Raw genomic sequence first — 86805 nt, 5'->3', positions numbered from 1 at the left:
CCAAGCTGACTTTGAGAGCGCCAAAGGCGCGTACCCGAAGGGCGATTGCGCAAGGGTCGCCTGGGATCGCCAAGGGAATGGCGAAACATTCCCTTGGTCCGCCCGGCCGGGGCGGAATAAAACTTCGTCTACACGCCGAAAATGAACCTAAAAAACACCCGCAAGCGTCAGCTTTGCGCCGTTAGCGGTCCAGATACCCGGACTGGAATACACTAACCCACTTGCTCACCTAAAGCGGAGAATCCATTGGCCCAGAAATCAAAGGTACTGCGCGTCCAGCTGCAGATTAGCGACACCGAACGTCACTGCTATGAGAGCCTGAGCCTGTCTTTGGCCCAGCACCCGTCGGAGAGCGACGAGCGGCTGCTGGCCAGGTTGCTGGCCTTTGCTCTTGAGTATGAGCCCGGCTTGGCCTTTGGCGGCGGCATTTCCAGCGCCGATGAGGCGCCCATCTGGCTGCGCGACGAGCATGGCGAGCGGGTGCTGCACTGGATCGAGATTGGCCAGCCCGACCCCAAGCGGATGCGGTTTCTTTCCAGGCGCTGTCCGCGGATTTCGCTGTATTGCTACGGTCCCCAGGCCATGCGCTGGTGGCAGCAGCATGGCGAGGGGTTGAGGGATTTGACGGGTTTTAGCGCCTGGCAGCTGGATAATGAGGCGCTCAAGGCGCTGGCGCCGGGGCTGGTCGCGGGGGCGGAGCTGCAGGTGACCCGTAGCGAGGATCACCTGTACTTGGGACTCGGAGAGCGCCAGCAGGAGACGGTGCTGGCGCGGCTGGCACCTTAGCCCGCGGTGGTGGGGATCGGGGCGTTACCCTCTTCGACCGGCGTCATGCCCTTGAGCTCCACCAGGCGGTTGCGGCTGTTTTGCAGCACTCGGTCCAGATCCTCCTTGTAAACCTCGTACCAGGTGCGTGAACCGCGCAGCATGCGCGAGAGGTCATACATCCCCTGCTGCAGGGCCTCGATAAAGCGGGTGTGATCCTCTTCCCGTTCGATCATCAGGGCGCGCAGCACGGCGAAGTTGTTGAGATCGGTCTGGTTGAGGACCCGGTCGAGCTTGTCGTTCAGCACCCCGGCCTCAAGGCGGAAGCCCTCGATGGATTGGCTGCTGTCCCGCAGCCGTTCGATCCGGTGCTCCAGGTTGGCGATGGCATCGGCGTTGCGGTCCGGGCGCTGGTCACCGGAGGTCAGGAACATGGCCGCGATCGCCCCCAGTTGCAACAGGCTGAAAAAGCCCAGCACACAAATCAGGATCAGATTCAGGGTGCGCCCTTTTTCAAGCTTTTCGATGCGTTGTTCGGGGGTCAGTTCCCCGCCTTCGCGCTCTTCAGCATCCTGTTTTCCGGCCATGCGGGTGCTCCTTCGCGACTGCGTGATTTCGACAGATTGGTTACTACAGAAGTTGTCGGCTTAAAGGGGCCAGGCTTTAGGTTTTTCAGCGGCGCTCAAGGCTTTTCAGCGGCGCTGAAGGTGCAGCGCCAGTACCCGAATCCGTCCCTCCGCCAGGTTGCGTTGCAGGTTGGCGGCCAGGGTCGAGAACCCGGGGCCGAAGATCAGACGGGGGGAGAGGGGCCCCGGGGCAGTGCGCTCGTTCGTGCTTTGCCGTTGTCGCCACTGCAGGGCCCTGGCGGTTTCATCCTGCCAGTTCAGGGGAATGAAGCCGGCCTGCTCCAGCATGTCTTTCAACACCGGCTCCTGGACGAGAAAGCTGGCGTTCGAGTCGCTCGCCCAGGGAACGGGGTAGTGGGGCGGCCCCCCGGGGCCGGCGATGACCTCGTGGAGCAGTAGCTGACCGCCCGGCTTGAGCACCCGGCGACTCTCGGCGAGGGCCAGAGCCGGGTCGGGCAGGTTCATCAGGCAGTGCTGCATCAGCAGAGCATCGAAAGCGCCGCCGCCGAAGGGCAGGGCGAGGGCGCTGCCCTGAATGAAGGTGGCCCTCGGTGGATGGGTCAGCCGCCGGTTGAGGGCGGCGGCCAGGTCGCAGAAGGGGCCGGTCAGGTCCAGCCCCCAGGCGTAACAGCCAAAGGCATCTGCCAGCAGGCGGGTGCTGCCGCCGAGGCCGCACCCGACGTCCAGTACCTGCATACCCGGGGTCAGCCTGGCCTGCTCCAGCAGCCGCAGGGTCGCCCCCCGGCCACCGATATGGAGCTGATCAACGGGGGCCAGCGCCTCGCAACTGAGCTGTTTACCCAGCACCCGGTCGACGGTGGCCAGCAAGGCGCCCGGGTCCAGCCGGTGGCTGTAGTGGCGGGACAGGTCTGCGGGCAGGGAACGCATGATGACTCCTCGGCAGCGTGAAAGGCGCGATAAAAAGGCCGCCTCGGGAAGAGGCGGCCTTGTGGGTGGCAAAGGGGGGGCGGGGCCTCGCGACTACTTGTTAAGACCCAGTTCCTCGATGCTGATTTCCCGCATCTTGAACTTCTGGATCTTGCCGGTCACCGTCATCGGGAAACTGTCGGTGAACTTGATGTAGCGGGGAATCTTGAAGTGGGTGATCTTGCCCTTGCAGAAGGTCTTGAGTTCTTCTTCGGTGAGGTCCTCGCCTTCCTTCAGAATCACCCAGGCCACCAGCTCCTCGCCGTATTTCTCGTCGGGCACGCCGGTCACCTGGACGTCGGACACCGAGGGATGGGTGTAGATAAACTCCTCCACCTCCCGCGGGTAGACGTTCTCGCCGCCGCGGATCACCATGTCCTTGCTGCGGCCGACGATGGCGATATAGCCCTCTTCGTCCATGGTGGCCAGGTCGCCGGTGTGCATCCAGCCGCCGCTGTCGATAGCGCCCTTGGTGGCCTCGTCGTTGTTCCAGTAACCGAGCATCACCGAGTAGCCCCGGGTACAGAGCTCGCCGATTTCCCCGCGGGGCACCACCTGGCCGCTGGCGTCCACGATCTTGGTCTCCAGGTGCGGCTGGGTGCGCCCGACGGTGCTGACGCGCTTGTCGATGGGGTCGTCAGCACCGGTCTGGGTGCTCACCGGACTGGTTTCGGTCATCCCGTAGGCAATCTGCACCTCGCTCATGTGCATCTTGTCGATCACCTTCTTCATCACTTCGATGGGGCAGGTGGCGCCGGCCATGATGCCGGTGCGCAGGGAGCTGAGGTCGTATTGATCGAAGTCGGGGTGCTCCAGTTCGGCGATGAACATGGTCGGCACGCCGTAGAGGGCGGTGGCGCGCTCTTCGGCGCAGGTCTCGAGCACATTGCCGGGCTCAAAGGCCTCGTCGGGGTAGATCATGGTGGCGCCATGGGTGACGCAGCCCAGGTTGCCCATCACCATGCCGAAGCAGTGGTAGAGGGGCACCGGGATTACCAGCCGGTCGTCGGCGGTGAAGCGCTGGCTCTCGGCGACGAAAAAGCCGTTGTTGAGGATGTTGTGGTGGCTGAGGGTGGCGCCCTTGGGGAAGCCGGTGGTGCCGGAGGTGTACTGAATGTTGATCGCCTCGTCGAACTCCAGCCCCTGCTGGCGCTCGGCCAGCTGCTCGTCGCTGGTGGCGGAGGACTTGGCCTGCAGCTGCTCCCAGCTCATGAAGCCCGGGGCCGGCTTGTCGGCCAGGGTGATGGCGCACTTGAGGTGCGGCAGGGCCTCGGACTGGATGGCGCCGGCGTTGCTGCGGCTGATTTCGGGCGCCAGCTCGTTGAGCATCTGGGTGTAGTTGGAGGTCTTGAACTGGTCAGCGGCGATGATGTAGCCGCACTCGGACTGGTTGAGGGCGTACTCCAGCTCGTGCAGGCGGTAGGCCGGGTTGATGTTGACCAGGATGGCGCCGATCTTGGCGGTGGCGAACTGGGTGATGCACCACTGGGCGTTGTTGGGAGACCAGATGCCGACCCGGTCGCCTTTCTGAACGCCGATCGCCATCAGGGCCTTGGCGCAATCGTCGACTTTGGCCTGGAGCTCCTTGTAGGTCCAGCGGATACCCTGGTGGCGGGAGACCAGGGCCTCGTTGTCCGGGTATTGGGCGACGGTGCGGTCAAACAGGTCGCCGATGGTAAGCCCCAGCAAGGGTTTGTCACTGGTGCTGCTGGTGTAGCTTTTCAATTGGCTGGTCATTGCTGTAATCCCTGTGTAGTGGCAATTATTTTTAGAATCGCAGAAATAAGCGGGCCTTAGCGGTGCTGGCCGTGGTATTCGGGGTTGGGTTGCATGTCCACCGCGCTGGCCACCCGGTTGGTCATGTTGTAGAAACCGGCGACATTGGCGATATCCCAGATGTCGCGATCGCCGAAACCGGCATCGCGCAGCGTCTGGCGGTCGCTCTCTTCGATCTTGTGCGGGGTCTCGGTGAGCTTGGTGACAAAATCCAGCATGGCGCGATGGCGGCGGCTTAGGTCTGCCGCCCGGTAATTCATCACCAACAGCTCGCCAAGGGCAGGGTCTTCACTGTACTGGCGCACGGCGGCGCCGTGGGCCACCAGGCAGTAAAAGCACTTGTTGACCGAAGAGACCGCCACGGCGATCATCTCCCGCTCCAGTGGGCTGAGGTTGGACTCGCCGAACATCAGCTCGTTGTAAAACCGGGAGAAGACGTCCAGTTGCGCGGGGTTGTGGCTGTAGGCGGCCAGAACGTTGGGCACCATGCCCAGTTTCTCATCGCACTTGGCGAAGTATTTTTGAAATCCCTCCGGCAGTCCCTCACGGGCCGGGATTGCCAAATTCAGCGCGGTGATATGGTCGGGTTGGGCCATCGACTCCCTCCTGGGTCGTTATTTATTTTTTATTCTGGGACCACGGGGTCGCGCCACAGCGGCGCGCGACCTTTACTCGATGTGACCGCTGACTGTAACCGATCACTGTTGCCCCAATTTTGCTCCAATGTAACCAAATGTAACGGCGGCCCCCCGGTTTGACCGGGGGGCCGCCGTTCGGTGTATCGCCCTAGCCGCAGGCCAGGGCCACCTTTGAACCGCTGCGGCGGCCGAGCTCACCGGTAATGTAGCGTCCGGCCGCGATCAGCTTGTTCAGGTCCACGCCGCACTCGATGCCCAGCCCCTGCAGCAGGTACACCACGTCTTCGGTGGCGACGTTGCCCGAGGCCCCCTTGGCGTAGGGGCAGCCCCCGAGCCCGGCCACCGAGGCGTCGATCACCGCGAGCCCCTCTTCGAGCACGGCGTAGAGGTTGGCCAGGGCCTGGCCGTAGGTGTCGTGGAAGTGGGCGGCCAGCTTGTCCAGTGGCACCTCGCGGCTCACCGCCTCGAGCATGCGCTTGGCTTTGAGCGGGGTGCCGGTGCCGATGGTGTCTCCCAGGCTGATCTCGTAGCAGCCCATCTCCAGCAGGTTGCGGGCCACCGGCGCCACCTTCTGCGGGGCGATTTCCCCCTCGTAGGGGCAGCCCAGGGTGGTGGAGACGTAGCCCCGTACCCGCAGCCCCGCGTCGGTGGCCCTGGTCATCAGGGGCTCGAAGCGGGCCAGGCTTTCCGCCACGCTGCAGTTGATGTTCTTCTGGGTGAAGCTTTCGGACACCGCGGTAAAGACCGCGACCTCCTCGACGCCCGCCTCGATGGCCCCCTCCAGCCCCTTCAGGTTGGGGGTGAGGGCGGCATAGGTGACGCCGGGCCGACGGTGAATTCCGGTCATCACCTCCCGTGCGTCGCCCATCTGCGGGACCCACTTGGGGGAGACGAAGCTGGCCGACTCGATATAACGCAGGCCGGCATCGGCCAGGCGTTCGATCAGCTCGACCTTCACCGCGGTGGCAATCACTTCGCCGGGTTCGTTCTGAAGGCCGTCCCGGGGGCCCACTTCCACCAGGCGTACGGACTTGGGCAGCGCCATGACTACTCCTCCGCCTGGCTCATGGCCAGCAGTTCGGCGCCCTCGTCCACCAGGTCACCCGGCTGGAAGAAGATCTCCTCGACGGTGCCGTCGTGGGGCGCGAAAATGGTCTGCTCCATCTTCATCGCCTCGATCACGATCAGCCCTTCACCGGCCGTCACCAGACTGCCCTGTTCCTTGAGTACGGCGACGACGGTGCCGGTCATGGGGGCGGCCAGCGACGCCTCGGCGCCGTAATCGTTCTCACCGTAAACCTCCACGTGACGTTCGCACTGGAACTGGCGACCGTCGTGGAAGAGGGTCAGGGCCTCTGCCTTCTGGAACACCGAGAGGCTGAAGCGGTGGCCGTTGAGGCTCGCATCCAGGCGGTCGCCGTCCAGGCGCCCCTTGACCTTGAAGCTGGTGTTGTTGAGGGTGATTTCGAACGCCTGGTCCCGCTCCAGCACCCGCACCGCGTAACGATGCTCCCCGTGAACCAGCTCGTAGGGCAGCGCCTGGGTGGCGTTGAGCCGCCAGTTGTTGAGCTGGTTGAAGGGGGATGTGGGGTCATCCGGGTTGCTGGCCTGGCGCTTGCGGGCCAGGGTCAGGTAGCAGGCGGCCAGGGCGATGTAGCGCTCCTCGTCGATCTCCTCGCGGACGAACAGGGCCTCCCGGTTGCGTTCGATAAAGCCGGTGTCCACGGCGAAATCCTTGAATGCCTGGCTGCCGGCCAGGTTGCTCAAGAACTGCAGGTTGGTCTTCACGCCGCAGATCTGGTAAGCCTCCAGGGCCTGCTCCAGGCGGCGGATCGCCAGGTCGCGGCTCTCGTCCCAGACGATCAGCTTGGCGATCATGGGGTCGTAGTAGTGGCTGACCTCGTCGCCTTCGATAACCCCGGTGTCGACCCGAACGTAGCGGCTCTCCTGGGGCGTGCGCAGGTAGTCCAGGGTACCGGTGGCGGGAAGGAAATCGGCGTCGGGATCCTCGGCGTAGACCCGTACCTCCAGGGAGTGGCCGCCGAGTTTAACCTGGGACTGGTCCAGGGGCAGGGGCTGGCCGCTGGCCACCTTGAGCTGCCACTCCACCAGGTCCTGTCCGGTCACCAGCTCGGTCACCGGGTGCTCTACCTGCAGACGGGTGTTCATCTCCATGAAGTAGAAGCTGCCGTCCTCGTCGTAGAGAAACTCCACGGTGCCGGCGCCCACGTAGTTGATGGCGCGGGCCGCGTTCACGGCCGCCTCGCCCATGGCCCGGCGGATCTCAGGGGCGATGTTGGGGGCGGGGGCCTCTTCGATCACCTTCTGGTGGCGGCGCTGCACCGAGCAGTCGCGATCGCCCAGGTAAACGGCGTTGCCCTGGGTATCGGCGAACACCTGCAGCTCTACGTGGCGGGGCTTGGTGAGGTATTTCTCCACCAGCAGGTCGCCGTTGCCGAAGCTGCTCTCGCCTTCGCGGCGGGCCGCTTCAAAGGCCTCGTCGAACTCCTTCTCGTTCCAGACCACGCGCATGCCCTTGCCGCCGCCGCCGGCGACCGCCTTGAGCAGCACCGGGTAGCCGCAACGGTCCGCTTCACGCTTGATCAGCTCCTTGCGCTGGTCGTCGCCGTGGTAACCGGGTACCAGGGGGACTCCGGCCTTCTCCATGATCTGTTTGGCCGCGCTCTTGGAGCCCATGGCTTCGATGGCGCCCACGGGCGGGCCGATGAAGGTGATTCCCGCGGCTTCCAAGGCGCGGGCGAAGTCGGCGTTCTCCGACAGGAAACCGTAACCCGGGTGGACGGCCTGGGCGCCGCTCTGCTTGGCCACCTCGATGATCTTGTCTACCCGCAGGTAGCTTTCCCGGCTGGGGGCCGGGCCGAGGAGAAAGGCCTCGTCGGCCAGGGCCACGTGGCGGGCGTTGCGGTCGGCTTCGGAATAGACCGCCACGCACTTGACTCCCAGGCGGTGGGCGGTCTGGATAATCCGGCAGGCGATCTCGCCGCGGTTGGCAATCAGAATCTTTTCGAACATGGGGCTTACTCCTGAATCCAGCTGGGCTTGCGCTTGTTGAGGAAGGCGCTCAGCCCTTCCTGGCCTTCGGCACTGACCCGAATCTCCGCGATGCGCCGGGCGGTGTCTTCGATCACGGCCGCATCGGTGGGGCGGTTAGCCACCGCGTCGATCAGTTGCTTGGCCTGGGCGATCGCCTGGGGGCTGTTGCCCAGCAGCTGGGCGATCAGCGCCTCGGCCGCCGCGTCCAGTTGCGCGGTTTCGGCCACCACCTGATGGACCAGGCCCCAGTGCTGCGCCAGATCGGCGTCGAAGGTTTCGGCGGTGAGGAAGTAGCGGCGCGCCTGGCGCTCGCCAATGGCCCGCACCACGTAGGGGCTGATGACCGCCGGTATCAGGCCGATCTTCACCTCGCTGAGGCAGAAGCGGCTGGCGTGGGTGGCGACCACCATGTCGCAGCAGGCAGCCAGGCCCACCGCGCCGCCAAAGGCGGCTCCCTGGACCAGGGCAATGGTGGGCTGGGGCAGGTCGTTAAGCAGTTGCATCAGGCGCGCCAGTCCCCGTGCATCCACCATGTTGTCATCAAAGCTGTTCTCAGCCATGCGCCGCATCCAGTTGAGGTCGGCCCCGGCGGAGAAGTTCTTACCTTCCGAGCGCAGGACCAGTACCCGCACCTCGGGATTTTCGGCCACCGCCTCCAGGTGCTGGATAAGGGCCGCGATGATGGCGTCATCAAAGGCGTTATGCACCTCGGGGCGGTTCAGGGTCAGGGTGGCGACGCCGCGGTCATCCTGGGTGTAAAGAACGGTATCGTTACTCATCGGCGACTCTCCTTACATCCGGAACACGCCGAAACGTGTCTCTTCGATCGGTTTGTTGAGGGCGGCGGCCAGTCCCATGCCGATTACGTCGCGGGTCTGGGCAGGGTCGATGACGCCGTCATCCCAGAGCCGGCCGCTGGCGTAGTAGGGGTGCCCCTGCTTTTCGTACATCTCCTTGATCGGGGCCTTGAACTGGGCCTCTTCCTCGGGATCCCAGCTCCCCCCGGTGCGCTCGATGCCGTCGCGCTTGACCTGGGCCAGTACCCCGGCGGCCTGTTCACCGCCCATTACCGAGATGCGGGCGTTGGGCCACATCCAGAGGAAATTGGGGTCGTAGGCGCGGCCGCACATGCCGTAGTTGCCGGCGCCGAAGCTGCCGCCGATAAGTACGGTGAGTTTGGGTACCTGGGCGCAGGAGACGGCGGTCACCATCTTGGCGCCGTGTTTGGCGATCCCCTCGGCCTCGTACTTGCTGCCCACCATGAAGCCGGTGATGTTCTGCAGGAACAGCAGGGGAATCTTGCGCTGGCAGCAGAGCTCGATGAAGTGGGCTCCCTTCTGGGCCGACTCGGAGTAGAGCACGCCGTTGTTGGCGATGACGCCCACCGGGTAGCCGTGAACGCGGGCAAAACCGGTTACTAGGGTGGTGCCGTAGTACTTCTTGAATTCGTCGAAATCGGAGTCGTCGACGATACGGGCGATCACTTCGCGCACGTCGTAGGGCTTTTTCAGGTCCGTGCCGACGATGCCGTAGATCTCCTCGGCAGCGTAGCGGGGCGGCACCGATGGGCGCACATCCAGGTCGATCCGCTTGCGCCGGTTGAGGCGCGCCACCGCCTGGCGGGCCAGCTCAAGGGCGTGCTTGTCGTTTTCCGCGTAGTGGTCGGCGACGCCCGAGGTCTTGCAGTGTACGTCCGCGCCCCCCAAGTCCTCGGCGCTCACCACTTCGCCGGTGGCCGCTTTGACCAGGGGCGGACCGGCCAGGAAGATGGTGCCCTGGTTGCGGACGATGATGGACTCGTCCGCCATGGCGGGCACGTAGGCGCCGCCCGCGGTGCACAGCCCCATGACCACGGCGATCTGGGGAATCCCCTTGGCGGACATCTGGGCCTGGTTGTAGAAGATGCGGCCGAAGTGGTCGCGGTCGGGGAATACGTCGTCCTGGCGGGGTAGGTTGGCGCCGCCGGACTCCACCAGGTAGATGCAGGGCAGGTGGTTTTTTTCGGCGATGGCCTGGGCGCGCAGGTGCTTTTTGACCGTCAGCGGGAAGTAGGAGCCGCCTTTTACCGTGGCGTCGTTGGCCACGATCATGCACTCCTGGCCGCTCACTCGGCCGATGCCGGTGATGATGCCGGCGGCCGGGACGTCTTCGTCATAGACGCCGTAGGCCGCCAGCTGGGAGAGTTCCAGGAAGGGCGAGCCCTCATCCAGCAGGTGGTTGATCCGGTCCCGGGGCAGCAGCTTGCCACGGCTGGTGTGGCGCTCCTGGTACTTGGGCCCTCCGCCCTGCGCCAGCTGTGCGACCTTGTCCTGCAGGTCGCCCACGGCGGCTTCCATGGCGTCCTTGTTGGCCTGAAAGTCGGCGGTGCGGGTGTTTATTTTTGTCTGGAGGGTTGTCATAGGCACAATCCCGTATTGCATTCGGATGATGTAGGAGTGGGGGATGGTAAAGTAAGTTTACGTAAACGTAAAGCGAGTGCTTGTAGGCAAATGTAACAGGCGCTTGCGCCTGTTACGGGGTTAGCTGGCTTTGTCTTGCTGCTCTTGCAGGGCCTTGCGGCAGCGCTCTTCGGCGGTCTCCAGCTCGAGCTTGAGCATGGCGATGTCCTTGATCTGCTGTTCCAGCGCCGCTTTCTTGGCGTCGATAATCCCGAGCATGTATTCAAGCTGTATCGGCTTGTTGCTGGGGCTGATATCGTAAAGGTCGAACAGCTCCTTGGTTTCGGCCAGGGAGAAGCCCAGCCGTTTGCCGCGCAGAATCAGCATCAGTCGCACCCGGTCGCGCTTGGAGTAGATTCGGGTCTGGCCCCGGCGAGCCGGTTTGAGCAGTCCTTGGTCCTCGTAGAAGCGGATGCTGCGGGTGGTGATATCGAACTCTTTCGAAAGGTCGCTGATGGAGTAGGTCTGGGTCATGAAGGCGGCCGTACTGCTTGGGATAGGGGGTTCTATGCTAGCCAAAGTTTACGTTGACGTAAATATCCTATGGGGTTTTGAGCAGGGAGTGATTCCAAAGCAGCATTGCGCCGGACGCGGGCTGTTGGGCTAATCTGCTGGGTGGTGCTGAAGGGGCCGGCGGCAATCGCTGCGCAGTGGTCATCGCGAGGAGAATAAGAATGATGTCGATGAAGTACCTGGGAAAGTGGGCGGCCGGGGCTGCCTTTTTGGTGGCGACCCTGGGGGGCGGGGCGTCCTATGCCGCCGAGCAGTTCATACCGGTACCCAGTTATCGGGTCGGCGCCTACGCCGCCGGGGGGAGCGGGGTGTTTGGCGGGATGCTCGACTACTTCAATCTGATCAATGAACGGGACGGGGGCATCAACGGGGTGCGCCTGGTCTGGGAGGAGTGCGAGTTCGAGTACCGCACGCCGCGGGCGGTGGCCTGTTACGAGCGGCTGAAGGACAAGGGTGAGCGGGGGGCGCCCCTGTTTCAGTTTGTCAGTACCGGGGCGACCTACTCCGTGCTGCCGCGGGCGCGCAAGGACAGGATTCCGGTGTTGTCGGTGGGCTACGGGCGTTCCGATTCCGCCGACGGGCGGGTGTTCCCCTATGCCTTTCCGCTGGTGACCACCTACTGGAGCCAGAACAGCGCCAAAATCCGCTTTATCGGCATGCAGGAAGGGGGGATGGAGCGGCTCAAGGGCAAAACCTTGGTCAACCTGCATCACGGTTCGGGTTACGGACGTGAGACGGTGCCTATCCTGGACCGCCAGGCCGAACGGTATGGCTTTCGGGTGGTGCATCTGGAAGTGCCGCACCCGGGCACCGAACAGCACTCCCAGTGGTTGAAGATTCGCCGGCTTAATCCGGACTGGGTGATCCTGCGAGGTTGGGGGGTGATGAATCCGACCGCGCTCAAGACCGCGGCCAAGGTGGGCTATCCCCGGGAGCGGATGGTCGGGGTCTGGTGGTCCGGTGCCGAAGAAGACGTGATTCCCGCCGGCGACGCGGCCAAGGGGTTTATCGCTGCCGGCTTTCACCCTGGGGGGACCGGTTTTGACGTGCACCGGGACCTGAAAAGCCAGGTCTACGACCGGGGTCTGGGCGATCTGGATGATCCGGCGCGGGTTGGCAGCGTCTACCATAACCGGGGCCTGATTACCGGCATGCTGACGGTTGAGGCCATTCGGCGGGCCCAGGAAAAGTACGGGGTGCGCCCGCTCAGCGGTGAGGAGGTGCGCTGGGGGCTGGAGAACCTGGATCTGAGCGAGGCGGATATCGAGGCTCTGGGATTCAAGGGGCTGGCGCAGCCGCTGAAGTTGAGCTGTGCCGACCACGAAGGGGGCGGGGCGGTGATCTTTTCCCAGTGGGACGGGGCGCGCTGGGTGCCGCTTACCGACTGGGTGGAGTCGGACCGGGAGCTGGTGCGGTCGATGATCGAGGCCTCTGCGGCGCGGTACGCCGAGGCCCAGGGAATCACGCCCCGCGAGTGCGCGTCGCCTGCGGCTTCCTAGGCGGTAGCGCGGTCGCGAGGCGGTAGCATAGTCGCGAGGCGGGTGTGTTAAGTGGGTCGCGTTGGTCACTGCGCTTGACGAACGCGGCCTTTTCTTGAATGATTTGATTTACGTTAACGTAAACTAGAGTGAGCGAGTGTTTTCCGCCATGAGTGACAACAGTATTGTAATCGTTTCCGCTGCCCGCACCCCCATGGGGGGGCTGCAGGGTGCATTGAGCGCCGTACGGGCGCCGGATCTTTGCGCCACCGCCATCAAGGCCACCCTGGAGCGGGCCGGTCTGGCGCCGGAGAAGGTCGACGAAGTGGTGATGGGCTGCGTGCTGCCCGCGGGACTCGGCCAGGCGCCGGCGCGGCAGGCGTCGCTGGGTGCCGGAATTTCAAAGGCCGCCGGTTGCACCACGGTCAACAAGATGTGTGGCTCGGGCATGAAGGCGGTGATGCTGGCCCACGACCAGATCAAGGCCGGCAGCGCCAAGGTGATGGTAGCGGGGGGTATGGAAAGCATGAGCCAGTCCCCCTACTTGCTGCCCAAGGCGCGCACCGGCATGCGCATGGGGCACGGCCAGGTGCTGGACTCCATGTTCCTCGACGGCCTTGAGGATGCCTACGAGGGCGGGCTGATGGGTACCTTCGCCCAGAAGACCGCTGACGATTACGGGGTGACCCGCGAGGCCATGGACGATTTTGCCATCGGCTCCTTGCAGAAGGCCCTGGCCGCCATCGAGAACGGCGACTTCGCCGAGGAGATCGTGCCGGTGACGGTCGCGTCCCGTAAGGGCGAGGTGCGGGTGGATACCGACGAGCAGCCCGGCAACGCCCAGTTGGACAAGATCCGCAAGCTGCGCCCCGCCTTCAAGAAGGATGGCACCGTTACCGCCGCCAACTCCAGCTCCATCTCGGACGGCGCCTCGGCGCTGCTGTTGATGAGCGAAGCCGAGGCCGCCCACCAGGGGCTCACGCCGCTGGCGCGGATCAAGGCCCATGCTACCCATGCCCAGCTGCCGGCGGAGTTCACCATCGCGCCTATCGGTGCCATTCAAAAGGTGTTGGAAGGTGCCGGCTGGGATAAGGACGAAGTGGACCTGTTTGAGATCAATGAGGCGTTCGCCGTGGTCACCATGCTCGCCACCAGCGAGCTGGGGCTGGATCCAGGCAAGGTGAACATTCACGGCGGCGCCTGCGCCCTGGGCCACCCCATCGGCTCCTCGGGATCGCGGATTCTGGTGACCCTGCTGCACGCGCTCAAGCATCAGGGCAAGCGCAAGGGCGTGGCCTCGCTGTGCATCGGCGGTGGCGAGGCAACGGCCGTGGCGGTGGAGATGCTGTAACCGCGCCTCCACAATATTGTCTAGGTAGAAGTTGTCTTAAGTTGTAGAAAGGGCGCGGCCAAGGAGGCCGCGCCCTTTCAGGTTTGGGGCCTGGGCCAGGACCCCAGTCGCATCTTGCGGTAAGCGGTGGGGGAGAGCCCCATCACCTTTTTAAAGATGCGGGAGAAGTAGTAGGCATCGTCATAGCCCAGGGCATAGCTGATTTCGCTGACGCTCTGGTGGCCCAGGTCCAGCAGTTGGCAGGCGTGTTCGATTTTCAGGTTGATAAAGTGGTTGATGGCGCTGGTGCCGGTGAGCTCCTTGTAGCGCTTGGCAAAGTGGTACTTGGAGAGGTTCACCTGCCGGGCCAGGGTATCGAGCTCCAGGGACTGGTGAATATGGGCCTGCATGTAGCTGTGCACCCGCTCCAGATCGAGCCCCGCGCGGGTGCTGTCGCGGCTGCGCAGCAGCGCCAGGTAGCTGAGGATCTGGCGCAGCTGGTTGGCGGCGTGCAGGAAGGGCTTGAGCTGGTAGCCGCTTTGCCGGACCTGGAGCAGGTTCTCGAAATCGGCGATCAGTTTGGCATTCTGGCCCAGATCGATCACCGGGTAGGCCGGGTCAAGGGACAGGTGGCGTACAAAGGCCGCCGCCGCCTCGCCTTCAAAGTGCACCCAGTAGATGCTCCAGGGCTGGCTGTCGTCAGCCCGGTAGCGATGGGCCAGTCCCTGCGGCAGGAGCACCAGCTGGCCCGCCTCCAGGTGGCCCCGACGGGGACCTACGATCAGTTCGCCGCGGCCCTCGGTGCAGTAGATCAGCAGGTAATCGTCGTGGTTTTCGCGCTCCATGGCGTGGCCCCGTGCCGCCACGTAGTGGCCGATGCCCAGGGGATAGAGCTCCCGGGAGAGGGGGTGCCGGCGCAGCTGGTCGACCAGGGCGCGTGGCACGACGTAACGGGCGCTGTCGGCGGGTAGGGGCCAGCTGGAGGGTCGACTCATTAGACCTTTGTTCTACTTTGGTGCAGGAAAATGACAATATAGTCCATTATTAGGGCAATTTTATCAATCCTAGAGGGTGTGGGCGCTGTGCTTAAATCGTAAACAAGCGTCAAGCAGTAGCGACCTAATTGAGATTCGACCCACAAATAAGAACACGGCAGGTCACGCCGCAAGCAAAGGTGAACAGCATGAGTAAGCAAGTCCCCCTCTTTATCGACGGCCAGTTTGTCCAGAGCGAATCCGAGCGCTGGATCCCGGTGACCAACCCCGCCACCCAGGAGGTGATCGCCCAGGTGCCCTGCGCCACCGATGCGGAGATGGAGCGTGCCATCGCCAGCGCCGCCAAGGCCTTTGAGACCTGGAAGGAGACCCCTGTTTCCGAGCGCGCGCGACTGATGCTGCGCTACCAGGCGCTGCTCAAGGAGCACCACGACGAGATCGCCACCATCCTCTCCGAGGAGACCGGCAAGACCTTCGAGGACGCCAAGGGAGACGTGTTCCGCGGCATCGAGGTGGTCGAGCACGCCTGCAACATCGCCACCCTGTCCATGGGCGAGACCATGGAGAACGTGGCCCGCAAGATCGACAGCTACAGCTACACCCAGCCCCTCGGCGTCTGCGTTGGTATCACGCCCTTTAACTTCCCGGCCATGATCCCCCTGTGGATGTTCCCCATGGCGATCGCCTGCGGCAACACCTTTATCCTCAAGCCCTCCGAGCAGGACCCGAACACCCCCACCCGTCTGGCTGAACTCTTCGTCGAGGCCGGCGCTCCCGAGGGTGTGCTGCAGGTGGTACACGGCTCCAAGGAGCAGGTGGACACGCTGCTGACCCACCCGGAGACCCAGGCGATCTCCTTCGTCGGCTCTGTGGCAGTGGGCGAGTACATCTACAAGACCGGCACCGATCACCTCAAGCGCGTGCAGGCCTTCGCCGGCGCCAAGAACCACATGGTGGTGATGCCCGACGCCCAGAAGAACCAGATGATCAACAACCTGGTGGGCGCTTCCGCCGGGGCCGCCGGCCAGCGCTGCATGGCCATCTCCGTGGCGGTGTTCGTGGGCGAGTCCCGGGAGTGGATCCCCGAGATCCAGGAAGCGCTCTCCAAGGTGCGCCCCGGCGCCTGGAACGACCCCGAGGCGGCCTACGGCCCCCAGATCAACCCCCAGGCCAAGGACCGCATTCTCAGCTTTATCGAGGCCGGCAAGAAAGAAGGCGCCGAGTGCCTGCTGGACGGCTCCAACTGCAAGGTCGAGGGCTACCCCGACGGCAACTGGGTGGGCCCGACCCTGTTCCGCGGCGTGACCACCGACATGTCCATCTACAAGGAGGAGATCTTCGGTCCGGTGCTCTGCTGTATCGAAGTGGACACCCTGGAAGAGGCCATCGCCCTGGTCAACGACAACCCCTACGGTAACGGCACCTCCATCTTTACCGCGTCCGGCGCCGCGGCGCGCAAGTACCAGCACGAGATCAAGGTGGGCCAGGTGGGCATCAACGTACCGGTGCCGGTGCCGCTGCCCTTCTTCTCCTTCACCGGCTGGCGCAAGTCGTTCTACGGTGACCAGCATGCCTACGGCAAGCAGGCGGTGAAGTTCTACACCGAGACCAAGACCGTCACCGCGCGCTGGTTTGAAGATGACATCAGCACCGGCGCCAACATGACTATCAACCTGAAGTAGGCTTAGCACCTGGCCGGGGCTCATTCCCCGGCCGTTTTCGGGAGGCGCGACGCGCCTCCCTTTTTAGCCCTTGCCAGGGAGCCTGAAAAAATCGTTCGGCCATTTTTTCAGCTTCTTTATGAACGCAGGGCTGGCGCCTCGCCCGCGCCGCCCTCAGAGAGATAATAAGAGAACGCGTATGGATTTTAATCTGACCGAAGACCAGGTGGCCTTTGCCGATGCGGCGCGGGCCTTTTCCGAGCAGGAGCTGGCGCCGGCGGCCGGCGAGTGGGATCTGAAGCAGATCTTTCCGAAGGATGTGATCAAAAAAGCCGGTGAGCTGGGTTTCTGCGGCATCTACACCCCCGAGAGCGCGGGCGGCATGGGGCTCTCGCGCCTGGACGCCCACGTTATCTTCGAGCAGCTGGCGATGGGCTGCACCTCCACCACCGCCTTTATCACCATTCACAACATGGCCACCTGGATGATCGGCGAGTTCGGCAATAGCGAGACCATTGAGCGCTGGTGCCCGAGTCTGGTGATGGGTGAACAGCTGGCCTCCTACTGCCTGACCGAGCCCAACGCCGGCTCTGATGCGGCCTCTCTCAAGACCAGCGCTCGCCGAGACGGCGACCACTACATCCTCAACGGCAGCAAGTGCTTTATCTCCGGCGCCGGAGACACCGACGTGCTGGTGGTGATGGCCCGCACCGGCGCCGAAGGGCCCAAGGGCATATCTGCCTTCGCGGTTGACGCCACCCTCGAGGGGATCAGCTACGGGCGTAAGGAAGACAAGATGGGCTGGAACAGCCAGCCCACCCGCATGATCACCTTCGACGACGTGCGGGTGCCGGTCAGCGCCCGCCTGGGGGAGGAGGGCGACGGTTTCAAGATCGCCATGAAGGGGCTCGATGGCGGTCGCATCAATATCGCCACCTGTTCCGTGGGCACCGCTCAGCAGGCGCTGGACAGCGCCACCGCCTACATGCAGGAGCGCAAGCAGTTCGGCAAACAGCTGGCCCAGTTCCAGGGGCTGCAGTTCAAGCTCGCCGACATGGCCACCGAGCTGGTGGCGGCCCGGCAGATGATCCGCCTGGCGGCGTTCAAGCTGGATAACAACGACCCGGACAAGACCACCTACTGCGCCATGGCCAAGCGTTTTGCCACCGACGTGGGCTTCCAGGTGTGCGACGCGGCCCTGCAGATCTACGGCGGCAACGGGTACATCAAGGAGTACCCCATGGAACGCCACGTGCGGGACACCCGGGTGCACCAGATCCTGGAGGGCACCAACGAAATCATGCGGGTGATCATTGCCCGCCGGCTGCTGAGCGAAGGCGCCTCCAGCATTATTTAAGCAGGGACTGCCAGCGTCCTTTAACAAGGATCCGCCGGCGTACCTTAAAGAGCGGGCGACGCCCGCTCCGTTAACCCGTTAAACAGGGTGCAGGCAAGCACCGCAGCAAGAGGTTTAAGCGATGAGCGACAAGATTCTAGTGGAAAAGCGCGGCCACACCGCCCTGATCACCATGAACAACCCCCCGGCCAACACCTGGACGATCCAGAGCCTGCAGGCGCTGAAGGCGACCGTGGAGGAGCTGAACGCGGACCGGGATATCTATGCGCTGGTGGTCACCGGGCAGGGTGACAAGTTCTTCTCCGCCGGGGCCGACCTCAACCAGTTCGCCGACGGGGACGTGGGCGTTGCCCGGGATGCGGCGCGCGCCTTCGGCGAGGCCTTCGAGACCCTGAGCCGGTTCCGCGGCGTATCCATCGCCGCCATCAACGGCTTCGCCATGGGCGGAGGCCTGGAAGTGGCCCTGGCCTGCGACCTGCGCGTCGCCGAGGAGCAGGCCCAGATGGCGCTGCCCGAGGCCAAGGTGGGGCTGCTGCCCTGTGCCGGCGGCACCCAAAACCTGCTCAACCTGACCAGCATGGCCTGGGCCAAGCGGTTGATTCTCTGCGGCGAGCGGATTAAGGCGGACAAGGCCCTGGAGATCGGGCTGGTGGAGGAAGTGGTGCCCCAGGGCGGCGCCCTGGACAAGGCCCTGGAAATCGCCGAGCGGGTTGCCGAGCAGAGCCCCTCGTCGGTCGCTGCCTGTAAGGAGCTGATCCAGCTGAATCACCAGCACAGCAATGCCATCACCCTGCCCACCGAGCGTGAGTACTTTGCCGACCTGTTCCACACCGAGGATCAGAAGGAAGGGGTGAGCGCCTTCCTGGAAAAGCGCAAGCCCGAGTGGAAGAACCGCTGAGCGGTAAGCAGAGGAGAATGCCATGGAAGCGAACGCACTGATGATTACCGAACACCCGGCGGGCAATGGCAAGAAGGTGGTCCAGGCCACCCTTAACGCCGAGAAGAGCCTGAACGCCCTGACCCTGGAGATGATCCGTCTGCTGGCGCCCAACCTGTCCCGCTGGCAGCAGGACCCCGAGGTCGCGGCGGTGGTGCTGGACGGGGCGGGCACCAAGGCCTTCTGTGCCGGGGGCGATATCCGTAACCTTTACCTCGGCATGACCGGTGAAGGGGAGGACGGATTCTGCGAGACCTTCTTCACCGAGGAGTACCGCCTGGATCACGCCATCCACTGCTTTGAAAAGCCGCTCATCGTCTGGGGCAGCGGCATCGTCATGGGCGGTGGTCTCGGCCTGATGGCCGGCGCCAACTACCGGGTGGTCACCGAAACATCGCGCATCGCCATGCCTGAAGTGAGCATCGGCCTCTACCCCGACGTGGGAGGAACCTGGTTCCTCAACCGCATGCCTGGGCATGTCGGCCTGTTCCTGGGGCTCACCGCCAGCGCCCTGAACGCGGCCGATTGCCGCTACCTGGGCCTTGCGGACCGCTTTTTGAAGAGTGACAAGAAGGGCGAGATGCTGGAGCGGCTGCAGGCGGTGGAGTGGGGCGACAGCCTGGAAGCCCTGCATCACGGCACCAACACCGTATTGCGCGCGCTGGAGCAGCAGAGCCTTGAGGCGCAGCCAGAGTCCCAGGTGCTGGCCCACTTCGATGTGATCAACAGCCTGATGGATCACTACGAGCTGAAAGACAAGGTGGCCGCCATCCTGGCCCTGGAAACCGACGACCGTTGGCTGCAGAAGGCCCAGCAGGCCGCGCGCGCCGGCAGCCCGGCGGCCATGGTGCTGATCGATGCCCAGCTCAAGCGGGGGCGCCACCTGTCGCTCAAGCAGGTGTTCCAGGCCGAACTCGATCTGTCGGTCAACTGCAGCCGGGCCGGGGAGTTTGCCGAAGGGGTACGCGCCCTGCTGATCGACAAGGACGGCAAGCCCGACTGGAAGTTCAAGTCCCTGGACGAGGTAGACACGGCCTGGATCGAGGGGCTCTTCACGTCCCCCTGGAACGGGGAGCAGCCGCTGGCGGACATGTAGTCGCGGCGACGCCCAGAAGGAACAGAAATTACAAAAACAAAAGGTGAACGTTATGTCCAAAATCGCATTTGTCGGCCTCGGCAACATGGGCGGCCCCATGGCTGCCAACCTGGTCAAGGCCGGGCACGAGGTGCACGTCTTTGACCTCTCCGAGGCGGCACTGCAGCATGCCGTGGAAGCGGGCGCTGTGGCCGCCCCCAGCGCCGTGGAAGCCGCCGAGGGGGTGGAGTACCTGATCACCATGCTGCCCGCGGGCAAGCACGTCGAATCGGTGCTGGTGAAGCAGGACGCCCTGCTGGACAAGGTCTCCAAGGAGTGCCTGGCGATCGACTGCAGCACCATCGATGCTGATACCGCCCGCCGGCTGGGCGCCGCCGCCGAGGCGCGCGGAATCCAGTTTGTCGATGCGCCGGTCTCCGGGGGTATCGCCGCTGCCGCCGCCGGCACCCTGGCGTTCATGGTGGGGGGCAGCGAAGCCGGATTTTCCCGGGCCAAGCCGGTACTCGAGTGCATGGGCAAGAACATCTTCCATGCCGGTGATGCCGGTGCCGGCCAGCTGGCCAAAGCCTGTAACAACATGCTGCTGGCGATTCACATGGCCGGTACCGTGGAAGCGTTGAACATGGGCATCAACAACGGCCTGGATCCCAAGGTGCTGTCTGAGATCATGCTCAACAGCTCCGGGCGTAACTGGTCTCTTGAGGTCTACAACCCGGTGCCTGGGGTGCAGGAGAACTCGGCGGCGTCCCGCGGTTACGAAGGGGGCTTTATGACCGACCTGATGTGCAAGGATCTGGGGCTGGCCATGGACGCGAGTCAGACCAGCGGCTCACCGGTGCCCATGGGCTCCGCCGCCCGCGGACTGTTCAACCTGCACCAGGCCCACGGCAACGGTAAGCTGGACTTCTCCAGCCTGCTCAAGCTCTACCAGAAAGGCGAGTAAACGAGAAAAGGCTCCTTCCGGGGAGCTTTTTTGTGTCCTGGCTAACGATGGTTACGTAAGGAGAGTTATGTCCGAATCGATTGATGAGCTGCTGCGTGACTACCCGGTGACCCTGGAGTTACCGGTGCAATGGGGCGACATGGATTCGTTTGCCCACGTCAACAACCTGGTGTATCTGCGCTGGTTCGAGAGCGGGCGCGTGGCCTACATGGAAAAAATGGGGGCCATGGGGGCCGAGGCCGGCGATATCGGGCCGATCCTGGGCCATATGGACTGCCGCTATCGAATTCCCCTGGAGTACCCGGACCGGATTACCGTGGGGGTCAGGGTCACCGAGATCGGCGAGGACCGCTTCACCCTGCATCACCGGGTGGTGAGTCACCAGCACCGCAAGGTCGCCGCCGAAGGAGGCGGGGTGATCGTCTGCGTCGATTACAAACGGGGGGGCAAGGCGCCGTTGCCGGACGCCTGGCGAGAGGCCATCACCCGCCTGGAGGGCTGAGACAGGTCCGGGGTGAGGCTGCGGTTTTGGCCTTACCGACGCTGCAACATAAAAATTAGAAGAGGATTGCAACATGGGTTATCAAAGTGAGTACAAAGAATCCCTCGCGGACAAGGAAGCCTTCTGGGCTCGCCAGGCCGACGCCATCGCCTGGTACAAAAAACCGAACCGAATCCTGAGCGAGGCCGATTACGGTACCCACCGCTGGTTCAGCGACGGCGAGCTGAACACCTGTTACCTGGCGCTGGACTACCACGTGGACAACGGCCGTGGCGAGCAGGTGGCCCTCTACTACGACTCGCCCGCCACCGGCAGTAAGCGGGCGATCACCTACAACCAGCTGCTGACCGACGTGAAGCGCTTTGCCGGTGCCCTCAAGGCCCAGGGTATCGGGAAGGGTGACCGGGTCGTCATCTACATGCCCATGGTGCCGGAAGCGGCGGTGGCCATGCTGGCCTGCGCTCGCCTGGGCGCGATTCACTCCGTGGTGTTTGGCGGCTTTGCCCCGAATGAGCTGGCGATCCGCATCGATGACGCCGAACCCAAAATGGTGATCACCGCCTCCTGTGGCCTCGAATTCGAGAAGGTGATCGAGTACAAGCCCCTGGTGGACAAGGCCTTTGAACTGTCGGCCCACAAGCCGGATCACTGCGTGGTACTGCAGCGCCCGCAGGCCAGGGCGGAGATGACCGCGGGGCGTGACCTGGACTGGCAGCAATTCCAGGAAGGGGTGGCGGACGTCGACTGTGTCCCGGTGGAGTCCACCCATCCCCTCTACATCCTGTACACCTCCGGCACCACCGGCAAGCCCAAGGGGATCGTGCGTGATAACGGCAGCCACGCGGTGGCGCTGATGTACGCCCTGCGCAACATCTACGGCATGAACGCCGGCGATGTCTGGTGGGGTGCCTCCGACATCGGCTGGGTGGTGGGCCATAGCTTTATCGTCTACGGCCCCCTGATGGGCGGCTGCAGTGCCATCTTTTACGAGGGCAAGCCGATCAAGAGTCCCGATGCCGGGGCCTTCTGGCGGGTGATCGAAGAGTACAAGGTCAACTCCATGTTCGCCGCGCCCACCGCGTTTCGGGCTATCCGCAAGGAGGACCCGGAGGGCGCGCTGGCGAAGAACTACGACCTTTCCAGCCTGCGCTGGCTGTTTGTGGCCGGTGAAAAGCTGGATTCGTCCACCTACAGCTGGCTGGACGGCCTGCTGGGTGTGCCGGTGATCGACCACTGGTGGCAGACCGAAACCGGCTGGCCGATGACCGCGCCCTTGATGGGGGTGGAGCCGGTGCCGACCCGCCTGGGCTCCACCTGCGTGCCGGTGCCCGGTTACGATATCCAGGTGGTGGACCCGGCCGGTAAGGCGCTGGGCCCTGATGAACACGGCAATATCGTGGTGCGCCTGCCCATGCCGCCCGGGGTGGCCCAGACCATCTGGAACAACCCCGAGCGCTTCCAGCAGTCCTACCTGACCGCGTTCCCGGGCTATTACCACACCGGCGACGGCGGCTTTAAGGACAAGGACGGATACGTCTATATCACCGGGCGTACGGATGATGTTATCAACGTCTCCGGCCACCGCCTGAGCACCGGCGAGATGGAAGAGGTGATCGCCAAGAACCCCGCCGTGGCGGAGTGCGCGGTGATTGCCGTGGCCGATGAAATGAAGGGCCATGTGCCCGTGGGGCTGGTGGTGCTCAAGCAGGGCGCCGAGGTGGACGAGGCGCAACTGCAGCAGGAGCTGGTCAGCCTGGTGCGGGCCGAGGTCGGGGCGGTCGCCTGTTTCCGCAAGGCGGTGGTGGTGCAGCGCCTGCCGAAAACCCGCTCCGGTAAGATTCTGCGCGCCATCCTGCGGAAAATTGCCGATGCGGAAGCCTACAACATGCCCTCGACCATCGACGACGAGACCATTTTGCCGGAGATTACCGAGACCATGGCCGAGGCCGGGCTCGGCCGGGGCTAGAGCCTTAAGCGCAACCCGGGGGCCGTCAGCGTGCTGACGGCCCCTTCTTGTGTAGGCGCTGGCACGAAGAACGATAAACACGCAAAGAATGTGACGAGGTATACATGGAGCTGAACAACAAGGCCGTGGTGGTGACCGGAGGGGCCTCGGGCCTGGGACTGACCACCTGTCGCGAGCTGGCGGCGAAAGGGGCCCGGGTGGCCGCCTTTGATCTGAACGAGGAGGCAGGTCGCGTCCTGACCGAGGAACTGGGCGAAAAGGCGCTGTTTGCCAAGGTGGACGTGACCGACGCCGACTCCGTCGCTGCCGGGTTCGCCCGTACCCTGGACGCCTTCGGGGCCGTGCACGTGTGCATCAACTGCGCCGGCGTTGCGACCCCGGGCAAGGTGCTGGGGCGCAACGGCCCGTTGGATCTGGCGAAGTTCAGCCAGGTGATCAACATCAACCTGGTGGGCACCTTCAACGTGCTGCGCCTGGCCGCCGAGCAGATGGCGAAGAACGAGGCGGAAAACGGCGAGCGCGGGGTGATCATCAACACCGCCTCGGTGGCGGCCTTTGACGGTCAGATGGGACAGGCCGCCTACAGCGCCTCCAAGGCGGGCGTGGCCGGCATGACCCTGCCGATCGCCCGGGACCTGGCCAAGCTGGGGATTCGCATCATGACCATCGCGCCGGGTATTTTCGACACCCCGATGATGAAAGGCATGCCCGACGAAGTGCGCGACCCCTTGATCCAGATGGTGCAGAACCCCAAGCGTTTCGGCGATCCGGTGGAGTACGCCGCCCTGGCCGAGCACATCATCCGTAATCCCTACCTCAACGGCGAGACCATTCGCCTGGACGGCGCCATCCGTATGGAGCCGAAGTAAGGCCCGGTCAATCTCTTCAGCGTGAAGCGTGAGGAGGGAAGCTGCCGCCAGCCACGCAGGTGCCATGGCGGCAGTTCAGGGGGATCCTTAGCTCAGGTTTGATTCTCAGAGCGTGTCGAGGATCTCCACGATCTCGCGGGTATTCTCAATCACTTTGATCAGCTTGCCTTCCACCCGAATGGTCACCAGGCCCTTGTCGTCTTTGATCACCGTCGACTCGCGGTAGATATCCTCGTCGAGCACATCTCCTCTGCTCAGTTTTTTCTGCCAGCCCGGCGGGAGCGCCTGTCCCCGCTGCTCTTTCTTCTGCAGCCCGGGGGGCAGGCGTTTCTCATGGGCATCCTTGGCCATGGCCGTTGACGAAAGGGCAAGCGCCAGAACAACGGCGAGGGCCGTGGCAGTGTGTTTCATAGATCACCTGAAGGTCGGTAGGTTGGATAGCAAAGGGCGAAAAAAACCGAGGGCCCGGGAATATCTCCCGGCCCCGGTGGTTTCCTGAATCTGCGCTCAGTGTCCGGGCGGGGTTCCCTCGACGGCCTGCACGTAGCTTTCGGCATCTGCGCGAGTGCGGCTGAAGTAGACCACGCGGCTGTAACGCCGGCCTGCGCCGCCGGGATCATCGACAAAACGGTGGACCCAGAAGCTGTGCGGGCCTTTGGCCTCGACGGCGTGGGATTCGGTGGCGGCAGGTTGTATCAGTGGGGACATAAGCATCGGCCTCCGTAATGAGCGGACTCTCATGGGTTATCGGCCTGGTGGTGTCGGAATTTAGTCTGTTATACGCACGAAGGCGCATATTGGATCAGGTCAGCGGTTCCGGTAGTGGCGTTTGACCCTGGGCGTCAGCGTGGTGACCAGTTGGTAGGGGATCGAATCGCACCAGCGGGCCACTTCGGCGACCGGCAGGTGAGGCCCCCAGAGGCAGACCGGGTCGCCGATGTTCACGTTGGTGAGATCGGTAAGATCCACGGTCAGCATGTCCATGGAGACCCGTCCCGCCAGCGGACAACGCTGGCCGTTGACCAGCACCGGTGTGCCGTCTCGGGCGTGGCGGGGGTAACCGTCGCCGTAGCCCATGGCGACCACCCCCACGCGGGTAGGGCGCTGGCAGCGAAAGCGGGCGCCGTAGCCGATCGGTTCGCCGGCGGGCAGGTCGCGGATCGCGATCAGCTCCGAGCTGAGTTCCATGGCGCTTTGCAGTTGTCGGCTCTCGGCATTGGGGGTCTCCAGGGGGTCGGCGCCGTAAAGCATCATTCCCGGCCGGGTCCAGTCGCCGTGGGCCTGGGGCCAGGCGAGCAGCGTCGGTGAGTTGGCCAGGCTCCACGGCGCCGGCAGGCCCCGGCAGGTGGCCTGGAACAGCGCCAGCTGCTCCGCAGTGCGGCGGCAGCCATCTTCATCTGACTGGGCGAAGTGGGTCATCAGCAGCAGCTCTGCGGCGCGGTCGCTGGCCTTTAACTGCGCAAACGCCGACCGCAGGTCCGATGGGTCCAGCCCCACCCGGTGCATGCCGCTGTCCAGTTTCAGCCAGACCCTGAGCGGGCGGGCGAGGGGGGCGGCCAGAAACTGCGCCACTTGGTGCAGGCTGTGGATCACGATATCCAGTTCAAGCTGGGCTATGGGTGCAAGCTCGGCAGGCTCAAAGAAGCCTTCCAGCAGCACCAGGCGGTTCTTGATCCCGGAGTCGCGCAGCAGAATTGCCTCTTCGAGGCAGGCCACCCCGAAACCGTCCGCCTCGGGAGCCAGGGCCTGGGCGACCTCCACCGCGCCGTGGCCGTAGGCGTCGGCTTTGACCACCGCCAGGGCGCGGGCGGCAGGCGCGAGGCGTTTGGCCAGGCGATAGTTATGGCGAATGGCGTCCAGGTCGATGGTGGCTTTGGCGGCTCGAGTCATTTTCGGTGTCCTTGCTACAACAGCCGCAGTTAACGGCACGGGGCTAATTTAAACAGGAAGCCTGGAAGGAGAACAGGGGTATCAGAGGGGGAAAACCGGTGATTGGTGCCCTTGCGGTGGCTCGGCATTCAATCACGCTTTAAAACGCCTATATTGGAACTGTTCTTAAGATAATATTTCTTTATGCTCGCCAAAAGCAGCTGTTGATGCTGGCTGACAAGCAAAAACCAAAGGAAATTATTGATGGCGAAAAAAGCGCGGGAGCTGGACCGGATCGATCGCAATATTTTGCGTACGCTGCAGAAGAACGGCCGTATCTCCTATGTCGACCTGGCTCAGGAGGTGGGGCTCAGCACCACCCCCTGCCTGGAGCGGGTGCGACGGCTGGAAAAGGACGGCGTGATCAAGGGTTATACAGCCCTGCTGGAGCCCAAGCAGCTCGAGGCCGGGTTGCTGGTATTCGTGGAGATCAGCCTGACCTATCGCTCCGGCACCGTATTCGAGGACTTCAAGCGCGAGGTGCTCAAGCTTCCCCATGTCATGGAGTGCCACCTGGTATCCGGGGATTTTGACTACCTGATCAAGGCCCGTATCAGCGAGATGGCGGCTTACCGCGAGTTGTTGGGGGAGCTGCTGATCCGGCTGCCAAACGTGGACAAGTCGCGCAGCTACATCGTAATGGAAGAGGTGAAGGAGAGTTCCAACATCGCGGTGCCGGACCTGCCTCCCCGCTAGTTCACTGCCCCGTGGGCGCTGCCGAAATTAATCGGCTGGCGGAGTGCGGGTGAATTCGAGCTCCCCCAAATTAACCAGTTTGGCGACCAGGGCGTCCTGCTCGTGCTGTCGGCGCTCACGTAACAGGAGTTTGCTGATGGACGCCCGCGCCTCGTCCAGCTCGACGCCGATACGCTCGCGGTTGTCCCGGTAGAAACTGCTGATCGCGGCGCTGGTCGGCGGTGTCACGTCGAAGACCCTGGCTTCCAGTTCTTGCCGCGACAGGTTAAGCCGGCGTGTTTCCCGGTCCAGGTAAATCTCGAGGGCCGCCGTTGCCAGCAGGCGGTGTTCGGCCAGGTCCACCTGCTGATGAAGCTGCTTCAAAGCCTTCGGATAGGGGGCGGGGAGTTCCGCCCGGGTATAGGTTTTACCGGCAAGGCTGAATACCGGCGCCTCCGGCACCGGTTGCGGCGCATCGGTACGCCCCAGCCACCAGCCGCCGAACCCTCCCAATATGAGCGCGAGCGATGTCCAGAGCCAAGACAGAGAGCGGAGAGGTCGAACCATGACATGCCTCAATCGGTTTGGGCCGGGCGGCCTTGTCAGAGCATAGCCGCTGTCACCCCTTCCTCCCTCAAAATATGGGCGCGGTGCCCGGAGCTGGGCCGTGCGCGTTGTTTTGCCGGGTGACCTGGCGGGGGCAAAGGGGGGACTGTGGGTGGTAACGGCGGGCACTCGGCGGTCCCCGGCACCGTCAATAGACTTTCACGTCCCAGGCGAATAGTGGGATGGTCACCTCATATTTGGTTTTCACCCCAGCCGTCACGTCGGTGCCATCCGTAGCGGTCGTCGATGACGCGTATTCGCCGGCCAGGTTACCACTAGCCTCACCGCCCACGGTCGTGCTCTCGCTCGAGGACGCCTCGGCGCCGATGTCGAACACTTTGAAGGGTAGCTTCAGCCCCAGTCCCAGTGTCACCACCTCTTCAAGCGCCGCTTTCAGCGCCGCCTGGGCCGCCAGTTTGAGGCCGCTGTTCTTGACGACCTCGTGAACCGCCTTGACCACGCTCTCTGCCTCGACTACCAGGGTCTTGGTGCGCATCCTGAATTCCATCACCACGTCCGGCGAATTGGGTAGGTTGATGACGACGTTATCCCCAATCTCGGACATGCCGCCAAAGCTGGCAAACACGCCGAAGGTCGCCTTGCGCCCGGGGGTCAGAAGATAGGTTTCGGGCAGAATGTAGCGGCCATCCTCGAAGGGGATCGGAATATTGCCGTTCATCGGCACATCGCTTCCATATTCGAAAAAGGTCGCCAGGATCCGCGCCTCTCCGAAATCATAGGTGGCGCCCATATGATCCTCGAACAGAAACTGGAACTGGTACTTCAACTGGTCCGGCCGGGTGCTGGGCATTCCCAGCGTGCGCCTGCGCCTTTCCTTCTGCTTGCGGGTCATCTTCTTGACTTCGGTCCGCTCGTCTTCGTTCAGCGCGCCGCCCCTGTCAGGCTGGGTGTTCGGGGGTGTCGGCGCGGGTGACGGTGGAGTTTCGCGGCCCATGCTCTCGGCCAGTTTCGCCATATCTCCCAGCGAGCTTTCGACGATCGAGCCGACCTTCTCGCCCATCTTGCCAGCCTGGGCCAGCACCTCTTTCTGCGCGTCGCCTGCCAGGCCGGACGAGGCCTTGGCCAGCTCGGTGGCAAGCGTGGTGAGGTTGTTCAGGGTGGTGGCAAGGCTGGAAGCATTGGTCTGGATCATGGCTGAAAGGTCCAGCTTGCCCGCTTCGGCCGCGAAAGCGGCGAGCGTACCGGGCAGGGGGTAGTTGGGCGGTGTGGCCTGCTGCAGGGTGGCGCCCGGTACGGTCGGGCTGAGTTCCATCGGCTGGGAGCGATCGGCATTCGGGTCGACCGTGCCGATCCCCGGCGAGGGCAGGATGTCGTAATGCGAATTGCGCCGGATGTCATATAGCTCGGCGCCCTTGGCCTGGCTCAGAACCGGCTCCATGAAGACTGCCGGGCTGGGCAGGCTGGTTTCGGAACTGACGACCGGTCGCTCCATCAGACTCTTGGTCAACGCCATGATGCGATCATAAAAGACCCGGATCGCATCAAGCCCACTCAGCGCACCGCCGCTACCAGCATCGATCTCAGGCTCTTCGATGAAGGCGAGGATCGCGCGGACATGATCCAGCGTCTGGGCAATCAGCGCGGTGCGCTCCGCCGGATCCGTCGTGGTCAGAATTAGGACGAGGAAGCTGCGCAGCGAAACCAGCCGTTCCCTGAGCGACCGCTCGGGCTCTTGCGTCGAGGGCAGCAGGCTCAGCCCTTCGGCAAACGCGCCCATCGTGTCGATGGCGGTTTCCGCGCCGGACAGGGCGATATCCCCGTCTTCGAGGGCCTCCACCAACTGCTCCAGCGCCGAGACGATCTTGGTCAGGTCGACGGTGAAGGCGGGGGCGGCGGCGGGTACTAGCTGTGGCGCCCGTCTCAACGGCAGCACCACATGGCCGCCCGAGAAACCCACGGGGTTGGTGCCGGCTATTTCGCGCAGGGGCACCCCCGCGACGCTGAGCTGGTCGAGCACGCAGATCAGCTGCTCGCGCTCGATCTGTTGCAGGATCAGGCGGGTGAAGCCGAACTTGTTGGCATTGAGAAAACCTACAAGGTTGGCGATTCGGGCCTGGGTTGTCTCGCGGGTCTCTTCGGCGTCTTCCAACTCCGCCTGCTGTTCGGTGATCCCGGCATAGGCGGTCCGCAGCCGGTTGGCAATATTCCAACTCACTGTGGCACTGGCATTGCCGCCGACCAGAATCGGAGGTGTTCCGATGTTCTGATCGTCCTCAACATCGCCCAGCGTGGGCACCGCGCCGATCAGCCGGCTACGATCGCGCAATGTCAGGTCGACATTGATCTTTTCGAAAGCGACGGCGGAAAGGTCGAAACTTTCATTTGTGCCGGGTATGTTTAATTCTAGGGCCGAATTGTCATTGTCGATACGGATGCCAGTGATCGTCTCGATCCGCACATCCTGATTGGTGCGGTAATCGCCGACATACTCCGGATTGGTGTTGGCCGAGTTCTGACGGGTCAGCGGAACGTCCCCATTCGCGGTAACCAGTGCGGCACGCACGAACTCGCGTTTGATCCCGCTGTAGAACAGGTTCATCATCGCGCCCGCCATTGCCATGGTGCCCCCCACTAAGCCCACGGCCCCGGCTATCGCGGCAGATCCCCCCGCGACCAGGGTGATCAGTTGCGTGTTGATCAGGTCTTGAATCGCCGAGCCGTCGAAATCTAGCTTGACCCGAATCTGGGTCGCCTGGATCTCGCTGACCAGCGGCAGCTCTTCGATCGCTTCCAGGGCGCTGTCCACCGGCGCAAGCGTAAGAAAGTAGGTGTCAATTGCCACAACCAGATCAGCATCTTTCATGTACTCCCTCAAGATCCACCAATATTGCTGCAACAGGCTTTCGTTGAAGGTGAAGGGACGGAAGGGCAGGAACAGAAGCGGGTCGACCGCCGTCAGCCAGAGATTCACGCGATAACGGTTCAGCACCTCGAAGTACATCGCGTTCAGGGCGTGGATTTTATTGTAATTCGTCACCCGCTCCGTGCGCAGGCGTTGACTTTCCTCTTCGACCGACTGGCTGACGATATTGGCCCAGAACGACCGGATCGAGGAGGCATTCTGCATCGAGCGTTCATGAATACGCTGGCCCGAATCTCCGGCGATTGAGCGGTTGCCGTCGGCTTCGGTCTCGACGAAGCCAAATGTCGTGGCGCCGGAATAGACCAGCGCCCCGGCCGCCGCACCCGCGGCCGCGCCGACTGCGGTGCCGACTGCCGCACCCGCCAGAGTCGGCGCGCCGCCCGCCGCGTTGGCCGCATTGCCGATAACCAGCCCCGCAAGAGCGCCCGAGACGCCGCCACCTACGCCACCGACAATCGCTCCAGCCGCGACGAAACTACCCGATGTCGCGGCATTTGCACCAAAAGCCGAGGTCGCACCGTGCTGATGCTCCTCGGCCGTGGCACGTGCCACCTCGTCGACTGCCCGCTGGTGGCTCATCAGGTTCACGAGCCGTTCCGACACCCGGTTGTCTTCGCTCCGGATCGCCCGGTTGATGCGTTTCCAGTCAAGTACCGAAACCTGGCTGTCCTGTCCCATGAACAACGACACCGAGCCCAGGGGTTCGCCCAAATGGATACCCGAATAAATCCAGTCTTGCCGGTAGGTCGCCGCGTAACCGAGGTATAACGTACCGCAAGCCATGTCAGCACGGTGGAACATTCGGTGGATCGGAGTGGCGAGGCTGGCGCTGGTGATGGGCAGGTCGCCCAAGTCGCGGGCGCGGATGAAACTGGTATAGCCCTTGGAGTTTCGGGTGTATTTCCGGCAACGAGGCAGCACACAATCGGGCGCCGAGGGATCTTCAACTAACGTCGATTCCCTGGCGGGTTCCAAAAGCTCCTCGGCCTCAGCAAAGGCCTCCCACTCGGCCAGTTCACGTATCGTCTTCACGCCCAGCTGCGCCAGCACCTCGGCGGTGCCACCGTCGACTGAGGCTAAAAGATCGACGTTGCCTTCCACCACCTTTAGCAGGGGGCGGGTCTGCGCCTCGTCATTCAGAACCTGGATCGCTTCCTTTTCGGGCACCAGTCCGTCTACCGCCGCCGTGACCAACTGTGCGTCCACCGCAGGCCGGAATGACAACAGATCGGACAGGGTGTGAATCCCCATCGCGGCCAGCAGCCGGTCGTGCCCCCTGTCCAGGGATGTCAGCGATGCTAACCGTGTGAATTGGCTTTCCATAAGTTTCTCCTCGCGTTTGCAGAAAGGAGTATAAGAAATAAAACCGCTTGACCTGTTCCTCTATGGCTGTCCAGTTCTTTGACCGTCTCTACTATGCTGCAGAGGCCCGCGGCCTGCAGTGGGCCCCGGCGCCGGGGCCGGACGTAAGTGTCGGTAAAGCTTTTACTTGCCCGGGCGATAACAGGAAGAGGCGGGGCCGGCGGTTGCAGGCTCCTGTGAATAAACAAATTAGGGAAACAGCGTGGCGGTCAGCAAAATCCAGAAGGTAACGATACTGTGTGGCGCGGGTATGGGGTTTGTCGTCGTCTGCCTGGTGTTGGCGTTGATTCTGTCGGGGTCCCTGGAACTGGTGGGCAAGAGCAGCGGTGAGATCGCCCAGATTGTAGAGCACCTGGACAGTACCGACAGCCTGAAGACCATCCTGGTCACCTACAGCAGCCAGTACCAGCAGGCCGAGGCGCACTGGCTGAGCGTGCTCAATCGAATATTGATGCTGCTGTTCGTGGTCTCCATGCTGGCGCTCGGCCTGCTGGTGGCCCTGATGGTGCAACTGCACCGTGGCGAGGGACTGCGCCAGCAGGTGCGCCGGCTCAAGCAGGGCGCCTGACCGGCGGCGGTGCTATTTCTGCCTCGGTAAAAGTTCAGCCTCGGTAAAAGTTCAGCCCCGGCGAAAAATCAGCAGCGCCCCTTCCACAGGCTTTCTCTGTTCCAAGCGCAGGGGGATGTTGCACTCGTCCCAGAGGCTAAGTCCCCGCTCCCGGGCCAGCGTCAGCAGGTAGTCCCGGTTGTGTCGGTAGCGGCCGGAGGGGTGCAGCACAAAGCCCTCCTGGGTGGTTGACTCCACGGTAAACGCAAAGAGACCGTCGCGACTGAGGGTGTGCGCCACCGCAGTGAAAACCGCCTCTAGCGATCCCACGTAGATTAATACGTCCAGCGCACAGACCAGGTCGTAGGGTTTGGTGCAGTGCTCCATGAAGCCGAGCAGCCCCTCGCCATGGAGGGCGTCATAACAGCCTTTGGCCGCCGCCAGCTTGAGCATGCGGGAGGAGAGGTCGACCCCTTCCAGGTAATCCACGTCCAGGTTGCGGCGGAGTTCGGCCCCCGCCAGCCCCGTGCCGCACCCCAGGTCGAGAACCCGGTCAAACCGGGCGCGTCCAAGGTGGGCGAGGCGCTCGGGCAGTAACCAGGGTGCGCGATAGCCCAGGCGGCCAACCAGGCGACGCTCAAAGGCTTCGGCGTGGCTGTCGTAGAGGCGGGTGATGTAACTGGAGGGGGCCTGCTCGACGCGGCGTCCCTCCAGCGCCGCGAGGCGGTGCTCGAGGGCTTCATCGTTCGGCTGCAGAGAGAGGGCCTTGCGGTAAAAGGGCAGGGCCTGGTCATAGTGGCCGTTGTCGCAGAAGTAGTCCCCCGCCTCCTCGTAGATCCCGGGACCGGCATGGAGCCCGGCGGCAGCCTGCAGCGCCGCTTCGCCGCCCTGCAGCAGGCTCAGGGCCAGCAGGAATTCCCAGCGCGCAGCGGATTCCGCCGGCGATGCCTGAATCAGCGGCTGCAGCAGGGTCAGTGCCTCTTCGGCGCGTCCCTGGCGGCGGCAGGCGACAGCCAGCCCCACCAGAAACTCGGGGTTGTCCGGGTCCAGGGCCAGGGCGCGGCGCAGGTCGGCTTCCATCGCCGGCCAGTCCTCCATCACCTCGTGGATATTGGCCCGGTTACCCAGAAAGGGCACCTGGTCTCCCCCTAGCAGCAACGCCTGGTTGGCGGCATCCAGGGCTTCGGCCAACTGCCCCTGTTGCTGCAGCGAGAGCGAGAGGTTGCTGTTCACCTGGGCCTGTTGCGGCGCGGGGCCGCCGCTCTGCAGGGCCTGGCGCAGCGCCTCGCTGGCACGGCTGAATTCGCCGTCCTTCAGGCAGAGGACGCCGTAGAGGTGAAGGGCATCGAAGTGGTCGGGCTGGCGGTGGAGCACTTTACGGCACAGGGCCCGGGCGGGGCCCGTCTTGCCCCGTCCCATCAACTCCATTGCCCGGTGCAACGGGTTACGATCTGACATGGACGCCATTATATCCTCGCTTGCCGGGGAGGGCATCCGGCACTCCTGCCCGTTCAGCCGTCGAGCAGCCGGGCCAGCAATTCGAACACGGCTGGCTCTTCGCAGAAGGCGACGTTGAAGCGCAGCCAGCTCGAACGCTCGAGATCCGGGCGGAAGGTATTGCCCGGGGCCAGCACCATGTCGTCCTGCAGGGCGCGGTGGGCCAGGGCCGCCGCGTCCCGCCCCTCGCCCGGCAGGCGGGCCCAGATGAACATGCCGTGACGGGGCTCGATGAAAGGCGTCAGGCCCAGCCGCGCCATGCGCGCCAGGGTGGTGTCGCGGGCCCGGTCCAGGCGGCTGCGCAGGCGTTGCAGGTGCTTGCGGTAGTGGCCCTCGTTGAGAATTTCGTAGATCACCCGCTCGCTCAGGGCGTTGGTGGCGATATGGGTGAGCAGCTTCAGGTCCAGCAGCTCCCGGGCCAGGGCCGGGTGACAGGCCAGATAACCCACCCGCAGGTTGGCGGAGATGGTCTTGGAGAAGCTGCTGACGTGAATCACCCGGTTGAGCTGGTCGAGGGCACCGAGCCGGACCTCGGCGCCGGGGTGCAGGTCACCGTAGATATCGTCATCGACGATCATGAAGTCGTGCTGCTCGGCTAGGCGCAGCAGCTGGAAGGCCACGGCCGGGGTAATGCTGCTGCCGGTGGGGTTGTGCAGCAGGCTGCTGGTAATGAACAGCCGGGTGCTGTGGAGTTCGAGCAGGCGGGCCATGGCATCGACGTCGGGCCCGTCCTCGCCCCGGGGCACTCCCACCACCCGCGCCCCCAGGGATTTCAGGTAGCCGAAGAGGTTGAAATAGGCCGGGTCGTCGACGAGTACCGTGTCCCCGGGCCGGACCAGGTAGCGCCCCACCAGGTCGAGCCCGTGGGAGGCTCCGTGGGTGAGGAGGATCTGGTTGAGATCGGTGCGGATGCCGGCCTCGCCCAAGCGCTGCTGCAGCAGCTGGCGCAGAGGCCGGTAGCCGGCTGCACGACCGTAGCTTACCAGCTCCTGCTCGCCGCCGCGGGCCAGCTGGCGCAGGCTGCGTTGAATGCCCGGCCCGTCCAGCCAGCTCGCGGGCAGCCAGCCGCAGCCCGGCTGAAAACGGTGCTGCTGGTCTTCCATGGCCCGTCGCAGCAGCCAGAGGACGTCCACCGCCTGGTCCAGGTCGCAGGCGCTCTGCGCTTCCTGCCCCAGGGGCAGGGGGGGCTGGCTGACGTAAAAGCCGGACCCCTGGCGGGAGTTGAGATAACCGGCGGCCACCAGGCGATCGTAAGCCTGGACCACGGTGAAGCGGCTGACCCCGTGGGATTCGGCGAAACGGCGAATCGAGGGGACCCGGCTTCCCGGGCGCAGACCGTGGCTGTCGACCCGGTTCATGACGGCCTGGACGATCTGCTCTACCAAAGGCTGGTCGTTATCGCGGTGGATGTCGATGCTGAGCATTCGTTTCGTCTCCGTACCGGTATTTTGACCAGTACAGTATTTAAATGATCTTGAAAAGTGTATCTGTATTGTCATGGTCTTGCCCCCTAGTCTGTCAACTTGTTTCGATCGCCCTGACAGGAAGAGGCGCCATGCATAACACTCTGCTCTACCTCGTGACCGTGCTGATCTGGGGATCCACCTGGATGGCCATAACCTTTCAGCTGGGGGTGGTGGAGCCGGTGCTCTCGGTGGCTTACCGTTTCGCCCTGGCGGCCCTGATGCTGCTGCTCTACTGCGGGCTGCGTCGGCGCCCGTTGCGCTTCAGCCGCCGCGATCACCTGTTTATCCTGGCCCAGGGCGCCAGCCTGTTCGGGGTGGCCTACTGGCTCTTCTACCTCGCTACCCAGTCGCTCACCTCCGGGCTTGTGGCCATCTGTTTCAGCAGCGTGGTCTTTATGAACGTGCTCAACGGGCGGCTGTTTCTGGGACGACCGGTGCGCGCGTCGGTGCTGGCCGGCGCCGCGGTGGGCGTGGTGGGTATGGGGCTCGTGTTCTGGCCGGAACTGGCGTCGGTCCAGGCTGGCTCCGGCGCCCTTGCAGCGCTAGGCACCGGGTTGCTGGGGGCCTATTTCGCCTCCCTGGGCAATATTCTCTCGGCGCGCAACCAGGCGGCCGGCGTGCCGGTCTTGCAGTGTAATGCGCTGGGGATGGCCTACGGGGCGGTGCTGATGGCGGGACTGGCCTGGCTGAGCGGGGCGCCGCTGGCGATTGACCTGGGCCCTGCATACCTGGGATCGCTGTTCTACCTGGCCCTGTTCGGCTCGGTAATCGCCTTCGGCTGCTACCTCTCCCTGGTGGGGCGGATCGGCGCCGACCGGGCAGCCTACGCCAGCCTGCTGTTTCCTATCGTGGCGCTGCAGCTCTCGGTCTGGTTCGAGGGGTACCTCTGGAGTCCGGCCAGTCTGGCGGGTATCGCCCTGGTGGTAGTCGGCAACCTGCTGGCCATGGTGTCGCCGACGCGCTGGCGGGGCTGGCTGGGTCTGTCCGCTCGCGCTGCGTTGCCGGGCTGTCGCGGTTGAGGCTCAGTGGTGGGGAATATGGCCCGGGGCGCGGGTAAGGCGTTTTTGCTGCTTGATGTTATACATCAGCCGGTCCACCTCGTTAAGCATGGCCTTGATGTCCAGGCTGGTGTCGGCTTGGTAGCACTTGGCGCCGACGCTGGTGGTGAGGGGCGGCATGCTGTCGCAGCGGCGTTTGAGCAGGTTGAGGCGCCGCTGAATGCGAATGGCCAGGTTTCCCAGGTCATCTTCTTTCTTAACGAACACCAGAGCGGCGAATTCGTCGCTGCCGATCCGGGCGGCGACGTCCGAGTCGCGCAGCTCACCAGCCAGGGCTTCGGCCAGGGCGCAGATCGCCTTGTCTCCGGTCTCGACTCCCAGTTGCTCGTTGATGGTGGAGAGGTTGTCGAGGTCGAAATACATCAGTCCGAAGGTGTGACCGTAGCGCTTGGCCACGCTTAGCTTGTGTTCGGCCAGGGTGTCAAAGCCGCGGCGGTTGTAGATGCCGGTCATGGCGTCGGTCAGGGTCAGTTCGTCCAGCTCCCGGTCGCTGACCAGCAGCTGCAGGTCTGACTCGAGCAGCTCCCTGAAGGTGTTCATTAGCTCCAGGAAAGGTTCGCGGTAGTCAGTGGGCACCGAGTCCATGACGCACAGGGTGCCGAACGCCATGCCGTCGGGCCAGAACAGCGGCAGGCCGAAAAAAGAGCGGATGCCGTCACTGGTGACTTCCGGGTTCAGTTCCCAGCGGTGATCGACCTGGGCGTCGGGTACATAGAGCTGCCGCTTCTGGCGCACGACTTCGGCGCTGAAGGTGGGGGCATCCACCGGAATATAGGAGCCGATGGGGTAGGCGAGGCTGCCGCGACCGCTGGCCGCTACCACCTGGCCGCCGCGGGAGGTGTATTGCATCACATAACCCACCGGGGCTTTGAACAGCCGGGTGGCCAAATCTAGGCTCTGTTGCCATTTATGAAGCGGCAGGTCGGGAGTATCGGAATCCAGAATCCATGTGTCCCAGTCTGTCATGAGTGCTCCACTGCCTGTTCGAGGTGAAATTTCATCCGTTAAGTTTAGCCCAACGGAGCCGCGCCCGGCGGGCAAAAATCGGTATCATAAGCGCCGATTTTGCCGACCGGGTGTGTCTATGAAGATTCGCTGGACCCTCTATACCAACGCCAACACGGAAAAAAACGCCCTGACCCTGCTCAGCCGGGTTCGCCGCTGCCTGGAGGCTCCGGTTGCCCGGGTTTCAGTGCAAGGGGACCGTTACAGCGGGCACATGGTGACCTTTGAGCAACCGCTGGCCGGTGAGCGTCCCCGGGCGCTCTACGCGCTGTTGCTCCAGAACGAGCGCCTGGGCAACAGTTGGGTGTTGAGCGCGGTCAGCGCGCCGGCCCGGGGCTGGTGTAACCGTTCGAAGATCGCCGGCATTCAACAGCTGGAGTGGCAGGAGCAGGTGTGGCCGGAATCAGTTGATCCGACGCAGGAGGGCGAGGGTCTCCACGTGGTGGGTGAAAGGGAAGAAATCATAGGGGGTTAGGGCCTCCACCCGGTAACCCGCCTCGCACAGCTGCTGCAGGTCCCTGCTCAGGGTGCCGGCGCTGCAGGAGAGGTAGGCCATGCGATGGGGTCGGTCTTCATCGATGATCCAGGTTCGCACCCCGGGCTCCAGCCCGGTGCGTGGCGGATTCACGTAAAGCAGGCGTCGACCAGGCTGATCGGAAGCCACGGGGGATGCCGCTTTGCGCCACGCCCGCAGCTGCGGAACCCGGTGTTCGCAGGTGCCTCTTAGCAGGTCAGCCCCGGGGGCGTTGCGCTCGGCGCATTTCAGCGCCTCCGCCGCCACTTCGACCCCCAGGGCCCTGGCGCCCGTTTTACGCCAGCGTTGCAGGGTGCTGCCGTGGCCGCAGTACAGGTCGATCACGCCGTCGTTCGCGCTGGGGGCGAGAAAAGCCTGCGCCTGGTCAAGCGCTTGCCGGTAGAGCCCAGGTAGCAGCTGGGAAAAGGCTGCCGGGCCGTGGATCAGCCCCAGCCGGTCCTCGGACCGCGCCCGCCCCCAGACCAGATACCAGTGGTTCTTGGCGAACACTCTCTTTCCCGTCGAGGGAAACAGGTGAATCCACAAACCTTCGACACCGGTGCGTTCGAACTCAGCGCTGAGGGAGGGGGTGAGCCAGTCCAGGCTTGGCTGCGAGGCCGTTTTAAGCACCAGTGTGGTCTGGGCCCCCGATTGCGCCAAATACGCCAGGGGAAAGCGGGCCTTGGCCGGCAGGTGGGCTCTCAGCAGCCGGGCGACTTGGTTGACGCGGTGGCTTTGAACCGGACAGGCCGGGATGTCGATAATCTCGTCGCGCTTTCGAAGGCCGAGCAGCCAGCGCCCGTCCTGCCAGTCGGCGCTCAGGCAGGCTTTGTCGCGGTAGTGAAGCCGTTCGCTGCCGGTAACGCCCCGGAGCGGCGCCAGGGCGTCTGCCCAGGGCGAGAGTTTGTCGGCAAGCCAGAGTTGCTTTTGCCGCACGCTTTCCGGCTCCGTTTTGAACCGGTGGCTGCAGCCTGGGCAATGGATGACACAACCGTCCGGAAGGGCGGATTCTGAATGGGCGGGTACGTTGGGCATGGGTGATCTGGTAGCGGGTTCAAGGGGCGCATTGTAACGCGATCGCGACGCCCGGGGCAGGCGCATGCGGCGGTTTCAGGCCCCGTTGTGTCCTGAGATTGAAGGCATCATTTCCCGGGTTGGCGGGATAAGTCGAGATGGCTGCGATAGAGGCTGCTATAGAGAAGACTGCTATAAAGTGGTGAGCGGCGAGTCCCGTTGCCGGGGCTGCGAAATGCCACGAGCAACTCAAGGGGAGGCGGCACCGGCCTGTGATGGAAAAACAGCTGCGCCTGACCACCGGCTTGATAATGGCCACCTTCGTGGTGTTGCACCTGATCAACCACGGCCTGGGGCTAATCTCCCTGGATGCGATGGAAGGCTTCCGTAAACCCTTTATCGCCTTCTGGCACCACCCGCTGGCCACCGGGCTGCTGTATGGCTCGGTCGGCGTTCACTTTGTTCTGGCGCTGCTTTCGCTCTACCGGCGAACCACCCTGCGAATGCCCATGTGGGAGGGGTTTCAGCTGCTACTGGGGCTCTCCATTCCGCCGCTGATCTTTACCCATGTGATCGGAACCCGGGTCACCTCCGAGCTGCTGGGGGTAACCACCGATTTCAAGATGGTGCTCGAGGCGCTCTGGAACCTTCCCGGGGCCGCCTACAAGCAGACCTTTTTGCTGCTGGTGGTGTGGGGCCATTTTCTGATCGGCCTGCACTACTGGCTGCGGCTGTACGACGGTTACCGGCGCTGGCTGCCTTTGTGGCAGATGCTGGCCTCCTTGTTGCCGGTTCTCGCCCTGCTCGGGTTCTACCGCATGGGATTGAGCACGGAGACGGTGGACATGGGGGCCCGGTTCGCGGCGCTGGATCAACGTCACCCCGCCGAGCGTGCCCTGATCCGGGGGATGGAGGACCGGATGCTGCTGGGCTACCTGGCGGCATTGGGGCTGGTGATTTTGGCGCGCTACCTGCGCGCCGTCTACCGGGTTAACTTCGGCTCGGTGATTATCGAGCACCCCAGCCGCGGTACCCTGGCCGCGCCGGTGGGGCAGACCCTGCTGGAGGCGCTGCGGGATGCGCGGGTGCCTCACTCCTCGGTCTGCGGCGGGCGGGCGCGCTGTACCACCTGCCGGGTGCGGGTGGTGCGGGGGGCTGAAGACCTTGAGCCGCCGGGGCCTGACGAAGTCCGTGCCCTGGAGGGGGTCAATGCCGAGCGTGACGTGCGCCTGGCCTGTCAGCTGCACCTGACCCACGATATCGCCATCGTCCCCCTGATTCCCCCCGAGAGTGGCATCCATTACGTGCGCAAGCCCGGGGGGGTGGAGGGCAAGGAGCAGCTGGTGGCGGCGCTGGTGGTGGACCTGCGCGGATCCACGGCGTTGGGGGAGCGACGGCTGCCCTACGACGTGGTCTTCATCCTCAACCAGTTCTTTGCCGAGATGGCGGCGGCGCTCAACGAGAGCGGCGGTCATTACGCGCAGTTCAACGGCGACGGGCTGATGGCGCTCTACGGGCTGGAAGTGGACTTCGAGACCGGTTGCCGCCAGGCCCTGCACGGGGCCCAGGCCATGTTCCGGCGGCTGGAGGACCTCAACCGGCGCCTGGCCCGTGAACTTGATGAACCCCTCAAGATCGGCATCGGCATTCACAGCGGCGAGGCGATCGTCGGCACCATGGGCCCGCCGGCGGCGCCGATCCTTTCGGCGATCGGAGACACCATCAACGGCGCCGCACGCCTTGAGGCCAAGACCAAAAAACTGGGCGGTCCCCTGGTGATTTCCCGTGATACAGCAGAGCGTTCTGGTATACCATTAACCGGATTGACTCCACGCAAGGTGGAGCTCAGGGGGCGGGTCAAGCCCCTGGATGTAGTCGTCATCGAGGAGCCGTTGAGGCTCAGTATTCCGGAGTAGCGATCCAGGCATGACAGCGCAGACCTTAGAACCCCAGCAGGCCGACGAATACGCGCGTCACCTGTCTCAGGTCAACAAAAAAAACCAGGTGCTGGCCACCGAAGACATCTTCAACGAGCAGGGGGCCCTGCTGGTTAAAAAGGGCACGCCGCTCAGCGAGCAGCTTGCCGAGCGGGTGATCCGCCACAAGCTTACCCAGCCGCTGGAACATTCCGTCAACCTCTCCAACATGATCGACGCCGGTCGCCTGCGCAAGGGCTTTGAGCAGCTCTTCGAGCAGTACCCCGATTGCCGGCAGGTCCACCAGGAACTGCGACTGCAGATCCGTCTTGAAGAGAACTGCCGCGAGTACACCCGCTTTCCCCTGCTGATGCAGAAACTGACGGTGCTGGCGATGCAGCGCCCCCACGATTATCAGAAGGGGCTGTTCTGTGCCTGGATGGCCCTCGCTCTGGGCCAGCAGATGCAGCTGGAGACGGGGCAGGTCACGGCGGTGTTCCTGGCCGGCCTCATGCACGATACCGGCATGCTGCACATTTCTACCGATATTCTGGAAAAGGAGGGTGAGCTGACCACCGAGGAGTGGCGGGCGATCCAGAGCCACCCCCGGATCGGCGAGCTTTTCCTGCGCAACGTCCCGGGTCTTGCCCCCGAGGTGGCCCGGGCCACGCTGGAGCACCATGAGCGTCGCGACGGCACCGGTTACCCGGGCGGCAGGTTCGCCGAAAGCCTCTCTACCGAGGGCCAGGTGATCGCCATCGCCGACAGCCTTTGCGCCATTCGCATGCTGCGGCTCAGTGAACGGGGCGGAAACCTGGCCAGCGCTATTCCTATTCTGCAGATCAACGTGCGCGGCTATGACCCGGATGCCTACCGGGCCGCGGTGGCCGTCATCCGCGCCGGCGAGCTGAGGGTTCCCCGGCTGGTGGAGGACGCCAGAATGCCGGCCTTTATCGACGGCCTGCTGGCCATGTACGAGCGTCTGAACCGCTGCTTCGCCGGTGTCAGTGACGTGGTGGGGCAGCTGCCCGAGGAGAGCCCCAACGGTAAAATCCGCTCGGCGGCCCTGTTGGCGCAGCATGCCTGGTTCGCGGTGGCCTCGTCCGGTCTGCTCAGCCAGAGCCTGAAGCACTGGATTTCGCTGGTGAAAAAGAACCATGAGCAGGACCACTATGCCAATATGGAAGAGGTGGACGTGCTGCAGCAGGAGGTGCGCTGGCAGTTGGTGCAGCTGCGCAAGGCACTGAACACGCTGCACAGCGAGCGGGTACTGGCCGGGGCAGAATCCGCCGCGTTGCTGGAACTTGCACTGGAGAGCCTGCAGGCGCTGGATACGCCCTGAGGCCGAGATTCGGGAGGCGTGGATGCATGATGGTGGGGGACTGAAGTCGTCGGTGGTCAGCGTCAAGCCGGGGCTCATCGATCAACTGCTGGCCGCGATGGAGACGGTGGTCCTGGGCAAGCGGAGGCAGCTGAAACTGGCGCTCGCCTGTCTGCTGGCGCGGGGGCACCTGCTGATCGAAGACCTGCCCGGGATGGGCAAGACCACCCTGGCGCAGACGGTCGCCCGGGTGCTGGGGTTTGAATTCACCCGGATCCAGTTCACCAGCGACCTGTTGCCCGCGGATATTATCGGCGCCAGCGTCTTTGACAGCCGTGAGGGGCGCTTTTCGTTTCAACGCGGCCCCGTCTTTACCCAGCTGCTGCTGGCCGACGAGATCAACCGTGCCACTCCCAAGGCCCAGAGCGCCCTCCTGGAAGCCATGGAGGAGCGGCAGGTGTCGGTGGAGGGGGAGACCCATCCGCTGCCCGATCCGTTTTTCGTCATCGCCACTCAGAACCCCCTCAGCCAGATGGGCACCTTTCCGCTGCCCGAGTCCCAGCTTGACCGCTTTCTGATGCGCCTGGAGTTGGGTTATCCCGACCCCCGCGCCGAGCGTCAGCTCTTTCTGGGGGGCAATCCGCGCCTGCGCCTGGACGCCCTTGAGGCCGGCATCACCCTGGAGCAGCTGCATCATCTGCAGGCGCAGGTGGAGCGGATCCACCTCTCCGAATCCCTGGTGGATTACGTGCAGCGGCTGGTGGACTTCAGCCGCCAGGGCGGCGACTTTGACGTGGGACTGTCGCCAAGGGGGGCACTGGCACTGATTCGAAGTGCCCGCGCCTGGGCCCTGCTCGAGGGGCGTGATTACGTGGTGCCCGAGGATGTGCAGCAGGTGCTGCCCAGCGTTGCCGAGCACCGCCTGCGCGGGGCCCTCGATCACACCGGTCACCGCGGCGAAAGCCTGGCGCGCCGACTGCTGGACGGGGTCGAGGTGGTGGAGTAGGGCATGGCCGCGTCCGTCCGGAGCTGGTGGTCGGGGCATTTTGACGCCTGGCTGCGGCGACGGGCGCCGCGCCGCCGCGCCCTGACCCTCAACCAGCGCCGGATCTTCATTCTGCCCACCCGTCACGGGGTCTACTTTCTGTTGACACTGGGCGCCATCTTCGTCGGCGGCATTAATTACGGCAACAGCCTGATACTGGCCACAGCTTTTTTGCTGGTCAGCCTGTTCCTGGTCTCCATTCTGCACACTTACGCCAACCTCGCCGGGCTGCGGGTCGCCGCCGGGCGCAGCGAGCCCGCCTTCGCCGGGGACGAGGCCGCTTTCGAGCTGATCCTTTCGTCCTTCCGGCGGCGACCCCACGAATCCCTCTACCTGCATTGGGGCCAGGCGCCGGCGCGGGTGGTGGATCGGGTGGCCGAGGCGCCGGTGGCGGTGCGCATGCTGCTGCCGGTGACCCGGCGCGGCCGTTTCCGGCCGCCACGGTTGAAGCTGGAAACGGTGTTTCCCCTGGGGCTGCTCCGGGCCTGGAGCTGGCTGGAGCTGGACATGGCGTGCCTGGTTTACCCCAAGCCCGAGGCCTGTACCCTGCCGCGGCGGCCGGACAGCCGCGGCGAGGAGGGCGAGGTGCGCCGCCATGACGGTAGCGATGACTTTGACGGCCTGCGCCGCTACCAGACCGGCGACAACCCCCGCCACCTGGCCTGGAAACAGTATGCCCGCAGCGGCGAGCTGCACGCCAAGGCCTTTGTCGGCCACGAAACCCATGAGCTCTGGCTGGAGTGGGAGGCCTTTGCCGGGCAGGGGGTGGAGACCCGGCTGGCGCGGCTGTGTTACTGGGTGTTGAAACTGAGCGAACGGGGCCGCAGCTTTGGCCTGCGTCTGCCGGGCGAGACCCTTGCTCCGGACAGCGGGGCCGCCCACGAGCGGCGCTGCCTGCAAATGCTCGCGCTCTACGGGGAGAAACCGTGAGCTACGGCTACCAGCTGCCCCGCAACAGCCTGATCTGGCTGTTGACGGCGATGTTTGCGGGCATGGCCCCGCACCTTACCCGCCTGCCCATCTGGGTGACCCTGGTGTGCCTGCTCTGCGGTTTCTGGCGGATCATGGTGTATCGCGAGCGCTGGCGGCTGCCGGGACGTCTGATCCGGACCCTGCTGGTCTTCTCGGGAGGGGCGGCAGTGGTGGGCCATTACGGCACCCTCGCCGGACCGGAGGCGGGCACCGCGTTGCTGGTGCTGGGGTTCTGCTTCAAGTTGCTGGAAACCCATAGCCGCCGCGATGCCTTCGTGGTGGTGATCCTGGGCTACTTCGTGGTGGCGACCTCCTTTTTCTTTGACCAGGACATGGCCAGCGCCGCCTACCTGCTGCTGGTCTGCTTCATGGTGACGGCGGCGCTGGTGGGGTTAAACCAGTCACCGCTACAGACCCAGCCCCGGCGCACTGCCGGTCTGGCCCTGCGGCTGCTGGCCCAGAGTCTGCCGCTGATGCTGGTGCTGTTCCTGTTCGTGCCTCGGGTCGGCCCGATCTGGTCTCTTAACCTGGGGGAGAACCGCGCCACCACCGGCATCAGTGATCGCATTACGCCGGGGGATATCGCCGAACTCAGCCGCTCCTCGGCGCTGGCTTTCCGGGTGGCGTTTGACGGCGGGATTCCGGCGGCGCGAAATTTGTACTGGCGGGGGCTGACCCTAAACCACTATGACGGCGCCACCTGGAGCCGCGGCCCGGTGGATCTGGATGAGCCTCCCTGGCTGCGCCGTGGGGCGGGGGACTGGCTGGGCGCGGGGCGGGGGCAGCCGCTGGGGTACCGGGTGATGCTCGAACCCACGGACCAGCGCTGGCTCTTTGCCCTGGCGGCGGCCCGCAGTACCACACCGGGGGTGGGCTACAGTCGCGACCATCGGCTGGTCAAGCGCAGCCCGGTGAGCCAGCCCTTCGCCTATGAGGTGGACAGCTTCCTGCGCCAGCCGCTGGATCCGAACCTGCCGGACTGGCTGGCTCGGGTCAACCTGCAGCTGCCGGAAACCGGCGATCCGCGCACCCGCGCCCTGGCCGAGCAGCTGGCGGCCGAAGCCGGCAGCCCGTCGGCGCTGGTGGAGCGTGCCCTGGCCTGGTTTCGGGCCCGTCCGTTCAGCTACACCCTGCGCCCGCCCACGCTCAGCGGCGACCGTAACGATCAGTTCCTGTTCCAGACCCGCCGCGGCTTTTGCAGCCACTATGCCGGCGCTTTTGTTTACCTGATGCGCAGCGCCGGGGTGCCGGCACGGATCGTCGCCGGCTATCAGGGTGGCGAGCGTAATCCCCTGGGCAACTACCTGCTGGTGCACCAGTTTGACGCCCACGCCTGGGCCGAGGTCTGGCTGGCGGGGCAGGGCTGGGTAAGGGTGGATCCGACCACTGTGGTTGCTCCCGAACGGGTGGAGCAGGGGATCGAGGAGGCGTTGGCCGGGGAAGGCTCGTTCCTCGAGGACAGTCCCTTGGCGCCGGCGCGCTACCGCGACTGGGCCTGGGTCAGCCGGCTTCGGCTGGGGCTGGATTACCTGAACTTTGCCTGGCACCGCTCGGTGCTGGGGTACAACGCCCAGTACCAGTCACGGCTGCTGGCGCGCTGGTTTGGTGACGTCGACTTTAAGCGCCTGGGATTGCTGATGGCGGTGTCGGTTGCCTTGTTGTTGGGGGCGCTGGCGGGGTGGCTGCTCTGGCAGGGGAGCCAGCCCCTGCGCTCGCCCCTGGTGCGGGAATACCGTCGGCTCTGCCGGCGGCTTGCGCCCCGGGGGCAGGGGCCGGAGCCCGGAGAGGCACCGGCGACCCACCTGTTGCGACTGCAGGAGCAACGGCCCGATCAGGCCACGTCTCTGGCGGCCATGGCAGCACTGTTGCAGCAGCAGCTTTATGCCGGCAGCGCCGATCCGGGAGCGGTACGGCGTTTTCGCCGCCTGGGGCGGGGGCTCTGAAAGCCCCCGGTCGGTGCCGCGTTACTTGATCCGCTGGATGTCCTTGCGAATCTCGGCAATCTTGTTGGCAAAGACCTTTTCCAGGTGGGCGATGTCGTCGAGGAGCCGCTCCTTCACCTCCTTGACCTCGTGCTCGTGCTGGACCAGCTCGTGCAGTTCGTCCACCGCCTTCATCAGGAAGGGGGACATCTCGGAGAAGTCCTGGTACTTGTCATGGCTGCTGTCGACGCGCACGGTGCGAGTGGCGCGTCCGAACTTGAACTTCTTGCTCTTGGGCAGCAGCGAGCCTTTTTCCCGCTTGAAGTAGACTTTGAGGATATCCTGCTCCCCTTCCTGGCGCAGGCTGTACTTGTAGATATCGTCGACGCTCTCCACACCCATTTCGGTGAGGGTCGGGTAGTTAGACATGGCATATCCTTCTGTTTTTAAACGATCGGTAGAGTGCTTTCACTTTATTGGAGCGCTAACAGCGGAGCAATAATAATCCACGCCGATGTGCATAATTATTGACATGGACCCGGTGTTTCCGGCCGTCGATCTTCGTTATAATAGTTGACCCTCCAAGTACGGTATATCCATGCACGCCCCCGCTTCCCTTTTTTCCGTTGATTCCCCCTTTTCCGCCGCCCCGGAGCTGCCCATGTCCCGGGCCGAAATGGAGGCGCTGGGGTGGGATGCCTGCGACGTGGTGCTGGTCACCGGCGATGCTTACGTGGACCACCCCAGTTTCGGCATGGCGGTGATCGGTCGCCTGCTCGAGGCCCAGGGGCTGCGCGTGGGCATCATCGCCCAGCCCGACTGGCGCGACAAAACCGACTTCATGCGCCTGGGACGGCCCCGACTCTTCTTCGGGGTGACGGCGGGCAACATGGATTCGATGATCAATCGCTACACGGCAGAGAAACGGTTGCGCCACGACGACGCCTATACCCCCAACGGCGAGGGCGGCAAGCGCCCGGACCGGGCGGTGGTGGTCTATGCCCAGCGCTGCCGCGAGGCCTACAAGGGGGTGCCCCTGATCATCGGCGGCATCGAGGCCAGCCTGCGCCGGATTGCCCACTTTGATTACTGGTCTGAAACGGTACGCCGCTCGGTGCTGCCCGATGCCAAGGCGGACCTGCTGCTGTTCGGCAACGCCGAACGGGCACTGGTGGAAGTGGCGCGACGGCTTGCGGACGGCGAACCGATCCAGGCGTTGACGGATATCCGCGGCACCGCGCTGATGCGCTCGGACCTGCCGGCGGGCTGGTCGGTGATCGATTCCACTGAGGTGGACCGTCCCGGGCGGGTGGACGCGGTACCCAACCCCTATCAGGCCGAGCCCGGGTGTGAGCAGGCGGACGCCCCCCAGCCGGCCGATGCGCCTCAGCCGTTGATGGTGCTGGAGCGGCCCGTGCGGCCGGACCGGGCGAAAACGGTGATTCGATTGCCCGCCTTCGAGCAGGTCAAAGCTGACCCCGTGCTCTACGCCCATGCCTCCCGCGTTATGCACCTGGAGACCAATCCCGGCAACGCCCGTGCGCTGGTTCAACGTCACGGCGAGCGTGATGTCTGGCTCAACCCGCCGCCGCTGCCCCTCGCCACCGAGGAACTGGACGGCGTCTTTGATCTGCCGTATAGCCGCCTGCCGCACAGCAGCTACGGCGACGCCCGGATACCGGCCTACGAGATGATTCGGTTCTCGGTGAACATAATGCGTGGCTGTTTCGGCGGCTGCACCTTCTGCTCCATTACCGAGCACGAAGGGCGCATCATTCAGAATCGCTCCGAGGATTCGATCCTGCGCGAGGTGGAGGCGATTCGCGATCGGACGCCCGGTTTTACCGGCACCATATCGGATTTGGGTGGGCCGACGGCGAACATGTACCGGCTGGCCTGTAAAGATCCCAAGATCGAAGCCGCCTGCCGCCGGCTTTCCTGCGTCTATCCGGGCATCTGCAGCAACCTTAACACCGACCACCGTCACCTGACCACGCTTTACCGCAAAGCCCGCAAGCTGCCGGGCATCAAGCGGGTGCTGATCGCCTCCGGGCTGCGTTATGACCTGGCGGTGGAGGATCCGGAGTACCTGCGTGAACTGGTCACCCACCACGTGGGGGGGTACCTTAAGATTGCGCCCGAGCATACCGAGGACGGCCCACTGTCGAAGATGATGAAGCCGGGCATGGGCACCTATTACCGCTTCAAGCGCCTTTTCGAGCAGTTCTCCCGGGAAGCCGGGAAAAAGCAGTACCTGATCCCCTATTTCATTTCCGCCCACCCGGGCACCGAAGACGGGGATATGCTGAACCTGGCGCTTTGGTTGAAGGAGAATGACCTGCGCTTGGACCAGGTGCAGAACTTCATTCCCTCGCCGCTCTCCAACGCCACCACCATGTACCACACCGGTCGCAACCCGCTGAAAAAGGTCGGCCGAAGCAGTGAGCAAGTGTCGGTGCCCAAGGGGGCGCGCCAGCGCCGCCTGCACAAGGCGTTGCTGCGTTATCACGATCCCGAGAACTGGCCGCTGATCCGAGAGGCGCTTCTGAAAATGGGGCGCCGCGACCTGATCGGGGGTGGCCCCCGAGCACTGGTGCCGCCCGGGCCGGTTAGAGGTGCTGCCCAGTCTGCACGTGACGGTCGCAAGCCAAATCCGGGACGGGGGCGGCCTGCATCGGCTGCATCGACACCCGCCTCAAGGCGCGGCGGCCAGCAACGGCGTTCCCGGCGGCGCTGAAGCGAGTTCCCTTCGCGCGCCGGTTGCCCGGCGAGCAATGACGCCTTGGTTGGCGACGCCCGCGCTGTTAACGACCGGCCGGTGCCTGCCGGAGCACGTTGGGTAAGCATCTAGCGGCTTTTTCAGATTCCCCACCAAGTACTCGCCGACCGGAAGGCCCCGGGTTGTATATACTGGCGCTTGGGCGAGGGGAGATGGTATGACGCATGCAGAGCCGCAAACGGTCGTGTCGGCGCAGACGCCAGTGACGATGGCGCGGGCGATTATCGGCGGTTTTGACGACTACCGCGGCAAGTTCGAGCAGATTTCAGCAGGTGCCCGGGGCCGCTTTGAGCGTGCCGACTGGCGGGGGATGCAGCAAGCCTGCACCGAGCGGGTGGACCTCTACGATCTCGCTGTCAGCCTCACCACCGCCCAGGTCCGGACCCTGGTGGGTGAGGCCATCAAAGCGGCGCCACTCTGGGAGGCTGCCAAGGGCGAATACAGCCGCATGGTCTACCACCGTACCGACGGTGAGCTGGCGGAAACTTTCTTCAACTCCATCTACTGCCGTACGCACCGTCACAAGGACATTGACGACAACAAAGTGTTTGTCCGCAGTGCGCTTCCGGCTGACTGGGAGCCTCCTGAGACCGGCATCTGCCGCCGCTATGCCCTCAACGGCAGTCTGCCGCGGCTGATTGCGCAGATACTCGACGACTACGCTTTTTCGATTCCCTTTGAAAATAAGCGCCGGGACGTGCGCAATCTGGTGCGTTACATCAAGGATCATCCCGTGGACGGGATCTTGATGGGTCGCGGTGCGCACCTTGAGATCGTCAAGTCGGTTTTTTACCGTAACAAGGGGGCCTATGTGGTCGGGCGGGCCATCAGCCGGGACGGGGGACGCTGTGTCCCTTTCGTGATGCCGATTTTGAACAATGGGGCGGGCGGGGTGTTCGTGGATACCTTGATTCTGGATCCCGATGACGTTTCGGTGATTTTCAGCTTTACCCGTTCCTACTTCATGGTCGAGGCCCCTATTCCCTTTGAATATGTTCGCTTTCTGCAGAGCCTGCTGCCTCACAAAAAAGCCTACGAGATGTACACCTCGCTGGGCTTTTACAAGCATGGCAAGACCGTTTTTTACCGTGACTTTCTGGCCCACATGGAGCAGAGCGACGACCTGTTCGTGATCGCCCCCGGGGTCAAGGGGATGGTGATGACGGTGTTTACGCTGCCTTCGCTGGAGGTGGTTTTCAAGATCATCAAGGATCGCTTTCACCCCGCCAAGGAGATCACCCGCGAGACCGTCAAGGAGAAGTATCGGTTGGTCAAGCGCCACGACAAGGCCGGGCGCATGGCCGATACCCAGGAGTTCAGTCATTTCGTTTTCGAGCGACGACGGTTCTCCGCCGAGCTGCTGGACGAATTGCTGCGCGTCGCCGGCCAGAGCGTGCGGGTCGAAGGCGATAAGGTGATCGTCAAACACCTGTGGAGTGAGCGGCGCATGATTCCGCTGAACATCTACATCGATAACGCTTCCGAGCATGAGCTGCGCAGCGTGATCAGCGAATACGGCAACGCCATTCGACAGCTGGCCGCCGCCAATATCTTTCCCGGCGACATGCTGTTCAAGAATTTCGGGGTCACCCGCCACGGCCGGGTGGTTTTCTACGACTACGATGAAATTTGCTACCTGAGCGAATGTAACTTCCGGCGCATTCCGCCGCCACGCTACCCCGAAGACGAGCTGTCGGCCGAACCCTGGTACTCCATCGCCCCCAACGACGTCTTTCCCGAGGAGTTCAGTATTTTCCTGACGGGGCGTCGGCGTGGGGAGGTGAGCCGGATTTTCCGGGAGCTGCACAGCGAGATATTCGATGCAGGCTACTGGCAGGGGCTGCAGCAGGCGATCAACCACGGCGAAGTGGTGGATGTGTTTCCTTACCGGCGCAAGAAGCGCTTCGATCGGGGCGCGCTCGCCCAGCCGGGGGAGGAGTAGGGGAGGAAGGCGGCGGCAGGGGCCGCCGCCTGTTTTCGGGCGCGTTACAGAGGAGTAACGTTGACCGCTTGCGGGCCTTTCTGACCCTGGGTGACCTCAAAAGAGACCGCTTGGCCATCGGCCAGGCTGCGGCGTCCGGTGCCGTTAATGGCGGTGTAGTGAACGAAGATATCGGGCCCGTTTTCCTGGGCGATAAAGCCGAAGCCCTTCTCATCGTTGAACCATTTGACGGTTCCGTTCATAACCTCTGACATACTTTCTAAACTCCACTCGGTTTTGCAGCCGCTGGCGGCTTGTCGTTCTTGTTGCGGCATTTTAATTGCTGCTACCGAAATTGCTGGGAGGTACCTAATCAGGTCAGAGCGCCCGCCAAACAAAATTACGCACTAGCGTCAATCAAAAAGCACAATTTGGAGGTTACCTCAAGAAATGGGACGGCTCAATGACGTTTTTGCGGCGCTAAGTGTTTTTTTTCTTTACGGTTGGTGTCATTTCAGCGGCATCCAGAGGCACCAGGAGACCTATGATGAACTTCCTTGCCCACCTCTTTCTGGCCGAGGATAACGCCCGGGCCCGGGTGGCAAACCTGATGGGGGATTTCGTCCGCGGACCGATCAATCCGGGGTGGCCTGCCTGGATGCGCCAGGGGGTCGAACTGCACCGGCGGATCGACGCTTTTACCGATCAGCATCCACGGGTGCAACGCAGTCGGGACCGGTTTAGCCGCCGCCGGCGTCGTTATGCCGGCATCGTGCTCGACATCTGTTTCGATCACTACCTGAGCGTGCACTGGGCCCGGTTCAGCGACCGCTCCCGCAAGGCATTCATTCACCAGTGTTATGACGAACTGAGGGCGTATCATGAGCACCTGCCGGCGCAGATGGCCAAGGTGACCGAGCGGCTGGTCGCCCAGGACTGGCTCGGCGCCTACGCGGACCCTCAGCTGATTGTTCACACCCTGGACCGGGTGGCGCGGCGTCTGCGCCGGCCCGAACCCATGCTGGGAGCGGGGGAGGAGTTCTTGCAACGCTACGCAGAACTGGAAGAGGATTTTCTGACGTTTTTTCCCGAGCTGTGCACCTGGGCGGAGGATCAGCGCCGGTGAATGGCGCTGGCCGCCCGCAAGCGCCTGCTGCGGGAGCGTCTATAGTAGAGCTAGTGTAAGCGCTTCAAACGGGCGGTTTTTTCGGAGGAAATATGACCGACTGGGTTGCCGGCATGGTGGTAGAAAACAGACGTTGGACCGACCGGCTGCACTCTCTGCGGATCGAGGCTGCGGTTGCGCCCTTCAAGGCCGGCCAGTATACCCGCCTGGCCCTGGATATCGACGGGGTGAAGGTGGCGCGGCCCTACTCTTTTGTCAATCCGCCCCAGGAGCCGGTGCTGGAGTTCTACTTCAACTCGGTACCGGGCGGGCCGTTGTCCAACCAGCTGCTGGCGATCAAGGAAGGCGAGCCGATCTGGGTGGCGCCGGAGGCGACCGGGTTTCTGACGCTGGACGAGGTGCCGGAGGCGGAGGACCTGTGGCTGCTGGCGACGGGCACCGCCATCGGCCCGTTTCTGTCCATATTGGCCACCGAGGAGCCCTGGCGGCGGTTTCAACGGATCAGGCTTGCCTACTCGGTGCGGCACGGGGTGGACATGAGTTACCGGGAGCGGCTCGATGCGCATGTAAAAGAGCGCCCTGGCCAGTTTGACTGGATCCCCTGCATCAGTCGCGAACAGATGGCGGATAGTATCAACGGGCGCATCACCACGGCACTGGCGGACGGTCGCCTGGAACAGCGGGCGGGTTGTGCACTGGGCCCGGAACAGAGTCAGGTGATGATTTGTGGTAACCCCCACATGGTCAAGGAGACCATCGCGCTGTTAAAAGAGCGGGGCATGCAGAAAAACCTGCGCCGTGCGCCCGGGCACATCACCGTCGAGCGCTACTGGTAACGGTTATTGATAGAGAAGGAGATCGACGAGGTGCGAGGATTTACCCTGTGTGTGTTGGCGGCAACGGTTCTGGCCGGTTGCGCGTCCAACATGCTGGAAAAATATGCGGGAAAGGATATCCGCGAAGTGATGGTTGACTACGGTGAGCCGGTTAGTGCCTTTGACCTGCCCGACGGTCGCCGGGCGTTCCAGTGGGTTCAGAACAACAGCTACCAGACTCCGACCCGGATCATTAGTCACCGTCAGCCAGTTGATAGAAAGTCTGATCCCGGCAGCTGGGTCTCAAACCAGACCACCATTTTCGGTGGTGAAATCGTCGAAAGCAGCTGCCTTTACACCCTTATCGGGCGCTGGGATGAATCGATTGATGGCTGGCGGGTGCTTGAGGAGGACGGTGGGCGGATGACCTGCCATCGCTGATCACCCCTCAGCCTTCAGCCCCTATCAGTCATGATCGTTGCCAGGGGTTACTGCTTGCCCCTCAGAATGGGTGGCAGCGCCTGGGCCTCGAAGATGGATACGGGGGCGGCCTGCTCTTCGTCGGGGCCGGCCCCTTTAGCGGCACGTGCCCGGGCCGCCGCTTCAGCGGATCGCCGCAGCTCCTCTTCGCGCGCCAGCTCGGCCGCGGCCGCGTCCCGTAGGCTCTGATCCACGTAGGCCCGGGCCTCGATAATGGCCCCCTCCACTTTCTCACGCATCTCCTCGAACTCCGCCGGAGACAGGTAGAAAGCCATGTCAATCTCGTGGCGAAAGTAACGGGGGGGCAGGTGGTTGAGCGCTACGCAGGCGATATCGCAGAGGTAATCCAGGTCCGCCTCTTCCGCGGCAAACTGCTCCTCCAGTACCTCGGCGACCAGCTTCTCGTAGTAGTTGTGCAGGTTTTCACGAACGGACATAAACGGCTCCTTGAGTCCTCGGCTTAGGTCTGGCGCTATACGGCCAAGCTCCACTGACATACTATGACGACTGTGCCAGTGAGGAAAGTCCGTATCATGCGCCGTCAAATCGAGTTCTTCTACGATATCCTGAGTCCTTACTCCTATCTCGCCCATTGCCGCCTGCCGGGGATCGCCCGACGCAGCCAGGCGGAGCTGGTTTTGCGACCGGTTTCCCTACCGCGCCTGCTGGAGGGGGCGGGCAATACGCCGCCGCCCACCGTGCCGGCACGCTTCGCCTATGCAAAGACTGATGTGCAAGCCCTGGCCCGTTACTATGGCATTCCCCTGGTGTGGCCGGAGCACTTTCCGGCCCGCACCGGGCGCGCCATGTCGCTGTTGACCCTGCTCGAGGGAGAGGAGCGCGCCACCTTTACCAAGCGCTTGTTTGAAGCCTACTGGATCGAAGGCCAGGACCCGGGAAACCCCGAGGTGCTGGAAGCGCTGGTCGGTGCGGAGCGGGTGGAGCGGGCCGCCGAGCCCGAGGTGCGTGAGCGTTTGGCCGCCTGCACCCAAGAGGCTTTGCAGCGCGGTGCCTTCGGTGTGCCCACCTGCTTTGTCGGCGAACGTATGTTCTTCGGTAATGACCGCCTGTTCCTGATTCAAGGCGCCTTCAATGAAGAGGAGTGAAAAGGCGGGCTGCAGACCCCCGACTGGGCTGCGCCCGAAAGATTCCGCCTTCGTTTTGCGACCCTGTTGAGCCCGTGTTTTTCGCGTTATAATCCCGCGTTTGTTTCAACAGACCGGATTATCGTTATGCCTATCTACGAGTATCGCTGTGACGGCTGTGGCCACGAGATGGAGGCCCTGCAGAAACTTAGTGATGAGGCCCTCAAGGATTGTCCCGAGTGCCTGAAGCCTGCGCTGCAGAAGCTGATTTCAGCCGCCGGCTTCCGGCTCGCCGGCGGTGGCTGGTATGAAACGGACTTCAAAACCGGCAAAAAGAAAAACCTCGCGGGCGACAAGACCGCTGCCGGCGGCAAAACCGAAGCCGCCGCCCCCTGATGCACCGGCCGCTTTCCGGCCCGATTCTAGCTTTTTGAAATAACAGGAACCCATTATGCGCAGCCATTATTGTGGCGTTTTGAATGAAACTCAGATCGGTGAGATGGTGACTCTCTGCGGCTGGGTCCACCGTCGTCGTGACCACGGTGGGGTGATCTTCCTTGATCTTCGCGACCGTGACGGGATCGCCCAGGTGGTGGTCGATCCCGATACCGAGGAGGCGTTTGCCCTGGCCGACAGCGTGCGCAACGAGTACGTGATCCAGGTGACCGGCCTTGTCCGCGCCCGTCCGGAAGGCACTGAGAACGCAGACATGACCACCGGACGCATCGAGGTACTGGGCAAGGAACTGGCGATTCTTAACAAGGCCGAGACCCCGCCCTTCCAGCTCGACGAGCACCAGACCGTGGGCGAGGATGTGCGCCTCAAGTACCGTTACGTTGACCTGCGCCGTCCGGAGATGCTGAACAAGCTGCGGTTGCGTTCTAAGATTACCAACCACATTCGCAACTACCTGGATGAGAACGGCTTCCTGGATATCGAGACGCCGATTCTCACCCGCGCCACCCCGGAAGGGGCCCGCGACTACCTGGTTCCCAGCCGCACCCACGAAGGCAGCTTCTTCGCCCTGCCGCAGTCGCCGCAGCTGTTCAAGCAGCTGCTGATGGTCTCCGGTATGGACCGCTACTACCAGATCGCCAAGTGCTTCCGTGACGAGGACCTGCGGGCCGACCGCCAGCCCGAGTTCACCCAGATCGATATCGAAACCAGCTTCATGGACGAAGAGCAGATCATGGGTATCACCGAGGGCATGATCCGCCAACTGTTCCAGGAGATCCTCAAGGTGGACCTGGGCGCGTTCCCCCGCATGGCTTACGCCGAGGCGATGGAGCGGTTCGGTTCCGACAAGCCGGACCTGCGCATTCCGCTGGAGCTGACCGAAGTGAAGGACCTGATGGCCGGGGTCGACTTCAAGGTGTTTGCCGCCCCCGCCAAGGATCCCAAGGGCCGGGTCACCGCACTGAAAGTGCCCGGCGGCGCCACCCTGACCCGCAAGCAGATCGACGAGTACACCAAGTTCGTCGGCATCTACGGCGCCCGGGGCTTGGCCTGGATCAAGGTCAACGAACTCGCCAAGGGCGTCGAGGGGCTGCAGTCGCCCATCGTCAAGTTCCTGGGTGACGACGTCGCCCTGAAGCTGATGGAGCGGGTTGAGGCCAAAGACGGCGATATCGTCTTCTTCGGCGCCGACAAGGGCAAGATCGTCTCCGAGGCGCTGGGGGCGCTGCGCTGTAAGCTGGGTGAGGACCTCAACCTCTACACCTGCGACTGGGCACCGCTCTGGGTGGTGGACTTCCCCATGTTTGAGGAGTCTTCAGAAGGTTCCCTGACTGCCCTGCATCACCCCTTCACCGCGCCTTCGTGCAGCGCCGAGGAGCTCAAGGCCAACCCCGATTCGGCCCTGTCCCGCGCCTACGACATGGTGCTCAATGGCTGCGAGCTGGGCGGCGGTTCAGTCCGTATTCACGATCAGGCCATGCAGGCCACCGTGTTCGACGTGCTGAAAATCTCCGAGGAGGAGCAGCGGGAGAAGTTCGGCTTCCTGCTCGACGCGCTGAAATTCGGCGCCCCCCCCCACGGCGGCCTCGCCTTCGGCCTCGACCGACTGGTGATGCTGATGACCGGCGCCAGCTCCATTCGGGAGGTAATCGCCTTCCCGAAAACCCAGAGCGCGGCTTGCGTCATGACCGCCGCCCCGGGCGAAGTCAGCAGTGCGCAACTGCGTGAATTGAACATCCGCGTTCGCAAGCCCCAGGCTGCAGAGTAGGGCGTGCCCCAGGGCGGCGGTGCGCCGCCCGTGACAGTCAACCCGCGAGATTGAGAGAGGGCGGCCGGTACCCGACCGGTCGCGGACCCAACGCGGTCTCGCGTTCAGAGTAGAGGAAAGCTTCTATGGCAGGTCATAGTAAATGGGCCAACATCAAGCACCGCAAGGCGGCACAGGACGCCAAGCGGGGCAAGATCTTCACCAAGCTGATTCGAGAGCTGGTGGTTGCCGCCAAAGAGGGCGGTGGTGAGATCGCCGATAATCCCCGTCTGCGCCTGGCGGTGGACAAGGCGCTCGGCGCCAATATGAAAAAAGACACCATCGAGAAGGCGATTGCCCGCGGCGCCGGCGGTAACGAGGGTGACAACTACGACGAGCTCACCTACGAGGGTTACGCTCCCGGCGGGGTCGCGATCCTGGTGGAGACCATGACCGACAACGTCAACCGTACCGTGTCCGAAGTGCGCGCCGCGTTTACCAAGGCCGGCGGCAATTTGGGCACCTCCGGCTCCGTCGCCTACCTGTTCGACAAGAAGGGGCAGATCACCTTCGGCGAGGGCGCCGACGAGGAGGCCATCATGGAGGCCGCCCTGGAAGCGGGCGCTGACGACGTGGTTACCAACGACGACGACTCCATCGACGTCTTCACCTCGCGCGCCGACTACCTGGCCGTGAAGGAGGCCCTGGAAGCCGGGGGGCTGAAGCCGGAAATGGCCGAAGTGGCGATGATTCCCTCTACCACCGTCGAGCTGGATGTCGAAGGTGGCCAGAAACTGCTGCGTCTGATCGACGTACTGGAAGATCTGGACGATGTCCAGAACGTCTACCACAACGCCGAGATTCCCGACGAGGCGATGGACGCTTAAGACGTCCGCCTGGCAACATCGCTTTCAAAAAGCCGCGACCTTGGTCGCGGCTTTTTTGTCTGTCTGGGTTTCACCAGAGCGCAGTGATCAGCGGTTGTTCGTACCGCGAGGTTGGTATGAGTTGCGTTCGCATATGGCCGAAGCGGTTACTTTTCAACCCGCTCCCGCAACAGGCGCCATACTCGGGTTTGTAGAGCTTGTTGAATGTTTCACCGCTGTCTTTAAGCTGCCGCCGGCATCGTCGCCTTATCGGTTACGGCTGTTTGAGTACAGCCGCGCGCTAGGCCGGCAGCGGCAGCTCGCCCTCCACCCGGAAGTCGCCGATCGGAAAGTAGCAGACCTCACGGCTGCCCATGGGCATAAAGCGGACTCCTTCCTGACTCGCCTGACACAGCCAGGGAGTGAGGGATTCCGGGGAGTCCTGGGTAAAGGCGTCGGGGGTAAAGAGGGCGATGCAGGTGCCCTCTTCTCGGTCGCGGGCCGAGGTGTATTCAAAAGCCCGGACGCCGGCACGTCGCATATCGCGCCCCAGTTGCTGACAGGCCCGGTAGTCGCGCGGGTCCGTCAGCTCGTGTGCATAGTTCGAGAAGGGCGGTTGCTGCAAGCGCACCCCCAGGGCCGTGGCGTAACCGACGGAGAACAGACTGTGCTCGCTGGTCAGCGGTTTGGGGGGCTGGCCCGCGATCGAGAAGAGGAACACGAGGCGGTAATAGGCCGACTCTGCGAGAGCGACGCGGATGCTGTTGCCGCCGTAGAACAGGCTGGGTTCGGCCTGGGTGCCGAAACGCGAGCCCCATGGCAACGGGGGGTAGCGAAAGGGGGTTTTGAGCAGGTAGTGGAGGTGGGCCGTTGCTTCCGCATTGGGAGGCTTGGAGCCCTCCAGCAGCTCTTCGATCACCGCCTGCTCCTCCAGGGTGTCCACAAAACCGGTGGTGGCGATCTGTTCCTGACTCTCCACCAGACGATAAGCCGTGCCCGCCAGGGCGCCGATGTGATCAGCCCCGGAGCAGGCCTGCCAGATCATGCTCAGACCTTGCCCCGAATCGCATCCAAAAAGGTCACCACACGGGTCAGCCCGGTCACGCTCTGGACCTGCTCCGCCGGTACGCCCCCCGTGACCTGGTTCCGGTTGCGCATAAAGTGGCTGATCCAGGCGCTATCGCCGCCGGAGAGGGCATAGAGGGCGCGGGCGGCGCGAATCAGCAACAGGGCCAGTTCGCCTTCCTTACTGGCCGGGTCCAGCAGCATGCTTTTGCGCAGGCGGCCCATGCTGGTGCGATGCAGGCCGATCACCTTGCCCACCTCGGTCATGTTCAGCCCCATCTGCTCGGCGGCGTTGAACAGGGCCTTGGCGAGGACATGGGCCGGGTCGGGTCGGGGCTGAGCTTGTGCGGACATGGCTTGTTAACCTTTCTCTGTGAATCAAATGATTCATTTGCTGTTTAAGTGTCGCACATAATGCAGGCGCTGCAAGCCCAGGTGATCATTATTCGATTGTTTTGCATCAAATGATTCATACCCGGGGCGTTGGTCGTTTTCGGGGGCGATGGGGAATGGGAAGCTCCAATCGCCTGCATGCCTGATCGATAGCCGCAGCTGCAGGGCGGGTCGAAGGCGTTCCTGCGCGTTGAAAGGGGGTTGCGATTGGCGGGGCGTCTTCGGTTATCAGCGGAGCGGGTGCCGGAGTAGGGGCGGTGCGGATGGCGGCTGCGGTCTTGCCCCGGGTCAGGGCGGGCCGGGAAGCAAGTTCACCGGGCGGTTCGCGGCCGCGTGCCGCCCGGTGAAAAGGGGAACGAAGGGGAGGCCTCAGGCCTGGACGAAACGTCCCTCCAGGTAACGCACGATGTCGCCGGATTCATACAGCCAGCGGACCTCTCCATTGGGCTCCTGAATCTGCAGGCAGGGAACCTTCAGCCGCCCACCGCCGGCCACCAGGGCTTCGCGGTGCTCGGGTTCGCGCTTGGCGTCGCGCAATTCGACATTGAGGCTGTGGCGCCGCAGGGCGCGGCGAACCTTGACGCAGAACGGGCAGGCCGGGTACTGGTAAAGGGCCAGCGCCTGGGTCTGCTGGTCAATCTTTTCCTGAACCTCGGCCGGGCGCCGGGTGCGGCGGGGCGGTGTCAGAAAATTCAGCAGCAGGATCAGGCGGCCCAGTAACCAGCGTACGATTTTCATGGAGTCTCTCTCTTCGGTAGGGTTGTCGACGGCGGGCAGTCTACCAGAACTTGTCAAAAGTGAGAAAACGCAATTCGCGACAGGGTTAGGAGGGCGAGAAAATGGCGTACGGCCTGACTAGACTGCAGGCAGTCTTTTGGCGAGCCATAGAAAGGAGTAGCGACCGATGGCATTGACCGAATCCAGCATGATGACCCTGGGCACCGTCGCCCCGGACTTTGCATTGAACGATCCGCGGGACGGCAAGCGTTACGCCCTGGAAGAACTGATGGGCGAGCGGGGCACCCTGGTGATGTTTATCTGCAACCACTGTCCTTTCGTCAAGCACGTTGAATCCGCGCTGGTGCGCCTGGGGGAGGATTACCGCCGCTCCGGCATCGCCCTGGTGGCGATCAGCGCCAACGACGCCGACGCCTATCCTGAGGACAGCCCCGAGATGATGGCGCAAAAGCGCTACCCCTTTCCCTACCTGTACGACGCCGATCAGCAGGTGGCCCGGGCCTACGGCGCGGCCTGCACGCCGGACTTTTTTCTCTTCGACAGTGAGCTGCGCTGCGTCTACCGGGGGCAGTTCGACAGCGCCCGCCCGGGTAACGACGCGCCGGTGACCGGGGCCGATTTGCGCCGGGCCCTGGAGGCCCTGCGTCACGGAGAGCCGGTGGATAAAAACCAGAAGCCCAGTATCGGCTGTAACATCAAGTGGAAGGCGTGAGCCTGGGCGGCGCCGGGCGTGCTGTACCGGGTTCTGGCCGATGGCGTTCTGGTTGTTCACCTGGCGTTTATCCTGCTGGTGATCGCTGGCGGGCTGCTGGCGCTGCGCTGGCGCAGGCTTCCCTGGCTGCACCTGCCGGCGCTGACCTGGGGCATGCTTGCCACCTTCAACCACTGGCGTTGTCCGCTGACCCCGCTGGAGAATCACCTGCGCCTTCTCGGCGGTCAGGCGGGTTATGACGACGGGTTCATCGCTCATTACCTGTTGCCGATCATTTACCCCCCGGGATTGCAGCCGCAGCTGGAGCCCCTGGCCCTGCTGGTGCTGGGGCTCAACGGAATCGGTTATGGGGTGCTGCTTTGGCAGCGGCAGAAACGGCGCCGGCAGCGGCCGCGAGGGCCCCGCTGATGCTTGATTGGATCCAGTGGCTCGCCCGCCGTCTGAGCCCCTGGCGACCGGCCTTCTGGTTGCTCACGGCGCTGGCCCTGGGGGCCAGCTTCTATCTGCTGTTTGCCGCCGACGGGGCCGCCCAGGATCGCTGGCTGCTGCTCAGCTCCATGCTCTTTGCCTGGGGCCTGAGTCTGGAGGCGATGGTGCTCTGTTTTGCCGAGGTGCCGCCTAGGCCGTCGCCGGAGTTGGGGTTTCTTGCCCGCCTGGCAGTCCGGGTAAAACGGTGGCTGGCTGCCCTGGTCGCCCTGCTGTTTTTGGGTTTGATGGGGGCGGTGGCCTGGGTCAGCCTGCGGGCCCTGTTGATGGCGCTGGATAGCTGAGCCTGCGTGCCTCGATACGTCCGTCGCATTGGCAATTGCTTGTGGCAACCACGCAGGCGGCGCCGGGCTTAGCCGGTGGCGTTAAAGGCGGGGTGGTAGGCAACTTCTCCCCGGGGTAATGAGTCACCCCATGCGAGCGCCTGAAAATAGGGCGCCGGCACGCCGGGTAACACGAGCTCGGGTTCGGGCTTGAAGCCAAAGCGGCTGTAATAGGCCGGGTCTCCCAGCACAACGGCGCCGGCCGCACCGAGGTGCTGCAGTCTCTGCAAGGCGGCCTCCATCAGCTGTGAGCCAAGCCCCGTGCGCTGGTGAGCCGGCATCACCGAAACCGGGCCGATGCCGTACCAGCCGGTGGCTCCATCGCTCAGGGTGACGGGCGATGCAGCTACGTGGGCGACCACTTCCCCCCGGGTCTCGGCAACCAGTGAAACGCTGAGCGCCCCGGCCTCGCGCAGGGCGCGCACGATGTGCTGCTCCCTGTGGTCGGTGTGCGGGGCATTCAAAAACGCCTGGACGGTGACGTTCTCGATCGGTTCAATATCGCCGGGGCGTTCATCCCGAATGGTCGCTTGCATCGTATTTTCTCTGTTGGCCAGGCGTTGAACCGGGCTGGTCGTGGGGTTTAAGGCGCGCCCGGGGCGCGCCGCGGATCATCACTCTCCAGGGAAAGGCGCGGGGTCTGTAAACACCCAGTCGCGTCCCTGGACCGGGGTATGGCAGTCGATGCAGACCTGGGCCCCCTTTCCAAAGGGGGTCTGCTCGAGGCCAACCCAGCGGGCCCAGCCCCAGTTGTAGGTGTCGGCGTATTGTGTCGAGTCTTTGAACATGAACTCGGCATGGACAAACTCACCCGGGGCCGTGGCGGTATTCCAGTTCTCAAGGGTCGTGTCTTTCCAAACCACCTTGCCGATGATGGCCCCATCGGGCCAGGGGTTGGTGTTTCCTTCCCGGGCAGCCTTGACGGCGATCTTGTTGCCCAGAATCGCACGCAGGGTATTGTTATCGGTTCGGTGGGAGACGGCAATGGTTGCCCAGTTCTGCCAGCCGGTGGGGTAGGCAATCCCGTGGGAAGGTCCGGGCACATGGTCCGCCCCGGCCACATTTAAAGATGCGGCGGCGAGCAGGGGCAGTGCCAATTTTGCGGTGAGCTTCATGTCAATTCCCTCTGATTTTGAATGTTTGTTCTCGGGGTGCTGGCGCCTGGACCGGGCGATAGCAGGAGATCGGATTCAACGCCCCTGAACCATAGCTCATTGGTCCGCGGGAACTACCATTTAACGATGCCCCGGGTGACCCTGATACCGCCAATCAAGGTTGATCCGCCATAGTCCTTGGCCAGGCGAAGCAGGCTGTCATGAAAGCCCAGGTTGGGGAATGCGGCCTCCACCTCTGCAATCGCACCCTCGCTAATCCCTTTCTTAACCAGCCCCTTGGATGCGTCTATCCAGTCAGCTTTGCGGCAGGCTTCAATTACCCTCTGGTGCGCTCCCCGGTAGGGGAAGATCTTGTGATGCCAGTGGATCGCGCCGCGCAGCAGGTCCGGATCCAGTCCCCATCCATACGTTTCGTTGTCGGCAAGGGCAAGGGTCTCGGAGGGCTCCAGGTACGCCAGTTCTCGGTCGGTCCACAGGCCGATGTCATGGTAGGCGAACGCCGTCTCGACGATCGGCTCATATTCGGCGGCGTTGTTCAAAAAATGCATCGCGTAGGTCGTGGTGCGATAAACGTGGTTGCGATAGCCGGGGAAGTCATCGCCAATCGCCGCCTGGTAGCGTGCCAGGAGCTGGTCGATGCGGGGCCGATCACGCTTTATCTCGATCGAGGGCATGGTTCCGGATTCCTTGGGTAGGCGTTAAGGCGCCCTTTATTAATGGATCATTGGGGGCGGATTTGCACGCCGCTCGTCGGGACCGCCGATTGGGCGCGTTGAGGGGGGCTTCTGGGTGGGTGGCACTTAGCGCCGGCAGGCGCCCTGCGGCAGCCGGCCCTGGCGCGCCAGCCGGCGCCGGGTATGCCAGCGGTAGAGTCGGCGCAGCAGCCAGTGAACCGGGGCTAGGGAGGCGACCCAGGCCAGCGGACGGCACCAGGGAATGCGCGCCCAGAGGGTGATAAAGGCGTCCAGCCCCCGCTCCAGGCGGCCGTCGGGGTGACGCAGGTGCAGTTCCAGCAGGGCCGCTTCCGGGGTGATGCCCAGCTCCCGGAGGGTATCGGCATGGTCGGTGATATCCACCCAGCGCACGCTGCCCGGCAGCGCCCAGCGGTCATACTGGCGCACCTCCTTGCGGCAGATCGGGCAGGCCCCGTCGAAATAGACGGTCACAGGCCCAGGGTTTGGCGGGCTCAAGGTACAGGCTCCTTGCTAAAAGCGCCTACTGGCTATGACCGGTTAGGGGAGGTGGCGTTCGTTTTCTGTTATAAACAAGGCAGAAGGTGTTAACCGGCCGCCATGGCGGCCCTAGAGCTAGGATGCGAGTTTTGGAAATCGACCTGACCCCCGTGCAAGCCCGGGTGATCGGCGCCTTGATCGAAAAGGAGATCACCACGCCGGACCAGTACCCCCTCACCCTCAACGGCCTGACCCTGGCCTGTAACCAGAAAAGCAACCGCGACCCGGTGATGTCGCTGACCGAGACCGAGACCCAGAACGTGCTGGATGAGCTGTCCAAGAAACGGCTGATTCGCGAGGTTTCCGGGTTCGGCAGCCGGGTCCCCAAGTACAAGCACCGCTTCTGCAATACCGAGTTCGGCGAACTCAACCTCGACAGCCGGGAGCTGGGCATCGCCTGCGTACTGCTGCTGCGGGGGGCCCAGACCCCGGGGGAGCTGCGTACCCGTACCGCGCGCCTGTGCGACTTCGAGGATGTGCAGCAGGTGGAGCGGGTGTTGGGAGCGCTGATTGAACGGGGGCTCGTCGAGGTGCTTCCCCGCGAGCCGGGCAAGCGTGAATCCCGCTATCGCCACTGCTTTGGTGAGCACGCGAGCGGTGCAAATGTAGCGGTTGACGCCGTCGAGAGCCCGGCAACGGAGACGGCTGCGGAGCCCCTCGAGCAGCGGATCGCGGCCCTCGAGGCGGAGGTGGCGGCATTGAAGGCGCAACTGCAAGAGATTCTGTCATGAGTGGGCAAGCAGCGGTTACATACGATACGGTTCTGCGCTTCTGGTTCGAGGAGCTTTCGCCCCAGGATCGTTGGCGCAAGGATGCGGCCATCGACCAGGCGATCACCAGCCGGTTTGGAAAAACGCTGGAAGCCGCTGCCCGCGGCGAGCTGGAGGGGTGGCGAGCGGAGCCCGCGGGGCGGCTGGCGGAGGTCATGGTGCTGGACCAGTTTTCCCGCCATATTTTCCGCGACCAGCCGGCCAGTTTCGCCCAGGACCCGCAGGCGCTCTGCCTGGCCCAGCACGCACTGGCCCTGGGCCAGGCGCAGCGTCTGCCGGAGGATCGCCGGGCCTTTCTCTACATGCCCTTTATGCACAGCGAGTCACGGTTGATTCAGCGCCGCTCGGTGCAGCTGTTTGCCGAACCGGGGCTGGAGGAGAGCTACTCTTTTGCCGTCCGGCACCGGGATATCATCGAGCGCTTTGGCCGCTTCCCGCATCGCAACGCCATACTCGGCCGGCAATCCACCGCCGAGGAACAGGAGTTCCTGGCCCAGCCGGGGTCGAGCTTCTGACAGGAGGAGGGGGCGCTTGTGAGGGATTTCTGCGAGGCCTGCGAACGTAATAAAGCGCCCATCCTGGGTGTGCTGACGGAGTGCTTCGCCGATCGCCAGGCCGTACTGGAAATCGGCAGCGGCTCGGGCCAGCACGCCCTTTATCTCGCGCCCCGCCTGGCTCACCTGCGTTGGTATCCCAGCGAGCGGGGAGAACGGCTGGCGGTGCTGCGCCATAACCTGCAAGAGGCGGGCGCCTGCAACCACGAAGGGGCATCTTCCCCAAATTTGCAGCTACCCCTTGAGCTCGATGTGGGTGCCGCCCGCTGGCCCTCGTTGGCCGTGGATGCGGTCTTCTCGGCCAACACGTTGCACATCATGTCCTGGGAAGAGGTGCAGGCGTTCCTGCGTGGCGTGGCGGGGCAGTTGACGGCAGGCGGGTTGCTGGCGGTCTACGGGCCGTTTCGTTACGGCGAGCGGCACACCAGTGAGGGCAACGCCCGTTTCGACCAGCTGCTGCGGGCCCAGGGAGAGGGCGGCATTCGTGACGCCCACGAGGTGGACCGACTCGCCGCGATACAGGGTTTACGCGCGGAGGATGACATCGCCATGCCCGCCAATAACCGCCTGCGCCTCTGGCGGCGCCAGCCCTAATCGTCGATTATTCGATTACGCCCGACGAACCTTGAACCGACGCCCCTTGATGCGCCCGTTGGCGAGGCGTCCCAGGGCTTTCTTGGCCTGGTCGGCGTCCACCGCCACGTAGGCGCAGTGGTCAAAGAGGCTGATCTTGCCCACCTGTTTTCCGTCCAGCCCCGCCTCCCCGGTGAGGGCGCCGAGGATGTCCCCGGGACGTACCTTCTGTTTACGCCCGCCGGCGATGCACAGATCCACCCGCGCTGCCTGCAGGGGCGGCCCCGCGCTCAGGCTTTCCCAGTCGGCTTCGGCAAGCGGTTCTCCCTGGGCGTCGGCCAGGCGCTCCAGCTTGTAGCGCTCGGACTCGGTAAACAGGCTCAGGGCCAGGCCGGTGCGGCCAGCGCGGCCGGTTCGGCCGACGCGGTGGGTGTGGACCTCGGGATCGCGGCTCAGCTCGTAGTTGATCACCGCCGGCAGCTCGCTGATATCCAGCCCCCGGGCCGCCACGTCGGTAGCCACCAGCAGTGCGCAGCTGCCGTGGCTGAAACGGGTCAGCACGGCGTCGCGGGTCCGCTGGTCGAGGTCGCCGTGCAGTGCCAGGGCGCTGTGCCCGAGCCCCTGGAGCGCCTCGGTGAGCTCACGGCAGCCTTGCTTGGTGTTGCAGAACAGGACGCAGGCGGCGGGCTGGTAGTGACGCAGCAGGCGGTCCAGGGCCGTGATCCGGGTCTCGGCGGTGACTTCAAAGGCGCGCTGCTCGATGGCGGCCGGGGTGGCGACCGCGTCCGCCTCGACCCAGGCGGGGTCACGCTGGAAGGCGTTGCCGAGGGCGTCGATCTCCTTGGGGTACGTGGCCGAAAAAAGGAGCGTCTGGCGCTGCGGCGGGGTGGCGGCGGCGATCGCCTCGATGCTCTGTACGAACCCCATGTCCAGCATGCGGTCGGCCTCGTCCAGCACCAGGGTGTGGAGCTGATCCAGCTTGAGGGTGCCCTTGCGCAGGTGATCCTGTACCCGCCCCGGGGTGCCGACGATCAAGTGGGCGCCGTGGGCGAGGGAGCCGATCTGGGGCCCGATGGGCTGGCCGCCGCTGAGCGTCAGCACCTTGATGTTGTCCTGGTAGCGGGCCAGGCGGCGAAGCTCCCGGGCAACCTGGGTGGCCAGTTCCCGGGTCGGACAGAGCACCAGCCCCTGGGGGGCAAACAGGCGCGGCTTGATTTTCAGCAGCAGCGCCAGGCCAAAGGCGGCGGTCTTGCCGCTGCCGGTCTCGGCCTGCGCCCGCAGGTCGCGGTTTTCCAGGGCCAGGGGCAGGCTCTTGGCCTGTATCGGGGTCATCTGGCGATAGCCGAGATCATCCAGGTTGGCCAGGAGCGGTTTCGGCAGGGGCAGGGTGGAAAAGGGGGCGGCAGCCACGGGCAGACTCACAGCAGTAGAAAAAAGGGGGGCGAGTATAGCAGATATCGGCCGTGGTAACCGGATTAACCCGGCCGGGACCGGGAAGCCGCTATACTGGGCCTGACGGGGCGTTGAACCGCCCATGGTCCATGTGGGTCGCGACGCCCATACCCGATGCGGGCGGCCACGCCCATGCCGATCCAGGAGCCGATTTTATGGAGCAGATTTTCACCAGCCTGAGTAATTTTGCCGTGTTCCGCGGGGCCGGATCGGCCGAGCTGGCGACGATCGCCAGCCTGCTCAGACCCTTCAACTGCGCCGATGGCGGGTTCCTGTTTCACCAGGGCGAGCCCGCCGAGAAAATGCTGCTGATCGACTGGGGGTCGGTGGAGGTGCTCGACGAGGTCTCGGAAAACACCCTGGTTCGCCTGGCGATACGGCAGGAAGGGGAAAGCGTGGGGGAGATGGCCCTGATTGAGCGTCATCACCGCACCGCCTCGATTCGTGCGCTGGAGTCCACCGGCGGCTGGTCTTTGCACCACGACGATTTTCAGGGCTTGAAGCAGCAGCACCCGGAGCTTTTTATTCGCGTGCTGAGCAACATCGCCCGCGAGCTCTCCCGGCGCCTGCAACGCATGGACGTGGAGTTCAGCAGCGGCCTGTTCGCATCGGGGCGGATGCAGAGCCAGGTGTGCTAGCGCGATTGGGCCAAATCTCAATTATGGGGTAAAGTAACGGCTCTTATCCTTAGCCGTATCAAGGACATGACCACGCTATGGCCCAGCTCTCGAATCGCCTTTCTCATCTTTTTCGCCTGTTTCCCTGGATTCTCTGCCTCATGCTGGCGGGCCACAGTTGGGCACAGGGGGTGGCCGTGGATCCGGCCAGTACCTGCCCCCACTGTCCGGCGGTACTGGACGATATCCAGGCCAGCCTGAAGGCGCGCTGTGACCGGGTGCCCTCCCGCGAAGCGCTGCGACGAGAACCTATTTATGTATTCCTCAGCATTTACCAGCAGGTCAGCCAGGGGGTCAGCGCGCGTATTCGTAACAAGGTGTACGATGCCGCGCTGGCGGGCATGACCTGTGACAATTACAGCACCGGCATCGACCGCGCCAACCAGGTTGCCCGGGAGCTATACCACCCCTGACCCCGGCGCCTGTTTTGCGGGCGCGCCACAGGCGTGCCCGCTCAGTAGTTGACCTTCCAGACCTCTCCCAGATCTCGCCCGGCCATTTCCCGGCGCTTTCCCGGCGCTTTCCTGGCGCTTTCCTAGTTCTTTCCCGGCGCGTCTTGACCCTCTCTTGAGCCTGATCGTGGTGTATGTGATCAGGCTTAAATCCTGCTGCTAATCATTTTTTACACAGAAACTTAAACGACTGTTTGAAATAGGGTGTTCGCCTGCCTGGCGGGGTGTTACCCTCTGCCCTGTTTAGGCGCCGGCGGTCTGATCTACCCCTGACCGCGTGGACCCTCAGCCGCCGGCGCAGCTCTGTTCGTGGCGTCGCGGAGGGTCCGGCCGGCAGTCGGATGGCGATTGAATTGGTTGTAAATGTTGACAGTAAACACCCGTTGCAAAGAAGTATCGAAGGCGGTTTTTGGCCCCTTCGAAGGTAACGCTCGGCCCCAACGCACTGCCCGTGAGGCCCTCACATGAAGTGGGGACTGGCGGGCCGGCTGGGCCTTACCCTGGGCCTGGGGCTGATGCTGGCCCTGGGCGGCAACGCCCTGCTGGTGTGGCATCAGCAGGAGGAGGCCCGCGAGCAGCAGCTACTGGAACGGGGGCGGGCCGTGGGCGAGCTGGTGGCCTCCATCAGTGCCGGTGCGCTGCGCGCGTACGATCTTCCCAACCTGGATGCCTACCTGCAGCGGGCGGCCGGTCAGCAGGGGGTGGTCTATGCCGCTATCTACGATGCGCAGGGGCGCCCCCTGGCACAGGCGTTCGGCGCTGCCTACGCGCAGTCCGAGGCGCAGGGGTCGGTAGCTGTTGGCGCCGCGCCTGCAACCCTTTTGAGCCAGTTGCGAGAGCGCGTCGGCGTGGTGCCCATGTCGTTCCCGGTGGGGGATGGCACATCCCAGGTCGGCACCTTCAACCTGGGGCTTGAACGTCCGACCGGCACGGCTGCCGACCAGCGCCTGTTCTGGACCCAGCTGGCGATCTTTATGTTCAGCGGCCTGGTGATCGGCGGCCTCTGTTACCGGCTTTACCGACAGCGCTTTGTGCAGCCCGTCGCGAGCCTGATCGAAGCCCTGCGCCTGACGGCGCGAGGCGAATACCGCCAACTGCCCCGCCAGGCCGATAACGAACTGGCGGGCTTGCAGGAGGCGTTTAACGGCATGGTTCAGGGGCTGGAGGAGGATCGGGAGAAGCTCCACCACCAGGCCAATTACGATGCCCTCACCGGGCTGCCCAACCGCATGCTGGCGATCGAGCGTCTGGGCTACGAGATCAGCCGCTCGCAGCGGGAGGAGCAGCGCCTGGCGCTGCTGTTCGTGGACCTCAATGATTTCAAACTGATCAACGAATCCCTGGGACACGCGGCCGGGGACCAGATGCTGGAGGAGGTGGGGGCGCGCCTGCGCAGTTGCCTGCGCGACGTGGACACCATTGCCCGCCTGGGCGGGGACGAGTTTTTGCTGCTCTTGCCCGGCAGCGGCGACCGCGCGGAGATCGAGGCGGTCGGCCAGCGCCTGATTCAAGCGGTGAATGTGCCCTTGCCCCTGCCCAGCCAGGAGCTGATCGTCCACTGCAGTATCGGGGTGGCCCGCTATCCCGAGGACGGAGACTCGGTGGACACCCTGATGGCCAATGCCGATAACGCCATGCATCAGGCCAAGCTCGAGCCCCAGTCCACCCTCTGCTTCTTTCAGCCGGCCATGACCGCCAGGGTGCAGCAGCGCGTGCAGATGGAGCAGGACCTGCACCGGGCGCTGGAACGGGGCGAGCTGGAGCTGCATTACCAGCCGCTGGTGGACGCCGGCAACGGGCGTCCGCGTGGGGCAGAGGTGTTGCTGCGCTGGCAGCACCCCGAGCGCGGGATGGTCAGCCCGGCGGAGTTTATCCCCCTGGCCGAAACCACCGGCCAGATCATCGCGATCGGCGAGTGGGTGCTGGAGCAGGCCGGACGCCAGTGGGCGCAGTGGAGCGCCGAGGGACTGACCCCCGGCTACCTGGCGGTCAATATTTCGCGGGTGCAGTTCCAGCGTAACCTGGCCTGGACCCTGGGACGGGTGTTGGCCCACTACCGGCTTCCCCCCAGCGCCCTCGAGCTTGAGATCACCGAGGGGGTGCTGCTGGAGGATCACGAGCTGGTGCGCCGGGAGCTGAACGAACTGCGAGCCATGGGGATTCGGCTGGCCCTGGACGACTTCGGCACCGGCTTCTCGTCGCTGAACTACCTCAAGCGGTTCCATTTTGACGTGCTCAAGATTGACCGTACCTTCGTCGCGGGCCTGCCGCGGGATGCGGAGGATGTGTCGCTGGTCAAGGCGGTTATCGCCATGGCCCACGGTATGGAGCTGGAGGTGATTGCCGAGGGGGTGGAGGACCAGGCCCAGTTTGAATTCCTGCAGCAGCAGGGGTGCGACCTGTGCCAGGGCTACTACTTTTCCAGGCCCCTCAACGCCGCCGCCTACCGGGACTACCTGCGCCAGGCCCACAGTCGTGACTCTGCTTCACTGATGATGCCGGGCGCCGTGGTCGGCGCCGAGCGGCGACGACACCCACGTCCCTAGTCCGGCTCGAGCTCTGGGAGCGCGATGGTGTCGTCGCGCCGAACGGTTACCCGCAAACGCCCGTGTCTCGGGCCGTGCAGCAGCCTATGCACAGAGCCTGTGGGTAAGTCTGTGGCTATTTGTGGGGTAAGCGCGGCAAGCGGCCTGAACGTGGGCAGGGCAACGGATTGCTCAAAAAATACGCAGGCACTTAGGTTATTATATAAAACAACAGGTTAGTTTGTTGTCGCCGATTGCGTAAGGGAGGGTGAGCCGGTGCGGCGAAACCCGGGCCCCGGCGGGCGGGGCTGGGGATGATCAATCGGGCGTTGCCGGCTAACAGCCGGCCTTTCGTTTCCAATTGAGTAATTTGTTAGGTACGTTCTCGGGCTGATCGTTGACGGCCTTGTTATGAGTTGAATGTGGCATTGATGTGAGACTGTACCGCGAGCTGCCGCTTAAGCTTGGCAACCTCGGCTTGCAAAGCCGTTTCCCGATCCGAAACATCGGCCTTCTTCGCTGCGCTCACCCGCCAGCTGTATAGTTGAGAACTAGCCAAACCAAGCTCTTTGGCTGCCTTCGCAACACTGGTTGTTTCTGCCAGCTTCAGCGCCTCGGCCTTGAACTCGTCGGAATAACGTTGGCGTGTTTTCTTTGATGTCATGTCGTACCTCGTTTAACGATTTTACTCGCTTAACGAGGTGTCCAGTCCAGACGGAGCGCATCATTGTGCGGGAAGGTCACCATCGCCAGCGCCTTGTCCAGATGCTCTTGTTCGTAGCTCATAGCGCATTCCCCCAGCTAAACGGGTTACCTGTAAACACCACGTCTCTCTCTCCCTTGGCCTTAGCCGCAGCCACGTGCCAGCCATCCCGCACCAGCTCATCGAACTCAGCCCGACAATCCTGGTGCGGCCAGATGTTCTCGGCCAACGCCAGCCCCGCCTCCATGATGGCTGCTGCCACCTCAGCGTCCTCCTTCTCCGCAGCCTTGCGCTGGTAGTGCTCAAGGATCAGCACACGAAAGCGCACCGCACTCTCTGCTTCCATGGAGAACGACCGGCCTCAGCCCCCACAGTTGAGCACCGTACGTGGCAGCATGTCACGCCACGCCTCGTACAGTATCTCGACCTGCAATGGCTTGGTGCACGGTTGATGGACTGGCTTCTTGGTTCGCTCATCCAACCGTACCAGCACCTCTTTGTGGTCTATGCTGTCCACAAACGCCTGATCCACCGGGATCACCAGCCCCTTGTCCATGGTGCGCTGGCCCAGCGCAGCCTCCACCTCTTCGAGGCTACGCAGGTGGCTCGTGTCTTCCCAGTCAAACGGGAAGCGATACAGTGTGCTCGGGTCATGAAAGTTATCATGCGCCTCACTGCGCTTTCCCTTGGCTACCTCCCAGGTAACGATGCGCCACACCTCATCACGTGTCGCATACTGACAGCCACACGTACCCAGCTTGGCTCCATTGCTTGTGTACTCACCCATGATTCGTTCCTCTCAAACAAAAACGGGGCAGCTTACGCCACCCAGTACTCACACTCACTCTCGCTCACGCCGCCGTAACGGGCCGGAGCCGCTTTGCGGCGAAGGTCCGAGCCCAGCGCAGCTGGACGGTTCTTTGACGGCCTTGTTATGAGTTGAATTTGGCATTGATGTAGCTCGCAATTTCCTTTGCTAAGGGTTCGGCTGCTTTGTCTTTGGCGCAAACGATATAGCCTGACCAGTTGTCCCATTCGAGCCCGATACGCATGTCACCTTGTCGGTAGTCTTGGAACATTTCATCAAGACCTCGGGCGATCAAGTTGGCAGGCGTTAGATTGAAGTTGTTTGCTACGGCCTCGGTGATTTTGGAATAGGCACTTGCTTCGACTTTCTGGAAATCAAAAGTTAGTCTGTCGCTTGCATCCCTGTGTTCGCCCATGCGCTGACCTCAAGACTCATAACAATATTAATATTGAGTCGGCTCGTTTTGCCGTATTCATGTGCTGAATATAGCAAGCTAAAGAACTGATTATATTGCGCTTTTAAGAATCACCCGGCATCTTCCTCCGGTGAAAACGAGCCGGCTCATATTTCCTGGCGGCTTGGCACGTTATCACCGGGCCCTGTCTTCATAACTCAATGATAATGAACCATTTCTCGTTTCTTTGCCAGAGAAAACCGTGCCTTGGATGTGGGCAAAACGCGCCTGTTTTCAGCGATAGCCCCAATACACTGTATGCATACGCAAAGTCTGGCATCGGCAGCGCGTGTATCTGCCGATGCTCAAGAAACCACTTGGGCGCCGGGCCGGGTCTGCGGGTTCAGCGCGGGATCAATGGTGCAGGGCCTTGCGGGGCAGACGCTGGACTATAGTCTCGGCAGGGTGGTTGATTTGGCTGCTGGAAGATTAAGAGGAGAGAGCTGATGCTGAAAGGGTCCTGTCTTTGCGGTGGGGTGCGGTACGAGTACGAAGGGGCGCTGGGTCCCATCGCCATGTGCCACTGCTCGCAGTGCCGTCGCGCGCAAGGTTCGGCATACGGCACCAACAGTGCCATTCAGGCCGCTGAGTTTCGCATCGTCAGTGGTCAGGCGCTGGTGAAAGAGTACGAATCCAGGCCCGGGAAAAAGCGGGCCTTTTGTGGAGAGTGCGGCAGTCCCTTGTACAGCCGTCTGGATTCGAAGCCTGAGCTGCTGCGCTTGCGGATTGGCACCCTGGAAACGCCAATCGACATCAAGCCCAGCTACCATATCTACGCCAGCTCCGCGGCCGAGTGGTACGAGTTCAAAGATGACCTGCCCCGTTACGCCGAGCTTGAGGATAGCCCGCGGGTTTAGCCGTTCACATCAGCCACCTATCGAGGGGCTTGGCAGGCGGTGTTCGGTGGGGCTGGTTGGCGGGGCTCCCGCCGCCTCGCCCGGCGGCGGTGATCGGTCATGCCGTCCACGGCGCCGGGGGGCGGAGTTACATCGGGTAAAAGGCGTGGGCGTCAGTATTCGCTTTTCAGGCAGAACGCCCCTTCAAACTCCATATCGAGGCTGAACAGGCAGTTCAGAGTCCCCTCGATCTCCAGGTTGCCGGTGGCTAAGCCTTCAAAGATACCGCGGCCGGTGCCGGGAATGGGGGTGGACGTTTCGGTGAACGTGCCGGTGGCGGAGCTGGGCGGAAATCCCGGCGGGCAGGTCTGGAAATTAGTGACGCCGGAAGTGGCCAGGCTGATCTGGGAATGAATCACATCGCCGGTCAGGGGGGATTCAAACGCATCGTCACAGACCAGGGTATGGATAAAGTTGGCGGTGCCGTTGGCGGCTCCTCCCTGTCCGAGAATGCCGCATTTGAGCCGCCGCTTTTCCAGAATCAGGTGCACTGTGCCCAGGGTGGTGCCGGGGTCGACGGCATTGGTGAGTATCTTGCCTTTCGCCCGGGTGAGGTGCTCGTCTTCTCCGCACTGCAGGGGAGCCGCGTTAAGTGGCATGGTTGCCAGCCCCAGCACCAAGGCTGCGCCCAGCATTGCAGGTTGATATAGGTTCATGAGTCGAGGTCTCCCCGCTGTTCGCTGCTTAAAACAGCCCGGAGTATAGTTCAGGGAGGCAGTGGACCGGGGCTGAAAAATACGCCCCGGGAGTGTCTCAACCTGCGACACATCGGCGGGAAGCCAGGGCGGCTGTGGCCTTCGGCAGACTATGCACAAAATCTGTGGATAAGTGTGTTAACCGTTTTTGGGTAAGCCTCGCGAGCGGCGGTGGGGCGTACCCTGGCGCCGGATCGGCTAAAAAAAGACCACTAAGTCACATGTCTATTTAAAAACAATAGGTTATGTTTTTATGCGTCCTGCCGCGGGGGTATAGACCTGTCCCCGGCGATGACGCCGCGTATCGGCCTGACTGTCGGTTTGGCTTGTGTATATTAACGGCGCAGCGCGCACTCGGCCTCGGTAGGCATTCCCAGTTTCTTGAATACCCAGGTCGCGGGGCAAAAGCCGGTGAAGGCGTTCTGGATCAGGTTGACGCCGATGAATACCGTGAACCAGTAGAACTGAGGGTGGACCCATTGGGTCAGAGCCACCGATACCAGTACCATCAGGCCGGCGAAAATGTAGAGGGCGCGTTCGCATGTCATGGGGGATCTCCTGCAAAAGTCGGTCGAAGCCTGCTTTTTAGCGGGCGTTTACGGCACCTTGTGGGCCAGCGGCGAGCGACCGGGTAAACAGCTTCGGGTAAAAAGCGCTTATCTTTAATTAGATTAACCTAATATTAGCGCCCGCGAAGTAGTTTAGGTAGATCTAATTTAAAAAAGTAAGGGCGCGGTTTCAGCGGCGGAAGAGTTTGCCCAGTCGAGGGGCGAGCATGACATCGCCCTCGGCGCGCAGGCGCCCGGTCAGAAAGGCGGTGGTGCCGCCCAGGTCGCCGTAGATGATGTCCACGAAGGTCTCGCTGTCCATGATCAGGGTGACATCGGGGTCGGGGTGCTCCTGCTGGATCACCTCGCAGGTCTGGTTACGAACCTCGATGCTGTAGGGTCTTTCATCCTCGATATGGATTTGAAATACGGTATCCAGGCCGGCGGCGGCCTCGGGTTGGAACTTGGATACGAGCTTCTGCATGACCTGGGGGACGGATTTCATGGACTGCTTCCTACGGGTTCGCGAGGGCGCTCATCATAGCAGGTCGCGGGGCCTCGATTAAGGTCCGCGTCTGGTATGGCTGGGAGCATTTGGTACAATCCGGCTGTTTAGACTTCGGGAGATCCGAAGGCCAAGTTGAGTGAGGAGAAAGCGTGCCCGATTTTTTACTTGAGTATGGTCTGTTTCTGGCCAAGGCCGTGACGGTCGTGGCCGCCGTGCTGCTGGTGATCGCCGCCAGTGCGCAGGTGGCCAGCCGCAATCGGCGGGACACGGGTGGTCATATCGAGGTCAAGCACCTCAACGAAGAGCTTGAACACATGACCGAGACGCTCAAGCAGAACATCTGCGACAAGGCGTTTTTGCGCAAGCAGCACAAGGCCGAGAAAAAGGCCGAGAAAGCCAGGGAGAAGGCCCGTGCCAAGCAGGTGAAACAGGGCGTGGACATTGAGGCCGAGCACAAGAAGCGCCTGTTCGTGCTGGATTTTGACGGCGACATTCGGGCCAGCGAGGTGGAGTGTCTGCGCGAGGAGGTCACCTCGGTGTTGAGTCTGGCCACGGAACGCGACGAAGTGCTGGTCCGCCTGGAGAGCGGTGGCGGGCTGGTTCACTCCTACGGACTGGCGGCATCGCAGCTGCAGCGCATCCGGGACCGCAAAATCCCCCTGACGGTCGCTGTCGATCGGGTCGCGGCCAGCGGCGGCTACATGATGGCCTGCATCGCAGACCGGCTGATCGCGGCGCCCTTCGCGGTGCTCGGCTCCATCGGCGTGGTGGCCCAGATTCCCAACTTCCACCGGCTGTTGAAAAAGAACGACATCGACGTGGAGTTGATGACCGCCGGGGAGCACAAGCGCACCCTGACCATGTTCGGCGAGAATACCGACGCCGACCGCCTCAAGTTCAAGGAAGACCTGGAAGACACCCATCTCCTGTTCAAGGATTTCGTGGCCGGTCACCGCCCGCAGGTGGCTATCGACGAGGTGGCCGACGGCGACATCTGGTTTGGCACCCGGGCCCTGGAGAAAAAGCTGGTGGATGAGCTCTGCACCAGCGACGAGTATCTTTTCAAGGCCTGCGAAACGGCTGACGTTTACTGTGTGAGCTATGTTGAGAAGAAGTCGCTTCCCGAGCGCTTCGGCCTCTCCTTCTCCACGGCTCTGGACCGGGCCCTGCTCAGCTGGTTGGATCGGATCCACAAAGCCCGCTTTTTCTCGTAGGAGGCAACGTGTCAAAGGCCACCGCCCAACGGATTCTGAACGCCGCCGCTGAGCTCTTCATGGAGAAGGGCTTCGAGGCAGCCTCCGTGCGGGATATCACCAGCCGGGCCGGCGTCAACCTCGCGGCGGTGAATTACCACTTCGGCTCCCGGCAGGCCCTGATTCACGCGGTGGCCGACCGTTATTTGCAGCCGCTGTGCCGGGACCTTGAACTGCAGCTTGACGACTGTCTGAGCCACGACAGCGACCCGGAGCTCGAAGACCTGCTGGAGCTGCTGGTGAGCTCAACCCTGCGCGCGGTGGAGCCGGACGGCTCCGGGGTAAACCTGTTTATGCGGTTGCTCGGGTATGCCTACAGTGAAGTCTCGGGCGAACTGCGTCACTACCTGCTGGAGCAGTACGCCGGGACCTTCAGCCGCTTCCTGGGGCTGTTGCGCGAGCGGGGCTCCAAGCTCAGCGACAACGAGTTTTTCTGGCGCTGCCACTTCTTGCTCAGCGCCTGTTTTCTTCCCCTCTCGAACCACGCCATTCTCACCGAGATTGAAGAGGCCCGCTTTGGCGGCGCCAGCGCGGTGGAGATCGTTCTGCACCGGCTGATCCCGGTCCTGGCAGCAGGGCTTCGTGCCGAGCCGGACCGGGTCAGCGAAAAACCGGAGCAGCTGTGGTAGCAGCTGCCACCCGGATCCACATCTCCCTGGCACGCCAGCGGCTTGAACTCTACCGTGGCGACCAGCAGGTTGCCGGTTTTTCCGTGTCGACGGCGCGCAACGGCGCCGGTGAGCGCGAGGGCAGCGGCTGCACGCCGCGGGGGCGTCACCGAATCCGCGCGCGGATCGGGGCCGATGCGCCCATCAACAGCGTCTTCGTGGGACGACGAGCAACCGGTGAAATATACTCCCCGGCCCTGGCCGAGGCTTACCCGGAGCGGGACTGGATCCTGACCCGGATCCTGTGGCTCTGTGGTTGCGAGCCGGGTTACAACCGCCTGGGCTCGGTCGACAGCCAGCGGCGTTTTATCTATCTGCACGGCACGCCGGACAGCGAACCGATGGGGGTGCCGGGCTCCCACGGTTGCGTACGTCTGCGCAACGCCGATATCGTCTGGCTTTTTGACCGTGTTCCGGTGGGAACCGAGGTTTTGATTGAGGAATAAACCATGACCGCAGCAGGCCCGCTGATGCTGGATCTCGAAGGTACCGCGCTGACCGCCGAGGAGTGCGAGGTGCTTAAGGCGCCTCCGGTTGGCGGCGTGATTCTGTTCAGCCGCAACTACCAATCTCCCGAACAGTTACAGGCGCTTACCGGCGAGATCCGGCGGCTGCGACCTGAGCTGCTGATTGCCGTCGACCAGGAAGGGGGCCGGGTGCAGCGGTTCCGAGAAGGGCTGACCCGCTTTCCCGCCATGGGGCGCTTGGCGGCGCTGTGCCTGGAGGTGCCCGGCGAAGCCCTCGCCTTGGCCGAAGAGTGCGGTTGGCTGCTGGCCGCCGAGCTGCTTGCCCTTGGGGTGGATATTAGTTTTGCGCCGGTGCTGGACCTGGATCGGGGTATCAGCGAGGTGATCGGGGATCGCGCCCTGGGGGCCCGTCCCGAAACGGTAATGGCCCTGGCCGGCGCCTTGATGAAAGGTATGCAGGCGGCGGGCATGGCCACCACCGGCAAGCACTTCCCGGGCCACGGCGGCGTGGCGGCCGACTCCCACCATGAAATGCCGGTGGACCCGCGGCCCTATGAAGCGATCGAGGCTGAGGACCTGCGCCCCTTCGCGCGCTTTGCTCGGCAGGGGATGGCGGGGGTGATGCCTGCCCACGTGGTCTATCCGGCCTGCGACCCGCAACCGGCGGGCTTTTCGCCGTTCTGGCTGCAGCAGATCCTGCGTCAGCGCCTGGGGTTCGAGGGGGTGATTTTCAGCGATGACCTGAGCATGGCCGGCGCCGAGGGGGTGGGCGGTTACCCGGCTCGCGCCGAGGCCGCTCTGGCGGCCGGCTGCGACATGGTGCTGGTCTGTAACCAGCCGCAGGCCGCCCGCGAGGTGCTGGCGTGGCTGCAGGAGAACGGGTCTGGACCCGCAGAGCGGGTGCCCCGGATGAAAGGGCGTCCGGGGATGGATTGGATGGCGCTGATCGGCAGCGAGCGGCGCCGGCAAATACAGCAACGCTTGGAAGAACTGGAGCACTGATCAATGGAACAAGGCCTGAACCAAATTTGGTCGAAGTTGGGGCTCTTGGGTAACGAAAACCTGTGGATTGTCGAGGTGTTCACGGCAGTCTTTATCACCCTGCTGGCCAATTTCTTGCTCAAACGCGTCTTCGCCCGCTTGGCGGGCAAGTTCGAAAACACGGGCACGCCATGGGACGACGCTATTCTGGCGGCGCTGCGTACCCCGGCAAGCTGGCTGGTGTGGGTCGTCGGGCTGGCCTGGGCGGCGGGGATCGTCGACCAGCGTACGGAGTCGTCGATACTGGCGGTGGTCGATCCGGTCCGGGAGACCCTGGTGATCATCCTGCTGGCCTGGTTCCTGGCTCGGCTGGTGGGGGAGGGCGAGAAGGTTCTCACGGAGCCGGGCAAGGTCAAAAAGCCGATGGATATCACCGCGGCCCAGGCGATCAGCAAGTTGCTGCGGGCCTCGGTGGTGATCACCGCCGGGCTGGTGATTCTGCAGACGCTCGGGTTCAGTGTCTCCGGTGTGCTGGCCTTTGGCGGTATCGGCGGCATGGCGGTGGGTTTTGCCGCCAAGGACCTGCTGGCCAATTTCTTCGGTGGGCTGGCGATCTATATGGACAAACCGTTCAAGGTGGGTGACTGGATCCGTTCGCCGGACAAGGAGGTGGAAGGGACGGTGGAGTCGATCGGCTTTCGTCAGACCCGTATTCGCACCTTCGACAAGCGCCCCCTGTACGTGCCCAACGCCACTTTTGCCAATATTTCCGTGGAGAACCCCTCGCGGATGACGCATCGGCGCATTTTCGAGACCATCGGCGTGCGCTACGACGACGCTTTGAAGGTCCGAAGCATCGTCGACGATGTGCGCACGATGCTGGAGGCGCACGAGGAGATCGACACCTCTCAGACGCTGATCGTCAATCTCAACAAGTTCGGCCCCAGTTCGCTGGATTTCTTTATCTACACCTTTACCAAGACCACTAACTGGATCAGGTTCCACGAAATCAAGCAGGACGTGCTGTTGCGGATCATGGATATCATCGATGATCACGGCGCGGAAGTGGCCTTCCCCACCCATACTCTGCACCTGCACGAAGTGGAGCGCGGCGAGGACGGGGTCACGGCGGCAGCGCCCGCCAGGGGCATGGGGGCGCAGCCCGAACCTGAGGGCGCGCCCGCTTAGAGCAGAAGCAGCGCCCCCAGGCCGAGAAAGGAGACAAAGCCCACCACGTCGGTGACGGTGGTCAGGATCACCGAGCCCGAGAGGGCGGGGTCGATGTTGTAGTGATCCAGCACCAGCGGGATCAGTACGCCGGACAGCGCCGCCGCGAGAATGTTGACCGCGATGGCGGCGGCGATCACCATCCCCAGGGTGGGGCTGGAAAACCAGGCGGCGGCGACGGCGGCGATGATCAGGGCCCAGATCACCCCATTGACGCCGGCGATCCGCAGCTCCTTGCTCAGCAACGAGCCGAGGTTACCCCGGGACACCTGTTTGAGCGCCAGCCCCCGGATCATCAGGGTCAGGGTCTGACTGCCGGCGATACCGCCCATAGAGGCGACCACCGGCATCAGTACCGCCAGGGCCACCACCTGCTCAAGGGTGGCTTCAAAGAGGCCGATGGTCCAGGAAGCCAGAAAAGCGGTCAGCAGGTTGATGCCCAGCCAGGTGGCCCGACGCCGGGAACTGCGCATCACGGGAGCGAACAGGTCCTCTTCCTCACCCATGCCGGCATGGGCCATGAGCTGGCTTTCGTAGCCCTTACGCTGGATCTCCATGGCATCCTGCAGGGTTACCCGGCCCAGCAGCCGCCCCTGCTCGTCGGTAATCGGCAGGGCCACCCAGCCGCACTGCAGCAGGGTGTCGGCGGCGACGCTCAGCTCCGTCTCCGCATCCAGGTGTTCCGCCTCCTCATCCACCTGGCTGCTCAGGGGCAGGTGCCCGGGCTGGGTGTAGAGACGCGCGGTGCGGATGGTGCCGCTGTAGCGCCCGGAACGGTCGAACAGGAACAGGCTGTCCGTGTAGGGGGGGAGGTTGCGGCGCAGCAGTCGGTCGGCGTCCTGGACCCGGGCGTTGGCGGGCAACATCAGCAGGTCGTGATCGACCCAGCGGCCGATTTGATCCTCACTGTACTGGTTGGCCCGCTCGAAGAATTCGCGCTGTTCGGCGTCCATTCTGGAGAGGGTGTTGTCCACCACCCGCTCCGGCAGGGATTCGGCGAGGCCCAGCAGCTCTTCCGCGTCGAGATCGGCCAGCAGCTGATCGGTTTCCTCGGCGCTGAGGGCTTCGAGGATGCTGCTGCGGGCATCGGCCCGCATCTCCAGCAGCACCTCGGTGCCATGTTCAATGGGAACATCTTCCCAGCGCCTTACCCGCTCTTCCAGCGGCAGGGCTTCGAGCAGGCGTGCCAGCTGGAGGTTGTCGAGCTCCTCCACCAGCACCGCCATCAGTGCGTGTTTTTCGTGTTCTTCGGCCTGGTGCAGCCGGTCAATAACCTGATTGAGTTCTTCGCTCACCTGTTGGATCTATCCTGTTGCTGGCCCGGCGGGGCGTTGTCCTACTCTTCACCGGCTGCATTCTGACACAGCTCTGGCGTCTTAAAAGAGAGCAAAGTCATTTTTTTGCGCCGTGCAAAGCCCAACCCCGGAAAAACGTCGTTCGCCCCTTGAATCAGCGGCACTCAACCCTATCTGTAAAACTGCCAGGGAGGCTGATTTCAGCTCCCGGCCCGGTCCGCGAAAGACCGGTTTCCATATTGCTTCTTTGGAGGATATGTCATGAACGTTATCGATTTCTCACCCCTGTACCGTAACACTGTCGGTTTTGACCGCCTCGCGTCCCTGCTGGACGAAACCCTGCGCCACAGCAGCAGTGGCAATGGTTATCCGCCTTACAACATCGAGCGGGTAGACGAGAATCGTTACGCCATCACCCTGGCGGTGGCCGGTTTTGAGCGTGACGAGCTGGAGATCCAGTGTGAACAGGGTGTGCTCAGTGTTCGCGGTGCCAAGAAAGAGGAGCAAGCCTCACGGGAGTTTCTCTACCAGGGGATCGCCACCCGCACCTTCGAGCGCAAGTTCAACCTCGCTGACTTTGTCGAGGTGCGCGGAGCCGAACTTAAAAACGGCCTGCTGGTGGTGGATCTGGTGAAGGAGATTCCCGAGGCCATGAAACCCCGGCGTATAGAGATTGCCGGGGGCGGTGCGTCGATTGAGCATCAAACCGATGCCGAGAGCGCAGCCTGATAGGGCTTCGTTTCAGCGCAGCGCCCGGTGGTCACAGGGACTGCCGGGCGCCTTGAGGTGTCATCTGCGCATGAGGAGGTGTCATCATGGATTTGAGCAAATTAAACCCTTGGAACTGGTTCAAGCACGAGCAGGCTAGCGAGCAGCCGGGTTCCCAGATTCCGGTGAGGCGGCGTGAATACAACCCGGCCGGCATCGAGATGCCGTTGCAGCAGTTGCACCAGGAGTTCGATCGGCTGTTCGAGGTTCTGAGGCGGCAGATGCAGCTGCCTTTTTCCGCGTGGCCGCAGTCGGCCATGGATGCCTTGCCAACCCTGGGCACAGGCACGTTCAGTCCGCATCTTAATATTTCCGCCGAGGAGGGCCGGTATCGGGTCAGCGTGGAGCTGCCCGGACTGCAGGACAAAGATGTGTCGCTTGAGGTGAGCGGCGATCGTTTGCTGCTCAAGGGGCGAACCGATTTCGAACAGGAGGACAAGGGGGCGCACTACTATCGCATCGAGCGCGCCAGCGGTCAGTTTCAGCGCACCCTTGCGTTGCCCGATGACGCCGATGTGGAAGGTATCAGGGCGAAGATGAAAGATGGGGTGCTCTACGTGGACATTCCCCGCAAGGAAGACGCTCAAACGCCCGCGCGCTCAATTCCGATCAACGCTTAAGGGCAGAGCGCAACAAGCAGATAGAAAAGGCGGACGGGCAGGGTTGCAGCAGTAAAACGGAGAAAGTTGCAGCAGTAAAAAAGGCGGTGCCATGGCACCGCCTTTTGTTTGGGTTCGGCAGTCGTTGGGCGGGACTTAAGAGTTGTTCGGGATTTAAGCCGCCTCGCCCATCAGGTGGTTCAGCTTGGTGAGCGCGCTCTTCTCGATTTGCCGAACCCGCTCGATCGAAACCCCGAACTCCCCGGCCAGCTCGCTCAGGGTGGATTTGGATTCTCCCAGCCAGCGGCGGGCGATGATCGCCTGCTGACGTGGGTTCAATGTCGCCAGCGCCGTCTTCAGCTGGGCATTTGTCAGCACCTCGGCCTCTTTCTCGGCCAGCAGCCCACAGGGTTCTGCGCGCTCGTCGCCCAGCAGTTGCTCGGGGGCCTTCTCAGCCAGGGCATCGTCGTCGCTGGCTGACTCCTGGGCATGGAAAGAGGGGTCGGTGGCGCTCAGGCGCTGCTCCATCTCCCGCACGTCCTGGGGGCGCACGTTGAGCTCTTCGGCCAATGCCTCGCTGTCGTGGGCGGACAGCCAGCCCAGGGAGCGCTTGGCTTGGCGCAGGCGGAAAAACAGCTTGCGCTGGGCCTTGGTGGTGGCCACTTTGACGATGCGCCAGTTGCGCAGCACGTAATCGTATATTTCGGCGCGGATCCAGTGCACCGCAAAGCTGGCCAGACGCACCCCCATGTCCGGGTCGAAGCGGCGCACCGCTTTCATCAGCCCGACAGTCCCTTCCTGGGTGATGTCGGTGACGGGCAGCCCGTAGCCGAGGTAGGAGCGGGCGATTTTAATCACGTAGCGCAAGTGGGAGAGGATTAGCCGGTGAGCGGCGTCCAGGTCGTTCTGGTCGCGCAGCTGGCGCGCCAGTTTCTGCTCCTCGGCTTCCGACACCATGGGATAACGGTTGGCATAGGACACCAGTGCCTCAAAACTGCCGAGTGAAATGGGCAGATGGTCTTGGCGAACGGTGAGAGCCTTGCTCATGAAAATTCCTCCGTCAACGCAACTAAAAGCAGTACCTGAGGCCTTTCGGCCCGGTGTTTGGGGTGCTCCGCGCGGTTGCCTTGTGACGGACGATACAACAGCGATAGATGAACCATCGACGTTGGGGTCTTGGTGAATCGCTCCTAAATCAGGAGGAAGTACGCACCGGCCCATCCTTCGTAAAGCAACAGGTAACACGCACCTTGCGCGGGTCTTGTCTAAAGCACCCGTGGGGTTAGATAAGGGCGGCAGGAAAAAGTTTCAAGCCTGCGAAAGCGGATTTTCAGTCCCCGACCTCTTCGTGGGGAATCACCTCCGCTTCCGCCGCCCCGGCGGCAATCCAGGCCTGCAGGTGCGGGCTTTCAAACTGGGTGGCCATGTAATCGCGGGTCCGGGCGGCGAGGGGCAGGCGGTAGCCTCGAAAGCGCAACACCACTGGCGCATAGAAGGCGTCAGCGATGCTGAATGCGCCAAACAGCCAGGGGCCTTGGTAGCGTTCCAGGCACTCGCGCCAAATGGTCTCGATGCGTCTAATATCCGCCTCCACAGAGGGCTCTAACACCACAACCCGCTCGACGGCGCGGCAGTTCATTGGCAGCTCGCTGCGTAGGGCCCCGAAACCTGCGTGCATCTCGGCGACGATGGCCCGGGCGTGGCTGCGGGCAACAGGGTCTTTGGGCCAGGCGTTGGGGAATTGCTCGGCCAGGGTTTCGCAAATGGCCAGGCTGTCCCAGATAACCTGATCGTCGTTTACCAGCACGGGAACCCGGCCGGCGCCGGAATAGGTGGATACCTGGCGCTGAAAGTCCGGCGTGTCCAGTGCCAGGCGCTCTTCGCGAAAGGGGATGCCCAGGTGTTGCATCAATAACCAGGGGCGCAATGACCAAGAGGAATAGTTCTTGTTGCCGATAATCAGTCGGTACATGGCTTCGCTCATTGTTGCAGGGGGTGATCGGCAGGGAGATTGCGCGCCATCCAGAGCGCCAGCTTGTGGCGGATATGGGGCAGGTCCTCCTGGTCTTTGGCTAGAGGCTGAACCAAGCCGTCATGCACCAGCAGTCGGTAGATGGCGGTGATCTTCGTATCCGATCCGTCGGTGGGTTCAAACTCGCCGGCACCGCGCTTTTTCAGATAAAGGCCGCCAACGCGGATGGCTTCCTTCAGCAGCTCCTGCTCGTGTTTCAGCTTTTTCATGGCGCGCCTTTCTATGAGGTGAGCGGTCAGTATAGCGGGGCCAGGGGGAGCCTAGAAGGCGTGCAGCCGCACCGGCTGGCGGCGAGGTCCCCAGGTGCCAGGGGTAGCCTCGAAAATGCCGGGCAGAGGTGTGGCGCACTGGCCACAACGGCCCTTGCTGTCCAGCCCCCAATGTCCTAGTTGATACCAGTCACGCTCGATCAGCAGTGCGCCGCACTGATGGCAGAAGGTGCTTCCCCCTTTTTCATCGTGGACGTTGCCGGTGTAGGGATAGCGCAGGCCCGCCTGCAAGGCGATGTTGCGGGCCCGGGTAAGGGTTGCGGCCGGGGTGTGGGGTTTGTCCCGCATCTTCCAGTCGGGGTGGAAGGCGCTGAAGTGGATCGGCACATCGGGGCCCAGGTGTTGCGCCAGCCAGGCGCACATGGCCTCAAGTTCCTCGTCGCTGTCGTTCTCGTCGGGGATCAGCAGGTTGGTAATCTCCAGCCAGACGTCGGTTTCGTGATGAAGGTAAAGCAAGGTATCCAGCACCGGCGCCAGCTCGCCGCCGCAGATTTTCTTGTAAAAACGTTCGGTGAAGGCCTTGAGGTCGATGTTGGCGGCATCCATGTGGGCGAAAAAATCCCGTCGGGGTTCGGGGCACACGTAACCGGCGCTGACCGCCACGCTTTTAATGTCTTTGGCATGGCACGCCCGGGCCACATCGATGGCGTACTCGAGGAAGATTACCGGGTCGTTATAGGTGTAGGCGACCGAGCGGCAGCCGAGCCGGTGGGCGGCATCGGCGAGTTCCTCCGGACGTGCTTGATCCATCAGGGTGTCCATCTCCCGGGATTTGCTCATGTCCCAGTTCTGGCAGAATTTGCAGGCGAGGTTGCAGCCGGCGGTGCCGAAGGAGAGTACGGGGGTGCCGGGGAGAAAGTGATTGAGGGGCTTTTTCTCGATCGGGTCGATGCAAAAGCCGCTCGATCGTCCCCAGGTGTAGAGCAGCACCTGGTCGTTCTCGCGGCCTCGCACAAAGCAGAGACCGCGCTGGCCCTCGTGGAGCTTGCACCGTCTCGGACAGACGTCGCACTGGATGCGGTCATCCTCCAGGCGGTGCCAGTAGCGGGTGGCGATGGAGCCTTCGGGGAGCGCGGGCATAGCCGAGTGACCTGAAGCGAGGGTGCCTAGCTACAGTATAAACCGTGCTCCCGGCGGGGATGGTGTCCCCCCCCGTGGCTGACCGGCGGCAGTCTTAGCGAGCGCTTTGCAGGCGCCGATACTCTGCTTCCATCGCCGGGAAGTTCTCGGCGGCGTACTGACGCGAGGCTTTGATATCGCTTGCCAGCCGTGCCGCGAAGTCGTCAGCGGCCTTGGCGGCCTGGGACTGGGTGGCGCTCTTGTTGAGGTAGCGCAGTTGCTGGCCAAGGGGGTGGCGGGCTGCGAAATAGGTCTCTTGTCCGGTCTCGACCTGCTTTGCATAGGGAACCCGGGCAACCAGCCAGTGGTTGAGCCAGGCTTCTGCATAGAGCAGGCAGGAGCCCGGTGCGACACTGTATCCCAGCAGGCTGACCACCACCTGATCGCCGAGGGGGGCTTGGGCTTGCGCGGTCTTCAATCCGCCAGCTTCCAGCGCGGCTTCCATTCTTGTCTTGATCGCGCCGGGGTTGGGAAGGCAGCCGTCGGTTACTCGGTCAACCACTTCCACACTGAACTCGTCTTTGTAGGCGATCAGGGCCTCTTCGCCTTTGAACAGCAGTCCGCCCTCGGCGGCGTTTGCCGAACTGGCGGAAAAAGCCAGCAGGCCGGCCAGGATAAATAATGCTCGCATTTGAGTTATCCCTCAATCAATCAATGATTTGGCTGCATGTTCTATGCAGCATCCTGATATAGTAGCAGCGTTTATTAAGTGCAAAAAAGCAATATTTGATAAATGAGTTGTGCGTCAGGAGTTAAACACTTGTTTCAAAAAAATCAATAACTTTTGATTGATTGATGTCAATAAATAGTTGATGCTGTCGCTAATCACATGGAAATAGGCGGGTCTTGTGTAATGATTGACAGAGTGCCTGCGTGTTTTGCGCACGTTTTAAGACAAAGAAGTCGCTCGGCGCACCAACAATCAAGGAGCTAAACCGATGATCTCGATCCTCAAGAGCAGTGGCGATGTAGTGGTCTTTAGTCGGGAGCCGTTAGCGACGCCTTCCGAGCAGTTTCAAACCGATTCGCATGACTCTCAGGATGCTCTGCAGGGTGGTGAGATCTTCGTAACCGGTAAAGAAGGTTATCTGATGCTGGCCCATGCTTATGGGCCAATCGAGATCGGGCCGGGGTGCGTGGCGTGCGTGCCCGACCCCAAAGACGGGCTGGATGGCTCCGTCGCCGTCGTACCGGTAAGTGATATCGATGCGCTGCAGGACCTGATCGCCCAGGGTATCGACCCTACTCTGGCGTTTGAAGCGCCGGCAGCGGGCAACCAGGGCGGAGCAGGCAGTACCGGTTTCGTGGAAATTGCCCGCATCGCTGATTCGACGCTGGCCGAGGCCGGGTATGACACCACCGAGACGGATCTTCAGGAAACCGGGACCCTTCTGAGCACCGGGTCGACCTTAATTAACCAAGCCCCCGTCTTCGACCTGCCCCCGGAGAGCGAGGGCTACAGCTTCAGCTACGCCGAGAACCAGGAAGCGGGCGCGGTGCTGGGCACCGTCAGCGCCAGTGACGTGGACGGCGACAGCCTCAGCTACAGCATCACGGGCGGCAACGATC

General features: G+C 63.2%; 89 protein-coding genes and 1 pseudogene. 47 read left to right on the top strand and 43 right to left on the bottom strand.

All coding sequences use genetic code 11. From position 1 onward, the window contains the following. Positions 1 to 246: 246 nt before the first annotated feature. Positions 247 to 786 carry a YaeQ family protein gene (locus JGZ97_RS15450; RefSeq protein WP_207063595.1) on the top strand — a complete coding sequence of 180 codons (540 nt, stop codon included), beginning with the start codon at positions 247 to 249 and terminating at the stop codon, positions 784 to 786. Here JGZ97_RS15450 and JGZ97_RS15445 read toward each other — a convergent pair. The 9 genes from JGZ97_RS15445 to JGZ97_RS15405 all read right to left on the bottom strand — a co-directional run bounded on the left by JGZ97_RS15445 (position 783) and on the right by JGZ97_RS15405 (position 10698). Next, entirely contained in the window at positions 783 to 1352 is a 570-nt protein-coding gene (locus JGZ97_RS15445) for a hypothetical protein (RefSeq protein ID WP_207063594.1), read from the bottom strand. The genes JGZ97_RS15450 and JGZ97_RS15445 overlap by 4 nt on opposite strands. A gap of 105 nt (positions 1353 to 1457) precedes the next feature. Next, positions 1458 to 2279, bottom strand: a complete 822-nt coding sequence (locus JGZ97_RS15440; protein ID WP_207063593.1) for a class I SAM-dependent methyltransferase — start codon at positions 2277 to 2279, stop codon at positions 1458 to 1460. Positions 2280 to 2372: 93 nt separating this feature from the next. Beyond that, complete coding sequence (locus JGZ97_RS15435) at positions 2373 to 4055, bottom strand: AMP-binding protein (RefSeq protein ID WP_207063592.1); 1683 nt, start codon at positions 4053 to 4055, stop codon at positions 2373 to 2375. Between the two features lie 56 nt (positions 4056 to 4111). Further along, positions 4112 to 4690, bottom strand: coding sequence for a peroxidase-related enzyme (locus tag JGZ97_RS15430; RefSeq protein WP_207063591.1), 579 nt, complete (start codon positions 4688 to 4690; stop codon positions 4112 to 4114). Between the two features lie 190 nt (positions 4691 to 4880). Next, positions 4881 to 5777 carry a hydroxymethylglutaryl-CoA lyase gene (locus JGZ97_RS15425; protein WP_207063590.1) on the bottom strand — a complete coding sequence of 299 codons (897 nt, stop codon included), beginning with the start codon at positions 5775 to 5777 and terminating at the stop codon, positions 4881 to 4883. A 2-nt stretch (positions 5778 to 5779) separates the two neighbouring features. Continuing rightward, on the bottom strand, positions 5780 to 7765 hold the full coding sequence (locus tag JGZ97_RS15420; protein ID WP_207063589.1) for an acetyl/propionyl/methylcrotonyl-CoA carboxylase subunit alpha: 1986 nt from the start codon (positions 7763 to 7765) through the stop codon (positions 5780 to 5782). A 5-nt stretch (positions 7766 to 7770) separates the two neighbouring features. Further along, positions 7771 to 8565, bottom strand: a complete 795-nt coding sequence (locus JGZ97_RS15415; RefSeq protein WP_207063588.1) for an enoyl-CoA hydratase/isomerase family protein — start codon at positions 8563 to 8565, stop codon at positions 7771 to 7773. 12 nt (positions 8566 to 8577) lie between these two features. Beyond that, complete coding sequence (locus JGZ97_RS15410; protein WP_207063587.1) at positions 8578 to 10185, bottom strand: carboxyl transferase domain-containing protein; 1608 nt, start codon at positions 10183 to 10185, stop codon at positions 8578 to 8580. Positions 10186 to 10305: 120 nt separating this feature from the next. Further along, the gene (locus JGZ97_RS15405) at positions 10306 to 10698 is read right to left on the bottom strand and encodes a MerR family DNA-binding transcriptional regulator (RefSeq protein ID WP_207063586.1); all 393 of its coding nucleotides are present in this window, start codon (positions 10696 to 10698) and stop codon (positions 10306 to 10308) included. A gap of 200 nt (positions 10699 to 10898) precedes the next feature. On the opposite strand from JGZ97_RS15405, the gene JGZ97_RS15400 reads away from it, so the two are divergent. Both JGZ97_RS15400 and JGZ97_RS15395 read left to right on the top strand, forming a co-directional pair. Next, positions 10899 to 12236 (top strand): ABC transporter substrate-binding protein, encoded by a 1338-nt coding sequence (locus tag JGZ97_RS15400; RefSeq protein WP_207063585.1) that lies wholly within the window; start codon positions 10899 to 10901, stop codon positions 12234 to 12236. Between the two features lie 148 nt (positions 12237 to 12384). Beyond that, positions 12385 to 13566: an acetyl-CoA C-acyltransferase gene (locus tag JGZ97_RS15395; protein ID WP_207063584.1), complete on the top strand. Its 1182-nt coding sequence runs from the start codon at positions 12385 to 12387 to the stop codon at positions 13564 to 13566. Between the two features lie 77 nt (positions 13567 to 13643). Here JGZ97_RS15395 and JGZ97_RS15390 read toward each other — a convergent pair whose 3' ends face one another. Beyond that, a complete protein-coding gene (locus tag JGZ97_RS15390) occupies positions 13644 to 14540 on the bottom strand; it encodes an AraC family transcriptional regulator (RefSeq protein ID WP_207063583.1) in 897 nt (298 codons plus the stop codon). A 188-nt stretch (positions 14541 to 14728) separates the two neighbouring features. On the opposite strand from JGZ97_RS15390, the gene JGZ97_RS15385 reads away from it, so the two are divergent. The 8 genes from JGZ97_RS15385 (at position 14729) to JGZ97_RS15350 (ending at position 23871) form a co-directional block, all read left to right on the top strand. Then, positions 14729 to 16222 carry a CoA-acylating methylmalonate-semialdehyde dehydrogenase gene (locus tag JGZ97_RS15385; RefSeq protein WP_207063582.1) on the top strand — a complete coding sequence of 498 codons (1494 nt, stop codon included), beginning with the start codon at positions 14729 to 14731 and terminating at the stop codon, positions 16220 to 16222. Positions 16223 to 16400: 178 nt separating this feature from the next. After that, on the top strand, positions 16401 to 17558 hold the full coding sequence (locus JGZ97_RS15380; protein ID WP_207063581.1) for an acyl-CoA dehydrogenase family protein: 1158 nt from the start codon (positions 16401 to 16403) through the stop codon (positions 17556 to 17558). A 121-nt stretch (positions 17559 to 17679) separates the two neighbouring features. Then, positions 17680 to 18456 carry an enoyl-CoA hydratase gene (locus JGZ97_RS15375; RefSeq protein WP_207063580.1) on the top strand — a complete coding sequence of 259 codons (777 nt, stop codon included), beginning with the start codon at positions 17680 to 17682 and terminating at the stop codon, positions 18454 to 18456. A gap of 22 nt (positions 18457 to 18478) precedes the next feature. Further along, positions 18479 to 19591 (top strand): enoyl-CoA hydratase/isomerase family protein, encoded by a 1113-nt coding sequence (locus tag JGZ97_RS15370; RefSeq protein WP_207063579.1) that lies wholly within the window; start codon positions 18479 to 18481, stop codon positions 19589 to 19591. A 52-nt stretch (positions 19592 to 19643) separates the two neighbouring features. After that, positions 19644 to 20534 carry a 3-hydroxyisobutyrate dehydrogenase gene (gene mmsB / locus JGZ97_RS15365; protein ID WP_207063578.1) on the top strand — a complete coding sequence of 297 codons (891 nt, stop codon included), beginning with the start codon at positions 19644 to 19646 and terminating at the stop codon, positions 20532 to 20534. Positions 20535 to 20601: 67 nt separating this feature from the next. Beyond that, the gene (locus JGZ97_RS15360) at positions 20602 to 21036 is read left to right on the top strand and encodes a thioesterase family protein (protein ID WP_207063577.1); all 435 of its coding nucleotides are present in this window, start codon (positions 20602 to 20604) and stop codon (positions 21034 to 21036) included. A 73-nt stretch (positions 21037 to 21109) separates the two neighbouring features. After that, positions 21110 to 23002 (top strand): propionyl-CoA synthetase, encoded by a 1893-nt coding sequence (locus JGZ97_RS15355; protein ID WP_207063576.1) that lies wholly within the window; start codon positions 21110 to 21112, stop codon positions 23000 to 23002. Between the two features lie 104 nt (positions 23003 to 23106). Beyond that, positions 23107 to 23871 carry a 3-hydroxyacyl-CoA dehydrogenase gene (locus JGZ97_RS15350; protein ID WP_207063575.1) on the top strand — a complete coding sequence of 255 codons (765 nt, stop codon included), beginning with the start codon at positions 23107 to 23109 and terminating at the stop codon, positions 23869 to 23871. Positions 23872 to 23976: 105 nt separating this feature from the next. Here the strand turns inward: JGZ97_RS15350 and JGZ97_RS15345 are convergent, their stop codons facing one another. The 3 genes from JGZ97_RS15345 to alr all read right to left on the bottom strand — a co-directional run bounded on the left by JGZ97_RS15345 (position 23977) and on the right by alr (position 25761). Further along, positions 23977 to 24282, bottom strand: coding sequence for a hypothetical protein (locus JGZ97_RS15345; RefSeq protein WP_207063574.1), 306 nt, complete (start codon positions 24280 to 24282; stop codon positions 23977 to 23979). A 96-nt stretch (positions 24283 to 24378) separates the two neighbouring features. Continuing rightward, positions 24379 to 24579 carry a hypothetical protein gene (locus JGZ97_RS15340; RefSeq protein WP_207063573.1) on the bottom strand — a complete coding sequence of 67 codons (201 nt, stop codon included), beginning with the start codon at positions 24577 to 24579 and terminating at the stop codon, positions 24379 to 24381. 99 nt (positions 24580 to 24678) lie between these two features. Continuing rightward, the gene (alr, locus tag JGZ97_RS15335) at positions 24679 to 25761 is read right to left on the bottom strand and encodes an alanine racemase (protein WP_207063572.1); all 1083 of its coding nucleotides are present in this window, start codon (positions 25759 to 25761) and stop codon (positions 24679 to 24681) included. Between the two features lie 243 nt (positions 25762 to 26004). On the opposite strand from alr, the gene lrp reads away from it, so the two are divergent. Beyond that, positions 26005 to 26496 (top strand): leucine-responsive transcriptional regulator Lrp, encoded by a 492-nt coding sequence (lrp, locus tag JGZ97_RS15330; protein ID WP_207063571.1) that lies wholly within the window; start codon positions 26005 to 26007, stop codon positions 26494 to 26496. A 27-nt stretch (positions 26497 to 26523) separates the two neighbouring features. Here lrp and JGZ97_RS15325 read toward each other — a convergent pair whose 3' ends face one another. Beyond that, on the bottom strand, positions 26524 to 27042 hold the full coding sequence (locus JGZ97_RS15325; RefSeq protein WP_207063570.1) for a hypothetical protein: 519 nt from the start codon (positions 27040 to 27042) through the stop codon (positions 26524 to 26526). A 187-nt stretch (positions 27043 to 27229) separates the two neighbouring features. Continuing rightward, positions 27230 to 31288 carry a hypothetical protein gene (locus JGZ97_RS15320; RefSeq protein ID WP_207063569.1) on the bottom strand — a complete coding sequence of 1353 codons (4059 nt, stop codon included), beginning with the start codon at positions 31286 to 31288 and terminating at the stop codon, positions 27230 to 27232. A 241-nt stretch (positions 31289 to 31529) separates the two neighbouring features. Here JGZ97_RS15320 and JGZ97_RS15315 point away from each other — a divergent pair, with 241 nt between their 5' ends. Beyond that, positions 31530 to 31895 (top strand): hypothetical protein, encoded by a 366-nt coding sequence (locus JGZ97_RS15315; protein WP_207063568.1) that lies wholly within the window; start codon positions 31530 to 31532, stop codon positions 31893 to 31895. A gap of 51 nt (positions 31896 to 31946) precedes the next feature. Here the strand turns inward: JGZ97_RS15315 and JGZ97_RS15310 are convergent, their stop codons facing one another. Together JGZ97_RS15310 and JGZ97_RS15305 are read right to left on the bottom strand one after the other, a co-directional pair. Further along, a complete protein-coding gene (locus JGZ97_RS15310; protein ID WP_207063567.1) occupies positions 31947 to 33332 on the bottom strand; it encodes a tetratricopeptide repeat protein in 1386 nt (461 codons plus the stop codon). A gap of 53 nt (positions 33333 to 33385) precedes the next feature. Beyond that, positions 33386 to 34795, bottom strand: a complete 1410-nt coding sequence (locus JGZ97_RS15305; RefSeq protein WP_207063566.1) for a PLP-dependent aminotransferase family protein — start codon at positions 34793 to 34795, stop codon at positions 33386 to 33388. A 131-nt stretch (positions 34796 to 34926) separates the two neighbouring features. On the opposite strand from JGZ97_RS15305, the gene JGZ97_RS15300 reads away from it, so the two are divergent. After that, positions 34927 to 35856 carry a DMT family transporter gene (locus tag JGZ97_RS15300; protein WP_207063565.1) on the top strand — a complete coding sequence of 310 codons (930 nt, stop codon included), beginning with the start codon at positions 34927 to 34929 and terminating at the stop codon, positions 35854 to 35856. A 3-nt stretch (positions 35857 to 35859) separates the two neighbouring features. On the opposite strand, the gene JGZ97_RS15295 is transcribed toward JGZ97_RS15300, so the two are convergent. Next, positions 35860 to 36861 (bottom strand): sensor domain-containing diguanylate cyclase, encoded by a 1002-nt coding sequence (locus tag JGZ97_RS15295; RefSeq protein WP_207063564.1) that lies wholly within the window; start codon positions 36859 to 36861, stop codon positions 35860 to 35862. 118 nt (positions 36862 to 36979) lie between these two features. Between JGZ97_RS15295 and JGZ97_RS15290 the strand changes: the two genes are divergently transcribed. Continuing rightward, positions 36980 to 37375 carry a hypothetical protein gene (locus JGZ97_RS15290; RefSeq protein WP_207063563.1) on the top strand — a complete coding sequence of 132 codons (396 nt, stop codon included), beginning with the start codon at positions 36980 to 36982 and terminating at the stop codon, positions 37373 to 37375. On the opposite strand, the gene JGZ97_RS15285 is transcribed toward JGZ97_RS15290, so the two are convergent. Continuing rightward, complete coding sequence (locus JGZ97_RS15285; protein ID WP_207063562.1) at positions 37304 to 38350, bottom strand: class I SAM-dependent RNA methyltransferase; 1047 nt, start codon at positions 38348 to 38350, stop codon at positions 37304 to 37306. The genes JGZ97_RS15290 and JGZ97_RS15285 overlap by 72 nt on opposite strands. A 353-nt stretch (positions 38351 to 38703) precedes the next feature. On the opposite strand from JGZ97_RS15285, the gene JGZ97_RS15280 reads away from it, so the two are divergent. The 5 genes from JGZ97_RS15280 to JGZ97_RS15260 are packed head-to-tail and all read left to right on the top strand — an operon-like array spanning position 38704 to position 45625. Beyond that, positions 38704 to 40344, top strand: a complete 1641-nt coding sequence (locus JGZ97_RS15280) for an adenylate/guanylate cyclase domain-containing protein (RefSeq protein ID WP_207063561.1) — start codon at positions 38704 to 38706, stop codon at positions 40342 to 40344. Positions 40345 to 40354: 10 nt separating this feature from the next. Further along, positions 40355 to 41686, top strand: coding sequence for an HD-GYP domain-containing protein (locus JGZ97_RS15275; RefSeq protein ID WP_207063560.1), 1332 nt, complete (start codon positions 40355 to 40357; stop codon positions 41684 to 41686). Between the two features lie 22 nt (positions 41687 to 41708). Continuing rightward, the gene (locus JGZ97_RS15270; protein WP_207063559.1) at positions 41709 to 42671 is read left to right on the top strand and encodes a MoxR family ATPase; all 963 of its coding nucleotides are present in this window, start codon (positions 41709 to 41711) and stop codon (positions 42669 to 42671) included. Positions 42672 to 42674: 3 nt separating this feature from the next. Then, entirely contained in the window at positions 42675 to 43640 is a 966-nt protein-coding gene (locus JGZ97_RS15265) for a DUF58 domain-containing protein (RefSeq protein WP_207063558.1), read from the top strand. Continuing rightward, positions 43637 to 45625, top strand: a complete 1989-nt coding sequence (locus JGZ97_RS15260; RefSeq protein ID WP_207063557.1) for a DUF3488 and DUF4129 domain-containing transglutaminase family protein — start codon at positions 43637 to 43639, stop codon at positions 45623 to 45625. Before JGZ97_RS15265 ends, JGZ97_RS15260 begins: the two co-directional genes overlap by 4 nt. A gap of 21 nt (positions 45626 to 45646) precedes the next feature. Here the strand turns inward: JGZ97_RS15260 and JGZ97_RS15255 are convergent, their stop codons facing one another. Then, entirely contained in the window at positions 45647 to 46033 is a 387-nt protein-coding gene (locus JGZ97_RS15255; protein WP_207063556.1) for a DUF3461 family protein, read from the bottom strand. Positions 46034 to 46265: 232 nt separating this feature from the next. Here JGZ97_RS15255 and JGZ97_RS15250 point away from each other — a divergent pair, with 232 nt between their 5' ends. Beyond that, positions 46266 to 48341 (top strand): YgiQ family radical SAM protein, encoded by a 2076-nt coding sequence (locus JGZ97_RS15250; protein WP_242521814.1) that lies wholly within the window; start codon positions 46266 to 46268, stop codon positions 48339 to 48341. Between the two features lie 199 nt (positions 48342 to 48540). Then, positions 48541 to 50325, top strand: coding sequence for a bifunctional isocitrate dehydrogenase kinase/phosphatase (gene aceK / locus JGZ97_RS15245; RefSeq protein ID WP_207063554.1), 1785 nt, complete (start codon positions 48541 to 48543; stop codon positions 50323 to 50325). Positions 50326 to 50369: 44 nt separating this feature from the next. Here the strand turns inward: aceK and JGZ97_RS15240 are convergent, their stop codons facing one another. Continuing rightward, positions 50370 to 50579 carry a cold-shock protein gene (locus JGZ97_RS15240; RefSeq protein WP_304609771.1) on the bottom strand — a complete coding sequence of 70 codons (210 nt, stop codon included), beginning with the start codon at positions 50577 to 50579 and terminating at the stop codon, positions 50370 to 50372. A gap of 272 nt (positions 50580 to 50851) precedes the next feature. Here JGZ97_RS15240 and JGZ97_RS15235 point away from each other — a divergent pair, with 272 nt between their 5' ends. The 3 genes from JGZ97_RS15235 to JGZ97_RS15225 all read left to right on the top strand — a co-directional run bounded on the left by JGZ97_RS15235 (position 50852) and on the right by JGZ97_RS15225 (position 52686). Next, complete coding sequence (locus tag JGZ97_RS15235) at positions 50852 to 51430, top strand: ACP phosphodiesterase (RefSeq protein ID WP_207063553.1); 579 nt, start codon at positions 50852 to 50854, stop codon at positions 51428 to 51430. A gap of 92 nt (positions 51431 to 51522) precedes the next feature. Then, on the top strand, positions 51523 to 52266 hold the full coding sequence (locus JGZ97_RS15230) for a ferredoxin--NADP reductase (protein WP_207063552.1): 744 nt from the start codon (positions 51523 to 51525) through the stop codon (positions 52264 to 52266). A 30-nt stretch (positions 52267 to 52296) separates the two neighbouring features. Further along, the gene (locus JGZ97_RS15225; protein ID WP_207063551.1) at positions 52297 to 52686 is read left to right on the top strand and encodes a hypothetical protein; all 390 of its coding nucleotides are present in this window, start codon (positions 52297 to 52299) and stop codon (positions 52684 to 52686) included. 47 nt (positions 52687 to 52733) lie between these two features. Here the strand turns inward: JGZ97_RS15225 and JGZ97_RS15220 are convergent, their stop codons facing one another. Further along, complete coding sequence (locus tag JGZ97_RS15220) at positions 52734 to 53162, bottom strand: late competence development ComFB family protein (protein ID WP_207063550.1); 429 nt, start codon at positions 53160 to 53162, stop codon at positions 52734 to 52736. A gap of 96 nt (positions 53163 to 53258) precedes the next feature. On the opposite strand from JGZ97_RS15220, the gene JGZ97_RS15215 reads away from it, so the two are divergent. The 4 genes from JGZ97_RS15215 (at position 53259) to JGZ97_RS15200 (ending at position 56900) form a co-directional block, all read left to right on the top strand. Further along, positions 53259 to 53831 (top strand): 2-hydroxychromene-2-carboxylate isomerase, encoded by a 573-nt coding sequence (locus JGZ97_RS15215; protein WP_207063549.1) that lies wholly within the window; start codon positions 53259 to 53261, stop codon positions 53829 to 53831. A 126-nt stretch (positions 53832 to 53957) separates the two neighbouring features. Further along, the gene (locus tag JGZ97_RS15210) at positions 53958 to 54206 is read left to right on the top strand and encodes an FmdB family zinc ribbon protein (RefSeq protein WP_207063548.1); all 249 of its coding nucleotides are present in this window, start codon (positions 53958 to 53960) and stop codon (positions 54204 to 54206) included. 55 nt (positions 54207 to 54261) lie between these two features. Next, positions 54262 to 56034: an aspartate--tRNA ligase gene (aspS, locus tag JGZ97_RS15205; RefSeq protein WP_207063546.1), complete on the top strand. Its 1773-nt coding sequence runs from the start codon at positions 54262 to 54264 to the stop codon at positions 56032 to 56034. A 125-nt stretch (positions 56035 to 56159) separates the two neighbouring features. Then, on the top strand, positions 56160 to 56900 hold the full coding sequence (locus JGZ97_RS15200; RefSeq protein ID WP_207063544.1) for a YebC/PmpR family DNA-binding transcriptional regulator: 741 nt from the start codon (positions 56160 to 56162) through the stop codon (positions 56898 to 56900). A 280-nt stretch (positions 56901 to 57180) separates the two neighbouring features. Here JGZ97_RS15200 and JGZ97_RS15195 read toward each other — a convergent pair whose 3' ends face one another. The 3 genes from JGZ97_RS15195 to JGZ97_RS15185 form a co-directional block, all read right to left on the bottom strand. Then, positions 57181 to 57924, bottom strand: coding sequence for an RES family NAD+ phosphorylase (locus tag JGZ97_RS15195; RefSeq protein WP_207063542.1), 744 nt, complete (start codon positions 57922 to 57924; stop codon positions 57181 to 57183). Positions 57925 to 57926: 2 nt separating this feature from the next. Further along, the gene (locus tag JGZ97_RS15190; RefSeq protein ID WP_207063541.1) at positions 57927 to 58298 is read right to left on the bottom strand and encodes an MbcA/ParS/Xre antitoxin family protein; all 372 of its coding nucleotides are present in this window, start codon (positions 58296 to 58298) and stop codon (positions 57927 to 57929) included. A gap of 408 nt (positions 58299 to 58706) precedes the next feature. Further along, the gene (locus tag JGZ97_RS15185; RefSeq protein ID WP_207063540.1) at positions 58707 to 59075 is read right to left on the bottom strand and encodes a glutaredoxin; all 369 of its coding nucleotides are present in this window, start codon (positions 59073 to 59075) and stop codon (positions 58707 to 58709) included. 166 nt (positions 59076 to 59241) lie between these two features. Here JGZ97_RS15185 and JGZ97_RS15180 point away from each other — a divergent pair, with 166 nt between their 5' ends. From JGZ97_RS15180 to JGZ97_RS15170, 3 genes are read left to right on the top strand one after another with little or no spacing between them, the layout of a single operon-like run. Next, positions 59242 to 59787 (top strand): thioredoxin family protein, encoded by a 546-nt coding sequence (locus tag JGZ97_RS15180; protein WP_207063539.1) that lies wholly within the window; start codon positions 59242 to 59244, stop codon positions 59785 to 59787. Between the two features lie 18 nt (positions 59788 to 59805). After that, complete coding sequence (locus JGZ97_RS15175) at positions 59806 to 60195, top strand: DUF2784 domain-containing protein (RefSeq protein ID WP_207063538.1); 390 nt, start codon at positions 59806 to 59808, stop codon at positions 60193 to 60195. Continuing rightward, positions 60195 to 60557, top strand: a complete 363-nt coding sequence (locus tag JGZ97_RS15170) for a hypothetical protein (protein ID WP_207063537.1) — start codon at positions 60195 to 60197, stop codon at positions 60555 to 60557. The genes JGZ97_RS15175 and JGZ97_RS15170 overlap by 1 nt, the downstream gene beginning before the upstream one ends. 68 nt (positions 60558 to 60625) lie before the next feature. Here the strand turns inward: JGZ97_RS15170 and JGZ97_RS15165 are convergent, their stop codons facing one another. The 4 genes from JGZ97_RS15165 to JGZ97_RS15150 all read right to left on the bottom strand — a co-directional run bounded on the left by JGZ97_RS15165 (position 60626) and on the right by JGZ97_RS15150 (position 62901). Next, positions 60626 to 61132 carry a GNAT family N-acetyltransferase gene (locus JGZ97_RS15165; protein WP_207063536.1) on the bottom strand — a complete coding sequence of 169 codons (507 nt, stop codon included), beginning with the start codon at positions 61130 to 61132 and terminating at the stop codon, positions 60626 to 60628. A gap of 78 nt (positions 61133 to 61210) precedes the next feature. Continuing rightward, positions 61211 to 61711 carry a cytochrome P460 family protein gene (locus tag JGZ97_RS15160; protein ID WP_207063535.1) on the bottom strand — a complete coding sequence of 167 codons (501 nt, stop codon included), beginning with the start codon at positions 61709 to 61711 and terminating at the stop codon, positions 61211 to 61213. 113 nt (positions 61712 to 61824) lie between these two features. After that, on the bottom strand, positions 61825 to 62385 hold the full coding sequence (locus JGZ97_RS15155; protein WP_207063533.1) for a hypothetical protein: 561 nt from the start codon (positions 62383 to 62385) through the stop codon (positions 61825 to 61827). 126 nt (positions 62386 to 62511) lie between these two features. Then, on the bottom strand, positions 62512 to 62901 hold the full coding sequence (locus tag JGZ97_RS15150) for a thiol-disulfide oxidoreductase DCC family protein (protein WP_207063531.1): 390 nt from the start codon (positions 62899 to 62901) through the stop codon (positions 62512 to 62514). A 122-nt stretch (positions 62902 to 63023) separates the two neighbouring features. On the opposite strand from JGZ97_RS15150, the gene JGZ97_RS15145 reads away from it, so the two are divergent. Genes JGZ97_RS15145 through JGZ97_RS15135 form a run of 3 tightly spaced genes read left to right on the top strand, consistent with a single transcriptional unit; the run spans position 63024 to position 64861 of the window. Further along, entirely contained in the window at positions 63024 to 63674 is a 651-nt protein-coding gene (locus JGZ97_RS15145) for a YceH family protein (RefSeq protein WP_370584079.1), read from the top strand. Next, positions 63671 to 64228: a DUF924 family protein gene (locus JGZ97_RS15140; RefSeq protein ID WP_207063530.1), complete on the top strand. Its 558-nt coding sequence runs from the start codon at positions 63671 to 63673 to the stop codon at positions 64226 to 64228. The genes JGZ97_RS15145 and JGZ97_RS15140 overlap by 4 nt, the downstream gene beginning before the upstream one ends. An 18-nt stretch (positions 64229 to 64246) precedes the next feature. Further along, positions 64247 to 64861, top strand: a complete 615-nt coding sequence (locus JGZ97_RS15135) for a DUF938 domain-containing protein (protein WP_207063529.1) — start codon at positions 64247 to 64249, stop codon at positions 64859 to 64861. 15 nt (positions 64862 to 64876) lie between these two features. On the opposite strand, the gene dbpA is transcribed toward JGZ97_RS15135, so the two are convergent. Further along, on the bottom strand, positions 64877 to 66250 hold the full coding sequence (gene dbpA, locus JGZ97_RS15130; protein ID WP_370584078.1) for an ATP-dependent RNA helicase DbpA: 1374 nt from the start codon (positions 66248 to 66250) through the stop codon (positions 64877 to 64879). A 197-nt stretch (positions 66251 to 66447) separates the two neighbouring features. Here dbpA and JGZ97_RS15125 point away from each other — a divergent pair, with 197 nt between their 5' ends. From JGZ97_RS15125 to JGZ97_RS15115, 3 genes are all read left to right on the top strand, one after another. Continuing rightward, positions 66448 to 66930 (top strand): cyclic nucleotide-binding domain-containing protein, encoded by a 483-nt coding sequence (locus tag JGZ97_RS15125; protein ID WP_207063527.1) that lies wholly within the window; start codon positions 66448 to 66450, stop codon positions 66928 to 66930. 77 nt (positions 66931 to 67007) lie between these two features. Continuing rightward, positions 67008 to 67382: a hypothetical protein gene (locus JGZ97_RS15120; protein WP_207063526.1), complete on the top strand. Its 375-nt coding sequence runs from the start codon at positions 67008 to 67010 to the stop codon at positions 67380 to 67382. A gap of 503 nt (positions 67383 to 67885) precedes the next feature. Further along, on the top strand, positions 67886 to 69967 hold the full coding sequence (locus JGZ97_RS15115) for a bifunctional diguanylate cyclase/phosphodiesterase (protein WP_207063525.1): 2082 nt from the start codon (positions 67886 to 67888) through the stop codon (positions 69965 to 69967). Positions 69968 to 70382: 415 nt separating this feature from the next. Here the strand turns inward: JGZ97_RS15115 and JGZ97_RS15110 are convergent. The 4 genes and pseudogenes from JGZ97_RS15110 to JGZ97_RS15095 all read right to left on the bottom strand — a co-directional run. After that, positions 70383 to 70610 (bottom strand): annotated as a pseudogene (locus JGZ97_RS15110) (transposase); the annotation flags it as partial. A 118-nt stretch (positions 70611 to 70728) separates the two neighbouring features. Then, entirely contained in the window at positions 70729 to 70995 is a 267-nt protein-coding gene (locus JGZ97_RS15105) for a hypothetical protein (RefSeq protein ID WP_207063523.1), read from the bottom strand. A gap of 15 nt (positions 70996 to 71010) precedes the next feature. Then, the gene (locus JGZ97_RS15100) at positions 71011 to 71436 is read right to left on the bottom strand and encodes a hypothetical protein (protein ID WP_207063521.1); all 426 of its coding nucleotides are present in this window, start codon (positions 71434 to 71436) and stop codon (positions 71011 to 71013) included. Between the two features lie 145 nt (positions 71437 to 71581). Continuing rightward, complete coding sequence (locus JGZ97_RS15095; protein WP_207063519.1) at positions 71582 to 71872, bottom strand: hypothetical protein; 291 nt, start codon at positions 71870 to 71872, stop codon at positions 71582 to 71584. A gap of 485 nt (positions 71873 to 72357) precedes the next feature. Between JGZ97_RS15095 and JGZ97_RS15090 the strand changes: the two genes are divergently transcribed. Next, complete coding sequence (locus JGZ97_RS15090; protein WP_207063517.1) at positions 72358 to 72768, top strand: GFA family protein; 411 nt, start codon at positions 72358 to 72360, stop codon at positions 72766 to 72768. Positions 72769 to 72920: 152 nt separating this feature from the next. Here JGZ97_RS15090 and JGZ97_RS15085 read toward each other — a convergent pair whose 3' ends face one another. The 3 genes from JGZ97_RS15085 to JGZ97_RS15075 form a co-directional block, all read right to left on the bottom strand. Beyond that, positions 72921 to 73463, bottom strand: a complete 543-nt coding sequence (locus JGZ97_RS15085; RefSeq protein ID WP_207063515.1) for a hypothetical protein — start codon at positions 73461 to 73463, stop codon at positions 72921 to 72923. A gap of 374 nt (positions 73464 to 73837) precedes the next feature. Continuing rightward, entirely contained in the window at positions 73838 to 74050 is a 213-nt protein-coding gene (locus JGZ97_RS15080; RefSeq protein ID WP_207063514.1) for a DUF2892 domain-containing protein, read from the bottom strand. A gap of 190 nt (positions 74051 to 74240) precedes the next feature. Beyond that, on the bottom strand, positions 74241 to 74555 hold the full coding sequence (locus JGZ97_RS15075; RefSeq protein WP_207063513.1) for an SCP2 sterol-binding domain-containing protein: 315 nt from the start codon (positions 74553 to 74555) through the stop codon (positions 74241 to 74243). 152 nt (positions 74556 to 74707) lie between these two features. On the opposite strand from JGZ97_RS15075, the gene sohB reads away from it, so the two are divergent. The 5 genes from sohB to JGZ97_RS15050 are packed head-to-tail and all read left to right on the top strand — an operon-like array spanning position 74708 to position 79115. Then, positions 74708 to 75772, top strand: a complete 1065-nt coding sequence (gene sohB / locus JGZ97_RS15070; protein ID WP_207063512.1) for a protease SohB — start codon at positions 74708 to 74710, stop codon at positions 75770 to 75772. Positions 75773 to 75780: 8 nt separating this feature from the next. Continuing rightward, positions 75781 to 76440, top strand: coding sequence for a TetR/AcrR family transcriptional regulator (locus JGZ97_RS15065; protein WP_207063511.1), 660 nt, complete (start codon positions 75781 to 75783; stop codon positions 76438 to 76440). Further along, positions 76434 to 76925, top strand: a complete 492-nt coding sequence (locus tag JGZ97_RS15060; protein WP_370584077.1) for a L,D-transpeptidase family protein — start codon at positions 76434 to 76436, stop codon at positions 76923 to 76925. Before JGZ97_RS15065 ends, JGZ97_RS15060 begins: the two co-directional genes overlap by 7 nt. A 3-nt stretch (positions 76926 to 76928) precedes the next feature. Beyond that, positions 76929 to 77948: a beta-N-acetylhexosaminidase gene (nagZ, locus tag JGZ97_RS15055; protein WP_207063510.1), complete on the top strand. Its 1020-nt coding sequence runs from the start codon at positions 76929 to 76931 to the stop codon at positions 77946 to 77948. A 3-nt stretch (positions 77949 to 77951) separates the two neighbouring features. After that, on the top strand, positions 77952 to 79115 hold the full coding sequence (locus tag JGZ97_RS15050) for a mechanosensitive ion channel family protein (protein ID WP_207063509.1): 1164 nt from the start codon (positions 77952 to 77954) through the stop codon (positions 79113 to 79115). Here JGZ97_RS15050 and JGZ97_RS15045 read toward each other — a convergent pair. Beyond that, positions 79112 to 80449, bottom strand: a complete 1338-nt coding sequence (locus tag JGZ97_RS15045; protein ID WP_207063508.1) for a magnesium transporter — start codon at positions 80447 to 80449, stop codon at positions 79112 to 79114. The two genes, JGZ97_RS15050 and JGZ97_RS15045, sit on opposite strands and share 4 nt — an antisense overlap. 261 nt (positions 80450 to 80710) lie before the next feature. On the opposite strand from JGZ97_RS15045, the gene JGZ97_RS15040 reads away from it, so the two are divergent. Next, on the top strand, positions 80711 to 81178 hold the full coding sequence (locus JGZ97_RS15040; RefSeq protein ID WP_207063506.1) for an Hsp20 family protein: 468 nt from the start codon (positions 80711 to 80713) through the stop codon (positions 81176 to 81178). Between the two features lie 86 nt (positions 81179 to 81264). Beyond that, entirely contained in the window at positions 81265 to 81837 is a 573-nt protein-coding gene (locus JGZ97_RS15035) for an Hsp20/alpha crystallin family protein (RefSeq protein ID WP_207063504.1), read from the top strand. Positions 81838 to 81990: 153 nt separating this feature from the next. Here the strand turns inward: JGZ97_RS15035 and rpoH are convergent, their stop codons facing one another. The 5 genes from rpoH to JGZ97_RS15010 all read right to left on the bottom strand — a co-directional run bounded on the left by rpoH (position 81991) and on the right by JGZ97_RS15010 (position 85867). Further along, positions 81991 to 82863 carry an RNA polymerase sigma factor RpoH gene (rpoH, locus tag JGZ97_RS15030; RefSeq protein WP_207063502.1) on the bottom strand — a complete coding sequence of 291 codons (873 nt, stop codon included), beginning with the start codon at positions 82861 to 82863 and terminating at the stop codon, positions 81991 to 81993. Positions 82864 to 83146: 283 nt separating this feature from the next. Continuing rightward, a complete protein-coding gene (locus JGZ97_RS15025; protein WP_207063500.1) occupies positions 83147 to 83788 on the bottom strand; it encodes a glutathione S-transferase family protein in 642 nt (213 codons plus the stop codon). Positions 83789 to 83796: 8 nt separating this feature from the next. After that, positions 83797 to 84057 carry a DUF5062 family protein gene (locus JGZ97_RS15020; RefSeq protein ID WP_207063498.1) on the bottom strand — a complete coding sequence of 87 codons (261 nt, stop codon included), beginning with the start codon at positions 84055 to 84057 and terminating at the stop codon, positions 83797 to 83799. Positions 84058 to 84108: 51 nt separating this feature from the next. Further along, positions 84109 to 85197 carry an AmmeMemoRadiSam system radical SAM enzyme gene (amrS, locus tag JGZ97_RS15015; RefSeq protein WP_207063496.1) on the bottom strand — a complete coding sequence of 363 codons (1089 nt, stop codon included), beginning with the start codon at positions 85195 to 85197 and terminating at the stop codon, positions 84109 to 84111. 94 nt (positions 85198 to 85291) lie between these two features. After that, complete coding sequence (locus JGZ97_RS15010; protein WP_207063495.1) at positions 85292 to 85867, bottom strand: hypothetical protein; 576 nt, start codon at positions 85865 to 85867, stop codon at positions 85292 to 85294. A gap of 307 nt (positions 85868 to 86174) precedes the next feature. On the opposite strand from JGZ97_RS15010, the gene JGZ97_RS15005 reads away from it, so the two are divergent. Next, positions 86175 to 86805, top strand: a 631-nt coding sequence (locus tag JGZ97_RS15005) for a cadherin repeat domain-containing protein (protein ID WP_207063494.1), incomplete at its 3' end; no start/stop codon positions are given.

This window comes from Motiliproteus sp. SC1-56, from assembly GCF_017309075.1.
In the GTDB taxonomy this organism is placed as follows: Bacteria; Pseudomonadota; Gammaproteobacteria; order Pseudomonadales; family Balneatricaceae; genus Motiliproteus.
This window is presented reverse-complemented; position numbering and strand designations above follow the sequence as displayed.

Coding starts and splice junctions, on each gene's coding strand:
- JGZ97_RS15445 (WP_207063594.1), bottom strand. CDS start 1,352: ATGGCCGGAAAACAGGATGCTGAAGAGCGCGAAGGCGGGGAACTGACC.
- JGZ97_RS15440 (WP_207063593.1), bottom strand. CDS start 2,279: ATGCGTTCCCTGCCCGCAGACCTGTCCCGCCACTACAGCCACCGGCTG.
- JGZ97_RS15435 (WP_207063592.1), bottom strand. CDS start 4,055: ATGACCAGCCAATTGAAAAGCTACACCAGCAGCACCAGTGACAAACCC.
- JGZ97_RS15430 (WP_207063591.1), bottom strand. CDS start 4,690: ATGGCCCAACCCGACCATATCACCGCGCTGAATTTGGCAATCCCGGCC.
- JGZ97_RS15425 (WP_207063590.1), bottom strand. CDS start 5,777: ATGGCGCTGCCCAAGTCCGTACGCCTGGTGGAAGTGGGCCCCCGGGAC.
- JGZ97_RS15420 (WP_207063589.1), bottom strand. CDS start 7,765: ATGTTCGAAAAGATTCTGATTGCCAACCGCGGCGAGATCGCCTGCCGG.
- JGZ97_RS15415 (WP_207063588.1), bottom strand. CDS start 8,565: ATGAGTAACGATACCGTTCTTTACACCCAGGATGACCGCGGCGTCGCC.
- JGZ97_RS15410 (WP_207063587.1), bottom strand. CDS start 10,185: ATGACAACCCTCCAGACAAAAATAAACACCCGCACCGCCGACTTTCAG.
- JGZ97_RS15405 (WP_207063586.1), bottom strand. CDS start 10,698: ATGACCCAGACCTACTCCATCAGCGACCTTTCGAAAGAGTTCGATATC.
- JGZ97_RS15400 (WP_207063585.1), top strand. CDS start 10,899: ATGATGTCGATGAAGTACCTGGGAAAGTGGGCGGCCGGGGCTGCCTTT.
- JGZ97_RS15395 (WP_207063584.1), top strand. CDS start 12,385: ATGAGTGACAACAGTATTGTAATCGTTTCCGCTGCCCGCACCCCCATG.
- JGZ97_RS15390 (WP_207063583.1), bottom strand. CDS start 14,540: ATGAGTCGACCCTCCAGCTGGCCCCTACCCGCCGACAGCGCCCGTTAC.
- JGZ97_RS15385 (WP_207063582.1), top strand. CDS start 14,729: ATGAGTAAGCAAGTCCCCCTCTTTATCGACGGCCAGTTTGTCCAGAGC.
- JGZ97_RS15380 (WP_207063581.1), top strand. CDS start 16,401: ATGGATTTTAATCTGACCGAAGACCAGGTGGCCTTTGCCGATGCGGCG.
- JGZ97_RS15375 (WP_207063580.1), top strand. CDS start 17,680: ATGAGCGACAAGATTCTAGTGGAAAAGCGCGGCCACACCGCCCTGATC.
- JGZ97_RS15370 (WP_207063579.1), top strand. CDS start 18,479: ATGGAAGCGAACGCACTGATGATTACCGAACACCCGGCGGGCAATGGC.
- mmsB (WP_207063578.1), top strand. CDS start 19,644: ATGTCCAAAATCGCATTTGTCGGCCTCGGCAACATGGGCGGCCCCATG.
- JGZ97_RS15360 (WP_207063577.1), top strand. CDS start 20,602: ATGTCCGAATCGATTGATGAGCTGCTGCGTGACTACCCGGTGACCCTG.
- JGZ97_RS15355 (WP_207063576.1), top strand. CDS start 21,110: ATGGGTTATCAAAGTGAGTACAAAGAATCCCTCGCGGACAAGGAAGCC.
- JGZ97_RS15350 (WP_207063575.1), top strand. CDS start 23,107: ATGGAGCTGAACAACAAGGCCGTGGTGGTGACCGGAGGGGCCTCGGGC.
- JGZ97_RS15345 (WP_207063574.1), bottom strand. CDS start 24,282: ATGAAACACACTGCCACGGCCCTCGCCGTTGTTCTGGCGCTTGCCCTT.
- JGZ97_RS15340 (WP_207063573.1), bottom strand. CDS start 24,579: ATGTCCCCACTGATACAACCTGCCGCCACCGAATCCCACGCCGTCGAG.
- alr (WP_207063572.1), bottom strand. CDS start 25,761: ATGACTCGAGCCGCCAAAGCCACCATCGACCTGGACGCCATTCGCCAT.
- lrp (WP_207063571.1), top strand. CDS start 26,005: ATGGCGAAAAAAGCGCGGGAGCTGGACCGGATCGATCGCAATATTTTG.
- JGZ97_RS15325 (WP_207063570.1), bottom strand. CDS start 27,042: ATGGTTCGACCTCTCCGCTCTCTGTCTTGGCTCTGGACATCGCTCGCG.
- JGZ97_RS15320 (WP_207063569.1), bottom strand. CDS start 31,288: ATGGAAAGCCAATTCACACGGTTAGCATCGCTGACATCCCTGGACAGG.
- JGZ97_RS15310 (WP_207063567.1), bottom strand. CDS start 33,332: ATGTCAGATCGTAACCCGTTGCACCGGGCAATGGAGTTGATGGGACGG.
- JGZ97_RS15305 (WP_207063566.1), bottom strand. CDS start 34,795: ATGCTCAGCATCGACATCCACCGCGATAACGACCAGCCTTTGGTAGAG.
- JGZ97_RS15300 (WP_207063565.1), top strand. CDS start 34,927: ATGCATAACACTCTGCTCTACCTCGTGACCGTGCTGATCTGGGGATCC.
- JGZ97_RS15295 (WP_207063564.1), bottom strand. CDS start 36,861: ATGACAGACTGGGACACATGGATTCTGGATTCCGATACTCCCGACCTG.
- JGZ97_RS15290 (WP_207063563.1), top strand. CDS start 36,980: ATGAAGATTCGCTGGACCCTCTATACCAACGCCAACACGGAAAAAAAC.
- JGZ97_RS15280 (WP_207063561.1), top strand. CDS start 38,704: ATGGAAAAACAGCTGCGCCTGACCACCGGCTTGATAATGGCCACCTTC.
- JGZ97_RS15275 (WP_207063560.1), top strand. CDS start 40,355: ATGACAGCGCAGACCTTAGAACCCCAGCAGGCCGACGAATACGCGCGT.
- JGZ97_RS15270 (WP_207063559.1), top strand. CDS start 41,709: ATGCATGATGGTGGGGGACTGAAGTCGTCGGTGGTCAGCGTCAAGCCG.
- JGZ97_RS15265 (WP_207063558.1), top strand. CDS start 42,675: ATGGCCGCGTCCGTCCGGAGCTGGTGGTCGGGGCATTTTGACGCCTGG.
- JGZ97_RS15255 (WP_207063556.1), bottom strand. CDS start 46,033: ATGTCTAACTACCCGACCCTCACCGAAATGGGTGTGGAGAGCGTCGAC.
- JGZ97_RS15250 (WP_242521814.1), top strand. CDS start 46,266: ATGTCCCGGGCCGAAATGGAGGCGCTGGGGTGGGATGCCTGCGACGTG.
- aceK (WP_207063554.1), top strand. CDS start 48,541: ATGACGCATGCAGAGCCGCAAACGGTCGTGTCGGCGCAGACGCCAGTG.
- JGZ97_RS15240 (WP_304609771.1), bottom strand. CDS start 50,579: ATGTCAGAGGTTATGAACGGAACCGTCAAATGGTTCAACGATGAGAAG.
- JGZ97_RS15235 (WP_207063553.1), top strand. CDS start 50,852: ATGAACTTCCTTGCCCACCTCTTTCTGGCCGAGGATAACGCCCGGGCC.
- JGZ97_RS15230 (WP_207063552.1), top strand. CDS start 51,523: ATGACCGACTGGGTTGCCGGCATGGTGGTAGAAAACAGACGTTGGACC.
- JGZ97_RS15220 (WP_207063550.1), bottom strand. CDS start 53,162: ATGTCCGTTCGTGAAAACCTGCACAACTACTACGAGAAGCTGGTCGCC.
- JGZ97_RS15215 (WP_207063549.1), top strand. CDS start 53,259: ATGCGCCGTCAAATCGAGTTCTTCTACGATATCCTGAGTCCTTACTCC.
- JGZ97_RS15210 (WP_207063548.1), top strand. CDS start 53,958: ATGCCTATCTACGAGTATCGCTGTGACGGCTGTGGCCACGAGATGGAG.
- aspS (WP_207063546.1), top strand. CDS start 54,262: ATGCGCAGCCATTATTGTGGCGTTTTGAATGAAACTCAGATCGGTGAG.
- JGZ97_RS15200 (WP_207063544.1), top strand. CDS start 56,160: ATGGCAGGTCATAGTAAATGGGCCAACATCAAGCACCGCAAGGCGGCA.
- JGZ97_RS15195 (WP_207063542.1), bottom strand. CDS start 57,924: ATGATCTGGCAGGCCTGCTCCGGGGCTGATCACATCGGCGCCCTGGCG.
- JGZ97_RS15190 (WP_207063541.1), bottom strand. CDS start 58,298: ATGTCCGCACAAGCTCAGCCCCGACCCGACCCGGCCCATGTCCTCGCC.
- JGZ97_RS15185 (WP_207063540.1), bottom strand. CDS start 59,075: ATGAAAATCGTACGCTGGTTACTGGGCCGCCTGATCCTGCTGCTGAAT.
- JGZ97_RS15180 (WP_207063539.1), top strand. CDS start 59,242: ATGGCATTGACCGAATCCAGCATGATGACCCTGGGCACCGTCGCCCCG.
- JGZ97_RS15170 (WP_207063537.1), top strand. CDS start 60,195: ATGCTTGATTGGATCCAGTGGCTCGCCCGCCGTCTGAGCCCCTGGCGA.
- JGZ97_RS15165 (WP_207063536.1), bottom strand. CDS start 61,132: ATGCAAGCGACCATTCGGGATGAACGCCCCGGCGATATTGAACCGATC.
- JGZ97_RS15160 (WP_207063535.1), bottom strand. CDS start 61,711: ATGAAGCTCACCGCAAAATTGGCACTGCCCCTGCTCGCCGCCGCATCT.
- JGZ97_RS15155 (WP_207063533.1), bottom strand. CDS start 62,385: ATGCCCTCGATCGAGATAAAGCGTGATCGGCCCCGCATCGACCAGCTC.
- JGZ97_RS15145 (WP_370584079.1), top strand. CDS start 63,024: ATGCGAGTTTTGGAAATCGACCTGACCCCCGTGCAAGCCCGGGTGATC.
- JGZ97_RS15140 (WP_207063530.1), top strand. CDS start 63,671: ATGAGTGGGCAAGCAGCGGTTACATACGATACGGTTCTGCGCTTCTGG.
- JGZ97_RS15125 (WP_207063527.1), top strand. CDS start 66,448: ATGGAGCAGATTTTCACCAGCCTGAGTAATTTTGCCGTGTTCCGCGGG.
- JGZ97_RS15120 (WP_207063526.1), top strand. CDS start 67,008: ATGGCCCAGCTCTCGAATCGCCTTTCTCATCTTTTTCGCCTGTTTCCC.
- JGZ97_RS15115 (WP_207063525.1), top strand. CDS start 67,886: ATGAAGTGGGGACTGGCGGGCCGGCTGGGCCTTACCCTGGGCCTGGGG.
- JGZ97_RS15105 (WP_207063523.1), bottom strand. CDS start 70,995: ATGGAAGCAGAGAGTGCGGTGCGCTTTCGTGTGCTGATCCTTGAGCAC.
- JGZ97_RS15100 (WP_207063521.1), bottom strand. CDS start 71,436: ATGGGTGAGTACACAAGCAATGGAGCCAAGCTGGGTACGTGTGGCTGT.
- JGZ97_RS15095 (WP_207063519.1), bottom strand. CDS start 71,872: ATGGGCGAACACAGGGATGCAAGCGACAGACTAACTTTTGATTTCCAG.
- JGZ97_RS15090 (WP_207063517.1), top strand. CDS start 72,358: ATGCTGAAAGGGTCCTGTCTTTGCGGTGGGGTGCGGTACGAGTACGAA.
- JGZ97_RS15085 (WP_207063515.1), bottom strand. CDS start 73,463: ATGAACCTATATCAACCTGCAATGCTGGGCGCAGCCTTGGTGCTGGGG.
- JGZ97_RS15080 (WP_207063514.1), bottom strand. CDS start 74,050: ATGACATGCGAACGCGCCCTCTACATTTTCGCCGGCCTGATGGTACTG.
- JGZ97_RS15075 (WP_207063513.1), bottom strand. CDS start 74,555: ATGAAATCCGTCCCCCAGGTCATGCAGAAGCTCGTATCCAAGTTCCAA.
- nagZ (WP_207063510.1), top strand. CDS start 76,929: ATGACCGCAGCAGGCCCGCTGATGCTGGATCTCGAAGGTACCGCGCTG.
- JGZ97_RS15050 (WP_207063509.1), top strand. CDS start 77,952: ATGGAACAAGGCCTGAACCAAATTTGGTCGAAGTTGGGGCTCTTGGGT.
- JGZ97_RS15040 (WP_207063506.1), top strand. CDS start 80,711: ATGAACGTTATCGATTTCTCACCCCTGTACCGTAACACTGTCGGTTTT.
- JGZ97_RS15035 (WP_207063504.1), top strand. CDS start 81,265: ATGGATTTGAGCAAATTAAACCCTTGGAACTGGTTCAAGCACGAGCAG.
- rpoH (WP_207063502.1), bottom strand. CDS start 82,863: ATGAGCAAGGCTCTCACCGTTCGCCAAGACCATCTGCCCATTTCACTC.
- JGZ97_RS15025 (WP_207063500.1), bottom strand. CDS start 83,788: ATGTACCGACTGATTATCGGCAACAAGAACTATTCCTCTTGGTCATTG.
- JGZ97_RS15020 (WP_207063498.1), bottom strand. CDS start 84,057: ATGAAAAAGCTGAAACACGAGCAGGAGCTGCTGAAGGAAGCCATCCGC.
- amrS (WP_207063496.1), bottom strand. CDS start 85,197: ATGCCCGCGCTCCCCGAAGGCTCCATCGCCACCCGCTACTGGCACCGC.
- JGZ97_RS15010 (WP_207063495.1), bottom strand. CDS start 85,867: ATGCGAGCATTATTTATCCTGGCCGGCCTGCTGGCTTTTTCCGCCAGT.